The following is a 115102-nucleotide window of genomic DNA, read 5'->3' as shown; positions in this document are numbered from 1 at the left end:
CAGCGGCACCCGGCGCGTCGGTGATCTTGGTGACGTTGCCGGCCTCCTCGTACCCGTACCGTGCCTCGTTGATACGCGCGGGGCTGATCGAGCGGTCGAAGGTGGCCGTCTGCAGGCGACGGGTGAACTCGTCGTAGACGTAGGTGCCGTACACCTGCTTGCCCGCCGGTCCCGCGTCGGTGCGCAGGATCTCGCCGAACGCCGAGTACTGGGCATGTGGCTCTACCCGAACAACGGGCTGGGCGAGTTCACCGAGGACACCAAGCAGGAGGTGTACTTCTTCCCCGATCCGGAGACCGAGGTCGCGATCGACCCGGTGACGATCAAGCAGATCGTCTCGGTCGGCGACATCACCCAGGAAAGCGAGGAGCCGCACCCGGACTTCGTGGCGGTCATCGGCGACCAGCTGCGGTTCCTGCCGGGCTCTGTGTACGGCACCGTCGACTCCGGCTATCTGATCGGCAACTCCGGCTGGGGCGTCATGCAGCTCGCCTCGCCCGGTGACGCGGACGGCGACGGCTTCGCCGACCTGATCGCTCGCAACACCGCCACCGGGGACCTGTGGGTGTACCACGGCAAGAGCGCGGTGACGCGGACGGCGACGGTGTCCCGGACGGCGGCACCGATCCGGCTTCCCTGGGAGTGGGCGCCAACCGTACGGCCTATGCCACCGGCTGGACCACGACCGCACGCCCGCTGTTCACCGCCTCCGGCGACAGCAATGCCGACGGCATCCCGGACCTGTGGTCGACAACGGCGAACACCGCGGCGGGCCTGGAGTTCCTCCCGGGCCGCCGCACCGGCCTGGTGGGCCCGCCGACGGTGGTCGGCACGGCCGGATGGCAGGCGATCAAACTGATCTCCTGATCCGACCACCCCGTCATGGATGCGGCCGGTCCCTCCCGGCGACCGGCCCGTCATGGATGCGGCCGGTCCCTCCCGGCGACCGGCCGCATCACTGACGAACCGGAGGAAGCGAAGCGTCAGAGGCCTTTCGCTGCGGGCTCCAGAATCGCCACGCACTCCATGTAATGCGTCATCGGAATCATGTCTGCGGGGCAGCAGACAGAGAAACCTGGAGGTCAAGTGGTCTTTCTCAGCCTGGTGTGCACGGTTTCGGGTGGGCGGAGCGTCAGATGAGCGTCACAATCCGACGAATAGCACGAGACGCTACCCTTCCGGCGTTGCCCTGAGCAGTGTCACTAGTCCTCGACCACCAGCCCCTTCGACGCGAGAAGCGGCGCGAGATTGCAGATGTCGATGACGGTCTTGCCCGCCCGATACGCGGAGATGTAGCCGGCCTCGGTGTCGACCCGCTCCTGTGAGGCGGCGACCACCTCGGCGGCGTCCTCGCGGCGGACGACGACCACGCCGTCGGCGTCGGCCCGCATCACGTCGCCGGGGCGGACGAGTACGCCGCCGATGGTGACCGGCTCGCACATCGGTCCGACGGTCTCCTTGACCGTGCCCTTGATGGACACGCTGCGGGAGAAGACGGGGAATCCCAGGGCGCGCAGGTCCTCGGTGTCCCGGACGCCCGTGTCGGTGATCAGGCCGCCGAGTCCCTTGGCCTGGCAGGCGTTGGCGAGGACGTCTCCGAAGGAGCCCGCCTCCTCGTAGGCGCCGGCGGACACGACGACGACGTCCCCCGGGCGGGCGTAGGCGATGGCGGTCTGCAGCATCAGGTTGTCGCGCGGTGCGCACTGGACCGTGAAGGCGGGGCCGCACAGGGACATGCGGTGGTCGACCGGCTTGATGGCCGAGTCCAGCGCCCCGAGCCGGCCCTGTGCCTCGTGGATGGTGGCCGAGGAGAAGGCACGCAGCTGCTCGACGAGGGCGGCGTCCGGCCGCTCGAACTTCGTGCTGACGCGGATCATGACGACCTTTCAGGCGGAGGGAGGGGAGGAGAGGTCGGCGCAGGCCGTCGCGATGCGCGCGCACGCCTCGGTGAGGACGTCCGTGGACGTGGCGAACGAGATGCGGAAGTAGCCGGGTGCGCCGTACGCGGCTCCGTGGATCACCGCTACCTGCCGGCTGTCGAGCAGGTAGCGGGCGAAGTCCTCGTCGTTCTGTATCCGGCTTCCCGACGGTGTGAGCTGCCCGATGGCGTCGTGGCAGTTCACCAGGAGGTAGAAGCCCCCGTCGGGGACGGTGCAGCTGAGCTGTGGAATGTCGTTGACGAGTTTCACGGTGGCGTCGCGGCGTGCGCGGTAGACGCGCACGGTCTCGCGGACGAAGTCCTGCGGTCCCGTGAGCGCGGCGGCAGCGGCGGCCTGGCTGACGGAGGAGGGACAGGAGGAGGTCTGGGACTGCAGCGTGTTGATCGCGGTCACCAGGTCCGTCGGGCCCACTCCGTATCCGATGCGCCACCCGGTCATCGCGTACGTCTTGGAGACCCCGTTGGTGAGGAACACCCGGTCGGCCAGGCGGGGTTCGGCGGCTGCCAGGGACGGGGCGTCCTGGTCGCCGTACCAGATCTCGTCGTAGATCTCGTCGGTGAGGACGCGTACGTGCGGGTGCTCCAGCAACACCTGGGCGAGCGCGCGCAGTTCGGCGGCGGAGTAGGCGGATCCGGTCGGGTTGCCGGGGGTGTTGAGGACGACCCAGCGCGTTTGTGCGGTGATCGCCACCCTGAGCCGCTCCGAAGTCAGCTTGAAGCCGTCCGTCTCGGGGCAGTCGACGACGACCGGCGTGCCGTCGTTCGCGCGGACCATGTCCGGATAGGACACCCAGTACGGGGCGGGGACGATGACCTCGTCCCCTTCGTCCAGGGTGGCCATCAGGGCGAGGAAGATGACCTGCTTGGCTCCGCCGCCGACCGTGATCTGCGCGTCGGTGCATTCCAGCCCGTGGCGCCCGCGGAGTTTCCCGGCGATCGCAGAGCGCAGTCGCGGGGTGCCGTTCACGGGTGTGTACTTGGTCTCGCCCGCCTCGATGGCCCGGATCGCGGCGGCCTTGACGTGGTCGGGGGTGTCGAAGTCGGGCTCGCCCACGGTCAGGTCGAGGATGGTGAGCCCCTGGCTCTTGAGTTCGCGCACGCGCTGCGCCGCCGCCGTGCTGGGCGAGGGGTTGATACGGCGTACGCGCTCTGATGTGTTCATGTGCTCAGCCCTCCCGGCGTTCGAAGTTCAGGCCGCCGGGGACCTGGAAGGTGGGCAGGATCTCGATGTGGCCGATGTTGACGTGCCGGGGCGCGTCCACGGCGAACTCGATGGCGTCGGCGATGTCCTCGGGCTTGAGGGACTCGTAGCCGTCGTAGAACTGCCGCTGGGCCTCCTCCATGTCGCCGAGCAGGCGGCCGAAGATCTCCGTCTCCACACGGCCCGGGCAGATCTCGCTGACGCGGACCCGGCGGCCGTAGCCGTCGACCCGCAGCTGGCGGGAGAGTGTGTGCACGGCCGCCTTGGTGGCGTGGTAGATGGTGTTGCCGCCGAAGTTGTAGACGCCGGCGATGGAGCTGATGTTGACGATGTGGCCGAGGTCGCGCTCGACCATGCCGGGCATGAGCAGGCGGACCAGGTGCAGGACCGCCTGGATGTTGACGGCGACCTGCTCGTCGACGGCGAATTCGTCGGCGGTCAGGATGTTGCCGGTGCGCGAGACGCCGGCGTTGTTGACGAGGACGTCGATCTCCAGGCCGTCCAGGGCGGCGGTGAGCGCCTCGGTGTCGGTGATGTCGACGGCGTGCGGGATGCAGCCGGTGTCGCGGGCGAGGGCGTCGAGCCGTTCGGCGTTACGCGCCACCGCGTGAACTTCGAGGCCGCGCTTGGCCAGTCGCTCGACGACCACGGCTCCGATGCCGGTCGACGCTCCGGTGACGAGGGCCGTCCTGTAGTCGGAGATGGGCATGCTGAAGTGCTCCTTGATGTGGGGGCGTGCGGGTGCGCGTATGTCTGTCAGGCGTCGCGCAGGGGCAGGTGCGCACGGTCCTTCACCCGGGACACGGCGATGAGCGTGCCGACTGCGGTGACGACGGCGTAGAAGGCCGGCATGTTGACGTTGCCCGTGCGGTCGATGAGGTAGGTCATCAGCAGCGGGGCCGTGCCGCCGAAGAGTGCGGCGGAGACGTTGTAGCCCAGGCCGTAGGCGGAGTAGCGCACGCGGGTGGGGAAGAGTTCGACGAGCAGGATGTGGATGACGCCCGTGTGCCCGGCGAACACGACGGCCATGAGGCAGGCGCCGATGACGGCGAGGGCGACGTTGCCGGTGCCGATCAGGAGGTAACAGGGGACGCCGACGACGGCCATGGTGATCGCGGCACCGGCGATGACCTTCTTGCGCCCGACCCGGTCGGAGAGGCGGCCCATGTAGGGGATGGCGATACAGATCGCGACCAGGCTGGAGGCCGTGACGAGGAGGCCCTGGACCTTGGAGAAGTCCAGCTCGCTGCTCATGAAGGTGGGCATGTAGCTGAAGAGGACGTAGTACCCGGAGCCGTTCATCAGGGGGATGAACAGGGCCAGCAGCATGGCGCGGCGGTGCTCGGCGGAGGTGAACGCCTCCTTGAGGGGGTTCTTGGACAGCCCGCCCTCTTCCTTCAGGCGCGTGAAGTTGGGCGTGTCGCTGATGCGCTTGCGAATGTAGATGCCGGTGATGCCGAGCGGCACGGCGAGCAGGAACGGGATGCGCCAGCCCCAGGACTCCATGCGTTCGGTGCCGAGTCCGCTGGTCATGGCGGCGGCGATCAGCGTGCCGGTGAGCAGCGAGAGGAACGACGCGATCTGGGCGTAGCTGGTGTAGAGGCCGCGCTTGCCCTCGGGGGCGTGCTCGGCGAGGAAGCTCATGGCGCCGGACGCCTCACCGCCGACGGAGAAGCCCTGGGCGACGCGCAGCAGGATCAGCAGGACGGGTGCGGCGATACCGATGCTCGCGTAGGTCGGCAGGACGCCGATGGCCGCGGTGGCGACGCTGATGAGCAGGATGACGAAGACCAGCATCCGCTGGCGTCCGATGCGGTCGCCGAGGTGGCCGCAGATGATGCCGCCGAGGGGGCGGAAGAAGAAGGAGACGGCGTAGCCGAGGAAGACGAGTTGGATGGCGTTTTCGGAGCCGGGGAAGAAGACGGCGGCGAGCGTTCCGGCCATGAAGCCGAAGATGCCGTTGTCGTAGAGCTCGGCGAAGATGCCGACGCATCCCGCGAGGGTCACCTTTCGGGCTGTTCTGGGGTCGACGGTGTTGGGTACCGGTTGAGCGGCCACGGTGCTCATGGCTCTCCTGTCTGGGGGCAGGCTGGGGACGAGGGGCGTTCGGCTCCGTGCGGGCGGGCGAAGGGGGCTGCTGCGCGGGTGCGGGGATCAGCTGCCGAGGGGAGCGCGAATGCGCAGGGCGTCGAAGGCCGTGCGGACGCGGGTTCTCAGTGCGTCGACGGCGCCTCGCTGGGTGCGATGGGCGGCGACCGCCTGGTCGAGGGTGCGGTGGCGGAAGCGGATGGTCTGCCCGGGGCGCACCTGCCCCAGGGCGGACAGACCGGTGGCGGTGACGACGGCGAGCACGGGGTAGCCGGCTGTGACGCCGCGGCCGCGGTGCAGTACGAGGAGTTCGTCCCCTGCCGGCACTTCGACGGCACCGATGGGGACGCCGCGGGAGAGGACCTCGCCCTTGGTGACCCGGCGGGGCACGTCGCCCTGCAGCCGCAGACCGATGTGGTTGCTTCGAGGGCTGACGGTGAAGGGGGCGTCGAACAGGCGTCGTCCGGTGTCTCCGAACTCGGCCCGGTCAGGGCCGTCGGTGACGTCGATGATCCAGGTGGTGGGGAACGGGAGGACGGGGGCGTTCAGGCGGAACAGCGGGATCCGTGAGAAGGGGTGGTCGATGGGCGGGCAGGACGTGCGCAGCACGAGTTCGTCGCCGCCCCGCAGGGCGGGGCCGAATCCCAGGACGGTGTCGGGAGCGCAGCTGCCCTGAAGGTAGTCCGCTGCGAACGAGCCGAGCACGGCCAGGTAGACGCGCAGCCCTCGCCGGATGCCGGTGACACGGATGGTCTCGCCGGCCCGCACGGGGACCGGTTCCCACTGCGGGCGGACCACTCCCCCGACGGTCACGTCGGCGGGGGCGCCAGTCACGGCGATGAGGATGTCGCCGGAGGGAACGCACGCGAAGTCGAGAGCCGTGATCTCCAGCAGCGGGGCGCGGTCGTCGTTGCCGCACAGTACGTTGGCGACGCGCGCCGAATGCTGGTCGGCGGCTCCGCCCGCGGGCAGACCGTAGCGGGAGCGGCCGACACGGCCGAGGTCCTGCACGGTGACGATGCCCGCGGTACGGATCGTGAGGGTGTCAGCCATGACACGCCGCCAGGGGCGTGCCGGCGTGGTCGTCCCACTCGTCGGGCGTGATGGGAACGAAGCGGAAGGTGTCCCCGGGCTGGTAGGCGGTGATCGGGTCGCGATGGAGGTCCAGGACGCGCACGGGGGTGCGCCCGAGGAGCGGCCATCCGCCGGGCGAGGGCATCGGGCAGATGACGGCCTGCCGGCCGGCGACGGCGACCGAGCCGGGATCGACGCGGGTGCGGGGCGACGCCAGCCGCGGCACCGGAGTGGGGAAGGGCGGCCCGTCCGTCATCGGCGCCCCCGCGGGCGCGCCGAGGCAGCGCACGGTGAGATCGGACCCGGAGTGGAGGGCGACGACCTCGCTCTCGGTCAGGCCGAGTTGACGGGCGACTTCGGGCAGATCGGGCCCGTACTCGCCGCCGTAGACGACGGGGACGACGAAGCGTCGGGGAGGTGTCGTCCGCGCCGGATTCGGCCCGAGGCGGGCGGCCTCGTGCGACAGGACCCGCCTGACGGTGTCGTGGTCGGTGCGGGTGCAGTCGAACTCCACGAGCAGGGCGTCGTAGGTGGGCACCACGTCGTGGACTCCGCTGAGTCGGACGGCGTCCAGGGCGTCGGCCAGGGCGTGAACGAGCCGCCAGGCGTCTTCGACGTCCAGGCCGATGGCTTTGGCGACCAGGGCGGAGTCACCGCAGTCCGTGATCGTGACGTTGCCATTCATGTCAGGGCCGTTCAGGTCAGGGCCGTTCAGGTCAGGCAGGTCAGGGCCGTTCATGTCAGACGCCCTTACCGCTCAGCACATTGTCGAGCGAGGTGATCCCGACACCGGCGGCGAGGAGTTGCTCGCGGATGCGGCCGGCCAGCGCGATCGCTCCGGGGCTGTCTCCGTGCAGCAGGACGGTGTCGCAGGCGACCGGGACGTCCGTGCCGTCGACGCTGCGGATGACCCCCTCGGTGACCATGCGCAGTGTCCGCCGGGCGACCTCATCGGGGTCGTGGATCACCGCTCCGGGCTCGGAGCGCGGGACGAGGGTCCCGTCGTCGCGGTAGGCGCGGTCGGCGATGCCGACGATGCCCACGCGCAGTCCGCGGGCCCGGGCGGCGTCGGCGAGCTCACCGTCCTGGGCGAGGATGATCAGCGACTCGTCCAAGGAGGCGACGGCGTCCACGACGGCACGCGCGTAGTCGGCGCGTACGGCGACCAGGTTGCCCAGGCGTCCGTGCGGGGCGACGTGCTGCACCCGGGTGCCGTGCGCGACGGCGAACGCCTGGAGGGCACCGATCTGGTACAGCACGTCCGTACGGACCTCCTCCGGGGCGAGGTCCATCGCGCGGCGGCCGAAGCCGACCAGGTCGGGGAAGCTCGGATGGGCGCCCACGGCGACCTGCTTCTCCACGCACGTCCGGACGGTGTCATCCATGATGCGCGGATCACCGGCGTGGAACCCGCAGGCGACATTGGCGGACGTCAGCATCTCCAGGAGGGCTTGGTCGTCGCCCATGGTGTAGGCGCCGAATCCCTCGCCGAGATCGGCGACGAGATCAACCAAATGGGTCATGACGTCCTCCGGGAGGAAATGCGGGGAAGGAGATGCCATCACGTCTTCGTGATATTCGGCGAAAAAGGATCCGCAGTTCTCGGACACAAAACGACGGTCGCGGGCAGACGTAACCCGCGGGAACGATTCACTTCGACATCCGCGGGAACCGATTCACTTCGACTTTGTCGGGCGGTTTCCGGTGTGGATGTTCCGCTCAACTTAATCTCGTGCTCGTGTGATCGCCAATATGCGTTCGGTCTGGCGTTATCGCGAACGGTTATGACCCGCCTCACACCCGAGGCTCGCCGGGACTGTGCTTCAGGGTGGCCCCTCCCTACGATGAGGCTCCTCTCCCCGTGGAAGGCCCCGCATGGACACCAGGCGTCTGTACTCGTTCATCAAGATCATTGACGCGGGGAGCATCACGCGCGCGGCCGACATCCTGCACATCGCGCAGCCCGCGCTCAGCCAGCAACTGTCCGCGCTGGAGACCCAGTTCGGGCAGCAGCTGCTGATCCGCAGCAAACGCGGGGTCGCCCCGACCGAGGCGGGCCGGGCCCTGTACCGGCACGCCCAGCTGATCCTCCGGCAGGTGGACCTCGCGCACGCCGCCGTCGAGGTCTCCGGCCGGGCTCCCGCCGGCAGCGTGTCGGTGGGCCTCGCGCCGTACAGCCTGGGCGCGGCGCTCGCGCTGCCACTCCTGAAGAGTGTGCGCGAGCGCTACCCGGACATCCTGCTGCACATCAACGAGAACTTCGGCGGCGTGATCAGTGAAGCGATCATGACGGGCCGGATGGACATGGCGTTCATCTACGGGGCCGGCCCCTTGCGGGGTGTGCAGTTCGAGCCCGTGCGCACGGAGGACCTGTTCCTGATCGGCGCACCAGGCGCGACGGCCCCGCCGGGACAGGGCGAGGTGGGCCTGCAGGAACTCACCGGCGTGCCCCTGCTGCTCCCCAGCCGGATCCACACGATCCGGCAGGTGGTGGACGCCGCCTTCCAACAGGCGTCGCTCAGGCCGCACGTGGTGGGCGAGGTCGAATCCGCGTTGACGCTCGTCAACGCCGTGGACGCGGACCTCGGCGCCACGGTCCTGCCCTGGTCGGCGGCGCGCGCCATCCTCAACGTCCGCTCCCTGTCCGTACGCCGCATCGTGGATCCCGTCATCCAGGTCAAGCTTTCCGTGGTGACGTCGGACAATCAGCCCCTTTCGGAACCCGCCCTGGCGGTGCACGATCTGTTCCTCGAACTGATCACCACCTTCGACGGGTCCCCCGGCGGGGATAAGGATCGCCAATAGCGTCACACGAATCCGTTATTTGTTTCCGGTGACCGTCCCGGCTAGCGTTTTTGAGAGCCAGCTTCTTTCAATCCCACTTCTTTCGAAACCGGCTGCCGGTCGAAAACGCACGGCTCGTCACTGGAGACATAAATGAAAAAGCGTGTCCTCACCACCCGTGAAAAACTGCCCGGCCGCGGCCTGGAACGCCTGTCCGGGGCGGCGGACGTGGTGGCCTGGCCCGGGACAGGGAAGCCCGGCCCCGCCGACCTCGCCGCGCTCGCCTCCGGGGTGAGTGGCATGCTGGCCCTGGGTAACGATCCGGTGGACGGCGCCCTGATGGACGCGGCGGGCCCCTCGCTGCGGGTCATATCGCTGGCCAGCATGGGTTTCGACAACGTCGACCGGGCAGCCGCCGCCGAGCGCGGCATCGTCGTCACCCACACCCCCCGCGTGCTCGCGGAGACCACCGCCGACCTCGCCTTCGCCCTGACCCTCTCCGCCCGCCGTCGGCTCGGGGCCGCCGGAGCGAGCCTCGCGTCAGGCTCCTGGGGTCTGTTCCGAATGCACGACTACCTCGGTCTGGACATCCACGGAGCCACCCTCGGCCTGATCGGCTACGGTCAGATCGGCCGCGCGGTGGCCCGCCGGGCCCACGGGTTCGGCATGCGCGTCCTCCACCACGACCCCTACGCACCCGACGACGACCTGTCGAGCTCGGTGGATCTGACCACGCTGCTGGCCGAGTCCGACATCGTGTCGCTGCACGTGCCGCTCACCGAGGAGACGCGGCACCTGATCTCCGTCCACGAACTGGCCGCGATGAAGCCCACAGCCACACTGGTCAGCACCTCCCGCGGCGGTGTCGTCGACGAGGAGGCCCTGCTCCATGCCGTCCGGGAGGGACGACTGCACTCCGCCGGGCTCGACGTCTTCGAACGCGAACCGATGGGAACGCAGTTGTCGCCGCTGGTGGCGGAGCCGCACGTCGTCACACTGCCCCACATCGGGTCGGCCACCGAGGCCACCCGTGCCGCCATGGTCGACCTGGCGGTCGACAACATCCTCGACGTTCTCGCCGAACGCCCCGCCCGAACACCCCTCCCCGGCAGCCCGGGGGTGCCGGGCATCCCTGCCGGGGCCGCCGTGGCACGCCCATGAGCCACCCGCTGTTCGACACCACCACGAACTTGCCCGCTGTCGGCAGGTCACGCGGAAACCGCAGGTAGGAGCCATGTATTCGCCCCGACCAGCATCCGCACCCCGGGCAGGCCGCCCCGCCCTGCGGTCGTACGAGCCTCGATCCGGACGACCGTGTCGGTCACCTCGACCGACTCCACCAATACGCACTCGACCGAAGAGAACAGCAGCCCATCCAGCTGTGACAGCACTTCGTCCACGGCGAAGAACTGTCGACCACAGCACCGTCCAGCCTGGCGATTTTCGGGCGAACTCAACCGGCATCAGGCGGAGATCAACGGTCCCCCTGCTTACGCGACCACAGGAAGTGGACAAAAGCCCCATCAGAACGTGCGTCATCCGTCCGTCTGGAATCGCTGCAGCCCGCGCGCAAACCGCCACCGGAGCACCGGAAACCGCGGCTCAGGCACCGTTCCCCACGTCCACCTGTTACGACCACCGGAAACAGGTCGAACCGACAGTCATTCCTCAAAAGATGCAGGTCAGAGCCCCTTCGCAGCAGGCTCCAGAATCGCCACGCACTCCATGTGATGCGTCATCGGAAACAGATCGAACACCCGCAACGTCCGCACCCGATACCCCCCGTCCCGGAAGTACCCAAGGTCCCGCGCCAACGCCGCCGGATCGCAGGCGACGTAGGCGATGCGGCGCGGGTCGAGCGACGCGATGTGTGCGACCGTCCTGCGGCCGGCGCCCGCCCGCGGGGGGTCCAGGACGACGAGGTCGACCTCGGTGATGCCGGTGCGCGGCAGCACGGCCTCGACCTTGCCCTGTTCGATGCGCACCCGGTCGAAGGCGGCGAGGTTGTGCCGGGCGTCCTCGACCGCGCGCTTGCCGGACTCGATGCCGAGGACCGCACCCTGGTCGCCGAGGCGGTCGGCCAACGCCCCCGCGAACAGCCCCACACCGCAGTACAGGTCCAGCGCCATCTCGCCCTTGCGAGGCAGCAGGCCCTGCATGACGGCCGTGACGAGGGTGTCCGCGGCCTTCGGGTGGACCTGCCAGAAGCCTCCGCTGCCGACGCGGTGGGTACGGCCGTCCGCGCGCTCGCGGACGAAGGCGCGGCCGTGGACGCGGTGGACGCCGCCGTCCTTCTCCTCGACCCGCATCACCGAGACCGGCTTGTCCAGCTCGACCAGGGGCAGACGGGCACCCGGTCGCGGCGTGAGAATCACCTGGCGGTCCTGGGAACCCGTCGCCGCGATCGCCTCGACGGACTCCATGCCCGTCCAGTCGCGCTTCTCGATGCCCAGCTCGCTGACGCCCTCGGCGGCGATCATGCAGTGGTCGATCGGCTCCACCTCGTGCGAGCGGTGCCGGCGCAGGCCCGCCTGGCCCTCGGGGGTCACCGCGTACTGCACGCGCGTGCGCCACTGCGGCACCTGGCCCGCCGGAAGCTTGTCGCCCTCGGCCGGCAGCACCGTGCCGTCCCAGCCCGCCTCCTCCGGCGTGAGCCCGGCGAGCCGCTGCAGCTGCTCGGCGACGACCTCGCCCTTGAGGCGGCGCTGCGCGCCCGGCTTGGCGTGCTGCCAGTCGCAGCCGCCGCAGCGGCCGGGGCCGGCGTAGGGGCAGGGCGCCTCGATGCGGTCCTTGGACGCGGACAGGACCGACACCGCGTCCGCGCGCAGGAACCGGGCACCCTCCTCGCCGTCGGTGACCCGGGCCACGACCCGCTCACCGGGCAGCGTGTGCCGGACGAACAGCACCTGGCCCTCGTCGGTACGGGCGATGCAGTGCCCGCCGTGGGCGACGGGGCCGACCTCGACCTCGTACTCCTCCCCCACGAGCGACCGCGCCTGCGACTCCGCCTGCGGTTTGTTCGGTTCTGCCTGCATGGCGGGGTGACTCCAGATGCGTAAGGGGGTGTGACTGCGGGACAACAGCCCACCAGTCTACGTCGGTGTCGACGACTCCTTCGCCCTCTCCTGGGCGGGCCCGCGCCGCACCGAGCCGGGTGCGTTCCACTCCTGCCGCTTGCGGGCCCGCTTCCGCGCCACCTCGGAGGACTGCAACTGATAGGGCACCGAGGTCACCATGACGCCGGGCGTGAACAGCAGACGGCCCTTCAATCGGAGCGCACTCTGGTTGTGCAGCAACTGCTCGTACCAGTGGCCGACCACGTACTCGGGGATGATCACGGAGACCACGTCGCGCGGTGACTCCTTGCGCAGGCTCTTGACGTACTCGATGACCGGCCGCGTGATCTCGCGGTACGGCGAGTCGAGCACCTTCAGCGGTACGGCGATCCCACGCCGCTCCCACTCCTCGCGCAGCGCCTTGGTCTCGGCCGGGTCGACGTTGACGCTGAGCGCCTCCAGGGTGTCCGAGCGCATCAGCTTGGCGTACGCCAGCGCCCGCAGCGTTGGCCGGTGGATCTTCGAGATCAGCACGACCGAGTGCACGCGGGACGGCCGTACGCTGTCGTCGCTCGGGCCCTCGGGGGCCGCGATCTCCTCGGCCACGCGGTCGTAGTGCCTACGGATGGCCGTCATCGTCGCGTAGAAGATCATCATGCCGAGGAGCGCGACCCAGGCGCCGTGCGTGAACTTGGTGACCAGGACGACGACCAGCACCAGGCCCGTGAAGAAGGCACCGAAGGTGTTGATCGCGCGGGAGCGGACCATGTGGCGGCGCTTGGCCTGGTCCTTCTCCGCGGCCAGGTGGCGGTTCCAGTGGCGGACCATGCCGGTCTGGCTGAGCGTGAAGGACACGAACACGCCGACGATGTAGAGCTGGATCAGCCGGGTCGAGTCGGCGCCGTAGATCCACACGAGGAGTCCGGCCGCGCCGGCGAGCAGCACGATGCCGTTGGAGAAGGCGAGCCGGTCGCCGCGGGTGTGCAGCTGGCGGGGCAGGTAGCGGTCCTGGGCGAGGATCGAACCGAGCAGCGGGAAGCCGTTGTACGCGGTGTTCGCCGCCAGGAACAGCACCAGCGCGGTGGCCGCGGCGAGCACGATGAACAGGAAGCTGCCCTTGCCGAAGACGGCCTCGGCGACCTGCGAGATCACCGGGTTCTGGACGTAGTCGGAGCCGAGCGCGACACCGTTGTGGACCAGGTCGACGGCCGGGTTCTCGGCCATGCGGACCTTGGTCACCGACGCCAGAGCGATGATGCCGCAGAACATGGTGACGGCGAGCAGGCCCATCGCCGCCAGCGTGCTCGCCGCGTTCTTGGACTTGGGCTTTCGAAAGGCCGGGACGCCGTTGGAGATCGCCTCGACGCCGGTGAGCGCCGCACAGCCGGAGGAGAAGGCGCGCAGCAGCAGGAAGACCAGGGCGAAGCCCGCCAGGCCCTGGTGCTCCGGCTTGATCTCGTAGTCGGCCGTCGGCGCCCGCAGGGTCTCGTCGAGGACCAGCCCGCGGAACGCACCCCACGCGATCATGATGAAGACGCCCGCCACGAAGACGTACGTCGGAATCGCGAACAGCGAGCCCGACTCCCTGACCCCGCGCAGATTCATCAGGGTCAGCAGCACGATCACGGCGATCGCGCAGAGCACCTTGTGCTCGACCACGAAGGGCACCGCGGAGCCGAGGTTCTCGATGCCGGAGGAGATGGAGACGGCGACGGTGAGAACGTAGTCGACGAGCAGGGCGCTGGCGACGGTGAGGCCCGCCTTGGGGCCGAGGTTGGTGTTGGCCACCTCGTAGTCGCCGCCGCCGCTCGGGTAGGCGTGCACGTTCTGCCGATAGGAGGCGACCACCGTGAACATCAGCACGACGACCGCGACGGCGATCCAGGGGCTGAAGTGGTACGCCGACACGCCCGCGATCGAAAGGACCAGCAGCACCTCTCCGGGCGCGTACGCCACGGAGGACAGCGGGTCGGAGGCGAAGACGGGAAGAGCGATGCGCTTCGGCAGGAGCGTTTCGCCGAGCCGATCACTGCGCAGTGCGCGCCCGATCAGGATGCGTTTGGGCACGTCGGTCAGTTTGGACACAACAGAGGATCGTAGGCGTTCGAACGCGGGACCGCCCACCCGCCACCCCACTTCCGCGACCTGTCTGCTCTCCGGGTGAAATCGGGAACGGTCCGGCTGCGGATTCCGCGGCCCGCGAGGTCCTCGTGCCTATATGACTAATTCCCGACCGTCCCCGACTGTTCGCCCGGCCACTGCCGCCCGCTGGAGGTTCCATGCACACGACCGCAGAACTGATCGGCGCCGCCGGCACCCTCTTCGGCCTCGGCGTCCTCACCCTCATCAGCGTCAGGCGCATCAGCCGTCGTTGATCGCCTCGGATCTCCTTGGCGACACCGATTGGGGTGGCGAGTACCGTTGCACCGAGCACGCCGTCCCCGGCAGCTAAGCCGACAGCCGTCGCACCCGAAGGAGCCCTTTCATGGCCTCTGTGCCGCCGACCCCTTCCGCCGACAGCCGGACTCGTGTGTCCGCGCTTCGAGACGCGCTCGCCTCCCGTGTGGTGGTGGCCGACGGAGCGATGGGCACCATGCTCCAGGCGCAGGACCCCACGCTGGAGGACTTCGAGAACCTCGAGGGCTGCAACGAGATCCTGAACCTGACCCGCCCCGACATCGTGCGCTCCGTCCACGAGGCGTACTTCGCCGTGGGCGTCGACTGCGTCGAGACCAACACCTTCGGCGCCAACCACGCCGCCCTCGGCGAGTACGACATCGCCGACCGCGTGTACGAACTGTCCGAGTCGGGTGCCCGCATCGCCCGCGAGGTGGCCGACGAATTCACCGCCTCGACCGGGCAGCAGCGCTGGGTGCTGGGCTCGATGGGGCCGGGTACCAAACTGCCGACGCTGGGACATGCCCCGTACAAGGTGCTGCGCGACGCCTACCAGCAGAACGCCGAGGGCATGATCGCGGGCGGCGCCGACGCGCTGCTCGTCGAGACCACGCAGGACCTGCTCCAGACCAAGGCCGCCGTCCTGGGCGCCCGCCGCGCCCTCGACGCCCTGGGCGAGGACCGCCCGCTGATCGTCTCGGTGACCGTCGAGACGACCGGGACGATGCTGCTGGGTTCGGAGATCGGCGCGGCGCTGACCGCGCTGGAGCCGCTGGGCATCGACATGATCGGCCTCAACTGCGCCACCGGCCCCGCCGAGATGAGCGAGCACCTGCGCTATCTGTCCCGCCACTCCCGCATTCCCCTGTCCTGCATGCCGAACGCGGGCCTCCCCGTCCTCGGCAAGGACGGCGCCCACTACCCGCTCACCGCCCCGGAACTGGCCGACGCCCAGGAGACCTTCGTCCGGGAGTACGGCCTGTCCCTGGTCGGCGGCTGCTGCGGTACGACGCCGGAGCATCTGCGTCAGGTGGTGGAGCGGGTGCGTGACCTGACTCCGACCGCGCGTGATCCGCGTCCGGAGCCGGGTGCGGCGTCGTTGTATCAGTCGGTTCCGTTCCGTCAGGACACCGCGTATATGGCGATCGGGGAGCGGACGAACGCGAACGGGTCGAGGAAGTTCCGGGAGGCGATGCTGGAGGGCCGCTGGGACGACTGTGTGGAGATCGCCCGCGAGCAGATCCGCGAGGGTGCCCACATGCTCGACCTGTGCGTGGACTACGTCGGCCGCAACGGGGTCGCGGACATGGAGGAACTGGCCGGCCGGTTCGCGACCGCCTCCACGCTGCCGATCGTGCTGGACTCCACCGAGGTCGACGTCCTGGAGGCCGGACTGGAAAAACTCGGCGGACGCGCGGTGATCAACTCGGTCAACTACGAGGACGGCGACGGCCCCGACTCCCGCTTCGCCAAGGTCACCCGACTCGCCCGGGAACACGGCGCGGCACTGATCGCGCTGACCATCGACGAACAGGGCCAGGCCCGCACCGTCGAGCACAAGGTCGCCATCGCCGAACGCCTCATCGACGACCTGACGACGAACTGGGGCATCCACGAGTCGGACATCCTCATCGACACCCTGACCTTCACCATCTGCACCGGCCAGGAGGAATCCCGCGGCGACGGCGTCGCCACCATCGGGGCGATCCGCGAACTCAAGCGCCGCCACCCCGAGGTGCAGACCACCCTCGGCCTGTCGAACATCTCCTTCGGCCTCAACCCGGCCGCCCGGATGCTCCTCAACTCCGTGTTCCTGGACGAGTGCGTCAAGGCCGGCCTGGACTCGGCGATCGTCCACGCATCGAAGATCCTCCCGATCGCCCGGTTCACCGAGGAGGAAGTCACCACCGCCCTCGACCTGATCTACGACCGGCGCGCCGAGGGCTACGACCCGCTGCAGAAGCTGATGGCCCTCTTCGAGGGCGCCACCACCAAGTCGCTGAAGGCCGGGCGGGCCGAGGAGCTGGCCGCGCTGCCGCTCAACGAGCGGCTCAAGCGGCGCATCATCGACGGCGAGAAGAACGGCCTGGAGGCCGACCTCGACGAGGCGCTGCAGACGCGTCCGGCGCTGGACATCGTCAACGAGACCCTGCTGGACGGCATGAAGGTGGTCGGGGAGCTGTTCGGGTCGGGGCAGATGCAGCTGCCGTTCGTGCTGCAGTCCGCCGAGGTGATGAAGACCGCGGTCGCCTACCTGGAACCGCACATGGAAAAGGTCGAGGGCGACGAGGCCGGCAAGGGCACCATCGTGCTCGCCACGGTGCGCGGCGACGTCCACGACATCGGCAAGAACCTCGTCGACATCATCCTGTCCAACAACGGCTACAACGTGGTCAACCTGGGGATCAAGCAGCCCGTCTCGGCGATCCTGGAGGCCGCCGAGGAACACCGGGCGGACGTGATCGGCATGTCCGGGCTGCTGGTCAAATCCACGGTGATCATGAAGGAGAACCTGCAGGAGCTCAACCAGCGCGGCCTGGCCGCCGACTTCCCCGTCATCCTCGGCGGCGCCGCGCTGACGAGGGCGTACGTCGAGCAGGACCTGCACGACATCTACCAGGGCGAAGTCCGCTACGCCCGGGACGCCTTCGAGGGCCTGCGCCTGATGGACGCCCTGATCGGCGTCAAACGCGGGGTGCCCGGCGCCCAGCTGCCCGAACTCAAACAACGCCGCGTCCGCCCCGCCGCGGTCGAGGTCGAGGAACGCCCCGCCGAGGGCGCGGTCCGCTCCGACGTCGCCGTCGACAACCCGGTTCCCGCCCCGCCGTTCTGGGGCAGCCGCGTCATCAAGGGCATCCAGCTCAAGGAATACGCCGCCTGGCTCGACGAGGGCGCCCTGTTCAAGGGCCAGTGGGGCCTGAAGCAGGCCCGCACCGGCGACGGACCGTCGTATGAGGAACTCGTCGAGACCGAGGGCCGGCCCCGGCTGCGCGGCCTGCTCGACCAGCTGCAGCGGGACAACCTCCTCGAAGCGGCCGTGGTCTACGGCTACTACCGCTGCGTGTCCAAGGACGACGACCTGATCCTGCTGGACGAGCAGGGCAACGAGACCACCCGCTTCACCTTCCCCCGCCAGCGCCGCGGACGCCGGCTGTGTCTGGCCGACTTCTTCCGCCCCGAAGAATCCGGCGAAACCGACGTGGTCGGCCTGCAGGTCGTCACCGTCGGCTCCAGGATCGGCGAACAGACCGCGACACTCTTCGAGGCCAACGCCTACCGCGACTACCTCGAACTGCACGGCCTGTCCGTCCAGCTCGCCGAGGCCCTCGCCGAGTACTGGCACGCCCGGGTCCGCTCCGAACTCGGCTTCGCCGGCCAGGACCCCGACGCCATGGAAGACATGTTCGCCCTCAAATACCGCGGCGCCCGCTTCTCGCTCGGCTACGGCGCCTGCCCCAACCTCGAAGACCGCGCCAAGATCGCCGACCTGCTGAAACCCGAACGCATCGGCGTCCACCTCTCCGAGGAATTCCAGCTCCACCCCGAACAGTCCACCGACGCCATCGTCATCCACCACCCCGAAGCCAAATACTTCAACGCACGCTGAACGAAATCCGCGCCCTCCGTGGATGAGGGCATGGACGGAGTTGCGGCATAAGCTCGTCTTCGGGCAACGACGGACGCTGTTGCCCGTTGTTGCCCGGCAGACTGAGAGAGAAGAGTGATCAGGGTGTTTTCGCAGGTCATCGGGATGACCAGGACTGCGGGGTAGGGCCACAAGTGCACATCGTCATCATGGGCTGCGGGCGAGTGGGTTCCGCTCTCGCCCAGACCCTGGAGCAGCAGGGGCACACGGTCGCCGTGGTCGACCAGGACCCCACCGCATTCCGACGCCTGGGCTCCGGGTTCGGCGGCCGTCGGGTCACCGGCGTCGGCTTCGACCAGGACACCCTGCGCGAGGCGGGCATCGAGGAGGCCGGCGCCTTCGCCGCGGTCTCCAGCGGGGACAACTCGAACATCATCGCCGCGCGCGTGGCCCGCGAGATGTTCGGCATCGAGAACGTCGCGGCCCGGATCTACGACCCCCGGCGTGCCGAGGTCTACCAGCGCCTGGGCATCCCGACCGTGGCCACCGTCCGCTGGACGGCCGACCAGATGCTGCGCCGCCTGCTTCCCTCGGGCGCCGAGCCGCTGTGGCGTGACCCCACCGGTGGCGTCCAGCTCGCCGAGGTGCACACCGCCGCGTCCTGGGTGGGCCAGCGGATCAGCCGCCTCCAGGAGGAGACCGGCGTGCGCGTGGCGTTCCTGACCCGGCTCGGCGAGGCGATCCTGCCCTCCTCGCAGACGGTGTTGCAGGAGGGTGACCTGGTGCACGTGATGATGCGCACCGACGAGGTCGACAAGGTCGAGGCGGCGTTCGCCAAGGGTCCCGAAGAGGAGGGCGGTCACTGATGAGGGTCGCCATTGCCGGTGCCGGTGCGGTGGGCCGCTCGATCGCGGGCGAACTGCTGGAGAACGGCCACGAGGTCCTGCTCATCGACAAGGCGCCGACCGCCATCTCGGTCGAGCGCGTCCCGCAGGCGGAGTGGCTGCTGGCCGACGCCTGTGAGATCACGTCCCTGGACGAGGCCGCGTTGCAGCGCTGCAACGTGGTGATCGCCGCGACCGGCGACGACAAGGTCAACCTGGTCGTCTCCCTGCTGGCCAAGACGGAGTACGGCGTTCCGCGCGTCGTCGCCCGGGTGAACAACCCGAAGAACGAGTGGCTGTTCAACGAGTCCTGGGGCGTGGACGTGGCGGTCTCCACCCCGCGTCTGATGTCGGCCCTGGTCGAGGAGGCGGTGAGCGTCGGCGACCTGGTCCGGCTGCTCCGCTTCAGCCACGGCGACGCCAACCTCGTCGAACTGACCCTGCCCGAGGAGTCGGCCCTGGCCGGCACCCAGGTCAGCGACGTGGAATGGCCGGAGGACACGTCCCTGGTCACGATCATCCGCGGCACCCGCGTTCTCACCCCGTCCCAGGAGGACTCCCTGGAGGCGGGCGACGAGCTCCTCTTCGTGGCCGCCCCGGCCCGCGAGGAGCAGCTGGAGGACCTGCTGTCGGTGCGCAAGGACGACGTGGCGAGCTGAGCCCTGCGGCGGTCGACGAGAGCGGTACGACGAAGCCGTACGACGAAGCCGTACGACGAAGCCGTACGACGAGAAGGGGCGCCCTGAGGACTCAGGGCGCCCCTTCTCGTTCTTGTCTCGCTCCTGCCGGGAACTACGCCTCCCGACGGTGCCCCGAAGCAGCACCCGAACCGGCCTCCGCGGCCGCCTTCTTGGCCTCGGCCGCCTTCTCCTCCGCCTCCATCTCAGCGAACACGTCGATCGGCGCGGGCGCCTTCGCCAGGAACACCCAGGTCAGATAGACGGCCAGCAGGAACGGCGGGATCTTCAGGGCGACCAGGACCCAGCCCAGCTGGGCCGTGTCGGCCCACCAGTACAGCGGGAAGAGGATCGCGCACTTGGCGAGCAGGATCAGGCCCCAGGCCCAGCTGGCCTTGGCGTACGCCTTCTTGCGGCCCGGGTTGCGGGTGCGCCAGGAGAGGTTCTCCTTGAAGACCGGGCCGAGGATCAGGCCGATCAGCGGGACACCGCAGAGGGTCGTGATGATGTAGGCGAGGCCCAGGCCGAGCGTGTAGAGCATGCCGGGCAGGTAGAAGTCCTTGGCGTTGCCGGTCATCATCGCGAAGACGACACCGAAGGCGACGCCGAAGACACCGCTGAAGGCGTGCTTGACGGTGTCCCGCATCACCAGCCGGACCACGACCAGCAGCAGGGACACACCGAGTGCGGCGATCGCCGACAGGTGCAGGTCCTTGTTGATCGTGTAGATGGTGACGAACAGCAGGCCGGGCAGAACGGTCTCGACCATGCCCCGCACGCCGCCGAAGGCTTCGAACAGCGCGGCCTCGGTCACCGCCCGGGCGTCCCGCTGCGCAGTGGCTTCGGTGTCTTGGGTCGGCTTGTCGAGCGACGTCACCGGCTACTCCCGTCCGAGGGGTCTGAGTTCGTATTTCGGATTGAACAGCACCCGGCGGCCCCGGCTCATCGAGATCCGGCCCGATGCGATCAGCTTGCGCCCGGGCTCTATCCCCACGATGGAACGCCTGCCGAGCCACACCACGTCCAGCGCGGCGGAGCCGTCGAACAGCTCGGCCTCCAGGGCCGGGACGCCCGCACGCGGGCGCAGGGTGACCGTGCGCAAGGTACCAGTAACCGTGACGACCTGGCGGTCCTGGCAGTCACCGATGCGCGTGCAGCCCGCGGTCGCGGTGTCCTCCCGCAGCTCCTCGGACTCCAGGTCCTCCTGCGACGAGGAGAGCCGGCCGAGCATGCGCCGGAACCGGCCCGCCGGCTTCTCGGAACGAGGAACAGCACTCATGTCTGAAGCGTACCGGGGCCCGCCGACAGCTACGTACCCCCGGTGCCGGCGCTCGAACCGCTACCCCATGCCGGGCTCGGCGATACGGCAGCCCCCCCCCGGGGGGACAACCCCCGGACCCTCGGCCCGGCCCCGACTCACCGCTCAAATCGATACCCCATCCCCGGCTCCGTGACGAAGTGCTTGGGATGCGACGGGTCCGCCTCCAGCTTGCGCCTCAGCTGCGCCATGTAGACCCGCAGGTAGTTCGTCTCCGTCCCGTACGACGGCCCCCACACCTCCTGGAGCAGTTGCCGCTGGCTGACCAGGCGGCCGGTGTTGTGCACCAAGACCTCCAGCAGATGCCACTCCGTGGGCGTCAGCCGTACGTCCTTGCCGTGCTTCTGGACCTTCTTCGCGGCCAGGTCGACGGTGAACTCGTCGGTCTCCACCAGCACCTCGTCCTCACCGGCGCCGGTCGGCTCGGCGCGGCGGACGGCGGCGCGCAGCCGGGCGAGCAGCTCGTCCATGCCGAAGGGCTTGGTCACGTAGTCGTCGGCGCCCGCGTCCAGCGCCTCGACCTTCTCGTCGGAGGTGTGCCGGGCGGACAGCACCAGGATCGGCACCCGGGTCCAGCCTCGCAGGCCCTTGATCACCTCGACGCCGTCCATGTCGGGCAGGCCCAGGTCGAGCACCACCACGTCCGGGTGGTGAGCGGCGGCCAGTTCGAGGGCGGTGGCGCCGTCGTGCGCCGCGTCGACCTCGTACTTGCGTGCCCTGAGGTTGATCACGAGGGCGCGCACGATCTGCGGCTCGTCGTCGATCACCAACACCCGGGTCATGTGACCTGCCTTTCGGGTCGTACGGGGTGAAGCAGCTGCTCGGGACTCGGTCCTGCCGCCGCCCGCAGCGTGAGGACCATGGTGAGGCCGCCGCCGGGCGTGTCCTCCGCGTCGAGGGTGCCACCGATGGCCTCGGCGAAGCCGCGTGCGACGGCGAGGCCGAGTCCGACGCCGGCGCCGCGCGGGGCGTCGCCGTAACGCTGGAAGGGCTCGAAGATGCGTTCCTTGGCCTCGTCGGGAACGCCCGGCCCCCGGTCGACCACCCGCACCTCCACGCGGTCCGCGATGGCGCTGGCGGACACCAGGACCGCCTCGCCGACCGGGCTGTACTTCACGGCGTTCTCCACCAGGTTGGCCACCGACCGCTCCAGCAGCCCCGGATCCACGGCCACCATCGGCAGCGTCTCCGGGATGTCCAGCTCGGCGCTGCCCTCGGGCACCCCGCCGAGCGCCATCGGCACCACCTCGTCGAGGTCGATCTCCCGGATCAGCGGGGTGACCGTGCCGGTCTGCAGCCGGGACATGTCGAGCAGGTTGCCCACCAGGTGGTCGAGCCGGTCGGCGCCGTCCTCGATGCCCTCCAGCAGCTCCGCCTGGTCCTCCTCGGACCAGGCCACGTCGTCGGACCGCAGCGACGAGACGGCCGCTTTGATCCCGGCCAGGGGTGTACGCAGGTCATGGCTCACGGCGGCCAGCAGCGCGGTGCGGATCCGGTTGCCCTCGGCCAGCGCGCGGGCCCGCTCGGCCTCCTCCTGCAGGCGCCGCCGGTCCAGCACCACCGCGGCCTGCGCGGCGAAGGCGGCCAGCACCCGGCGGTCCTCGGCCGGCAGCACCCGGCCGGTCAGCGCGAGCGCCATGTGGTCCGACACCGGCACGTCCACGTCGGCGTCCTCGGGCCGCTCCGCGGGCCGTCCGAGACCGACCCGGCCCGCGCAGGTCCAGGGGTCGACGTCGCTCTCGCGTTCCAGCAGGGCCGCCGACTCCATGCCGAAGGTCTCGCGGACCCGCTCCAGGAGGTCCTCCAGGCCGGTCTCGCCGCGCAGTACGTTGCCCGCGAGGAAGGACAGGATCTCCGACTCGGCGCGCAGCCGGGCCGCCTGATGGGTGCGGCGGGCGGCGAGGTCGACCACGGAGGCCACCGACACCCCGACGCCGACGAAGATCGCGATGGCGACGATGTTCTTCGGGTCGGCGATGGTCCAGTGGTGCACGGGCGGTGTGTAGAAGTAGTTCAGCAGCAGGGAACCGACCGCGGCCGAGCCCAGCGCGGGCAGCAGCCCGCCGAGCAGGGCCGCCGCCACCACGGCGGTCAGGAACAGCAGCATGTCGTTGGCGAGGCCGAGGTGCACGGTACTGAGCAGAACGGCCATGATCACCGGACCGAGCACGCCGACCGCCCAGCCCCAGATGATCCGGGCCCGGCCGAGCCGCGCACCCCGGGCCACCGGCAGGCCGCGCCCCTTGGCGACCTCCTCGTGCGTGACGATGTGCACGTCGAGGTCGGGTCCCGACTCGCGGGCCACGGTCGTACCGACGCCGGGTCCGAAGACGTACTGCCAGGTCTTGCGGCGCGAGGAGCCGAGGACGACCTGGGTGGCGTTCACGCCGCGCGCGAAGTCCAGCAACGCGGCCGGTATGTCGTCGCCCACGACGTGGTGGAAGGTGCCGCCCAGGTCCTCGACCAGCGTGCGCTGGACGGCCAGTTCCTTCGGGGAGGCCGAGGTCAGCCCGTCGCTGCGGGATATGTACACCGCCAGCACCTCACCGCCGGCGCCCTTCTCCGCCAGCCGCGCCGCCCGCCGGATCAGCGTCCGCCCCTCCGGCCCGCCCGTCAGCCCGACCACGATCCGCTCTCGCGAACCCCAGATCTTCGACACCCGGTGATCGCTTCGGTACTGCTTCAGGTAGGCGTCCACCCGGTCGGCCACCCACAACAGCGCCAGTTCCCGCAGCGCGGTCAGGTTGCCGGGCCGGAAGTAGTTCGAGAGGGCCGCGTCGACCTTGTCGGGCTGGTAGATGTTGCCGTGCGCCATCCGTCGCCGCAGCGCCTGTGGCGACATGTCGACCAGCTCGATCTGATCCGCCCGCCGCACCACCTCGTCCGGCACCGTCTCCTGCTGCCGCACCCCCGTGATCGCCTCGACCACGTCCCCCAGCGACTCCAGATGCTGGATGTTGACGGTCGTGATGACGTCGATCCCGGCCGCCAGCAGCTCCTCCACGTCCTGCCACCGCTTGGCGTTGCGCGAGCCGGGGACATTGGTGTGGGCCAGTTCGTCCACCAGGGCGACGGCGGGAGTCCTCCGGAGAACGGCATCGACGTCCATCTCCGTGAACACCCCGCCGCGGTACTCCAGCTCCCGGCGCGGCACCTGCTCCAGACCGTGCAGCATCACCTCGGTGCGCGACCGGCCGTGGTGCTCCACAAAGGCCACCACGCAGTCCGTGCCCCGCTCGACACGCCGGTGCGCCTCGGACAGCATCGCGTACGTCTTGCCGACGCCCGGTGCCGCACCGAGGTGGATCCGAAGCTTGCCGCGTCCCATGGCCTCATTGTCTTCCGGTCACTGCTGCCCACGCAGCGTCGACCTTACGGCCAATAATCGCGACAAATGGGGCCGAGAGTGGTCCATCGACCGTCTTTGACGCAACCCTGACGCGCCAGAGACAGCCGGCTGCCGTCACGTCCCGACGATCTCCCCGTCGCTCAGCTCCAGCACCCGGTCGGCCAGGTCCAGCAGGTTCGCGTCGTGCGTGGCGACCAGCGCGGTGACCTGCTCACTGCGTACGACGGCACGCAGCAGTTCCATCACGGCGTGGCCGGTCTCCGCGTCCAGCTGGCCGGTCGGCTCGTCGGCGACGAGGAGCGAGGGGCTGTTGGCGAGGGCGCGGGCGATGGCGACCCGCTGCTGCTGGCCGCCGGAGAGCTCCCCGGGCCGCTGCTGCGCGTGGTCGGCGAGGCCGACCAGGGACAGCAGCAGCTCGACACGCTCCTCCCGCTCGCGCGGGTCGGCCCGGCGCAGCCGCATCGGCACGCCGACGTTCTCGGCGGCCGTGAGGATCGGGATCAGCCCGAAGGACTGGAAGACGAACCCGATACGGTCCCGGCGCAGCGCGAGCAGCCCGTCCTCACCCAGCTCCGCGAGGTCGAGCCCGTCGACCGTGACCCGCCCCTCGTCCGGTACGTCGAGCCCGCCGACGATGTTGAGGAGCGTGGTCTTCCCGGATCCCGAGCGCCCCTTGAGGGCGACGAGTTCGCCGCGCGGCACCTCGAAGGAGACCCCGCGCAGGGCGTGGACCGCGGCGGCCGAGTCGCCGTACGACTTGCGGACGTTCTCGACGCGCACCATGGTCTCGGTGACCACCTGAGTCATGCGTCCTCCCCCGTGAACCGGGCGCCAGTATCGCCAACCGGCGCCCGGCAGTTCAACGGTTCAGCTCGGGTTGTCCCCGTGGGTGAGCGTTTCCCAGGCCACGAAGAGGTTGTTGGTGCCGGCCGGGCGGTTGCGCTCGGTCAGCGCCTGCGTATTAGTCATGGGCATGCCAAGCCTGTGATGCAGGGCGTTGTAGCCGACCTCGGTGACCGGCCCGAGCCCGAGGCGCAGCGAGCCGCCACACAGCCAGCTCGGCACGGCCGCACCCAGCTCGTACCTGGCCTGGAACCCGAGCGCCTGCCGCAGCCGTTCGCCGACGTCGGTGCCGTACAGGTCCTGGCCCTGGATCCGGCTGGTCTCGGCGACATGGGAGATCGCCGAGATGCCGTAGCCGGTGTGCGTGAGGTCGCGGCAGGTCTCCTGGGTGAGCCCGGTGACGAAGGTCGACTGGCCCTGCCAGTACCGGACGATCTTGTCCCTGGTGTCGAGGTTCTGGCCCGGCACGGTCTTCGGCAGCTCGCCGTCGGAGGCGAGGTAGACGAAGGCGGCCGTGCGCGTCCGGAACCTCGCCATGGCCTTGTCGTACGACGCCTTGTCCTCCAGGTGGACGGCGATGCCGACGGCGGCCTCCATCATCGACAGCTCCCAGTTGCCGTTGGAGTGGGAACCGTTGATGACCTCGGGCAGGTAGACGTTCCGCAGCATGGCCCCGAAGCGGCCGGAGTTGGCCCAGCTCCCGGTGTACGTGTGCTTGATGATCTCGGCGGCCCTGGGCCAGGAGGAGCCGGCCCAGCCGGTCTGCAGGGGCGCGTTGCTGTTGGTGTGGTCCTTGATCACGGCGGACCAGGCGTCCATCAGCTCGATGGCCTTCTTCGCGTGGCGCTCGTCGCGGGTGACGTACCAGGCGAGCGCGTGGGTGTACGCGGCGATGGCATCTTCGCGCTCGTCGGTGCAGCCGTGGTTCGGGTTCGAGTACGAGCCGCACTCGACGATCGCGCGCGGCTTGGGCGTGCGGTTCAGGTCGGCGTACTTGCTCGCCAGCATCCGGTCGTAGGCGCCCTTCCAGGGCTGGGCGCCGGCGTTGACCTTGGTGCGGGCGAAGTCCAACTGGCCCTTGGAGACGGTGACTCCGGGATGGGCGAAGGCCGCGGGGGCGGCCTGGGCGCGTGGTGCGGTCGGCTGCGCGAGGAGACCGCCCAGGACGAGGGCGGTGACGGTCGCGAGGAGGGGGGTACGACGCATGGCGGCTCCGTTCTCATACATGAACACGGGGCGCCCTCATGAACCAGGCGTTGAGCCGAGACCGTAGGTACAGACCAATTCGTCGTCAAGGGTCCGCGCACGAGAAAGGGCCGCATCCCCACGGGATGCGGCCCTCCTGGTGTCTGTCTAGCGGACCTCGGTGATCTCCGGTCCACGCTGCAACTGGCCCATGCCGCCGGAGAAGCGGGACGTGCCGTCGTCCTGCTGGACGTTCTCGGGGACCATCTGCGCGTCGTTCGGCAGCTTCAGGACGATCGGGTCGCGGGGGGCCATCGGGCCGTCGCCGCGGACCACGACCGTGTCCCGGAAGATCTGCTCCAGCAGTCCCGCGGCCTGCGGCTGTACCGCGCCCTGGCCCGAGATGACACCGCGCAGGAACCAGCGGGGGCCGTCCACACCGACGAACCGCACCACCTGGAAGCCACCCGTGCCGTCCGGCAGCTGCACCGGCACCTGGGCGCGCAGCTCCCAGCCCAGCGGACCCTCGACCTCGTCGACGATGCCGCCCTGCTGGGTGATGCCCGACCCGATCTCCTCGCGCACCTCGCCCCAGATGCCCTCGCGCTTGGGGGCGGCGAAGGCCTGCAACTGGATGGCGCTGTCCCGCAGGACGACGGTCGCCGCGACGATCGCGTCGCCCGCGACCTCGACCCGCAACTCCATGCCGTCGACGCCGGGCACGAGCAGACCGCCCAGGTCCACCCGGCCCTCGGCCGGGTCCCGCACCTCGGAGTCGTCCCAGGGCCCGTCGGGCCGCGGCTCCGGCTCCAGCCTCACGCGCGGGCGCCCGCCCTCGTCCTCGACCTTGTCGTCCGCCTCAGTGTCGACACCGTCGACGACCTGCTCGGGCTCGCCGGCCGCGTCCTCGGCGGCACCCTTCTTCTTGCGACGTCCGAACACGTCACTGTCCTTCCCGGTCGGATACGACCGAAGCGTATCGATTCCCACCCGCTGTGCCGCCGTCGGCGGCCTGACCGCGTGTGCTGTTTGTGCTGCTCGAGCCACCCACAGCCGCATGGCCGCCGGTGGACCCGAAGCCCCCCTCGGCCCGAGCCGAGTCGGGAAGCTCCGCGACCTCCTGGAAGCGGACCTTCTCGACCTGCTGGACGACCAGTTGGGCAATCCGGTCGAAGCGCTCGAACCGCACGGACTCGCGCGGGTCGAGATTCACCACGATCACCTTGATCTCCCCACGGTACCCGGCATCAACCGTCCCCGGGGCATTCACGAGAGCGACACCGCAGCGGGCGGCGAGGCCGGATCGTGGGTGCACGAAGGCCGCGTACCCCTCCGGCAGAGCCACAGACACCCCCGTGGGCAGCACGGCCCGTTCGCCCGGCTTCAGTTCACGGCTCTCGGTGGTGCGCAGATCGGCTCCCGCGTCACCGGGATGCGCGTACGTCGGAAGCGGTACGTCGGGATCGACGCGGCGGATCAGCACGTTCACGGGGTCACGGCTCACGGGTTCACCTCGAAGGCACGGGCACGCCGGACCTGGTCCGGGTCGTTCATGGCCGCCCGGATCTCCTCCGGGCGGCCGTTCTCCACGAAGTGGTCGACCTTCACCTCGACGAAGAGGGCGTCGGCGCGGACGGCGACCGGCCCGTCGGGTCCGCCGATGCGTCCGGTGGCGGTCGAGTAGATCTTCCGGCCTGCCACCGCCGTCACCTCGGCCGCCAGGTGCAGCGTCGTACCGACCGGCACGGGGCGTACGAAGTCCGTCTCCAGCCGCCCGGTCACCGCGATCGTCCGCAGCAGCCAGTTCAGCGAGCCGAGGGTCTCGTCGAGGGCCGAGGCGAGTACCCCGCCGTGGGCGAGGCCCGGGGCGCCCTGATGGGCGGGCCGCACGGTGAACTCGGCCGTGATGGTGACACCCTCGCCGGCCCGCGCCTGCAGGTGCAGCCCGTGCTGCTGCCCGTCGCCACAGCCGAAGCACTGGTCGTAGTGCGCGCCGAGGAGCTCACCGGGCGCGGGAGCGTCCGGGTGCCGCACGGGTCGCACCGCGTCGGCGGGAGGCTTAAGAGCTGCGGAAGTACCACTCACAGCCGCAGACCTTACCCGCGCGTCGGCAGTGTCCGAACACCATGCCAAGCTTGGCTTCATGCAGCTCTCCGCCACCCCGTACGAAGAACGCCTCACCGCCCCCCGCACCTGGTGGCTGATCTCTTTCCTGGTCGGGGTCTCGATGGCGTTGATCCTGCTGCCCTTCGGCACCCTGCCGCTGCTCGGCGGCCTGGTCGGCGGGACGGCGGTGGCAGCGGTCGTGGCCAGTTCGTACGGCTCGCCGCGGATCCGCGTCGTGGGCGGGTTCCTGATCGCGGGCGAGGCGAAGATCCCGGTGGCGGCCCTGGGCGATGCCCAGGTCCTGGACCCGGAGGAGGCGCGCGCCTGGCGTACCTACAAGGCCGACACCCGCGCCTTCCTGCTGCTGCGCGCCTACATCCCCACCGCGCTGCGCGTGGAGGTCACGGACCCGGCCGACCCGACGCCGTACCTGTACCTGTCGACACGTGAGCCGGAACGGCTGGCGGAGGCACTCGAGTCGGCACGCGCGGCGGCGTAGGGACTGACGTAGAACACTCGGGCGGGACTTCACCCGAAGATCCGCGACGGGCTGCGCCGAGGCGGGCCAAAATCTTTTTCACCGCCGCGCAAAAACTTCGTCAGGGCCCGATTTCTTTGTGTCCGCGGCCGAGTCCCTTCGGAATGTCCCCGATATTGAGCGGATCCTCGGGGGACTCCAGCCGGGGCAGTTCGACAAGCGCGTCCCAAGGCACCTGGATCTTGCGGAGATCCGACCGGATCCGCTCCGCGAGTTTTCTCGTGTCCCGGCGGTTCATGACCGCTCCGACGGCCGCGCCGACCATGAACGGCATCAGGTTCGGCAGGTTGCGCACCACGCGTTTCATGATCTGTTGCCGCAGTTGATGCTTCACAGGGCTGTTGAGCGCCGCACTCACCGTGGACGGCTTGGACATGTCGATGCCGCGCTCTCCCGACCAGGAGTCGAGATACGCGGTGCTGCGCTGCTTGAGACTGCCCGGCGGCCGGACGCCGTAGACCTCGTGGAGTTCGGCGATCAGCTTGAGCTCGATCGCGGCGACGCCGGTGATCTCGGCGGCCAGTTCGGTCGGCATGGCGGGCGGCACGGGCATCATGGCCGCCGCTCCGATGCCCGCTCCGACCGTCGCGGTGGCGCTCGCGGCGCCGGCCACGAGCTTGTCCGCGAGCTCCTCGGGCCCCAGCCCGGGGAACTGCCTGCGAAGCGTCGCGAGGTCCCGTACGGGGATCCTCGGGGCGTTGTCGATGATGCGGTCGGCGAGGTACGCCAGGCCCGCCCTGGCCCGGCTGCCGCCCTTGCGAACCCCTTCCCGGGCCTTGTCCCGGATCACCGCGCCCCGCCGCCTGGCGACGGGCGCGGAGGTCTCGGCCGGCGCCGGAAATCCGGGCCGGCCGACCGCCGGTTCGAGCGAGGCCGATCCCTGATCGGATGAGCCCCGCTCGTCGTCACGCGCGCCGAGCCGCCCTTCGGACGGCTCCTGGTCCGCTCCCGGTAGGTGGAAGCGGCGCTTCCGAGGTGGGGTCGAGCCAGTCACGGCCGACCCGCCCTCAGTCGCAGTCGCGGCAGATCGGCTGACCGTTCTTCTCGCGGGCCAGCTGGCTGCGGTGGTGCACCAGGAAGCAGCTCATGCAAGTGAACTCGTCCTGCTGCTTGGGCAGCACCCGGACGGCCAGCTCTTCGTTCGAGAGGTCCGCGCCGGGCAGTTCGAGGCCTTCGGCGGCTTCGAACTCGTCGACATCCACTGCGGAGGTCGACTTGTCGTTCCGGCGAGCCTTCAGTTCTTCAAGGCTGTCCGAGTCGACGTCGTCGTCGGTCTTGCGTGGGGTGTCGTAGTCGGTTGCCATGTCGCTCTCCCCCTCTGGGTGTCTGCGGTGTCTCAAGCGCACGTAACGCGTGAGAGGCCGGACTTGTGCCCGACCCGAGGCGGAGATTTTGCCTCACATCAAGGTCTGTTACTCAATCGACACCCAACCGGACTCCTCTTGAGTGATCGGGTTGGATGGCGATCGGGACCGTACACGGTCCGAATCCCGCACTTCAAAGGCGTCTCACCGTGTACTTCCCGTGATCAGGACCCCTGAAAACCCGGATTTTCCCGGCTTTCCGACAGGGTGCATGATCACGGAGAGTAGATGGCCGGAAATTCGTCCTTGTGATCGATCACACACCGAGTTGTCCGGAAGGCGCCGCAAAAATTCCGCGCAAAGCGAACATCCCCGTGTGTTGGATCGAGTGCGGGGGCCATGATCTCAGACGGGAAGGGTTACCCGCATCACGAGTCCACCTCCCTCGCGCGGTTGCGCCGAGATGTGGCCGCCGTGCGCCCGGGCCACGGACCGGACGATGGACAGGCCGAGTCCGACGCCCTTGTCGCTGCCCGTGCGCTCCGTGCGCAGCCGCCGGAACGGCTCGAAGAGGTTGTCGATCTCGTACGCCGGCACCACCGGGCCCGTGTTGGACACCACGAGCACCGCCTGGCCGTGCTGCACCTCTGTCGTCACCTCGACCCAGCCGCCCTCCGGCACGTTGTACCGCACGGCGTTCTGAAGGAGGTTCAGGGCGATCCGCTCCAGCAGCACGCCGTTGCCCTGGACGACCGCGGGCTTCTGCTCGCCGCGGATCACCACGCCCTTGGCCAGCGCCTCGCCGTGCACCTGGTCGACCGCCTGCTCGGCCACCTCGGCGAGGTCGACCGGCTTGCGCTCGACGATCTGGTTGTCGCTGCGGGCGAGCAGCAGCAGGCCCTCGACGAGCTGCTCACTGCGCTCGTTGGTGGCCAGCAGCGTCTTGCCGAGCTGCTGCAGCTCCACCGGCGCGCTCGGATCGGACAGATGCACCTCGAGGAGCGTGCGGTTGATCGCGAGCGGGGTTCTCAGCTCGTGCGAGGCGTTGCCGACGAAGCGCTGCTGCGCGGTGAACGCCCGCTGCAGCCGCTCCAGCATCTCGTCGAAGGTGTCGGCCAGCTCCTTGAGCTCGTCGTCCGGGCCGTCCAGCTCGATCCGGCGGGACAGGTCCGAGCCCGCCACCGCGCGCGCGGTGCGGGTGATCCGGCCGAGCGGCGACAGAACGCGGCCCGCCATGGCGTAGCCGAAGGCGAAGGCGATCACCGCGAGACCCAGCAGGGCCAGCAGGGAGCGGCTGAGCAGGTTGTCCAGGGCGACCTGGCGCTGGTGGTCGATGCAGGCGCTGATCGTCTGGTTGAACGTGTCGAGCGGGAGGTTGCTCGCGTTGTTCACGGCAGGGCAGTTGTCGCTGCTGACCCTGATGTCGGTGCCGCCGACGATCTTGAACAGCGGTTCGTTGCCCGTGTTCAGCGCCTGCGCGGCGAGCAGGTAGATGATCGACAGCAGCAGGATGCCGGCGATCAGGAACATGCCGCCGTACAGCAGCGTGAGCCTTATGCGGATGGTCGGGCGCAGCCACGGAAAGGGCGGCTCCGGCCTCCGCGGGTCCCAGGTGGGCTTCGGGGGCGCCTGGGGAGGCGCCGGGGTCGCTGCCACGGCCGGTCAGATCCGGTAGCCGGAGCCGGGGACGGTGACGATGACGGGCGGCTCACCGAGCTTGCGGCGCAGGGTCATGACGGTCACCCGCACGACGTTGGTGAACGGGTCGGTGTTCTCGTCCCACGCCTTCTCCAGGAGTTGCTCGGCCGAGACGACCGCGCCCTCGCTGCGCATCAGCACCTCCAGGACGGCGAACTCCTTGGGCGCCAGCTGGACTTCCTTGCCGTCGCGGAAGACCTCGCGGCGGTTCGGGTCGAGCTTGATCCCGGCCCGCTCCAGGACGGGCGGCAGGGGCACGCTGGTACGCCGGCCCAGGGCACGCACGCGTGCCGTCAGCTCGCTGAACGCGAAGGGCTTGGGCAGATAGTCGTCGGCGCCGATCTCCAGCCCCTCGACACGGTCGCTGACGTCACCGGACGCCGTGAGCATCAGCACGCGGGTGGGCATGCCGAGTTCGACGATCTTGCGGCACACGTCGTCGCCGTGCACGAGAGGCAGGTCACGGTCGAGGACGACCACGTCGTAGTCGTTCACGCCGATGCGTTCCAGGGCGGCCGCACCGTCGTACACGACGTCGACGGCCATGGCCTCCCGGCGCAGTCCGGTGGCCACCGCATCGGCGAGCAGCTGCTCGTCCTCGACGACGAGTACGCGCACGTCGCTGTCCTTCCTGTGTCCACCCGCGTAGCGCTTCTGGGGCACGCGGGCAGGGGGCTTGGTGAGTGTGTTGACCTCCATCCTGCCCTTTTCGGCCATAAGTCGGCTGTAAGGCGGGTGAGCACGGTCTGAAGGACGGGTGTGAGGCCGGGGAATGCGAGATTTTCTCGACGGGTTGAGGTTTCCGTGGATGGGAGCGGGGGGAGGACGGCTTTACACCCCGCGATCACGCTCTGCATGTGCCGCACCACCATGTGGCACGCTGCGATCCGCTTGCCGCAGAGTGGGCGTGGGTGTCCGGCACCGTCGCCGCCCAGCACCGGGCTGCGCTGGGCACCCACTGGAGACGTGATCGCCCCTTCCGAACGGCACACCCCCGTGCCATCGACCCACGACCCAGGACGAGGGGGCGCAGCATGGACGCATTCACCGCAGGACTTCGGCAGCGTATAAGGGCGACCGAGTCCGACCTGACGCGGGCTCGCGACGAGGGCGACGACTTCCTCGTCGAGGTGGAGCAGGCCGAACTCGACGACCTGCGCCGCCTCGCCGCCGAACACGGTGTGGAGGTCGGCGCGTCTAGCGTCTGAACAGCTCGTAGCGCAGAACAGCGGGGCCCGGCGAATCCAGCGCCGGGCCCCGCTGTTCTGCTCGGCGACCGAGCCGTTCAGTCGTGCCAGGCGCCGAAGTCCTCCAGGAGCTGCTGGAGGGGCTCGAAGACGCCAGGGGTGGCCGCGACCGTCAGGGCGTGTGCGGGGCGCTCTCCGGGGCGTCCACCGGTCAGGGCGCCCGCCTCTCGGGCGATCAGGTCGCCCGCGGCGAGGTCCCAGGGGTGGAGGCCACGTTCGTAGTAGCCGTCGAGACGGCCGGCCGCCAGGTCGCACAGGTCGACGGCGGCCGAACCGCCCCGTCGGATGTCGCGCAGCAGCGGGATGAGCTTGCGGGCGACCTCGGCCTGGTGGACGCGGACGTCGGTGACGTAGTTGAAGCCGGTCGAGACCAGGGCCTGCTCCAGGGGCGGCGCGGGGCGGCAGGCGAGCCTGCGCTCGCCGTCCCAGGCGCCCCTCGCCCAGGCTCCGCCGCCGCGTACGGCGTGGAACGTCTCGCCGCGCATCGGGACCGCGACGACGCCGACGACGGTCTCGCCGTCCAGCTCGGCGGCGATGGAGACGGACCAAGTGGGCAGGCCGTACAGGTAGTTGACCGTCCCGTCGAGCGGGTCGATTACCCAGCGGACGCCGCTGGTGCCCTCGGTGGAGGCACCCTCCTCGCCGAGGAAGCCGTCGTCAGGGCGGTGCTCGGAGATCAGGTCCGTGATCAGCTTCTCCGCCGCGACGTCCATCTCGGTGACCACGTCGATGGGGCTGGACTTGGTGGCGGCGACCGCGAGGTCGGCCGGGCGGCCGTCCCGCAGCAGCGCACCGGCGCGGCGGGCGGCCTCCTGGGCCGGCTGCAGCAGTTCCGCGAGCAGGGCGTCGGTCACGGGGCTCCTCATGCGTAGGGGCTGTCGGCGCCCGCGGCGGCGGGACGGGGGGCGCGGGCCGGGCAGCAGCCCACCGGGCAGAGGTTGTGGCCGGCGCCGAGCGCGCCCAGGGCGCACGGCGTGACCTCCTGTCCGCGCTCGACGGCGCCCCGCTCCAGGACGAGGTCGCGGATGGCGGCGGCGAACCGCGGGTCGGCGCCGACGGTGGCCGAGCGGCGCACCGGCAGGTCCAGCTCCTCGCCCTTGGCTTTGGCCTCCGTGTCGAGGTCGTACAGGACCTCCATGTGGTCGGAGACGAAGCCGATGGGCGCCATCACGACCGCCGGGGCGCCGGCCGCGTGCCGCTCCTCCAGGTGGTCGCAGATGTCGGGCTCCAGCCACGGGATGTGCGGGGCGCCGGAGCGGGACTGGTAGACGAGCTGCCAGGGGTGGTCGACGCCGGTGCGCTCGCGGACGGCGTCGGCGATCAGCCGTGCGACGTCCAGGTGCTGCCTGACGTACGCGCCGCCGTCGCCGTGCTCCTCGACGGGGCCGGAGGAGTCGGCGGAGGCGGTCGGGATCGAGTGGGTCGAGAAGGCGATGTGGGCGCCGTCCCGGACGTCCTCGGGGAGGTCGGCGAGGGACTCGATCACGCCGTCGATCATGGGCTCCAGGAAGCCCGGGTGGTTGAAGTAGTGCCGCAGCTTGTCGATCTTCGGCAGCTCCAGGCCCTCGGCCTCGAGGGCAGCCAGCGAGTCGGCGAGGTTCTCGCGGTACTGGCGGCAGCCGGAGTAGGAGGCGTAGGCGCTGGTGGCGAGGACCAGGATGCGGCGGCGGCCGTCGGTGACCATCTCGCGCAGCGTGTCCGTCAGGTAGGGCGCCCAGTTGCGGTTGCCCCAGTAGACCGGCAGGTCCAGGCCGTGACCTGCGAAGTCCTTGCGGAGGGCGTCCAGAAGGGCGCGGTTCTGGTCGTTGATCGGGCTGACCCCGCCGAACAGGAAGTAGTGCTGACCGACTTCCTTGAGGCGTTCCTTGGGGATGCCGCGCCCCCGCGTCACGTTCTCCAGGAACGGGACCACGTCATCCGGTCCCTCGGGGCCGCCGAACGAGAGCAGGAGCAGGGCGTCGTAGGGGGTGGCATCGAGCACGTCTGGCATGAGTAGATCCTGCCACCCGTGTCTGACAGCCGGGAAACGGCGGGTGACGTGCGAGGTTCTCCGTCCCACCGCGCGGCGTGCGTTAGGGTCACCTAACTCGTAAGCTGTATCGGCGGTATTCGCGCCTTACTGAACAGCCCCTCCTCTGTCCGACCGGAGACCCCGTGCCCAGCCCCTACCGCGCCCTGTTCGCCGCCCCAGGCTCCAAGGGCTTCTCGGCCGCGGGCTTCCTCGGCCGTATGCCGCTGTCCATGATGGGCATCGGCGTGGTGACGATGGTCTCCCAGCTGACCGGGCGGTACGGGCTGGCCGGCGCGCTGTCGGCCACCATGGCGCTCGCCGCCGCGGCGGCGGGTCCGCAGGTCTCGCGGCTGGTGGACCAGTACGGGCAGCGGCGGGTGCTGCGGCCGGCGACGCTGATCGCGCTCGTCGCGGCGGCCGGGCTGCTGTTCGCCGCCCACTACAGGTGGCCGGACTGGACGCTGTACGTGTTCAGTGCCGGCATCGGCTGTGTGCCGAGCATCGGCGCGATGATCCGGGCGCGGTGGGCGGCCGTGTACCGGGACACCCCGCAGCTGCACACCGCGTACTCCTTCGAGTCCGTGATCGACGAGGTCTGCTTCATCTTCGGGCCGATCATCTCGATCGGCCTGTCCACGGTCTGGTTCCCGGAGGCCGGGCCGCTGCTCGCCGCCTGCTTCCTGGCGGTCGGCGTCTTCTGGCTGACCGCGCAAACCGCCACCGAGCCGGCCCCGCATCCGCGCGCGCACCAGGGCGGCGGCACGGCCATGCGCGCGCCCGGCCTCCAGGTCCTGGTGGCCACCTTCGTGGCGACCGGCGCGATCTTCGGGGCGGTCGACGTGGTCACCGTGGCCTTCGCCGAAGAGCAGGGCCACAAGGGAGCGGCGAGCGTCGTCCTCGCGCTGTACGCGGCGGGCTCCTGCGTCGCGGGGCTCGTCTTCGGGCTGTTGCACTTCAAGGGGGCACCCGAACCTCGCTGGTTGCTGGGAATCTGCGCGATGGCCGTGAGTATGATCCCCCTCCTACTGGTCGGAAACTTGCCGTTTCTGGCCGTGGCGCTGTTCGTTGCGGGCCTGTCCATCGCTCCCACGATGATCACGACGATGTCCCTCATCGAACAGCACGTACCACGCGCACAACTGACCGAGGGCATGACCTGGGTGAGCACCGGGCTCGCGGTCGGGGTCGCGCTCGGCTCCTCGGCGGCCGGCTGGGTGATCGACGCCGCCGGTGCGCGGGCCGGGTACGGGGTTCCGGCGGTGTCCGGGGCCGTCGCGGTCGCGGTCGGTTTCCTCGGGTACCGCCGGCTCAGCAGGCCGGTTCCGCATCGTGGAGGCACCGTTGAGCAGCACAGCGAGCGTGAAGAACGGCACCTGGCGTAACTGGGGCGGCAACGTCGCCGCCCGCCCCGCGCGGGAGGTCACTCCCGCCTCCGTCGAGGAGTTGTCCGAGGCGGTGCGCAGGGCGGCCGAGGACGGTCTGAAGGTGAAGGCCGTCGGTACCGGGCATTCCTTCACGTCGATCGCGGCGACCGACGGTGTGTTGATCCGTCCTCAACTGTTGACCGGCATCCGTGCCATCGACCGGGACGCGATGACGGTCACGGTCGAGGCCGGCACCCCGCTCAAGAGACTCAACATGGCCCTGGCCCGTGAGGGTCTGTCCCTCACCAACATGGGCGACATCATGGAGCAGACAGTGTCCGGGGCCACGAGTACCGGCACCCACGGCACCGGCCGCGAGTCGGCCTCGATCGCCGCCCAGATCAGGGGCCTTGAGCTGGTCACCGCGGACGGGTCAGTGCTCGCCTGTTCCGAGAAGGAGAATCCCGAGGTCTTCGCGGCCGCCCGAATAGGGCTGGGCGCGCTCGGCATCGTCACCGCGATCACTTTCGCCGTGGAGCCGATCTTCCTGCTCACGGCCCGCGAGGAGCCGATGCCCTTCGACCGGGTCGTCGCCGAGTTCGACGAACTGTGGGCCGAGAACGAGCACTTCGAGTTCTACTGGTTCCCGCACACCGGCAGCACCAACACCAAGCGCAACAACCGCAGCGCGGGGCCGGAGAACCCGGTGGGGCAGCTCGCGGGCTGGTTCGAGGACGAGTTCCTCTCCAACGGCGTCTTCCAGGCCGCCCAATGGGTCGGCCGCGCGGTACCCGCCACGATCCCGTCGATCGCGCAGATCTCCAGCAAGGCCCTGTCCGCGCGCACCTACACCGACATTCCCTACAAGGTCTTCACCTCGCCGCGCCGGGTGCGCTTCGTGGAGATGGAGTACGCCGTCCCGCGTGCGGCCCTGGCCGAGGCGCTGCGTGAGCTGAAGAGGATGGTCGACCGGTCGGGACTGCGGGTCAGTTTCCCGGTCGAGGTGCGCACCGCGCCGGCCGACGACATCACGCTGTCCACGGCGTCGGGCCGCGACAGTGCGTACATCGCCGTCCACATGGTCAAGGGGACGCCCTACCAGGCGTACTTCACCGCCGCGGAGCGGATCCTGACCGCACACGAGGGCCGGCCGCACTGGGGCAAGATCCACACGCGCGACGCCGAGTACTTCGCCGGTGTCTACCCCCGCTTCGGCGAGTTCACCGCGTTGCGGGACCGGCTCGATCCTGAGCGTCGGTTCCAGAACGACTACCTGCGGCGGGTGTTGGGCGAGTAGGGGCGAGGGCGTGATCGAGGAGGTGGGGCCGCGTCTCCAACTCCCCGCACAGAGTTCCGTTTCTGATGTTTACGTGAAGTACGCCACGTTCAATTTCCCGGAAAACCGCGCCACGGCGGCCAAGTGCCGCCTCTCGTCAGAAGTTGGGCGGCGTGCCAATCCACGCAGGTGGCCCGAATGGAGTACTGTTGCGAGCCCTGGGTCAGGTCTCCCGCCAGGGCGTCCGTGGCTTCAAGGACCGCCTGGAGGGGGCTAGTTGCACAGGGTGACGGAGTTGGTCACTTAGCGTTGCGAATAGGTAACCGTGCCATAACGGCGGTCCAGGGCCCGCGCCCGACACGCCGGGCAACTCGGCAAGGTTGTGGCAGGCTGCACCCGGGCAGGCCACACTCGACTAGCGGAAGCAGCGACGCACGTGACGTCGGCAGGCACCACCCGGGAGGTCCCCATGCCCGAACTGCGTGTCGTGGCCGTCTCGAATGACGGCACACGGCTGGTGCTGAAGGCTGCGGACAGCACGGAGTACACGCTTCCGATTGACGAGCGTCTGCGCGCCGCTGTACGCGGCGACCGTCCCCGCCTCGGCCAGATCGAGATCGAGGTGGAGAGCCATCTCCGCCCCCGCGACATCCAGGCGCGTATACGTGCCGGTGCGACCGCGGAAGAGGTCGCACAGATGGCCGGCATCCCCGTCGATCGCGTACGGCGATTCGAGGGTCCCGTGCTGGCCGAGCGCGCGTTCATGGCCGAGCGGGCCCGGAAGACTCCGGTCCGCCGCCCGGGCGAGAACGCGGGCCCGCAGCTGGGCGAGACCGTCCAGGAGCGGCTGACCCTGCGCGGTGCCGAGAAGGACACCGTCCAGTGGGATTCGTGGCGCCGCGACGACGGCACCTGGGAAGTCCTGCTGGTCTACCGGGTCGCGGGCGAACCGCACTCGGCGAGCTGGACGTACGACCCGCCCCGGCGGCTCGTCCAGGCCGTCGACGAGGAGGCCCGCTCGCTGATCGGCGAGTCCGAGGACCTCGCCGCCTCGCCGGAGCCCAGTTTTCCCTTCGTGCCGCGCATCGCACGGCTGCCGCGCGACCGTCCGCTGGACCGCGCCCTCGACCGGGAGCGGCCGAGCCTGCCCGCGCCGCCGCCCGAGCCCGCCGAGGAGGGCACGGCCGCGACGGCGAGTGCGAGCGAACGGGACTCGCTGACCAGCCTGCTGGAGGCGGTGCCGAGCTTCCGGGGCGACCTGGTGGTCCCGGAGCGCCCCTCGGAGACCCCCGAGGCGGAGGAGGAACCCGCCCCGGAGCCCGATGCCGAGGAGCCCCCGGCTCCCGCGGCCTCGGCCGGTTCGGCTTACGCGGACGTTCTCATGCCCCGTTCCGTCGGCAGTCACCGCGACCGCCTCATCGGCTCCACCGACCGCCAGGCCGAGGCGGACGGCGTCCGCCCGGGGCGCCGGGCGGCTGTGCCGAGCTGGGACGAGATCGTGTTCGGGACGCGGCGCAAGAAGCAGGAGTAGTCGGCCGTACGACATCAGGCGGTACGACGTCAGGAGGGGCCCGCGCCGGTCGGTGCGGGCCCTTCCCGTCGTACGCCTACTGCTCGTACGCCTACTGCTCGTACGCCTACTGCGGATCGGGTCCCACGGCGACGGGGCGCGACGGGTCCGACGACCACTCCGACCAGGAGCCGACGTACAGCGCGGCCGGGACGCCCGCCACCGCCAGGGCCAGCACCTGGTGCGCGGCGGAGACGCCGGAGCCGCAGTAGACGCCGACCTCCGAGCCGCCGCCGGCGCCGAGGGTCTTGAAGCGGTCGGCCAACTCCTGGGCGGGCAGGAAGCGTCCGTTGGCCGTCACGTTGTCCGTGGTGGGCGCGGAGACGGCGCCCGGGATGTGTCCGCCGACCCGGTCGATCGGCTCCACGTCACCCCGGTAGCGCTCCGCCGCCCGTGCGTCCAGCAGTACGCCGGAACGCGCCAGCGCCGCCGCCTCGTCGGCGTCGAGCAGCCCGGTCGTGCCCAGCGCCGGCTGGAAGTCCCCCGCGGCCGGCTCGGGCGTCTCGACCGACAACTCGCCCTGCCAGGCCGGCAACCCGCCGTCGAGGACACGCACGTCCGGGTGACCCGTCCAGCGCAGCAGCCACCAGGCGCGGGCGGCCGCCCAGCCCTTTCCGCCGTCGTAGACGACCACGGGCGTCCGGGCCGAGACGCCCGCCCGGCGCATGGCCGCGCCGAACTCCGCGAGGTCGGGCAGCGGGTGGCGGCCGCGTTCGCCGGGCGCGGAGGCGAGCTCCGAGTCCAGGTCGACGTAGACGGCGCCCGGAATGTGCCCGGCCGCGTACTCGGCACGGCCGTCGAACGACGGCTCCCCGGCCGACTTGGCCAGGCTCAGCTGCCAGCGGACGTCGAGCAGGACCGGCGGGTGGCCCGCCGCCAGGTCGCTCGCGAGTTCGGATGCGGAGATGATGGCATTCATGGCCACCATCCTTGCAAACGGGGTGGCCGCATCGTTCATGTCCGGCTACTCTGCTCGGCCGGACAGGCCCGATCACGAGGCGTACGGGATCGGGCACATACTGTACAGCCGACCGCCCCCCGTCGGTCATCGCGCGGCAACGGACGCGGGACCACGCGACGGGCATTCTCCGGTCACGGACCGGCGCACGGCGGCGCGCCCGGAGCGCATGGCACCACGACGGGTGCGAGCATCGGCACGGGGGTCCGTCAGTGCGGAAGCGACACGGCACCGCGAGGGGCCGAGGAGAGAGTGACGATGACCGAGGCAAGGGGGTCGGCCGGCCCGAACGGCGAGACACACGCCCGCAATGCGCCCGGCGCGCCCTGCTGGGTGAGCCTGATGGTGCACGGGCTGGCGGCGACCGAGGAGTTCTACGGTTCGCTGTTCGGCTGGGAGTTCCAACCGGGCCCGCAGCAGCTCGGTCCCTACGTCCGGGCGTTGCTCGACGGACACGAGGTGGCCGGCATCGGCCAACTGCCGCCCGACCGCCACCTTCCCGTCGCCTGGACGCCCTACCTCGCCTCGGAGGACGTGGACCTGACCGCCGAAACGGTACGGCTGTGCGGCGGCACCGTCGGGGTGGGGCCGCTGGACGCGGGTGACGCCGGACGGCTGGTGATCGGTTCCGACCCCGCCGGCGCGGTCTTCGGCGTCTGGCAGGCGGCGGCCCACCTCGGCACGTCCATCGCCGGCGTCCCGGGCACACCGGCCTGGCACGAGCTGCTGACCTTCGAGACCCCGAGCGTCGCCAAGTTCTACGAGACCGTGTTCGGTTACGAGGAGGAGCCGGTGGTGTCCGCCGACTTCGACTACGTCACCCTGCACATCGCCGGCCGCCCCGTCGCCGGCCTCCACGGCGTGGGGAACGCCCTCCCCCGGGACCGCGGCCCGCACTGGATGACGTACTTCGAGGCCGCCGACACGGACGAGGCGGTCGCCCTGGTCGTGGACCTCGGCGGCCACGTCCTCAAGCCGCCTCATGACAGCGCGCACGGGAGGGTGGCCACGGTGGCGGACCCCGAGGGGGCGTGGTTCTCGTTGATCCAAGTGGCGCGCTGAGGGCGGGGCCGGGCGGCGTGCTGGACCGACGTCGCGACCGGCATCAGCGGTGTCGTACAGGGCCGGGTCTTGTCGACCATCGCGCCCTCGTGGAGGCCTACGTCCAGGTGGACGGTGACCGTTCTGCGGGGCGCTGTTGCGTAGCGGGTCAGGAGCCAGGGCGGGTCCGTGGGGTCGGTCCTGGGGACGCCCGGGGGGAGGCCTGGGCGCCACCAGAGGGACGAGGACTGGTGGGCCGCGTGCAGGGCGGTCGCTCCGCCGAGGCTCTGGCCTGCGACGACCGTGCGCCGCGGGTGCGTGGTGAGGGGGCGGCGGGCCGTCGCCCAGGGGAGCAGTTCGTCGGACAGGAACGTCACGAACTCCTCGCGTCCGCCCAGTTCGAGCCAGCGGGTGCGACGGTCCACGCCGTCCGGTGACAGGACCGCCAGCGGCGGCAGCAACCCGTCGGCGATCATCGCGTCGAGGGTGCGGGCGAGGTCGAGGCGGGCCAGCCACATGTCGCCGTCGCCGAGCACCAGGACGGGTAGGGGCGCGGGTGCCGGGTCGCCGTCGTCGTGGCCGGGCGGCAGGTAGATCCATACGTCGCGTTCGCCGCCGAGTGCCTTCGTGGGGACCCGGTGTCGTTCCACGCGCCCGGCCGGTCGAGCGCCGTCCCGGTCCTTCGACGGCCATGCCGGCGCCTCCGGCAACGCGTAGACCGAGCTGTCCGCGGACTCCCAACGGGTCGGCATGTACTGGAGGTTGAGCGGGTCGCGGGGTGGCCCGGGCCGACAGGTCACGCAGGTGCCGCTGGAGATCCGCCGGGTCCGTCGGCGGTGCCTCGGTCTCGGCGGCGATGCGGTAGGAGCCCCGATGGTCGGCGCGCAGTCTCAGGCCGAGGTGCCAGACGTCGGTGTCGGGGACCCGCTCCAGCAGGGCGTCCGTCAGATGCTCGCGGTCGATCAGGCGGTTGGCCAGCAGCGGCACTCTGCGGGTGCCACCGTCGCCTCGCCAGAGGAACGTGACCGCGCGGTGGGCCGGTTCGCCCGGCAGCTCCTCGACGAACGGGGTGCCCAGGGTCTTCTCCTGCTCGATCCGCGACAACATCGCGCACGGCCGCCCCGACGCCACCGACGCCGAGGTGGAGGCAAGCGGCCCGCGCCGCCGACGCGCACGGGTTCGTCAGCGCGCTGCCCGACGAATACGACACCGAGGTCGGCGAGCGGGGCATGTCCCTGACCACGGCGGCCCGCGCCGACCGCATCGTCGTCCTCGACCACGGCCGGATCGTCGAACAGGGCTCCCACGACGAACTGTTGGCGGCCGACGGGGCGTACGCACGGCTGTGGCGACACGGGGTGGGCGGCGACGTGCCCGCTCCTCATGCCCCCGCACCCTCCGAACTGACCCGACCTTGAGCGAAGCCCTCGTCGGCCTGTTAGAGAGCGAGGGCCGCCGAGGAGCTGGTCATCCGGCGGCGGTGGTGGCGTCGGCACAGCACCTCGTAACCGATTTCCGCCGCCGGGCGGTTCACATCGCCCACGACGACCTGCTCGCCCTCCACCACCATCTCGCCGCCCAGGGTGCGGGCGTTGTGCGTGGCGCGTGCCCCGCACCAGCACATGGCTTCCACCTGGAGCGCCTCTATCCGGTCCGCCAGCTCGATCAGGCGCTGCGAGCCGGGGAACAGCTTGGTGCGGAAGTCGGTGGTGATGCCGAAGGCGTAGACATCCAGGCCCAGGTCGTCCACCACGCGCGCCAGTTGGTCGATCTGCTCGGCGGAGAGGAACTGCGCCTCGTCCACGATCAGGTAGTCGACCTTGCAGCCCTGCTCGATCTCGGCCACGACGTAGCCGAACAGGTCCATGTGCGGCCCGGCCTCGACCGCCTCCGTCACCAGACCGAGCCGCGAGGACAGCTTGCCCTCGCCGGCGCGGTCGTCGCGGGTGAAAATCACGCCCTGGAGGCCGCGGGCCGAGCGGTTGTGCTCGATCTGGAGAGCCAGCGTGGACTTCCCGCAGTCCATCGTTCCGGAGAAGAACACCAGCTCGGGCATGGCGAGTCGAGCACCTTTCAGCACAGGGGACACAGGGGCGGGTGAAGCGTCAGGAGCGTACTTCGAGCAGCGGGACCAGCTGCTCGGCAGGGGTCAGCGAACCGTGGTTGCCGACCATCGCCGACTCCTTGGGTTCCCGCTGGGAGGCGATGATGAGCACGTCGTCGCGGGCGGCGGCGACTACGTCGCCGAGACGGCCGTACACGCGCTGCTCGATCTGGTCGGGCCGGCCGAACCAGCCCGCCGCGATCGCCTCGTCCCGCGAGGCCACCCAGAACTGCTCGCCGAGGACCTCACGCCAGCAGGTCAGCACGTCGTTCTCGGCGCCCGGGACCGCGTAGACGTGGCGGGCGCGGCCCTCGCCGCCCAGCAGGGCGACCCCGGCGCGCAGCTCCCAGTCCTCGTCGAAGTCGATGCGGTGCTGCTCGTCGAAGGGGACGTCGATCATGCCGTGGTCGGCGGTGACGTAGAGCGCGGTGTTCGGCGGCAGCTGCTCGGCGAGCCGCTGGACCAGCCGGTCGACGTACATGAGCTGGCCGCGCCAGTTGTCGGAGTCCAGGCCGAAGCGGTGGCCGGCGCCGTCGAGCTCGGCGTAGTACGTGTAGACCAGGGAGCGGTCGCCGGCGGCCAGCTGCTCGGCCGCGAGATCCATCCGGTCCTCGCCGGACAGCCGCCCGTGGAACGTTCCGCCACTGAGCGCGACCTTGGTCAGCGGGGTGTTCTCGAAGCTCGGGGAGGACACCTGGGCGGCGTGCACCCCCGCCTCGTGGGCCAGCTGGAAGACCGTGGGGTACGGCTGCCAGACCCCCGGCGAGGTCCAGGGCTGCCAGCGCAGCTGGTTCATCAGCGCGCCGGTGTCCGGATTACGCACGGTGTAGCCGGGCAGGCCGTGGGCGCCGGGCGGGCGGCCGGTGCCGACGGAGGCGAGGGAGGTGGCGGTGGTGGCCGGGAAGGCGGCGGTCAGGGGCCGGCCGGTGCCGCCGCGCGAGCTGGCGAGGAGCGAGGTCATGAAGGGCGCCTCGTCCGGGTGGGCCCTCAGCTGTTCCCAGCCGAGACCGTCGATCAGGAACACGCAGTTCCGGTCGGCGGCGGTGAGTTCCGGGATGGCGGCGGTCATGCCGGGTACGGCCATGCCCGCGGCCAGCGTGGGCAGCAGGTCGGCGAGCGAGCCGGTGCCGTACTCGGGGGCCGGCGCGGAGGCGGGGGCGAGCGGCTGCGGGTGGTGGTCCCAGGCCGAGGCGGGCTGAGCCATCAGCGGGTGACGTCCGCGGTCGCCTCGGAGATGGCCTGGGCGAAGGCGAGCGCCTGGCGCACCGTCTCCTGGCCGTCCCCGGCCTCGCTCACCCTGAGGCTCAGGTCGTCCGCCGTCGAGCTGCCGGTGTAGCCGTGGTCGGCCTCGCAGTTGGGGTCACCGCAGGCGGCGGGCTCCAGGTCGAGACGGGAGACGGCGCCCCAGCCGATGGTCAGCACGATCTCGCGGGGCAGGGTGCCCGGCACGTACTGCTCCGGGTTGGCGACCACGCGGCTGATCACGACCGAGGAGATCCGGCCGAGCTTCACGGACTCGGTGGAGGTGGTGGCGTACGGCGTCGGGGACGTGGTGTCCGCGGCCTGCTCGTCGGTGTGGCTGACGATGAAGCGGGTGCCGGTGAGGACGAGGACGGTCACATGCCGCCGCACCTCGTTCTGGTCGAACGTGGTCTCCTGGTGGACCAGGTACGACTGGATGGTGTCGCCGCCCACAGCGGCCTCCACCGCCTCGGCCACGAGGGCCGGGTAGTAACCGCTGCGCTCGATCGCCGCTCGCAGCCCCTGGGTCGTCGTACTGGTCTTGGCCATGACGTCCATCCTACGGGGACCCACTGACTGCGAGGCACCGCTCGGTGCGGGGGATCCGTGCGGGGGATCCGTGCGGGGGATCCGTGCGGGGAGACCTCGCTCAGTACGCGGGCAGTGTCCGCGGGCCGAGGTCGTCGCGGGCCGGCGGCGGTGCGAGCCGCACGGACGCGCCGAGGACGCTCAGCCCGCGTGGGGCGACGACGACCGGCTCCAGGGTGACCGCAACGACCTCCGGGTGGTCGTCGACCAGCCGGGAAACGCGCAGCAGCAGTTCCTCCAGGGCCGGGGTGTCGACGGGGGTCGAGCCGCGCCAGCCGAACAGGAGCGGCGCCGTCCGGATCGACCGGACCAGCGAGGTCGCCTCCCGGTCGGTGACCGGAACCAGCCGGTGCGCCATGTCCCCGAGCAGCTGCGAGGCCGCCCCGGCCAGCCCGAACGACAGTACGGCCCCCGCCGCCGGGTCGATGACGGCCCTGACCACGGTGTCGACCCCGCGGGGTGCCATCCCCTGCACGACCGGCCGCAGCTCCTCCGGCGTCCCGAAGAGCTCGGTCAACTCGGCGTACGCCCGCCGCAGTTGTTCCTCGTCCGCGAGATCCAGGCGTACGCCGCCCAGGTCGGCGCGGTGGCGCAGGTGCGGGGCGGTGGCCTTGAGGGCGACCGGGTAGCCGAGGGTGCGGGCGGCGGCGACGGCGTCCTCGGGGCCGGGTGCGGGCAGCGCGCGGTGGACGTGCACGCCGTACTTCCCGAGCAGCTCGCAGGTCTCCTCGGTACCGAGGGTGAGCCCCTGCCCCCGCGCGAGCAGCCCTTCGATCAGCTCGGCGGCCCCCTTCTCGTCGATGTCCTCGTACTCGGGGACCTTGCCGGGCTCGGCCGCCTCGCGCCGCCACTGGGCGTACTTCACGGCTTCACCGAGGGCGCGGACGGCTCGTTCGGCGGCGGGGTAGGCGGGGATGAGGCGGGAGCAGTTCTCGGGGGCGGGCGCGTCGTCCGCCGCCTTGACGGCCAGTCGGTCCAGTGCACGGAACGGGTGGTCGCGGCCGACCGTGCCGGGCGCCGGTGAACTCGCCTGGGGTGCGGTGCTCGCCGCGGCCGACAGCGCTTCCGCGAGCCCGCCCAGTTCCACGTGCACCACCAGGACCGGCTTCCCGGGGACTCGCTCGGCCGCCGATCGCAGCGCCTCCGCCAGTGCCGCGTCCGCGTCGTCGGCCGCCTCCTCCCCCACCGCCGGTATCGCCGTGACGACCACCGCGTCGCACGCGTCGTCCGCGAGCGCCCGGGACAGCGCCCCGTGGAAGTCCTCGGGCGAGGCGCCGGTCGTCAGATCCAGCGGAGGCAGCGGCCTGAGCCCCTCGGCGAGGCAGGCGTCGTACGTCAGCAGCCCCAGTGACTCGGAGTTCCCGAGGATCGCCACCCGGGGCCCGGCCGGCAGCGGCTGGCGCGCGAGCAGCAGCCCCGCGTCGACCAGTTCGGTGATCGTGTCGACCCGGATCACCCCGGCCTGCCGCAGCAGCGCGGACACCGTGGCGTGCGGCAACCGCGTCGCCCGTACGGCGTGCCCCTGCGGCGCCGCTCCCCCATGCCGCGCCCCCTGCACCACGACCAGCGGCTTCGCGGCCGCCGTACGCCGGGCGAGCCGGGTGAACTTGCGCGGGTTGCCGATGGATTCCAGGTACATGAGGACGACGTCGGTGTCGGGATCGTCGTACCAGTACTGAAGGACGTCGTTGCCGGACACGTCCGCCCGGTTGCCGGACGACACGAACGTCGACACACCCGTGACCCCCGTGACCCCGCCGCCGCGCCGGTGCAGCCGGGAGAGCAGGGCGATGCCGATCGCGCCGGACTGGGCGAACAGGCCGATCCGGCCGGGCCGGGGGGTCTGTGGCGCGAGCGAGGCGTTCAGCCGGACCTGCGGGGAGGTGTTGATGATCCCGAACGCGTTCGGCCCGATGATCCGCATGCCGTACGCGCGCGCGTGCCGGACGAGTTCGCGCTGGCGCTCGCGCCCCTCGGGCCCGCTCTCGGCATACCCGGCGGTGAGCACCACCAGCCCCTGCACGCCGTGCAGTCCGCACTCCTCGACGACGTGGGGGACGTGTTCCACGGGCACGGCGACGACCGCGAGGTCGACGGGCCCGTCGATGTCCCGCACCGACCGGTACGCGGGCACCCCGCCGAGTTCCTTCTGCTCCTCGGGGAGGGCCCTGTTCACGGCGTGCAGCCGACCGGTGAATCCGGCGCCCCTGATGTTGTCGAGCACGCTGCGGCCCACACCGCCGGGCGCCCGCCCGGCCCCGATCACGGCGACGGCCCCGGGCATGAGCAGCCGCTGCACGGACCGCGCCTCGGCGCGCTGTTCGCGCGCGTACTGCACGGCGAGCGAGCGGTCCGTCGGCTCCAGGTCGAACTCCAGGCGTACGACGCCGTCCTCGAAGCTGCGCTTCTGGGTGTACCCGGCGTCCCTGAAGACCTTGATCATCTTGTTGTTGGCGGGCAGCACCTCCGCGGCGAACCGCCGGATGCCCCGCTCGCGCGCGACGGCGCCGATGTGTTCGAGGAGGGCGGAGGCGACGCCGCGTCCCTGGTGGGCGTCCTGCACGAGGAAGGCGACCTCTGCCTCGTCGGCCGGGGCGGAGGCGGGCATGCCGTCGGACCCGATGCGGTCGTAGCGTACGGTGGCGATGAACTCGCCGCCGATGGTGGCCGCGAGTCCCACCCGGTCCACAAAGTCGTGGTGCGTGAAGCGGTGGACGTCCTTGGCGGACAGACGAGGGTAGGGCGCGAAGAAGCGGTAGTACTTCGACTCGTCCGACACCTGCTCGTAGAAGCTGACGAGGCGATCGGCGTCATCAACGGTGATGGGCCGGACGCGCGCGGTACCCCCGTCGCGCAGCACCACGTCGGCCTCCCAGTGGGCGGGATACTCGTGCCGGTCCGACGAGGTCTGCATGGGCCCCAGAGTACGGCTCGCGTACGACAACGGCGCGAGGCAGTCTGTGGAGGACGAGAAGCCGGACCGAGGCCGCGGTCCGACGACGCCGCGGGGCGGGACGAAGGACCGCTCCGGGCATGCTTCACGATATGGGAAACTGGTCTAGACAACCTGATACACCGAAGGGCAGCATCACATGGCTGAGCGCCGCGTCAACGTCGGCTGGGCCGAGGGTCTCCACGCCCGCCCCGCTTCCATCTTCGTCCGGGCCGCCACGGCCGCAGGCATCCCGGTGACGATCTCCAAGGCCGACGGCAACCCCGTCAACGCGGCCTCCATGCTGGCCGTCCTCGGTCTGGGCGCCCAGGGCGGCGAGGAGATCATCCTCGCCTCCGACGCCGAGGGCGCCGACGTGGCCCTCGACCGTCTGGCGAAGCTGGTCTCCGAAGGTCTCGAAGAACTCCCCGAGACCGTCTGAGCAAGCAATTCACGTTTGCCACGAAGGGCTCGTCCGAATTATCGGGCGAGCCCTTCGCATTTCCCGCGCACGGGCAGCGGAAATAATCCCCCGCGAATTATCCCCTCTTTGTATACGGTGCCCGTGTTAATGCCGCAGGCCCGTCATGTTTACGGGAGGTTGCGAGTTCCTCACACGGTCCGGCCGCTCCCCGCCGCCGGTGAATCGCAGCCGGTGCGCCGCCGTCGCGCGCTCCGTGTGCAGCGCCGTGAGCGCCCGCGCGCGTTCGCTGTCGCCACGCGCCACCGCGTCCACGATCGCGCCGTGCTCCGCCCACGACTCCACCGGGTTGGCCGGCGCCTCCACCGTGTACATCCAGGCGATCTTGTGGCGCAGCTGGGTCAGCATCGAGGTCATCGCGGCACTGCCGGAGGCCTGCGCGAGCGTCTCGTGGAACCAGGCCCCCAGGGAGCGCAGGTCTTCGCTGTTGCCCCGCCTGGCCCGCTCCTGGCCCAGCCGGACCAGGCCGCGCAGCACCTTGAGGTGGGCCTCGGTGCGCCGCTGGGCGGCCCGGGAAGCACCGAGCGGCTCCAGGAGCATGCGCATCTCCAGCAGGTCGGCACCCTCCTGCTCGGTGGGTTCCGCGACGCACGCGCCCGCGTGCCGCCGGGTCACCACGAAGCCCTCCGCCTCCAGCGTGCGCAGGGCCTCGCGGACGGGGACACGCGAGACGCCGTAGCGGCGCGCGAGCAGTTCCTCGGTGAGCCGGCTGCCGCGCTCGTAGACACCCGCGACGATGTCGTCCCGGATCGCCGTGCATACCGAGTGCGCCGGAATACGCATGACCGACCTCCGCTTTAATCCCCGTGAAACGTCGACGATTGACGTGTGTTCAGTGACTCTATTGCAATCAGCGAGAATTTCCGATGGCGGACCAGAATCCATGGATATTTTTTGGACAGACGGCCGTCTGAAACGCCGAAAGCCCCGGCTCGGGGAGCCGGGGCTTCGGGACGGGAGCCGTCTGTCGTCAGACGTTGCCGGAACGCGCGCGTGGGACGTTCGCGGGCGCGAGCGTCAGACGTTCACGCCGTGCGAGCGGAGGTAGGCGACGGGGTTGATGTCCGAGCCGTACTCCGCGGTCGTGCGGGCCTCGAAGTGCAGGTGCGCCCCGGTGACGTTGCCGGTGGCGCCGGAGAGGCCTATCTGCTGCCCCGGGGTGACCGTCTGGCCGACGGAGACGCCGATGGACGACAGGTGGCCGTACTGGGTGTACGTGCCGTCGTTCATCTTGATCACGATGTTGTTGCCGTACGACCCGCCCCAGCCGGCCTCGACGACCGTGCCGGAGCCGACCGCCTGGACAGAAGTGCCGCTCGCGGCGTGGAAGTCGACGCCGGTGTGGCTGCCGGAGGACCAGACGGCGCCGCCGGTCTTGTAGCCGGTCGAGATGTACGAGCCGGAGATCGGGGCGACGTAGGAGTTGAGGCGCTTGCGCTCGGCCTCGCGGGCGGCGCGCTCCTTGATCTCGCGCGCCTCCTTGGCCTCGGCGGCCGCCTTCTTGCGCGCGGCCTCCTCAGCGGCCTTCCTCTGGGCCTCGGCCTCCTCGGCGGCCTGCTTCTGGGCGGCGGCCTGGGCGTCGATCTGGTCGGCGATCGAGTCGCCGGTGGAGATGACAGGGATGAAACCGGTCTGCTCGACGGCGGATTCGGCGGCAAGCGCCGGGGCGGCCAGGGTGCCGACGACACCGGTGGTGGTGAGGGCCGCGACACCCGCCGCACGGGCGGTGGTGCGCTTCATCCGGCTGGGACGACGATGCTTCCCGGTGGCGCAGGTGAACGCCATGTAGTGGCTGATCCTTTCCTTCCTTCTCGCCTACCGGGTTAGCTGACGGGTTCGGAGCAGGAAGGTCTCCTACGGGCCCCCTCGCGATGCGCGCGGGCGTCCGATTCACCCCAGGGACTTGTGGTGTGGGTCCCCGGCTCCCCTGGCTCGCGCCATGTGGGGACTCGGCGATGGCTGCCCGGTGCCGCGGGTGCGGCGCGGTGCCTGACGGACAGCCCGCATGACGCTAAACGCGCCAAGTTTCAAACCCCAAACGAATCACGGCGTTTGTAGCGCATGCCACAGGGCAGACAGGCAACCTCTCCCTCAATTCGGACATAGGGGGGCCCTGGTGACTCTTGGGTCACCAGGGCCCCTGGACGCGCGTTGGCCCGCTTCGCCACGCGCGCGTGCGCCTACTCCGCCGAAACGACGGTGACTTCGCCGATCCCGAGAGCCTCCACGGGCTCCTTGATCTGCGCCGCGTCCCCGACGAGGACGGTCACCAGACGGTCGACCGGGAAGGCGCTCACGACCGCCGCGGTGGCCTCGACGGTGCCCGTCGCCGCGAGCTGCTGGTAGAGCGTCGCCTGGAAGTCGTCCGGCAGGTGCTGCTCGACCTGGTCGGCCAGCGTGCTCGCCACGGCCGCCGCCGTCTCGTACTTCAGCGGCGCCACTCCGACGAGGTTCTGCACGGCGACGTCACGCTCGGCGTCGGTGAGCCCTCCGGAGGCGAGGGTGCGCAGCACCGTCCACAGGTCGTCGAGGGCGGGGCCGGTGTTCGGGGTGTCGATGGAGCCGCTGATCGCGAGCATCGCGGCACCTGTTCCGTCCGGGGCTGAGCGCATGACCTGACCGAACGCCCGCACACCGTAGGTGTAGCCCTTCTCCTCGCGCAGGACGCGGTCCAAGCGGGAGGTGAGGGTGCCGCCCAGGCAGTAGGTGCCGAGCACCTGGGCAGGCCACACGCGGTCGTGCCGGTCGGGGCCGATACGGCCGATCAGCAGCTGTGTCTGGACGGCGCCGGGGCGGTCCACGATGACGACCCGGCCGGTGTCGTCGGCGGTCACCGGCGGCACGGGACGGGGCTCGGCCGAGGAGCCGGTCCAGGAGCCGAGCGTGTCACCGAGCAGCGCGTCGAGGTCGATGCCGGTGAGGTCGCCGACGACCACGGCGGTGGCGGTGGCGGGGCGGACGTGCTTCTCGTAGAAGCCGCGCACAGCCGCGGAGTCGATGTTCTCGACCGTCTCCTCGGTGCCCTGGCGCGGGCGCGACATGCGCGAGGTCGCCGGGAACAGCTCCTTGGAGAGCTCCTTGGCGGCACGCCGGGACGGGTTGGCCAGCTCGTGCGGGATCTCGTCCAGGCGGTTGCGGACCAGTCGCTCGACCTCGCTGTCGGCGAACGCGGGCGCCCTGAGCGCGTCGGCGAGCAGGCCGAGCGCCTTGGCCAGGCGGGAGGCGGGGACCTCGAGGGAGAGCCGTACGCCGGGGTGGTCGGCGTGCGAGTCGAGGGTGGCGCCGCAGCGCTCCAGCTCGGCGGCGAAGTCCTCGGCGGAGTGCTTGTCGGTGCCCTCGGAGAAGGCCCGCGCCATGATCGTGGCGACGCCGTCCAGACCGGCCGGTTCGGCCTCCAGGGGCGCGTCCAGGAGCACCTCCACGGCGACGACCTGCTGGCCGGGGCGGTGGCAGCGCAGCACCGTCAGGCCGTTGTCGAGCGTGCCGCGCTCGGGTGCCGGGAAGGCCCAGGGCCTGGCCTCGCCGGCCTGGGGCTGGGAGTGGAATTCCATCGTGGCGAGCTCGGTCACCGGGCCGCCTCCTCGTTCTTGTCGCCGGCTTCGACCGTGGCCTCGGCCTCGGGGTCTTCGGGGGGATCCGCGTCCTCGGCAGTCTCGCCGGAGATCGGCTCGTAGACGAGCACCGCGCGGTTGTCGGGGCGCAGGCGGGCCTTGGCGATCTGCTGGACCTCCTCGGCCGTCACGTCGAGGACGCGCTGTACGGCGGTCAGGGCGAGCTGCGGGTCGCCGAACAGGACGGCGTACCGGCACAGTTCGTCGGCACGGCCCGCGACCGTGCCGAGCCGGTCCAGCCACTCGCGCTCCAACTGGGCCTGGGCGCGCTCCATCTCCTCGGCCGTGGGGCCCTCCTCGGCGAACCGGGCGAGCTCCTCGTCGATGGCGGCCTCGATGACCGGCACCTCGACGTCACCGGAGGTCTTCACGTCCAGCCAGCCCAGGGAGGGCGCCCCGGCCAGCCGCAGCAGACCGAAGCCGGCCGCCACCGCCGTACGGTCGCGCCGTACGAGCCGGTTGTAGAGCCGGGACGACTCGCCGCCGCCGAGGACGGTGAGCGCCAGGTCGACCGCGTCGCACGCGCGCGTGCCGTCCTCCGGGAGCCGGTAGGCGGCCATCAACGCGCGCGCGGGGACCTCTTCCTCGACGATCTCGCGCAGCTGCTCGCCGATCACGTCGGGCAGCGAGCCGTCGCGGGGCGCGGGCTTGCCGTCGTGCGACGCGATGGACCCGAAGTACTTCTCGATCCAGGCGAGCGTCTGCTCCGGGTCGATGTCGCCGACGACCGACAGGACGGCGTTGCCCGGCGCGTAGTACGTGCGGAAGAACGCGCGCGCGTCCTCCAGGGTGGCCGCGTCCAGGTCGGCCATCGAGCCGATCGGGGTGTGGTGGTAGGGGTGGCCCTCCGGGTAGGCGAGGGCGGTGAGCTTCTCGAAGGCCGTGCCGTACGGCACGTTGTCGTAGCGCTGCCGGCGCTCGTTCTTGACGACGTCCCGCTGGTTCTCCATCGACTCGTCGTCGAGGGCGGCCAGCAGCGAGCCCATGCGGTCGGCCTCCAGCCAGAGGGCGAGCTCCAGCTGGTGGGTGGGCATGGTCTCGAAGTAGTTGGTGCGCTCGAAGCTGGTGGTTCCGTTGAGCGAGCCGCCGGCGCCCTGAACCAGCTCGAAGTGGCCGTTGCCCTTGACCTGGCCGGATCCCTGGAACATAAGGTGCTCGAAAAGGTGAGCCAGGCCGGTACGACCCTTGACTTCGTGGCGCGAGCCGACGTCGTACCAGAGGCACACCGCCGCGACGGGGGTCAGATGGTCCTCGGAGAGCACCACGCGCAGGCCATTGGCCAGGCGGTGCTCGGTCGCTGTCAGTCCGCCGGAGCCTGCCTGGGCTGTGGCCGTGTGACCCATGGGCATGTACGTCCCTTCGATCGCGGTCGCGGTCGCTGAAAACCGCGGTTTTCCTGCCGGTCCTGCCACTGTATGCAGCGTGCGGGCGGTCGGCGAAGTTCCCGGACGACGTACGCCGTCAGCGAGATCGCGTAGCCTGCGGGCAACCGCGGTCAGGCGCCCGCCCGCATTCCGGACCGGGCAGCCGACAGAGGGCCCTGGCCCGCACTGTCAGTGCCGCGGTCCACAATGGTCCGCGTCAGATCCCGTTCACGCTTCAGCACGAGTGAGCCGAAGGGACGCGGCGGTGTCGAGAGGTCGAGCGCGCTGAGGCCCGAAGGGCTGAGCACGATCGGGCTCCCGAGACCGACCTGAGCGTCCCGTAGGCGAACTACCAGAAACAGGAGGAGCCGGCAGCGATGGCCCGCCGCAGCACGAAGACCCCGCCGCCCGACGACTCGTACGAGGAGAAGATCCTCGACATCGACGTCGTCGACGAGATGCAGGGCTCCTTCCTCGAGTACGCGTACTCGGTCATCTACTCCCGCGCCCTGCCGGACGCCCGCGACGGCCTCAAGCCGGTGCACCGCCGCATCGTCTACCAGATGAACGAGATGGGCCTGCGCCCCGATCGCGGCTATGTGAAGTGCGCCCGGGTCGTCGGCGAGGTCATGGGCAAGCTGCACCCGCACGGCGACGCGTCGATCTACGACGCCCTGGTGCGCATGGCGCAGCCCTTCTCCATGCGCGTCCCGCTGGTCGACGGCCACGGCAACTTCGGCTCGCTGGGCAACGACGACCCGCCGGCCGCCATGCGGTACACCGAGTGCCGCCAGGCCGAGGCGACGAGCCTGATGACCGAGTCGATCGACGAGGACACGGTCGACTTCAACCCCAACTACGACGGCCAGGAGCAGGAGCCGGTGGCGCTGCCGGCCGCCTTCCCGAACCTCCTGGTCAACGGGGCCTCGGGCATCGCGGTCGGCATGGCCACGAACATGCCGCCGCACAACCTGGCCGAGGTCATCGCGGCCGCCCGCCACCTGATCCGCTACCCGAACGCGGACCTCGAGGCCCTGATGCGGCACGTCCCGGGCCCCGACCTGCCCACCGGCGGCCGGATCGTCGGCCTCTCCGGCATCCGGGACGCGTACGAGACGGGCCGCGGCACCTTCAAGATCCGCGCGACGGTGGCCGTGGACAACGTGACGGCGCGCCGCAAGGGCCTGATCGTCACCGAGCTGCCCTTCACGGTCGGCCCCGAGAAGGTCATCGCCAAGATCAAGGACCTGGTCGGCTCGAAGAAGCTGCAGGGCATCGCGGACGTCAAGGACCTCACCGACCGGGCGCACGGCCTGCGCCTGGTCATCGAGATCAAGAACGGCTTCGTGCCGGAGGCGGTCCTGGAGCAGCTCTACAAGCTGACGCCCATGGAGGAGTCCTTCGGCGTCAACAACGTGGCGCTGGTGGACGGCCAGCCCCTCACCCTCGGCCTCAAGGAGCTCCTGGAGGTCTACCTCGACCACCGCTTCGAGGTCGTGCGCCGCCGCAGCGAGTTCCGCCGCACCAAGAAGCGCGACCGTCTGCACCTGGTCGAGGGCCTGCTCACCGCGCTGATCGACATCGACGAGGTGATCCGCCTCATCCGCTCCAGCGACAACTCCGCACAGGCGAAGCAGCGCCTGATGGAGCGCTTCTCGCTGAGCGAGATCCAGACGCAATACATTCTGGACACGCCGCTGCGCCGCCTCACCCGCTTCGACCGCATCGAGCTGGAGTCGGAGAAGGAGCGGCTGAACGCGGAGATCGCTGAGCTGACCCGGATCCTCGACTCGGACTCCGAGCTGCGCAAGCTGGTCTCCGCCGAACTGGCCGCGGTGTCGAAGAAGTTCGGCACCGAGCGGCGTACGGTCCTGCTGGAGTCGGCGGGCGCCCCGGCGACCGCCGTGCCGCTCCAGGTGGCCGACGACCCCTGCCGTGTGCTCCTGTCCTCCACAGGCCTGCTGGCCCGCACGGCGAACGGCGATCCGTTCCCGGAGGACGCCGACGCCCGGCGCACCAAGCACGACGTGATCGTCTCGGCGGTGCCGGCCACCGCGCGCGGCGAGGTGGGCGTGGTCACGTCCTCCGGGCGCCTGCTGCGGGTGAACGTCGTCGACCTGCCCCAGCTCCCGGACACCGCGTCCGCGCCGAACCTCTCGGGCGGCGCCCCGGTCGCGGAGTTCGTCCCCCTGGAGGGAGACGAGACGGTGATCTGTCTGACCACGCTCGACGAGTCCTCACCCGGTCTGGCGATCGGCACCGCGCAGGGCGTCGTCAAGCGCGTGGTGCCCGACTATCCGACCAACAAGGGCGAGCTGGAGGTCATCACCCTCAAGGAGGGCGACCGGATCGTCGGCGCGGTGGAGCTGCGCACCGGCGAGGAGGACCTGGTCTTCATCACGGACGACGCGCAACTGCTGCGCTATCAGGCCGCCCAGGTCCGCCCCCAGGGCCGCCCGGCCGGCGGCATGACGGGCATCAAGCTCACCGAGGGCGCGAAGGTGATCTCCTTCACGGCCGTCGACCCCGCCGCGGACGCCGTGGTGTTCACGGTCGCGGGCTCGCGCGGCACCCTGGACGACTCCGTCCAGACGACGGCCAAGCTGACCCCGTTCGACCAGTACCCGCGCAAGGGCCGGGCCACCGGCGGCGTCCGCTGCCAGCGCTTCCTCAAGGGCGAGGACTGCCTGTCCGTGGCCTGGGCGGGACCCGTCCCGGCGAAGGCGGCACAGAAGAACGGCACCCCGGCCGACCTCCCGGAGATGGACCCGCGCCGCGACGGCTCGGGTGTGTCGCTGCCGAAGACGGTGTCGGTGGTGGCAGGACCGGTCTAAGGCTCCTCCGGGGCGTCTTCCTCCGGCTCCTGTACGTAGCGCAGAACGCCCCACATGCCGTGCTCGTCGGCGTGTGGGGCGTCGCTCTTGCACGCCTGAAGCTCCTTGCCGAGGGCGGACGCGTCGATGCCGGAGCCGATCAGCACCAGCTGGGTGAGGCGGGCCTCGGCGGGCGTCCAGGGCTCTGGATAGAAACGCAGGAACCGCCCGACGGCATGCACGGCGTAACGGTTCCCGGAGTCGTTCGGCCCGAAGTCGACATATCCCTTGATCCGGTACAGCCCCTCGGGCCTGCTGTCGAGGAACTGCATCAACCGGCGCGGGTCGAGCGGCAGTTCGGAGACGAAGGCCACACTGTCGTAGCCGCTGTGCAGGTGCTGGTCGTAGCTGTCCCCGCCCGCATGATCGTGCAGGTCGTCGAAGGACAACTGCCCGATACGTTCCTCGCCGGGCCGGCAGTCGAAGAGGAACTCGGGGTCGACGCGGCCGTAGCGGGCAGGCACGACGGCGGCCTGGTCGACGAGGGACCGGACCAGATCGAGGACCCGCTCACCGTCGGCGGCCCGGTCGAGCTTGTTGACGACGACGAGGTCGGCGAGGCCGAGGTGCCGGTCGATCTCGGGATGCCGTGCGCGGGTGGCGTCGAACTCGGCGGCGTCGACGACCTCGACCAGCCCCCCGTACACGATCCCCGGATGCTCACTGGCGAGGACCATGCGCACGAGCTCCTGGGGTTCGGCGAGCCCGCTGGCCTCGATCACGATGACGTCGATGCCGAGGGACGGCCGGGCGAGCCGCTCCAGGTACTCATCCAGCTCACTGGCGTCCACGGCACAGCACAGACACCCGTTCCCGAGGGAGACCGTGGAGTCGCCGAGGGCCCCCGCGACGGCCATCGCGTCGATCTCGATGGCCCCGAAGTCGTTGACGACGGCGCCGATACGGCTGCCTCCGCTGCGGTGGAGGAGATGGTTGAGCAGCGTGGTCTTGCCGGAGCCGAGGAATCCGGCGAGCACGACGACCGGGATCTGGTGCGAGCTCCGACTCAACGCGCTACCTCTCTCACGCCACCGCGTACGCCGGTCCGACCCCCTGCGCACGTCCAAGGATTGAATGCCCACCCAGGATACGAGCCGTAAGAATCGCCGCTGAGTGAACGATTGTTAGCAGTCCTTGCGGGGCAGACGTTGGGGAAGGCGCCGGATTGTGCGACCCTCGCTTCCCTCCGTGCGCCTCCTCTCCGCCTCCCCGCCGATCAGAGCCGCTCGGCATTCTGGGAGACGGCAAGCGCCGCCCACCGCTCGCCGGTCCCCTCCGTCGACCCGCACCCCGACGACCGGCGGACGGCCGCCTGATTCGGGGGTTGACATGGCCACACGGAAGCACACCGCGGGGAGGCTGGGCCCTGCCGCGCTCACTCTCCTGGCTGCCACCGCCACCATGACGGTGGCAGCGCGTCAGTGGTGGTTGGAGAAGGCACGTCGGCACGAGAGGAGGCTGGAACTCGAGGAGTTGGCGATCCGGCGCAAAGCTCTGGCCCATCAGCAGCGCATGCACTGGGAGTTGCTGGCGAGGGCGATCGACGATCCCTCTCTCGCCGCGGTGATCGACTCCTACGACAAGAGCATCCCGGCGGAGCGGCGCCGTCAGTTCTTCTACGCCAACGCCTGGTACGCCTACCTCTACCACCTCTACCAGGCGGAACTCCTGGGTCGGGAGGAGCTGTACACGCGCCTGCGGGAGTTCTTCCAGAGTCCGGTCTTCCGTGAGTACTGGGACGCATCGAGGCACATGCGCGCCAGCCTGGACGAGTCATCCGTGGAAGCGCAGTTGGGGCACATGGTCGATGGCCTCGTCCGGGACTTCGACGAATCCGACACGGACGAGTGGTGGGTCGTCGGTGATCCGCCGACCGAGTGATTTTCTTGCGGTCCGGCCCCAGGGGACTCAGAAACACCAGTAACCTGCTCCCCACCACTATGCCCAGACCTTTTCGTAAGGACCGGTACCTTTGAAGATCGTGCGCCGCATCGGTGTGCCTCCCAGCGCCCGAGGCAGTAGTTCAGGAGCTACCTGCCCGGACCTGTTCGAACTCAGCGACGGCAACTTCGCCGTCATCGGCACCGAGGCAACCGAGGCACTGGAGCGTGAACTCCCCGCCGATGCAGCCCGCGCCGACTACGAGCGCATCGTCATCGTCAGCAGAGAGACCCTGATTCGCGCCAAGGCGGACATCCCCGACGTCTGACGCCGAGCGAGCCCTCTCTCACCCACACGCGTCCCGCGAAGCTTCCCCGGCCGCACAGAACCGCTGAGCGACCTGGGCATCGACCCGGCGAGCAGTTCGTCACCCCGTACCTGCTCGATCATCACCGATGAGGCCTGGCGCCAGAACGGCACCAGGCCACACGTATGTCAGGCCGCCCGAGGCACCGCCACCGGTGCCCCCGGCCCCACATACCGCGCCACCGGCCTGATGATCTTCGAGTCCGCCGCCTGTTCCAGGATGTTGGCGCTCCAGCCCACCACGCGCGCCGCCGCGAACGTCGGCGTGAACATCTCGCGTGGCAGCCCGCACAGTTCCATGACCACGCCCGCGTAGAACTCGACGTTGGCGTGGAGTTCCCGGCCCGGCTTCAGTTCGGCGAGGATCCGCTCGACGTGGCGCTCGACCTCGACGGCGAAGTCGACGCGCGGACCGCCGAACTGCCGGCAGACCTCGCGGAGCATCCGGGAACGGGGATCCTCCGTGCGGTAGATCGCATGACCGAAGCCCATGATGCGGTCACCGGCCAGGACCCGCTCGCGAATCCAGGAGTCGATGCGGTCGGGCGTCCCGATCGCATCCAGGGTGTCCAGCGCACGACTGGGCGCACCCCCGTGCAGGGGCCCTGACAGCGCCCCCACCGCTCCCACGAGACACGCCGCCACATCGGCACCGGTCGATGCGATGACCCGGGCCGTGAAGGTTGATGCGTTGAAGCCGTGATCAATGGTTGAAATCAAGTACTGCTCCACCGCCCGGGCCCGCGCCGGTTCCGGCTCCGAACCCGTCAGCATGTAGAGGTAGTTCGCCGCATACGACAGGTCCTCGCGCGGCTCCACCGGCTCCAGCCCCGCGCCGAGTCTGTGCAGCGCGGTGAGCAGCGTCGGTACGGCCGCCGCCGCGACGACGGTGTCCTGGCGACGCCGGTCCGGGTCCAGGTCGTACACCGGGCGGAAGCCCTTCGCCGAGCCGAGCAGCGACAGCGCGGTCCGCATCCCGGCGAGCGGACCGGAGCCCGCGCCGGCCGCGGCGATGGCGGGCAGCGCGGCCAGCACCTCGTCGGGCAGCCGCCGCAGCGCGGCGGTCTCGGCGGCGAAGGCGGCGCCGCGTTCCGCGTCCGGCAGCGCGCCGTGGATCAGCAGATGCCAGACGTCCTCGAAGCTGCGAGTCTGCGCGAGTTCGACGGCCGAGTACTGGCGGTAGTGGTAAAAGCCCTCGCGCCCCCGTACGTCACCGATCTCGGTGTCGGTGACGACGACGCCCGCGAGTCCCCGCGGTACGTCGACCAGAGCGGCCGCTGACCTGTTGACGGACATGATTCCTCCCTCGACTTGATTTGACTGTCCATGCTTGACTGATTTCCTGTCAATATTGATTGAATCAATACAAGCGGATCAATATCCGATCAATGAACCGAGCTGCGGATACGGTGACGTCCTATGCGCGATCAAGAACCCCTCCCCGTCCCCGCCGGACAGCGGCTGAGCACCAAGGAGGCCGCCGAGCTGCTCGGCGTGAAGCCCGAGACCGTGTACGCCTACGTGAGCCGCGGCCAGCTCTCCAGCCGGCGCGTGCCCGGCGGCCGGGGCAGCACCTTCGACGCCAAGGAGGTGGAGGCGCTCGCCCGGCGCAACAGGCGGGACGGCGGCGGAAGTTCCGGCTCCGGAGGCGAACTGTCCGTACGGACACGCATCACGTTGATCGAGGCGGACCGGTACTACTTCCGGGGCGTCGACGCCATCGAACTGGCCGCACGGCACTCCTACGAAGAGGTCGCCGAGTGGCTGTGGACGGGGCACCCCCGGCCCGGCGCCACCTTCACTGCGCCCGAGGCCGCCGTCGCCGTCGCCCGCCGCGCCGTGGACGCGCTGCCCGAGCACGCCGCTCCCACCGACCGGTTGCGGGTCGCGGCGATCGCCGCCTCGGCCGCGGATCCGCTGCGCTTCGACCTCTCCGAGGAGGCCGTGCTCGGCACCGCGCGCGTGCTCATCCCCACGCTGGTCGCCGCCCTGCCGCCGGTCCTGCACGACCGGGGCGACGGCGGCCCCCTCGCCCACCGGCTGTGGACGCGGCTCAGCGGCCGGCCCGCCGACGAGGCCTCGCTGCGCGCCCTGGACACCGCGCTCGCCCTCCTCGTCGACCACGACCTCGCCGCGTCGACCCTCGCCGTCCGTGTCGCCGCGTCGGCCCGTGCGCACGCCTACGCGGCCGTCTCCGCCGGGCTCGGCGTGATCGAGGGGCCCCTGCACGGCGCGGCCGGCGGGCTGGCCCACAAGCTGCTGCTCGACGTGCTCGACCAGGGCAGCGCGGTCCCCGTGATCGCGGACGAACTGCGGGCCGGCCGCCGGATTCCGGGGCTGGGCCATCGCCTCTACCCGGGCGAGGACCCACGCGCGCGTGCCCTGTTCGGCCTGCTGGAGCAGATCCCCGGGGCCGAGCCCGCCCTCGCCGCCGCCCACGACATCGTGGCCACCACCGCCCGCCACACCCCCCTGCACGCCAATGTCGACCTGGCCCTGGCCGTCCTCACCGCCTCCTCCGGCATGCCCGCCACGGCGGCCGAGACGATCTTCGCGGTGGCCCGAACGGCGGGCTGGATCGCCCACGCCCTGGAGGAGTACGGGGAGCGCCCCCTGCGGATGCGCCCCAGCGGCCACTACGTCGGCCCCAGGCCACCGCAGCCCCTCCCGGAGTAGGCAACACCCGGTCCGGAAGTCACCCTGCCTCAAGTCAGGTTAGGCTCACCTCTGTGAGTACGTGCTCAACCGTCTCCCAGGAGCTCGACGAGCCCATTTCCGGGACCGCGGCCACAGCGAGGACCTGGCTGCTGCTGGAGCAGCCCGGCCCCTGGGGTGCCAAGGCGCTCACTTCGAGCCACCTGGACCCCGCACTGGGACGTGCCCTGGAAGCGGCCGCGAAGGGCACGGACGTACGCGTCGCGCTGATCCGCCGCCCCGGGCGGCACGCCGACAGCGGCACGCCGACCACGCGTCACGTGTACGCCGCGCACACCCTGCCCGGCAACGCGTGGCTGCGCTCCGCCACCACCCGCGACCCGCGGGAACTGCTCGACCTCGACTTCGCCGCGCTCGGCACGGGCGACCACAGCAGTTTCGACACGGCGCTCGACGGGCGGCCGCACACCGGCGAGCCGCTCGCCCTCGTCTGCACCAACGGCAAGCGCGACCGCTGCTGCGCGCTCCTCGGCCGCCCGCTGGCCGCCGAGCTGGCCGCGTCCGGCGTCGGGGGCACCTGGGAAGTCACCCATCTGGGTGGTCATCGCTTCTCGCCGACACTGCTCGTCCTGCCGTACGGATACGCCTACGGCCGGGCCGAGGCCCATGCCGTCAAGGAGATCCTGCACAGCGTCCAGGAGGGGCGGATCGTCGTGGAGGGGTGCCGCGGGAACTCGGCCTGGGAGCGGCCCGGCCAGGCGGCCGAACTGGCCGTGCGCTCGGCGATGGGCGAGTACGCGGCGGACGCGCTCACCGTCGTCCGCACGGAAGGCGCGGCGCCACGCTGGGAGGTGACCGTCGCCCACGCCGACGGACGCCGCTGGCGTGTCGTGGTGGCCCAGAGCGCGTCCCTGCCGGCCCGCGCGGAGAGCTGCGGAGCGTCGGTGCTCGGCTCGCCCGCGCGCATGGACGTGGTGGCGGTGCGCGAGCTGACGGCGGCGACGGCGCTCGCGAGCTGAGGGCACACGCGCGGCTTCACCGAGCCCCGTCGCACCACACGCGGCATCCAGGCGTCTCACATATTGATCAAGTAATCCACGCCACACCCCCTGCGGCAGCCGAGACCCACCCACGTACCGTCATGGGTATGAGCCGCACTTCCCCCGCCCGACGCCTGCGCCTCGGCCTGCCGCGGCGCGTGTTCTCGCAGGTGCTGCTGATGCAGCTGGCGATCGCCGCGGGCGTCGCGGTGCTCGCGACCGGGCTCTTCCTCGCTCCGCTCAGCGACCAGCTGGACGACCAGGCGATGCGCCGTGCGCTCGCGATCGCGCAGACCACCGCCGCCGAGCCGCGGATCGCCGAAGAGGTCAAGAACACGCCTCCGACAGCCGACGGGCCCGTCCAGAGGGCGGCGGAGCGGATCCGCGAGACCACCAGGGCCGAGTACGTCGTGGTGATGGACTGGCGGGGCGTGCGCTGGTCGCACCCCACCCCCGACCAGGTCGGCAGGACCGTCTCGACCGACCCCGGCCAGGCTCTCGCCGGCAAGGAGGTCATGGAGATCGACAGTGGCACCCTGGGCCGCTCCGCCCGCGGCAAGGTGCCGCTGCGCGACAGCGACGGCGACATCGTCGGCGCCGTCTCGGTCGGCATCGCGTACGACAGCGTGCGCGCGCGGCTGATCCACGCGATCCCGGGGCTGTTCGCGTACGCCGGCGGCGCCCTGGCCGTCGGTGCGCTGGCCGCCTGGCTCATCTCCCGCCGGGTCCATCGGCAGACCCGGGACCTGGCTTTCTCGGACATCTCGGGCCTGCTCGCGGAGCGCGAGGCCATGCTGCACGGCATCCGGGAGGGCGTCGTCGCCCTGGACCGCACCGGCCGCGTGCGCCTGCTCAACGACGAGGCGCAGCGCCTGCTGGGCATCGGCGACGAGGCCGTCGGCCGCTCCCCGGACGAGGCGCTCGGCGAGGGCCGTACGGCCGACGTGCTCGCCGGCCGGGTGACGGGCACCGACCTGCTCACCGTGCGTGGCCAGCGGGTGCTGGTCGCCAACCGCATGCCCACCGACGACGGCGGTGCCGTCGTCACCCTGCGCGACCGCACCGAACTGGAGCAGCTGGGCCGGGAGCTCGACTCCACGCAGGGGCTGATCGACGCACTGCGCGCCCAGGACCACGAGCACGCCAACCGCATGCACACACTCCTCGGACTGCTCGAACTGGAGATGTACGACGACGCCGTGGACTTCGTCGGCGAGGTCGTCGGCGACCACCGTGCCACCGCCGAACAGGTCACCGAGAAGATCCAGGACCCCCTGCTCGCCGCTCTGCTGGTCGGCAAGGCGACCGTCGCGGCCGAGCGCGGGGTCGCCCTGTGGGTCTCGGACCGGACCCGGCTGCCGGACCGGCTGGTCGACCCCGGTGGGCTGGTCACCATCCTCGGCAACCTGGTCGACAACGCGCTGGACGCCGTCGCGGGCACGCCGCACGCGCGCGTGGAGGTCGAGTTGCGCGCGGAGGGGCGTACCGCCGTCCTCAGGGTGCGCGACACGGGGCCCGGAGTCCCGGTGGAGCACCGCGAGTTGGTCTTCACCGAGGGTTGGTCCACGAAGAAGCCGCCGGCCCACCGGAACCGCGGCATCGGGCTCTCCCTTGTGCGCAGGCTCGCCGAACGCCAGGGTGGCAGCGCCAGGGTCGGCGAGGCGGGCGGCGGGGGCGCGGAGTTCACGGTCGTCCTGCCCGACGCCCTGGCCGAGCCGGAACCGGCCCTCACGGCGCCGCAGACCCAGCCGTCCGCCACCGAGGAGGAGTCGCGATGATCGAGGTCCTGGTCGTGGACGACGACCTCCGGGTCGCGCGGGTCAACGCCGCCTACGTCGAGAAGGTCCCGGGCTTCCGTGTGGCCGGCGAGGCGCACAGCGCGGCCGAGGCGCTGAGCCAGTTGGAGGCGCTGCCCCAGGTGGACCTGATCCTCCTGGACCACTACCTGCCCGACGCGACGGGCCTCACGGTCGTCCAGGAAATGCGCCGACGTGGCCACCAGACCGACGTGATCATGGTGACGGCGGCGCGGGACGTCTCCACCGTGCAGGCCGCGATGCGACAGGGCGCGCTGCAGTACCTGGTCAAGCCGTTCGCCTTCGCGGGCCTGCGCGCCAAGCTGGAGGCATACGCGCAGCTGCGCCGCACCCTCGAAGGCGGCGGCGAGGCCGAACAGGCCGAGGTCGACCGCATCTTCGGGGCCCTGTCCACACCGTCGGAGCCCGCACTCCCCAAGGGCCACTCCCCCACCACCGCGGAACTCGTACGACGCTCCCTCATGAACGCCGAAGGCCCCCTGTCGGCCCAGGAGATCGCCGAACGCACCGGAGTGAGCCGCCAGACCGCCCAGCGCTATCTGAAGCTCCTGGAGCGCACGGGGCGGGCCAGACTCACCCTCAAGTACGGCGACGCGGGCCGCCCGGAGCACCGCTATGTGTGGGCGACCCACGGCTGAGGGCCGGCCGGTGGGTGCCATCGCTGCATCCGGGTGAGCCCCTGCCGTACGACGGTGACAGCGCCGCCCCTTACACGGCCCCCGCTCCGGTCAGCGAGCGCACCTCAGTCTCCGCGTGTTTGGCCTCGTCGGGCAGTTCCCCCGAGGTGACCGTGCCGAGCCAGCCCGCGACGAAGCCCAGCGGGATTGAGACGAGGCCGGGGTTCTGCAGCGGGAAGAACTGGAAGTCGACGCCCGGGAACAGTGACTCGGGGCTGCCCGACACCACCGGCGACAGCACCACGAGCACGACGGCCGGGATCAGCCCGCCGTAGACGGCCCACACGGCGCCACGCGTGGTGAAGCCGCGCCAGAACAGCGAGTAGAGCAGCACCGGCAGATTGGCGGACGCGGCGACGGCGAACGCGAGTCCCACGAGGAACGCCACGTTCAGATCGCGTGCCAGCAGACCGAGGGCGATCGCGACCACCCCGATGCCGACGGCCGCGGCGCGGGCGACGGCCACTTCGCTGCGCGGCTTGGCATGGGAACGCCGCAGTGAGGCGTACAGGTCGTGGGCGACGGAGGCGGAGGAGGCGAGCGTGATCCCGGCGACCACAGCGAGGATCGTGGCGAAGGCGACGGCGGCCACGATCGCGAAGAGAACCGTTCCTCCCGTGGAGTCCGCGCCACCTCCCAGGTCGAGTGCCAGCAGCGGAACCGCCGTATTCCCGGCCGCGTTGGACCCCCGTACCGCCTCCGGCCCCACGATCGCTGCCGCGCCGAACCCGAGGACGATCGTCATCAGGTAGAAGCCGCCGATGAGCCCGATCGACCAGACGACCGAGCGCCGGGCGGCCCGCGCGGTGGGCACGGTGTAGAAGCGGGACAGGATGTGCGGCAGCCCGGCCGTGCCCAGCACAAGCGCGAGTCCCAGGCTGATGAAGTCGAAGCGGGCGGTCCAGTCTCCGCCGTACCTCAGGCCGGGTGCCAGGAAGCTTTCACCGTGACCACTGCGCTCCGCCGCCGTGCGCAGCAGTTGGTCGAAGTCGCCGTGGAACCGCACCAGGACGAGCACGGTCAGCGTGACGGTGCCGGCCAGCAGCAGGACCGCCTTCACGATCTGGATCCAGGTGGTGGCCCGCATCCCTCCCAACGACACATAGATCACCATGAGCGCGCCGACCCCGATGACCGTCCAGGTCCGCGCCGCCCCGCTGGTGCCTCCGAGCAGCAGCGCGACCAGACTGCCCGCTCCCACCATCTGCGCCACCAGATACAGAACGGACACGGTGACCGAGGAGGTTCCCGCCGCGATCCGCACGGGCCGCTCGCTCATCCGCGCCGCGACCACGTCGGCGAGCGTGAACCGCCCGCAGTTGCGCACGAGTTCGGCGACGAGGAACAGCACGACGAGCCAGGCCACGAGGAAGCCCACCGAGTACAGCAGCCCGTCGTAGCCGTAGAGGGCGATCAGTCCGGAGATGCCGAGGAAGGAGGCGGCCGACATGTAGTCACCCGCGATGGCAAAACCATTCTCCATCGGTGAGAAGAGCCGGCCGCCCGCGTAGAACTCCTCCGCCGAGCCGTGCCGGTGACGGCTCACCCATGTCGTGATCCCCAGCGTCACGGCGACGAACACACTGAACAGAAGCAACGCCAGCGTCTGATGGTCCCCCGTCACGACACACCGCCCCGGATGCCGCGTGTCAGTTCCTGGGTGTCCCACCGCAGTTCGAGCGCGGCCCGGTCCCGGCGCAGCCGCGCGTGCCGCACATAGGCCCAGGTGAACAGGAAGGTCGTGAGGAACTGCCCCAGTCCCGCCAACATCGCCACGTTCACAGCACCCGCCACGGGACGTGCCATCAGCCCGGGTGCCGTCGTGGCGGTCACGACATAGGCGAGGTACCAGACGAAGAACACGACGACCGCCGGCACCACGAATCGCCGGTACCGACTGCGCACCTCCTGAAAGGCCGCACTGCGCTGCACTTCCAGGTACACCTCGGCCGCCGCGACAGCTGTGGCCTCCTCCTCGCGCGGCGCCTGCGAAACTGCGGGCACGGGCGCGCCGACACCACCCGACTCGCCCCAGCCGGAGGCCAGTGCGTCGTACCAGGGATCGTCGTACCTCACCTGTCCGGGACCACCGGCGGGCACCGGAACATGACTCTCGTGGTTGTCGACCGAACTCTCGGCACCACCGCCGCCTCCGCGGGAGCGACCGTTGCTTGACTGCATGCCCAAGGATGGACAGAACGGGAAGATCCCCGACTCTTCTTCCCCGCGCTCTTCACCCCATCAGGTGACTCACCCCCTCGGTGGCCGTACAAGCCCATTCCCGTACGCGTAACGCACCGCCTGCGCACGGTCCTTGAGACCCGTCTTGGCGAAGAGGTTGTTGATGTGGGTCTTCACCGTCGCCGTGGAGACGTGCAACCGACGGGCGATCTCCTGATTGCTGAGACCCTCGGCGATCAGCACCACCACCTCGGTCTCCCGGACAGTGAGCCCGTCCGACGCCCCGACGGACACCACCGACGCCGGCTCGGGCTCCGACAGCCTCTCCAACAGCCGCCGTTGGATGCTCGGCGACAGCCCCGCGTCCCCGGACAGCACACTCCGCACGGCCCGCACGATCTCCTCACCCCCCGCATCCTTGGTCAGATAGCCACGCGCCCCCGCTCGCAGCGCCGGGAACAACGACTCGTCGTCCGCGTACGTCGTCAGCACCACGACCTGCGTCCCGGGGTGCTCCGCCCGGATACGACGGGTCGCCTCGACCCCGTCACAGCGGGGCATGCGCAGATCCATCAGCACCACGTCCGGGGCGAGTTCGGCAACGAGCTTCACCGCCTCGTCGCCATCCCCCGCGGCTCCGACGACCTCGATCCCGGGCAGCAGCCCAAGCAACATCACAATGCCCTCGCGGACCACGGTCTGGTCGTCCACGACCACCACCCGGGCCGCCTTCTCCCCCGGCCCCGCTGTCATACGGGTACCTGCAACGTCACCACGAACCCCTCCTTGCCCGGCCCGGCCTCCAGCGAGCCGCCCAGCAGCTCGGCACGCTCCCGCATGCCCAGCAGACCGTACCCGGCGCCGCTCCCGCCGAGTTCGCCCGGCGAGCCGCCCGAGTCCCGCACGACCAGCGTCACCTGATGCTCGCCGTACTCCAGCCTCACCTGCACGTTCGCCCCCGGCGCATGCTTGCGGACGTTGGTAAGGGCCTCCTGAGCGACCCTCCGCACGGCCTGCGACGCCTCGGCCGGCAGAGGTCTGCGCTCACCCGAAATGGTGGCCTCGGCGCCGTCGGCCGTACCGACGAGCTGGGACAGGAAGTCCTCCAGCGGGGTCAACTCGCCACGCAGGGTCGACAGCGACTGCCGGGTCTCGGCGAGGCCGTCGCGGGCCATTCCCCGTGCCGCCACCACCCGCGCGAGAATCTGCTCCCGGTCAGCCCCTCCCTCGATCAGCAGCCGGGCCGCTTCCAAGTGCACGAGTTGCGCCGAGAGACTGTGGGCCAGCACGTCATGAATCTCCCGTGCGATACGCGCCCGCTCCGCGAGTGCCGCCGACTCCGCCTCGGCCGCCCGCGCGGCACGCTCCTGGTCGAGCAGCCGCTGGGCGTTGCCACGGGCCTCGGCGTCCAGCCGCAGGACGTATCCGGCGAGGGCGAGCCCCGCTGTCGTGACCGCCGTGGTCAGCCAGGGGTCGTCATTGACCGCGGCGTACGAGGTGAGGGCGACCGCGGTCACCGGCAGGGCGGCCACGAGGGGCAGCCGCTCCAGGGCGGTGACGGCACACCCGCACCACAGGACGAGGGCGGGAACCCTGAAGTCGGCGGTCTGGGCAACCACCGCGATCCCCAGGAGCACCGTGGTGAGAGTCAGGGAGGGCCAGAGCCGGTGCGCGAGGGTGGTGCGGTAGAGGGCCCAGGCCACGAACGCCGCCAGCAGGACGGCCGCCGCTGCCCCGACGGCCCCCCAGCCGTGCCCCTGGCTGCTGGTGAAGACGCCCCACAGGAGCATGCCCAGCACCAGGCTCCGTGTCACCCACCCGATCAGACGCCGAGGGCCCGAGGTCGCCCCGCGCCCGAGTGCCTCCCGGGAGGGCCAGCGTGTCCAGACGTTCTCCGTCTCCGTCACACCCGTTCCTTCCACGCGGGCGGGGGCATGCGGTCACCGTACGCCGTACCGGGAACGGCAGCCGGGTGCAGGGACTGGGCCCGCCGGGCGAGCATCCCGGAGCGGACCAGAAGTGTGGCCGCCAGGGCGAGCAGCAGGGCGGAGGAGTCCTGGTGGATGCCGAGCGCCGCGCCGAGCGCGAAGAGGCCGACCCGCAATCCGATGCCGACGACCCAGACCACTCCGCTCGCCTTGGTGCTCCTGCTCCACACCGCGCCGTTCGGCTCCACCCATATTCGGGTGGTCCAGGCCCAGCCGGCTCCGATGCCGAGGCCCGTGATCAATTCGGTGACGAGCAGGGCGACCGATGCCGCGGGGTGGTGGGCGTCGACCATGTGCGGCTCGCGGAGCGCGATGACGGCCAGGACCGCGGGCAGGAGCCACAATCGCCTCTGGGTGTCGATCCGTCCGGGGCGGAACTGCCGGACGGCCACCAGGACGACCACGGCCACGATCATCAACGCGTCGACGAGCCCGGGCATCGGAGCCTCCGTAGCGGGGAAGGGCGAGATCGACAGCGAGCGCTGCCGACGCCTTCGACGCTACGCAAGTGCGCAGGTCGACAGATCGGAGCCGGGGTGGATCATGGGTGGATCCCCGACGACCGCTGACCTCCACCCACGGGTGGAGACACCGCAAGGTGGCCCTCCCTGCCTCGCAGTCCGCCCGGCCTCGCGCGCACATCGGGCTCGCCCGCCCGCCGGACTCGCGGGCCCGTGCAAGCCGCCGCGATCGGCACGGCCATGCGCACCGTCCGGCCGCGCCTGCCGCGCCCGCCTCTGCACACTACGCGTCGTGCGATACGCCAGGATTGCGAACCGAGTCGGGCACCCAAAGCCTCTCCCCGACGGCCCGCCGGGCCAAGCCTGGCGGGGCAGGGTCGATACACCGGTGGCGAAGCCGTGAGCCTCACAGTCGAACGGCCCTCGCAGTCGAACGGCACAGTCGGCAAGGCACGCGCCCGCCCTCGCACCCGCCCGATCGTGGCTGAAGATCTCACCCTGGCCAGACCGGAACCACACATCCCATTCCAGCCGGACCTGGTCCGCCCACGTCACCCCCGACCGGGCAAGCCACACTCCTCGCACCGCCCCGGCGCCAGAGCCGCAGTCACTCCAGCCTGGCGGCCCAGGCCGCAGGCCCAGGGGCGCCCCATCCGGACCCACCCGGCCCGTGCATCTCACATCTGCCGGCCCGGCCGACCACGGCCTCCCCGCCCGCCTGGGCCCGACCCCCGTCTCACCGGCCCGGGCCCAGCGCAGCGGCTACGCGTCGATGCGCGACCGGTCCAACGTCGCCGCCGAGTTGGAGATGAACTCCTTGCGCGGTGCCACGTCGTTACCCATCAGCAGGTCGAACACCTGCTCGGCGGAGTCCAGATCGGAGAGGTTGATCCGACGCAGAGTGCGGTGGCGCGGGTCCATGGTGGTCTCGGCCAGCTGGTCCGCATCCATCTCGCCGAGGCCCTTGTACCGCTGGATGGAGTCCTTGTACCGGACCCCCTTGCTCTGAAACTCCAGCAGCTTGTCGCGAAGCTCGCGGTCCGAGTACGTGTAGACGTACTTGTCCTGGCCCTTCTTCGGCTGGATCAGCTCGACGCGGTGCAGCGGCGGCACTGCCGCGAACACCCGGCCCGCCTCGACCATGGGCCGCATGTAGCGGTGGAACAGCGTCAGCAGCAGGGTCCGGATGTGGGAGCCGTCCACATCGGCGTCGGTCATCATGATGATCTTGCCGTAGCGGGCTGCATCGATGTCGAACGTGCGACCCGAACCCGCTCCTATGACCTGGATGATCGCGCCGCACTCGGCGTTCTTGAGCATGTCCGTGACGGACGACTTCTGGACGTTGAGGATCTTGCCGCGGATCGGCAGCAGCGCCTGGAACTCGGAGTTCCGGGCGAGCTTGGCGGTACCGAGCGCGGAGTCTCCCTCGACGATGAACAGCTCGCTGCGCTCCACGTCGTCGCTGCGGCAGTCGGCGAGCTTGGCGGGCAGCGACGAAGACTCCAGGGCCGTCTTCCGGCGCTGCGCGTCCTTGTGCTGACGTGCGGCGATCCTCGTACGGGCGGCGGCGACGGCCTTCTCCATGACGACGCGGGCCTGGGCCGCGGCGTCCCGCTTCGTGGAGGTGAGGAACGCCTTGAGCTCCTTGGAGATCACCGTGTTCACGATGCGGCGGGCCGCCGAGGTACCGAGGACCTCCTTGGTCTGCCCCTCGAACTGGGGCTCCGCGAGACGGACGGTGACGACCGCGGTGAGGCCCTCCAGGGCGTCGTCCTTGACGATGTCGTCCTCGGCGACGCGCAGCAGCTTCTTGGTGCGGAGCACCTCGTTCATCGTCTTGACGACGGCCTGCTCGAAGCCGGCGACATGGGTGCCGCCCTTGGGGGTGGCGATGATGTTGACGAACGACTTCAGGGTCGTGTCGTAGCCGGTCCCCCAGCGGAGTGCGACATCCACGCCGAGCTCACGGGTGACTTCGGTGGGCGTCATCTGACCGTGGTCGTCCAGGACGGGGACGGTCTCCTTGAAGGTGCCCTGGCCGGAGAGGCGGAGGACGTCGCAGACCGGCTTGTCGGTGGCCAGGTACTCGCAGAACTCGCTGATACCGCCGTCGAAGCGGAAGGACTCCTCGCCCTTGCTGCCGCCCTCGCCCAGGCCGTACTCGTCGCGGACGACGATGGTGAGGCCGGGGACCAGGAAGGCAGTCTGGCGGGCGCGCTGGTGCAGGTGCTCCAGGGAGAGCTTGGCGTCCTTGAGGAAGATCTGGCGGTCGGCCCAGTACCGCACCCTCGTGCCGGTACGGGTCCTGGGGATCTTCTTGGCCTTGCGCAGACCCCCCGCCTCGAACTTGGCGTCCGGGCCCATCGCGGCGAAGGCGCCGGGAACGCCTCGCCGGAAGCTGATGGCGTGAGTGTGACCGCTGCGGTCCACCTCGACGTCCAGCCGCGCGGACAGCGCGTTCACCACGGAGGCGCCGACGCCGTGCAGACCGCCGGACGCGGCGTACGAGCCGCCGCCGAACTTGCCGCCGGCGTGCAGTTTGGTCATGACGACCTCGACGCCGGAGAGGCCGGTCTTGGGCTCGACGTCGACCGGGATGCCGCGGCCGTTGTCGCGGACCTCTACCGAGCCGTCGTCGTGGAGGATCACCTCGATGTGGTCGCAGTAGCCCCCGAGGGCCTCGTCGACGGAGTTGTCGATGATCTCCCACAGGCAGTGCATCAGGCCACGACTGTCGGTCGAGCCGATATACATTCCTGGGCGCTTGCGCACTGCCTCGAGCCCCTCGAGGACGAGCAGGTGCCGCGCGGTGTAGTTGGAACCGTCCCGGTCTGCTCCTGCCAGCAGAGCTGTGGACGGCACGGACGTCTCGGCGGTCACGCGGTTCGCTCCTCGCTGAATTTCAAGTGGGGCCCTCATGGGTAAGGGCGTGGCTTCGGTTGCCGCTCCGAGGGTACAGAGGCCTGGTAGAGCCGATGTAACGCCACCCTCGTCTCAAACTCAGACTAGTCCAGCGTCGCATGCATGTTCGATCCCTCGATTGAGTGAAGTACATATCACGTTCCCTTCCAGGCATGAACCATTTAGGCTCCGGGCACGTCCTCATGAACAACCGGCAACCCAGCCGGGAGGACCGACACCGACCGACAGCGCGAACCCGTAAGCATTGAAGACACGCAATACGGCACATTCGCCGCCAACCGGCAGCAGACAGCCGCCCCGGAGAGATTTTTCGAGGAAAAGCCCCGAGCGGGAACGTTTTCGGGCTGGTTGGATGTTGACCCTGGTACGACAGCTCGTCGAGCTAGAGAAGAGGCGACGTGACTACTGTTCTGACCCCCGCGAGCCCGCTGACGGCCGCTGACCGCTGCGACCGCTGCGGAGCCCAGGCGTACGTGCGCGTCGTCCTGCTCAGCGGCGGAGAACTGCTCTTCTGCGCCCACCACGGTCGCAAGTTCGAGCCGGAACTCAAGAAGATCGCCGCTGAAATACAGGACGAGACGGAGCGGCTCACGGCCGCTCCTGCATCCGCCTCCGAAGAAGAGCGCTGACACTCGCGTCCACGACGAGCCAGCACCGGCACAGGCCGGCCAAGGGCGGCCGCCCCTAATCCCAGGGGTAGCCGCCCTTGCTCGTACCCGATGAGAGGCCCCCAGCCCCCCGTCAGAGGCCCGTATGCGGTGCTCTGGCCGTACCCCAGCCCAGGATCCGCATGACGTCTGACACGCGCGTGTAGACACCAGGACTGCCCGCACGACCGCAGCCGCTCCCCCAGGACACGAGCCCGACCAGCTTCCCCTGGGCGACCAGCGGCCCACCGCTGTCTCCCTGGCAGGCATCGCGCCTGCCTTCCTCCTCCCCGGCGCACAGCATGCTCTCGGCGAGGTACGTACCGTCGGCACTGCCCGGGTACGCCTCCTCGCACAGAGCGTCGGACAGCACCTGCACGGGTGCCGCCCGCAGGCTGAGCGCGTAGTCACCACCGCCCGTGAGGTCACCCCAGCCGTACACGAAGGCGCTGGTCCCCGGTCGGTACGCCGGATCCCCACCAGCCGCCATCCCGACGACCGAATCCTGCGGCAGCGGTTCGGTGAGGCTGAGCACGGCGAAGTCCCCCGCGTTGCTCGCCCCGTCGTAGTCCGGGTTCACCCAGGTGTCGCGTACGCGGATCTCGCGACCCTGGTCCGAGAGAAGGGCCGTTCGGCCCGCGATCACCTTGAGGTCGCCGATGCGGTCCGGTGGGGCGCCCAGGACGTCCTCGCCCAGGCAGTGGGCCGCCGTGAGCACGGTGGTCCGGCCGACCGCCACTCCGCCGCAGAACTGTCCCGCCCGCGTACCCCCGAACCGGTCACGGCTGGACAACGCCACCGTCCACGGGCTCTCGGACACGTCGACCGGGAAACCGCCGACAACGATGCTGTCGGCGGCCACGGGGGCGGCGGACACCAGTGGTATGGCTGCCGCCGCAGCCGCCAGAACCAGCGGCCGGGCCAGCGCCCGGGCAATGCGACACCGCATGCCTGCTCCTCACTCAAGGGTGTTGATCGGACACCCAGAGTCATGCAGAGCGTCATGGCTCGCAGCACGAAGGCCCGGATCCCTCTCGGTGATCCGGGCCTTCGATGTGTCGTACGACCTCGACCTAGTCGAGGTAGTCGCGCAGTATGGATGGGTGAGCGCTGTGCTTGGCCTGCATGGATGCAGGTGGGCGGGGAGCGCAGTCCGCGAAATATCTTGGATTGAGATGACCCGCCATGACCCTCCGCACGATCGCCCACCACCTCGGCCTGCCTGTCCGGCGCGACCCGCAGGAGGTAGCAAAGATCATCGAGGGACTCCGGCCCACCCTGGACGCGCATCCTGACGACAGGCGGGAGCGGCTCGAAGCCGAGTGGACCAAGGTCCTCGGCGAATGCCACTGGCACCGGCCCTACCTCCGGAACTGAACGCCCTGTCGCCGTGCCCGGCCAGTAGTACGACCAGTACTTATCCTGGGGTCCTGGCTACCTGCGACGACCTGCGACGATGCCACAAAAGGGGCTCTGACCTGCACAGAAGGTGGGCCGTGTCCAGGAGGGAGTGACTACGGCCTGCGGAAGATGCAGACAAGCGCGATGCGCTCATTCATGGGGTGACCTGCGTGCTTGGTCCATCCTGCGACCTGACCGGTCATTACCTCGCTCTGGGTGACGGACATCTTGTCGAGTGTCCAGCCGAGGGCTTCGACCGCCTCGATCTGGTCGTTCATGCCGGTCATCGGGCCAGTAGCTGCGGAGCCCGTTTGTGCCTCGATGAACTTGTAGACGAGTACGTGACGGCCTGCGTCGATGGCATGCTGCGCGGCTGCTGCCGCTGTTTCCGCCTTGGCCTTGTTGATGGGTCCCTGCTTCGGCGGGGGCAGTGACCCCGCTTCCCAGCCCTCGGGCTCCTTGGCGCGCGAGCCTGGCAGTGAGCCTGCTTTCCAGCCCATAGTGGCCTCCCCGGCGCTTCATTCCCACCATAGTTCAAATGCCAATAAAGCGGACAGGTCGGGGCCACAGGCGCTTCTACTCACCGGCCTCGACCGGAGTCCTCATGGACTCCGCCATGCGCTCGGCCGCGTCCGCGCGCACCATGCCGAGGTGGACGTACGTCTTGCCGCTGTGAGTCGCCTTCGGGCGCACGCTGCCCCAGACGCTCTCGGGAAGGCCGGGACCGGCCAGGGCCTCCCGGATGGCCTCCGCCGCGTCCGCGTCCCTGTTACTCCTCAGGCGGCGGGCACGTGGTCGCGAGTTCGATGCCCCGGACCCGACGCAGCCAGCGGGCCAGGACGTACAGCCCTGCCCCGAGGATGCCGCACGGTTCCCAGATCTCCGTCACGAGGGCCGGGAGGCCGCCGTCGTCCACGATGTAGATCGCCTGCGCGCCGACCACGGTGGCGATGAAACCGTTCGTGCGTGAGTCCTTCGACAGAAGCCAGTCCACGGGATGCCACAGAGGGGCTGCAAGGTCATGCAGGCGCATTCTTAGAGCTGCGAGAACGAAGCCCCGGGCAAGACGTCGCCGCTCGCCATTGGATAGAGCAACATCCAAGTCGGAACCAGATGCCAGAATGGCGGTCCACTCAGCTCGGAGATGTGATCGCCGTGCCCCAGCTATCGCCGCAGCAAGCAGTGCCACGCGCTGAGCACGGTGCGCCGATGAACGTGGCTTCAGCGTCCGAACGATAGAACCCACGCCGAAGAGCAGGACTGCAACGAGTCCAGCACCGCCGTACCGCCACTGGAGCAGCTCCATGAGCGTGACCGGTACAGCCACCGCTCCCGCAGCGAGAACTGCGAGACGGATGTTGCGGACGGTTATGGCTCGACGGAGCCTTGCCCACTGACTGCGCCAATCGATGCCACGCAGTCGGCGGTAGACGCTCCTACGCTCGGACCAAACGCCCGACGCGATCAGCAACCCACAAAGCAGCAAGGGCCCGTAGTCGATCCAGAAAATCCCCGTAGAGAACTCAAGAATCCTCCCAGCAGAGTTGATCTCCTGAGTTATCGCTGGGGAGGCCTCCATTCCGACCAGCAGAGCTGGCCCAGAGGCGGCCACGACCAGGCCAAGGCGCTTCAAGCCGCACCCCCCGCGAAACCCAGCCGGGCCCGACGGCTGCGGCGAGCTTCAAGGGCCGCACCGGCACTCGCACGACCCGCCCCCGTGAGCTCGTAGTAGCGGCGCGGCGGACGGCCAGGGTGCGGTTCCGCCTCGGTGCGGCTCGTTACCCAACCGCGCTCCAACAGGCGGTCCAGGATGGGGTACACGGTGCCCGAGCCAAGGTCCGCGTCACGGCAGATGCTCAACCCCCAGGCGGGGGCTTCATCAGTCGCGGCCAGCAGCACCTCCAGCACGGCGATGGTCGGCTTGGTAAGCCTCGGAGCGGTCATGCCTCCATTGAAGCATGTGTCGAGTACGACAGACCGTCACTTCGGTGGCCTGGTAGGAAAGTTGGCAGCACAACCTCTGTCGGCCTTGTCAGCATGCCTCCGCTATCCGTCATACGCTCGGGCCATCTCCGCGCGGACCAACCCCCCGAGATCACTCACACCATCACACCGAGTCGGTCAAACTGGTTCTCATGGACGCAGGGTTGGCCGCAGTACTTGGGGCGTTGGCGGGGGCCGTGGCGACGACGGGGGCGGCGTTCGCTACCGGATGGTCGACACGCGAGCAGGCGAAGATGGCCGCCCGAGCGGAGCACCGTCGACAGCGACGCGATGCACGACAGGCCGTGTACGAAGAATTCATAAATGCCATTGAGAGCATGACCGAATTGGCGACGACAGTACACGAAGACATACACGAAGAGTGCTTGTTCCTCGTTCCAGGCACCGATGAGGCACTATCCCGCAATGAAGCCATCAGCAAACTCGCCACAAAGGCAATGCTGGCAGGGCCGACGCTGATAAGCGAGCTAGCGCAGGAACTGCGATCGCATGCCGGCAACCTAACGTCCAGCCTGATACGAATCGAGATCTACAGCCAGGACGGACAGCGTGACCCAGATCGCGTAAGGGATAATTGGACACGAGTCGAGGAATATCGAGTCGCACTAGAGGAAGGGGTCGCAACCTTCGCGAAATTCGCGCAGGAAGTCCTGGACGACGACGGAACACTGCCATGATCAAAGTCATGGCGGGGATTTTTTACCGGGGAGAGAAACGTCGACGGCGGGGTCCACGTGCCCCTCGATCTCTTTTCGGTTCGGCCCACCCCCCTACCCCGCGCGGCGGGTCCCAGAAAGCCGCCTGGCGCCTCCGGGATGGACCTCGGGAGACGAGTACGGTCCCCTCGACGCCAGGGCAGGGCCCTCAACGGCCTGGCGTCGAGGCACCAGCGGCGGCGAGCTTTGCGCACCAGCGGGGTCCCCTCCAGTGCCTCCGGCTGGGGGCCTGTCAACTGCAGCCGGAGGCACTGGCCGGGGGCCCAGGGTGGGGTCCCCGGTGTCCGCGCGGAGCCGGTCGATTGTGGGAGCCGAGGTAGCGCCCAAGCCTGGGACCTCCGCAGGCGGCATGGCTAGGACGGGGGAATGGGGGGACCAGGCGTTAGGCCCTGTACGGGACCCATTTCCCATTTCCCACGGCGGCGCCATCCACGTAGAAGCCCGTCAACGCCCGCACCACTCCGAGCCTGGTGCACACCCCAAAGAACACGCACCGGGGGCCTACGCCAGGCGGGGTGTAGGAGGCGGACCTTGGTCAACATCCGGCGCACTGCATCACTTGTTGACCTCGCGCTATTCAGGTGGCCAGTCGATCGCGGGTCAGGGTGACGTAACGGCATCTGTATCAATTGATACGGATGCTTTCGGTTGTAAAGTTGAAAGATTTCCTTTTTAGTTTCATTGAGGTCAAATTTGCTTTGATCACTTACGTTCACAAGCAAAACGAATGCGATCAATGCAGCATGATCATGAGGGTAGGGCATGGGGAGTGTGTGGGGGCATAGGGGGTGCGGCACTAGGGGGTAGGCAGGGGTGGTGGGCGAGGTGGTAGGCATGGGAGTCACGGCGCGTGGCGGGCGAGTGAGTGGTGCTTGAGTGAGAGATGGCGCAATCGGTACCGTTACTCCTGACGCAAAGCCGCTGATCATTGCAATTGGGTTAGCCATCGGCTAGAGATGTTGATCAGTCATGGTTAGTGGCGTGCGCCACAGTGCAAACGATATGCACTGCTGAACCAGATGGCATTTCGCAAGGTGCTGCGCGATCGGGCCAATGGTGCGTGTGTATGTGGTTGCTGCTGGGCGGCATGGCCCGCCCCTCGCAGGCCGCCGCAGACGGGTGTAAACCGTCGGCAGCCTTTCCGGTTTCGTGGACCGGTTGACGAGGGGCGGGCTTGGCGGGGCCCCGAGCCACGAGAAGGGCCCCGCCGGTCTAGTGGCCTGCGGCGTCGCTGTCCGGCAGCGCCCTCCACATGCCGACCGGGATGCGCTCGCGGCGCTCATCCTCGGCCAGTTCGCGGAGCGCCTCTTCGGCAGCCTCGGCGTTGTGCCTGGCGATGTCGATCAGGACCTCGAAGCCGCCCATCACGCACGCACCCCGGTGTCGACGACGAACGCCTCAGGGTGGAAGACCTGCACGTCGGCCCGGAGGTGGGCGAGTACGCCGATCTGGAGATTGTCCGCGTACCGCTCCGTGAGGAACTCCAGCTCGACGCCCGTGCGCAAGCCGATGCCGAGCATGTCCCACTGCCCGGTGTACACCTCACTGCAATCGGTCGACGTGCCCACCGTCAAATTGGTCGGCACCTGCTTGGTGTTGAGCCTCGGGATCGCGGCGAGTGCTGCCGGGGGGATCAGGTAGGCGTTGGTGGTCGCCTCCTTGAGCTTGCTCAGCGACGTCTCGGTACGCGGCGCCTGTATCTGGGCGTTGGGCTCGAAGTTGTTGTTGCGGACCGTGCCGACGGCGTCCAGGTGGAAGTCGTAATTGGCAATGGCCGCACCGTTCGCGCCGTGCGTGGTGGTGGTGATTCCCGACTGGTTGAGCACGCCCCGAGGTTCGGGAGCCGTGCCGGTGCCGCGCAGCGCTACCCGGTCGAGTTCCAGGGCCAGTTGAGCGGCGAATGCGTGGGCGATGATGTCGCCGGCGCTCGGGTCGGCGTCTTCGAACAGTTCGCGGCTCAGCTTGACGAGCCGTGCAAGACTGCGGGCCGTGAACGTGACCGCGTCGAAGGTCAGGTCCGCGTCGGTGATGAGCGCGTTCTCGTTCCTCCAGCCAGGAGTTCCCTCGCCGGTCAGCCTCGGGATCTTGACCGTCTGCGTCGTCATGGGGACGAACGTCACTCCGGCCTGCGCCACGACCATCTTGTTGCGTACGAGGTCGATCAGGCTCGACGCGAGCGGCGTCGGCACGACGTGCCCACCGGCAGTGAGCGTGCCCTCTGACATCGCCTTGCGCTCGGCTTCGGCACCCCGCCAATCGCCGGTGACAAGCCCCTTCATGTAGCGGCCGAAGTTGAGGTTCTCCGTCTGCGGGTCGCTGTGCCCGTTGGCCTTGAGCCAGTCGGTGACGCGCTGCCCCTTGGCGAGCGTCTGGGCACCCTTGAGGCCACCCGAGCGGGCACCGTAGCCGCCGCCGTCGAGACGAGCACCATCGCCCGACTCGTAGCCCGCGGCCTTCGCCCGGAGTCCCGCGAGCTCCTCGGCGCGGAAGTTCAGCGCCTTCAGCTCCGCACACTGCTCGCTGGTCATCTTCATCTCGGGCCCGAGCTCGCCGAGAAGGCGCCGAATATCGGCCTTCACGGCGTCCAGTGCCGAAAATTTGTACTGCGTCATCTTGATCGTCCTCTTCGGAAGCGTGCTGATTTTCGGCTTGCTCCGGACGATCGTCAGGACGTCACGTTCGGCTTCCGGGACCAGGACCCGAGGGGCTGCGAGCGGTGCCGTCACGCCCTCTGACCCTTTGAAAACCTCCCGGGATCTGGCGTCTCCGTGTACGCACGGGGCCGATCCCGGGAAGTTTTTATTATACCAGAATTTCCAGCGTTTGGGAATAGCGCTCCCACCAAGACCTAGGGGTTCGGGAGGCTCTTCCGGTATTCAGTGATATACCACCAAGCACCGTACGTAGGGTCCCTCGGATTCTTCGGCCTCAGCTTCCGACGGTCCGCTTCGTAAGCAAATTGTTCTACCCAGGGCCTCTCCAGATCAGGACCACTATGCAGTCCATGCTCCGCACCAAGGCGCGCCTGCTCAACACGCTTCAAGCGATTGTAATAATCCCTGCGGAACTGCTGCCGGTCAGCAGGATTAACGAGTGTCTCCTCGGCCAACTGGAGGATCTCCTCCGGCACGGGACTGGTCTCCTCAGGGAGTGGAAACTCGTCAGACATTGCCTCCTGCCCCTTTCCCTAATAGGGGATGACTTGGGGTACCGTCGTACCCTTTACTCGCGGGATTCTCCCTCAATCGTACTTCCTGCGCCCAGCCATGCCACAGGCGCCGCTCGGGCTTGCCTGGTCACCCTTCGCGGCGATCCGCTCACTCCTCCAGCAGGCGGCGTACCTCGTCATCCGCCTCACTCCTCAGCAATTCCATCACGGCCCTCAGTTCGTCCAGCCGTGCATTTGTGTTCTCTTCGGTGAATTCGCCGCGGTCGGAGAGCGCGCCCAGTTCGATGGCGCGGCGGTTGAGGTAGTTGCCCAGCCGCTGGATCAAATCCAAGGCACTGGGGGTGGGGTCGCGCTGCTTGTCCTGAGATCCCATTGGATTACTCCTTCTTTCAGTTAGTGGGGGTCGTGGACGATGCCGGCGGCGCACATCGGACAGCGGCGGGAGGGGACGGGGGTCGGAATCGATGGGCATCGGATTTTTCTTTCAATGTCGGGTTCGGCCACTCGGTGTGACCGGACTTTTCTGGACCCAGTTTCTTTGCGGGAGAGTTTGGGAGAGGTGGGTGTACGGGGTGCTGTGGGAGAGAAAACAGAGATACTCTGCGATCTTGAAAATTGATCAAGTCCTGACCTGTAGAAATAGAAATAGAATTTTCACTTACGCGTAGAGAGATAGGGGGTGGGAGAGAACCTCCCCCCTCCCACATCTCTCCCACATCCTGGCTATGTGACGACAACACCCTCCGTAACCGTCACCCACCTCTTATATGTGGCAAGATCGAGAGCCTCGTCGAGCAGCCCCCGCTCACGCTGGTCGAACTTCCTGGGCAGACCGCCGCGACCGGAGAGAGGCACTCCCGCCGTACCCGCGGCCGCGGCGTACTTGCGGACCCGTACCGCCAGCCGCTCGACCTTCTGCTCGTGCTTGGCCTGCTCGGTGCGAACCTCCCGGTCGATGTGGTCGATCTTCCGCGCCTCGCCCTCGGCCGCCCGGTCCGCCGCCGCCTGCCGCACTAGGTCGTCGCGGACGTTTGAGGAGACGTCGACGATCTGGCTGGCCAGTTCCCAGTCCTCCGTGGTCACCGCACCGGCACCGCGGCCGTCGAGGATGAGCAGCAGGGCCGCCACCTTGAGCCGCAGCAGGGTTCTATGAGCGTCGAGGGCCGCCGGGGTGACGCCCTGGTGGGCGTACCAGCGCTCGCGCCTCACCTCGGCCGTCACGGCGGCGGGGAAGGTGATGCCCTGGCCGATGAAGGCTCCCTGGGTCGCGGCCTTCTCGACGGCGCGGCTGAGGTCGTCCTCGCAGGAGGGCTCCCGCGGCTCGGTGCCGCCGTCGCCCCACAGCGGCTCCTGCTCGGCCGGAGCGGGGATGCCGGGGTCCACGGAACGGAAGTACAGAAACCGCTGAGGTGTCCCCTGCGGCTCCTCGTCCAGCAGCGGCCTGATCGTCTTGGGCTGGAAGGCGGCGATGAGACCGAAGCTGTAGGAGCCGCTGGGGACGTGCCTGGTGCGCTCCCTGGTGGCGTTGGACTGGCCGATGGCGCCCCCGGTGAACGCCGACCGCAGCGTGGTTCCGAGGACCGACCCGCTGCGCTCGCCGAGGCGGCTCATCACCTCGCCCTCATCGGCGACGAGGAGAGCGTTGTTCCACACCTGTGCGCGCTCGGTGATCTCCCTGCCCTGCTTGGTCACCTCGCCGGTCGGCCGTTCGCCCATGAAGATCTCAGCAATGCCCTCGCCGGAGCCGATCGAGCCGGTGCGGACGTGACCGGGCGTCGGCATCAGCCGCCGGACCGCCTTCTCGGCCTGGCTCTTCGACGATCCGGGCGGGCCGACGTTGGCAACGAGGAGGTTGAGGCTGGTCGCGTCGTCCACTCCGGTGTCGACCCCCAGGTGAGGGCTGACGCACGCCGCTACGGTTGCCAGCACGCACCCGAGGACGGCGTCCGGGGACACCATTCGCGCGTGGGCGGCCTCACGGATCCGCGCCAGAACGATGCGGGAGTCCCAGAACTGCGTCGGCAGGTTGAGCCGCTCCTCGGCCGCGCTCATCACGCCGCCCCCTTGCTGGGCCGGTAGCCGCGGTCGTACACGCTCGCAAGCTGCGTCTCGACGTCCCCGTCGGTCCAGGGGCGGCCGGAACAGGGCCAGGCGAGGACGACGGGCGTCACCAGCGCCTCGGCCGCCCGGCGGGTGACACCGTGCTCTGCGAGCTTGACGAGCGCCCACACGAGCGCGTCGTGCTGGCTGGGCGTTCCCTCCGGCCTCGCCGCGGCGAGGAAGCCGAGGACGCCGTCGACGGTGCCTCGGGAGCCCCCCTTCGCCGCCGCCGCAGGGCGGGCGAACGGCGATGCCGGGGGCTTCGGCTTCGGACGCAGCAGACCGAGGAGCCACGCCGGAGCGGGCACAGGCTCGACGTCGACGAGGACGGTGTAGGCCATGAAGTGCTTGGGGTCGTTGGCCCGCGAAGGCGGTGCGACGATGTAGCCGCCGTTGGCCCGGGTGTCGAGCCCGTTGCCGAGCTTCCTTGCACTGCCGCGGAGGTCGAAGTCGACGCCGTCGTACGAGAACACGTGGTGGACGCCGCCGCTACCGGTGCCCACGGTGTACGTCATCGGCAGGTCGCCGTGCTCCCGCTCCAGGCAGGCGAGGGTGGCGCTGCCGGTGTAGCCGTTCTTTTCGTCGACGTCGAGCCCCCAGATCCCGCTCGCATCACCGGTGGCGATGCCGATGTTCCCGGCCGGCCACCGCGACCACCAGCCGGTGACAGTGTCGGTGTCGGTGGTGGCGACCTGGAATCCGTGGCACAGATCGGGCGGGTGCGGGCAGTCAATCACCCCCGCGTGGGGCACGTAGTGGGGGCTCTTGGGGTTGCAAAGGCGGCGGCAGAGCGCCCGCGGCTCCTTGCTGCCCGGCGCGGAGGGGGAAGACGCGCCAGCCGCGGGCGGCGTAGGCGAGGGCGATCTGGCCGCCGAGCCCGAAGACGGTCATACTGGGGCTCGGAGCTGTTGCCGTCGCTTCCTGGATGGGGCCCTGGCCGGGGCCCTTTCCGCTGTTCATGCCGCTTCACCACCCCGGCGGGCAGTGGCCTTGGCGGCGCGGGCGCGGGAGGACTTGAGGGCGAGCCGGGCGAAATACGCCTTGCGCAGGTGCGCGGCACGGCGGGCGCGCTCTTCAGGGGTAAGGATGCCGTCCGGGTCCGTCTCACGCTCGAAGCGGTCGAGGAAGGCCGTACGGGCGGGGAGGGTGTGGGCTGCGCGATCGTCGGTCTTGGACCAAAGGGCGTGCGCACCGATCTTGGCGCGCAGCCGGAGCTGCTGAGGGGTCATCTGGGGCTCCGCAAGGGGAGGGCCCGTCACCTTGGTTAGCGGCGGGCTAGACGCCCCTGCGACTCACGGCTGTTATCGCGCATGTCGACAAAAGTACAGCAAAGGCGCAGCGCTGCTGAAATCGTGACCACAGCGCCGCTCATAGGTCCCCGAGGTTGAGCCGTCGCGCCTCGTCGGCGGCGCGACGCTCGGAGGATGCGCGGGTGTACCTGTCAAGCATGTCCCGGCGGGTCCATCCGGCCACGGCCATGAGGCCGCCCTCGCTGCCACCGGCCGCCAGCCACCTGGACGCCGCCGTGTGCCGCATCAGGTGGGGATGGAAGCCGTCGATACCGGCCAGCTGCGCCCGGTGCTTCAGAGCGACGTACAGGCCGTCGTACGAGAAGCCCTTGCCCCGGTCGCCGAGCCACAGCGCGGGCGAGTCGGCCAGCCGGTGCGTCCGACGGATGCGTACATACCGGTCGATGGCGCGTCCCGCCTGGGCCCCGAAGGGCACCGCGCGACCCTGGCCACCCTTGCCCTTGCGGATGACCGCGCCGCCGTCGCGCAGGTTGACGTCGCCCAGAGCCATCGACACGACCTCCCCGGCACGGGCCCCGGTCTCGATCATGAGGCGGATGATTGCCTCGTCCCGGCGGTCGCGGAGGTCCTTCCCCGAACACGCCTTGATGAGCGCCTTCAGCTGGTCGTCATCCAGGCATTCGACGATCTTCGTGTCCAGCTTCGGCGGTCGCAACTTGACGAGCTGGTCGTCGTCGATTTCGCTCTCGTCGGCCAGCCATGCGGAGAAGCGGCGGACAGCGAGCTGGCGCGAGCGGGCGGTGGACGCCTGCGCTCCGCCGCCGATCAGCGCCGCTATAAAGGCGTTGACCGTAGGCCGGTCGAGGGCCGGAGGAATGCCGGTTGACGCCGTCCACCGCAGGAAGGACCGCACGCCGTCACCGTACGTCTTCAAGGTCTGGGCCGACTTCCGTTCGGCGGCCAGATGGAGCATCCAGGAGTCCAGAAGCGCACGCATGTCCGATTCGTTCATGCCGTCAGCATATGCCTATCGGCCGTCGGAATATCCGGACTAGTAGCGCTGCGCCAGCGAACGAAAACGCCCCCAACCAGCGAATCCGCAGGTCAGGGGCGTTCTGTTGGTACTTGACTCAGTCGAGGTAGTCGCGCAGCACCTGAGAACGCGACGGGTGGCGCAGCTTCGACATGGTCTTCGACTCGATCTGACGGATACGCTCACGCGTGACGCCGTACACCTTGCCGATCTCGTCGAGGGTCTTCGGCTGACCGTCGGTGAGACCGAAGCGCATGGAGACGACGCCCGCCTCGCGCTCGGACAGGGTGTCGAGGACGGAGTGCAGCTGCTCCTGCAGGAGCGTGAAGCTGACCGCGTCGGCCGGGACGACGGCCTCGGAGTCCTCGATCAGGTCACCGAACTCACTGTCGCCGTCCTCGCCCAGCGGAGTGTGCAGCGAGATGGGCTCACGGCCGTACTTCTGGACCTCGATGACCTTCTCGGGGGTCATGTCGAGTTCCTTGGCCAGTTCCTCCGGGGTGGGCTCGCGGCCCAGGTCCTGGAGCATCTGGCGCTGCACGCGCGCGAGCTTGTTGATGACCTCGACCATGTGCACCGGGATACGGATGGTGCGGGCCTGGTCGGCCATCGCGCGGGTGATCGCCTGACGGATCCACCAGGTGGCGTACGTGGAGAACTTGTAGCCCTTGGTGTAGTCGAACTTCTCCACCGCGCGGATGAGACCGAGGTTGCCCTCCTGGATGAGGTCCAGGAACAGCATGCCGCGGCCGGTGTAGCGCTTGGCCAGGGAGACCACCAGACGGAGGTTGGCCTCCAGGAGGTGGTTCTTGGCGCGGCGACCGTCCTCGGCGATGATCTCCAGCTCGCGCTTGAGCTTCGGAGCGAGCTTGTCGGCGTTGGCCAGCTTGTCCTCGGCGAACAGACCGGCCTCGATGCGCTTGGCGAGTTCGACCTCCTGCTCGGCGTTGAGCAGCGGGACCTTGCCGATCTGCTTGAGGTAGTCCTTGACGGGGTCGGCGGTGGCACCCGCAACGGCGACCTGCTGGGCCGGCGCGTCATCCTCGTCGTCGTCGGAGAGGACGAAGCCCTTGTTCTCGGCCCCCTCCTCTTCCTCTTCGCCGGGCTTGACTTCCTCGAGGACCTCGTCCTCGGCGGCCTCGGCGTCGTCCTTGCCAGTGGTCGTCTTCTTGGTCGCCGTCTTCTTGGTGGCGACGGTCTTCTTCGCGGCCGCCTTCTTGGCGGTCGTCGTCTTCTTGGCGGCGGCCTTCTTCGCGGGCGTCTCGTCCTCGACGGCAGGCTCGACGGCGGGTGCCGCCGGCGTGGCGGTGGCAGTGGCCTTCTTGGCGGTCACCGTCTTCGCCGCGACCGTCTTGGTGGCGGTGCGCTTGGCCGGACTCTTCGCTGCGACGCTCTTTCGGGTGCGCTTGGGCTCCGCGGCACTGACCATCAGCGTCACACCCTCTTCCTCGAGGATCTGGTTGAGGCTGCGCAGTACGTTCTTCCACTGAGTGGCCGGAATCTGGTCAGCTTCGAAGGCCCGACGCACGTCATCGCCGGCGATCTGCCCCTCAGCCTTTCCCCGCTCAATGAGCGCCATGACAGAGACGGACTCGGCGATCTCCGGCGGGAGCGTACGGGATGTGCTGGCCGACACGAACAACCTCTCGGAACGTTGGAAAACGGCTTCCGGCCCCGTCCACGGCGGACAGGAGCCGACCACCGGCCTGGGGATGGGCCGACGGTGCGGGCGGGGGCCGGGAAGATGCACAGCGCCTTGAACGGCGTCCGTATTCCCTCCGCGGCTGTCACCTCTTAGGTCATCGCGCTGTCTCCGCAAGCGTTACGCCCAATCTGCGTGGCCCGAGTCACACCCCGTAAGCGATCAAAACCGATCAGACCCGGATAGAGGGGGTCAGCCACAGCCTCGACCTGATCGCTCCGGCGGGCGCGCCGCCACATCGCACCGTCGGACCCCGCAGGATTCCTTGAGAATCCTGCGGGGTCCGACGGGAGGCGGTTCGCCGGCCGGGCGATGCCAAAGGAGGGGGGTGGCACCGCCGGCCGCGCCGCCGTCGGTGCGCGGTCAGTGCTCGCGCGGCGCGGGCACCACGCGCTCCACTTCGGGGTGAACGGTGAGAAGCTGGCGCATGGCCACCTCGGCCGCCGTACCGTCGCCGGTGGCGAGGGCGTCGGCGATCCGGCCGTGGTGCGCCAGCGAGGTCTCGTTCGGTCGGTCACAGCCGGTGACCGGGCTGCCGGAGACCTGAAGGGCGGCCGACACGATCCCGGAGAGGTGCTCCAGCATACGGTTGCCCGCGAGCTGGATGAGCAGGGAGTGGAACTCGGCGTCGGCGCGGGAGAAAGTGAGCGCGTCACCCTGCCCCATGGCATGGCCCATGATCTCGACCATGTCGGCGAGTCGCTGCTGGACGTCCTCGCGCCCGTGCCCGGCGGCGAGGCGGGCTGCGAGCGGCTCGATGGTCCAGCGCAGCTCGCTCAGCTCGCGGCGCTGGTCGTCGCGCTGTGGCCCGAAGGCCCGCCACTCGATGATGTCCGGGTCGAGGAGGTTCCAGTCGCTGACGGGGCGCACGCGCGTGCCCACGTTCGGGCGGGCGCTGACCAGACCCTTGGCCTCCAGGACGCGGAGCGACTCGCGGACTACGGTGCGGGAGACCTCGAATCGCTGGCCGATCTCCTCGGGCACCAGCGGACGGTCGGCGCCCAGGTCACCGGAGACGATCATCTGGCCAAGCTGCTGGACGAGTTGGCCGTGCAGCCCGCGTCCGCGGTTGCCTGCGGTACGTCGGCCCACACGGCCCAGCTCCGGGTCCGCGCCGTCCCAGGAGGGGGCGCCGACGCGGTCAGTGGTAGGCGCCTCGGCGTAGGGGTAGCGGTCGAGTTCGCCCGGGCCGGCGAGACCGGAGTCTGCGGAGCGGGCGGCGGTCATCATGGTGTGCGCAAGGGTACTCACGGATCCTTTGTCGGCGTCGTCTCCAACTCCCTTGAGGTCTTTGGTGAAAAGCACACGAAAGGGTGATCGCTCACCCCGTCGCAATTGACGCCTTATCGGAAAGAAATGGGCTTTCCCCGGGGAGTTGTGCGCAGGGCGGGAACGGTAAGGGCTCGGACGGTCGTCATCGGACCCTGCCCCGGAGGGTCGTGAGCACATATGCGCAGAGCAGGGCGGTCAGCGACAACGTCAGCGCCCCACCGACAGGTTGGACGAGCACCCGTGCCACCGCTGCCAGATAGCGCTCTCCACCAAAGGGCCACTGCAGCAGGAACACCTCGCGCAGCCGCGCGGGAAGTCCGGCCGCCGCCCGCACGGACGCCCCCTCGAAGGCCTTGTGTACGAGAGGCACGACGAGAACCGGCACGGCAACCACCGCGGCGAGCCCGGCCGTGGTGGACCGGAAGGTTCCCGCGGCCAACACACCGGCCCACGCACAGCCGACCACGAGCCCGATCCAACTGGCGCCCAGTGACAACCAGTCGGCCGGAACTTCCGTGAGCTCCCGTCCGTAGACGAGGTAGAGCACTTCGGCGTCGCAGCCCACCGTGAGGACGGCCAGCAGCAGTGCGGTGGCGGCGGCGACCACGAGTTTCGCGGCGAGCAGCCCCAGTCGGCGGGGCACCGTGCCGCGGTCCGCCGCCAGGGCGGGGTGGCGGAACTCATCACCGAAGGCCAGCGCCCCGAGCAGCCCCGCGCCGAGCGCCGCGGGTGGCAGCGGAAGTTCCCGCGGCCACGCGGCCAGCAGACGCGGCTGAGGGGTGTGTCCGATCCGTGCCAGGAGTACGGCGGTGAGGGCGGAGGTGACAAGGACGGCGGCGCCGGTGAGGAAGCCGGTCCCGATCCCGGCGGCGCGACGCAGCTCGTAGCGCAGCGGCCGCAAGGGGCTGGGCGCGGGGCGGACCGAGATGGGGGGTGGAAGCGGGGACAGGTGGTCGATGGCCTTGAGGGCTTCGGCGGAGCGGGCGGTCGTCCGAGGGTGCCTTTCTCCCTCGCTCGCACCGGCCTGCGTTCCCGCTGGACCGGACAACTCTGACGGGCCGGATTCCCGCTCCGCACCCTCCGTATGGGGCCCGTCGGGGGCGTGTGACTCTCCCGAGGAGACCGCCACCGCACCCGGGCCCATGTCCCCGATCTCGTCGGCGAGTTGGTGGACGAGGATGCCGTGACGGAAGGCGGTCTCGCCGATGTCGGCACAGGTGCTGCCGTAAACGGACAGACGATTGCCGCCCTCTCGTACGACTTCGACGGAGTGCTGGGCGGTGCGGGCCTCCTTGGCGAGCAGGGCCGCGAGGCGGGCGGCGTGAGGGCTGCGCACGGCGACCCGGGGACGCAGGCGGGTGCGGGCGAACTCCGCGGCCTCCTGATCGGCGACGAGTCTGCCCGCGTCGAGCGTGACCACCTGGTCGGCGGCACGCGCCGCCTCTTTGGGGTCGGCCGTGGTGAACAGGACCGTGCCGCCCTGGGTGGCGTGTGCCCGCAGCATGCCGTACAGCCACTGGTTCTCGCGGGCGGAGAGGCCGTCGGTGGGGTCGTCGAGCAGGAGGGTGTGCGGGTCTGCCAGCAGGGCGCAGGCCAGTCCGAGGCGGCGGTCCATGCCGCGCGAGAGGGTGCCGAGCCGTTCGTCCCGCAGGCTGACGAGGCCGACCACCTCGAGGACTTCGTCGGCCCGCCGGACCGGAACACCCGCCGCGGCGCACAGCATGCGCAGGTGACCGCGCACGGTGCGGGCGGGATGGCCCGGCACATCACCCAGGAGCACGCCGACTTCGCGCGAGGGGTGCGCGATGCGGTGCAGGGGGCGGCCTCTGAAATAGGTGATGCCACGGCCCTGTTGGAGTTCGAGCATCAGCCTGAGCGACGTCGTCTTGCCTGCACCCGCCGCTCCGAGAAGCGCGGTGACACGGCCTGCGCGCGCTTCGAAGGAGACGTCGTCGACTGCGGGCGGAAGATCCTTGCTGGAGTTGCTGGTCAGTCCGAGTGCCTGGATCACCCGTAGCAAGATAGCGCGCTATGTCCGGTTTTTCGGGTACCACAAGGCCCGCTCCACAGTCGGCCGGCCATCCTCCGACGGCCCGCCGACGAACGTGATCGGGCCCTGTTCGCCCTTCGGAACAGTGGCCGATCCGCGGTTCGGTCACGGCCGGTCGGCCGTCGGTGCCCGGCGCCCCGGTGTCACACCTCAGGGCGCAGCATCGGCGGGTTGAGCAGGGTGGCGCCGCCTGCCCGGAAGAGCTGCGCGGGACGGCCTCCCTGGCGGGTGGTCGTCCCCCCGGTGGGGACGAGAAAGCCGGGGGTTCCCGTCACCTTGCGGTGGAAGTTGCGGGGGTCGAGCGCGACACCCCACACCGCCTCGTAGACACGGCGCAGCTCGCCGACGGTGAACTCGGGCGGGCAGAACGCGGTGGCCAACGACGAGTACTCGATCTTGGAACGGGCACGTTCCACGCCGTCCGCCAGGATCTGGGCATGGTCGAACGCGAGCGGCGCGACCGGTTCGCCGTCCCGGCCGTATCCGCTCTGCTGCAGCAGTTCCTCGACGGGCGCCCAGCGTGCGTTGCTGGCGTCGCCACCCGCGCGGGGAGCGGGCAGATCGGGGGCGAGGGCGAGGTGGGCGACGCTGACGACACGCATTCTGGGATCGCGTTTGGGGTCGCCGTAGGTCGCGAGCTGTTCCAGATGTGCCCCGTTGTCCTGCACGGGGACGGCCGGATCGTGCGCGCGCAGTCCGGTCTCCTCGGCCAGCTCGCGCGCCGCGGCCTGAGCCAGATCCTCATCGGCCCGTACGAAGCCGCCGGGAAGCGCCCAGCGCCCCTGGAACGGCGGCTCACCCCTGCGCACCGCCAACGCGCACAGGGCATGGCGGCGCACGGTCAGCACGACCAGGTCCACAGTGACGGCGAAGGGCGGAAATGCTGACGGGTCGTAGGGCATGCGGCGATCATAGTCGTCTGCCTGACGATAAACACTCCCTTCGTCGGCCGCATCGGTGGCTGGTCGGCTTCGGTCCGGCCGGGGATTCGCGGTGCGCTCCCGATCGTCGTCCGCTGCCATGTCGTACGAGGTCAGGCTCTCAGTTGGAGTCCGTCGGCCGCCTCCTCGACCATGGCAAGGCCGAGTCGGCTGACCCGCACGGAGAAGGGGGAACCCGCGACCCGCAAGCCGGTCAGGCTGATCTCCCCGAGGGGCGCGCTGCGCATGGGACGCAGCGTGACCGTCCCGGCCGGGGCGTCCGGGCGGATCCCCGCGAGGGTGGTCAGCAGCAGGACCCCGGCAGCCGCTGCCGTCGCCGAGGGGCGGCAGGCCGCCGGATGGGGCAGCGGTGCGCCCCCGTCGGTGCGCTGTTCCCCCGCGTACATCTCGGGGAGCCGGTGGCCGAAGGTCTCGGCCGCAGCCAGTACCCCCTGCAGCAGCGAACCGGCCTCCTTCTCGTAGCCGGCCGCGGCCAGGCCCGCGACGGCGACCGCCGTCTCGTGGACCCGAACGGCACCGGCGCGATGACCGAAGGGGTTGTATCCCGCCTCCTTCGCGCCCAGCCCTCGCAGCCCCCAGCCGGAGTCCATGGCCGGGCTCCCGAACAATCTGGCCAGCTGTTCGGTGTGTACTCGGTCGAGCAGCCCGGGTGCCAGCTCGCCTCCGCCCAGCAGCCCGGTGTCGAGCAGGTGGACGGCGGTGGCACCGAGCTGTGGAACGAGGCGCCCGTCCGGGGCACGGGCAGTCGCCGGTCGGCCGCCACCGCGGTCCTCGATCCAGAAGTCCGCGCGGAACGCCGTCTGCAGTTCCCGTGCCCACTGCCGCAGCTCGGTGCCACCCGGTCTGCCGCACGCGTCGAGCAGCTCGGCACCGAGCAGGGCCGCGCGGTGGGCATGGGCCTGTGTCTCACAGCGGACGGGCCCGCCGGGCTGCGGATCGCACAGATACGCCCCGTCGCCCACGGTCGTCCGCAGCCAGGCCAGACACCGTTCGGCCGCCGGCAGCAGTTCCTCCGTCTCATGGTGGGGAAGTCCCCACCTCCTGGCCTCTGCGAGAAGAGCCGGGAAGAGCAGCGTGGCCTCCGTGCCCGTGCAACCGGGCGGCAGATGTGCCCCCGCGTCCCGCCTCGGCCCAGGGATCATGCCGGATTGTGACCCCGTGCCCGGGAGTTGGGTGCGCGCGAGGGTGCGCAGGGTGCCTGCGGCGAGCCTGGTGCCGAGGGGCAGTGTCATCCGGGCCGCGGCGAGCGCCTCGGCCGGCGCCAGCCCGCAGCGCCAGGGTGCTCCTGCCGCCAGGTACGTGTCCGTGGGATGCGCCGGATCGCGCAACAGCAGGGCCTGCAGGTCCTCGCCGCCGGTGTGCAGCAGGGCCTTCACGCCGGAGTGGTCACCTGTCGCCCGTGCGGACGCCAGTGGGCTGGTCGCTGCGCGCCCCACGGATCGGACGGGTCCAGCGCCGTCCGGTCGTACCCGCAGTTCCACGCTGGCCGTGCCGCCCGGAGGCAGGTGGAACTCCCAGCGCAGCAGTCCTGCCGAGGCCAGGGCATCGGCTGGCGGAGGATCGGCCGTGACCGATGCGCTCCCGTCGGCGCAGGACCAGCGCAGGCCGGAGTCGTGGACGCTGGCGGGTAGTTCGGGCCCCGCTCGTCCCGATGCGATCGCGCCGAGGTCGGCCAGATCGGTGCCGAGGGCCACCTCCACCGGCAGACGGAGCGGGCGGGAGGCCGCGCTGTGGAGCGTGATGCGCTCCGTGCCGTCCGCGTGACGTGTGCGTTCGACAACGACGTCCGGATCAGGACCGGTGCCGGGGGAAACCCGCAGTGTCCCCACGAAGCGCACGTGGTCCGCCGCGGTCGTCCGGGCCTGGACGGCGACCGGTTCGCGACCGGCGACGCGAACCTGGCAGCGGGAGAGCACACGCCGGCCCGCGCGATAGAAGCCTTCCAGCCCGTGTCCGGTCAACTGCCCCTGATCCGAGGAGATGGCGAGACCCGGGAGCGCGACGCAGATGAGGGCGGTGTGGGCCGGGGGGAGGTCGGCAGGGCCGCGAGCGGGCAGTGGCGGGCTTGAGGGCGGCGGCAAGTGGTTCTGCGGAGTGGGCGAGGTTGTGCGATGCGGGCGAGGGACGGTCGGGGGTGGGGTCCAGTGCTGGGCTGTCGACGGAACGGGCCTTTGTGGTCCGGCCATAGGCGGAGGCTGGTACTGGTCCGCGGGCGCGGACGAGTGCCGCGCTGGACCGGCCCCTGGAGCCGGCCACCGGTCGACCTGCCCCGTCGACGGAGACGGACGGCTGTCGGGGTCCGCTCCTGGGTAGGGCTGCTGGTCCTGCCCCGTGGACGTGGACAGGTGCCCGGAACCTGCCCATGAGGGCAGCCTTTGGTCCTTGCCCGTGAGAACGTGCGCCTGCCCGGTCCGTAAGGGAGAGGGCACGCCCGGGTTCGGCCCCGGAGTCAGGCGCTGGTCGTGCCTCGTCGCCCTTGCGGCGCGCTCGGTGTCGCTCGCGAAAATCGGCTCGTACGTATTCGAGCCCGCGGCCTGGGCCGGTGGATCGACGCCTTCGCCCCGGGGCGAAGAGGAACTGCCGAGAGCAGAGCTGTTGTCGTCGGCGGCGGAGGGCGGAGTCGGCTGATGCAAGGGGCGGCTTCCTCTGCGCTCTGTGCGCCTGGGTCGTGTACGGCGCCGGGTGCGGGGCTCCTGAGGGACAAGGGCGGTGGGCGGCACCCGTCCAGCCGTTCCGCCACTCAGGTGAACGGGACGGACCTCATCGGGGTCACGCCCGCGGCCCTGGAAGCCGACCGAATGGCGGCGGGCGTGAAGAGGGCGGGCCCCGCGACGACCGAGCGTCAGCCCTGCCCCTCCGTTTCCCGGCCGACCTCGCGCCGTCCCGCCGTGCCCGGACCCGCCTCGGGCCGGCTCGCCCGCCGTCCCGCGGCGGAGGGCATGCCACATCCGCGCGCCGCACGCGCACAGCCGACCGGCGAGGCCACGGAGTCGGCCGCCGCCACCTTCCGGGCGGTCACTCATGCCTCCCCCTCGACCGCATCGCCTCCCGGTCGCGCGACTCCGGGTCGGGTGCCGCGCCGCCGTGTGCTGTCCTGGCCCGTGGGGTGCGGGCGCGCGTTCCCCTTCCCCGACGGCCGTGGACGCGTGCCGGCTGTCCCCGCAGCACCAGGACGCGTACTCGTCGGCCGTGGGCGAGCGTGGGATTCATCCGTCCCCGACGGCCGTTCTCCGGCGCCTGAGACGTGCGGGCGGCCGTCCGGGCCGCCGCCGGACCTGCTCCGGCGGCGGCGACGGGAAGCCGCCGCGCCCGCTCCACCGACACCCACCCCGTTCTGCAACGCGGGAGTGTCCTGGACACTGGTCACGTCCTGCGACGCGGGGGCGTCCCCGGCACCGGTCACGCCCCGCGGCGACGGAGTTCCACCAACATCTGTCACGTCCGCCTGCGCCGGCGCCACGATTTCCTGCCGCGTCGAGGGCTCAGATCCCCTCTCGCCGGTCGCTCCTCCCGCTCCCTCTGCCGCACGCGCCATGCGCGCCTCGCGCAGACAGCGGCGGATGGACTCCGGGTCCAGGCCCTCGTTGCACGCCTGGTGCAGGAGGCGGGCGAAGAGGTAGTCGGGATCGGCTCCCAGGGCCATGGCCATGGCTTCTCGGGCCTCGATGTCGTCCCCGGCCGACCAGGCAACCCAGCCGACGAGGGTGAGCGGGGCCGCCGCATGCTCGCCGTACGACCCGACGCAACGGCGGGCCAAGGCTCGCCAGAGACGCAGCGCCGGGCCGGCCTCGGGACCCTCCATCCACTCGGCCGCACGGTCGCGCGTCGAGCGGTCCTGCAGGCCGAGGATCAGCGTGGCCGCTTCCTCGTGTCCGAGCAGTTCGTCGTCACGCAGGTCCGCCAGGAGGGGCCCGGAGACGGGCACCGCCTCGGCGAACCGTGCCATCACCCGCTCGGCCAGGGACATCGTCTCCTCTGCCACGTCCGCCCGGCCGGTTTCGTCCAGCATCCTGGGGATCTGCGCCATGCTCGTGGTGTCCAGGACGGCCTCCTGCTCCAGTGCGGCGGCGGTCTCCCAGGGCAGCAGCCTGGCCCGCAACTCGCGCAGAGTGCCTCGCACTTGGAGCCCGGCATAGGTAGCCGCGGCAGCCAGCACGGAGGTGCCGGGCAGCCCCATCGGCAGCCCTTCGGGGGGACAGCATCCCTCACTCGGGCAGCAGTACGACCAGAAGCGGCCGTCGGAGATGCACAGCGCCTCGATGACGGGTACGTCGAGGCGGCCGCACTCCGTGCGCAGCAGCCCGGCGAGCCGGGCCAGCCGCCCCATGACCTGCTGCCCCGTCTCGCCCTTGGCGGGCTCCTGGCAGAGATACGCCACCATCTGCTCGGGTTTGGCCCCCCTGCGCGCGCTGCCCGTGATCAGCCCCTGGGCGAGCTGCCGGGCCGCGGACTCCCAGTCGTCCCCGCTGGTCGGAATGCCGAGTCGGGCCCGTCCGCCGAACCGGCCGCGACCGCCTCGGTCGTGCAGGGCGACCAGGACGATGCTGTCCTCGGGGCGGTACCCGAGCAGGTACGGCAGCGCGTCGGCCAGTTCGGCCGGCGTACGCAGAGTGACCTGATGGTCGCCTCCGTGGGCGGCGTACGTCACGCACTCGACGTGCTGGCTGGGCACGGTCCCGGGTCGCCCGCCGTCCGCGTCAGAGGCTTCACGCCTCTCATATCCGTCTCGTCCGCCGATGTCGCCGTTCTCAGAGGATCCAGTCGTTTCGCTGTGATTCGTCATGCCCAGACGATCTCGCGGATCACCAGGTTCCGCTTTGACCTGTGGATAAGTTCGATCATGGACACGCCATCATGGGCTCGCATGCCTGGTGGCGCCGCTGAGGCGTCCGCCGCCTCGGCCGGTGAAGATCCCCGGCTGTCAGTGCGGTCCTGTTGTATGGGACGTATGACGCACACGAGCAACGCGGAATTGCGCGCGGCAGCCGATGCGGTCCTCACCCGTCTGGTCGGGGACGGCACCGGATCGGCCCGACTGCGCGAGGACCAGTGGCGGGCGATCGAGGCGCTGGTGGCGGACAAGCGCCGGGCCCTCGTCGTGCAGCGCACGGGCTGGGGCAAGTCCGCGGTGTACTTCGTGGCGACCGCCCTGCTGCGCGAGCGCGGAGCGGGGCCGACCGTCATCGTCTCGCCCCTGCTCGCGCTCATGCGCAACCAGGTCAACGCGGCTGCCCGCGCCGGTATCCACGCCCGGACCATCAACTCCTCCAACACGGAGGAGTGGGAAACCGTCCAGACCGAGGTCGCCGCGGGCACGGTCGACGTGCTGTTGGTGAGCCCGGAGAGGCTCAACAACCCGGACTTCCGCGACAACGTCCTGCCCGAACTGGCCGCTGCCACCGGACTCCTCGTCGTCGACGAGGCCCACTGCATCTCCGACTGGGGGCACGACTTCCGCCCCGATTACCGGCGGCTGCGCACCATGCTCGCCGACCTCCCGTCCGGCGTTCCGGTGCTCGCCACCACCGCCACCGCCAACGCACGGGTCACTGCCGACGTGGCCGAACAACTGGGCACAGGCACGGGCACGGACGCGTTGGTGCTGCGTGGCCCGCTGGACCGCGAGAGCCTCAGTCTCGGAGTGCTCCAGCTGCCCGACGCGGCCCACCGGCTTGCCTGGCTCGCCGATCACCTGGGTGACCTGCCGGGTTCCGGAATCATCTACACCCTCACGGTCGCCGCGGCCGAGGAGGTCACCGCCTTTCTGCGGCAGTGCGGTCACACCGTCGCCTCCTACACGGGAAAGACGGAAAACGCCGAACGCCAGCAGGCCGAGGAAGCCCTGCTCGCGAACAAGGTCAAGGCGCTCGTGGCCACGTCCGCACTCGGCATGGGATTCGACAAGCCCGACCTGGGCTTCGTCGTCCACCTGGGTTCGCCCTCCTCCCCCATCGCGTACTACCAGCAGGTCGGCCGCGCCGGGCGCGGCGTCGAACACGCCGAAGTCCTCCTGCTGCCGGGCCGTGAGGACGAAGCGATCTGGGCCTATTTCGCCTCCGTCGCGTTTCCGCCCGAGGAGGCCGTCCGCCGCACCCTCGACATCCTCGCGCAGTCGGACCGCCCCTTGTCGCTGCCCGCGCTCGAACCCCTCGTGGAGCTGAACCGCACCCGCCTGGAAACCATGCTCAAGGTCCTCGACGTGGACGGCGCCGTCCATCGCGTCAAGGGCGGCTGGGTCGCCACCGGCACCCCCTGGTCGTACGACACCGAGCGGTACGCATGGGTTGCCAAGCAGCGCGCCACCGAGCAGCAGGCCATGCGCGACTACGCCACCACGAGCGACTGCCGCATGGAGTTCCTGAGGCAGCAGCTGGACGACGACGAGGCCGCCCCCTGCGGCCGTTGCGACAACTGCGCCGGCCCCCGTTTCACAGCTGAGGTCTCTCAGGACGCACTGGACACCGCCGGCGGCTCGCTCACGCGCGCGGGTGTCGTGGTGGATCCCCGCAAAATGTGGCCGACCGGACTCCCGGCCATCGGCGTCAACCTCAAGGGCCGTATCCCGCCCGGCGAGCAAGCCACCCCGGGCCGGGCGCTGGGCCGGCTCTCCGACATCGGCTGGGGCAACCGGCTCCGCCCCCTCCTCGCGCCCCACACCCCGGACGCCCCGGCGCCCGACGACGTGATGAACGCCGTCGTGACCGTACTGGCCGACTGGGCCAAGGCACCGGACGGCTGGGCGTCCGGCAGGCCGGACGCCCCACCCCGTCCCGTCGGCGTGATCATCATGCCCTCGCGCACGAGGCCACAGTTGATCCAGTCGCTCGGCAGCCGAATCTCCGCGGTCGGTCGCCTCCCCCTGCTGGGCTCCTTGGCCTACACGGACCATGCGGCCGAGCTGTCCCTTCCCCGCTCCAACAGCGCCCAACGCCTGCGTGCCCTCGAAGGAGCGCTCGTCGTCCCCCCGCCCCTGCAGGAGGCCCTCCATGCCGCGCCCGGCCCCGTACTGCTCGTGGACGACGTGACCGAGACCGGCTGGACCCTCGCGGTCGCCGCCCGCCTGCTTCTGCGGTCCGGTGCCCAGAGGGTGTTGCCACTGGTCCTGGCGGTACGCGGCTGAGCACGCGCGAGACGATGCCCGCAGTCCTGCGCCGACGCACGAACGTGCCGTGCTCGAACGTCCCGTGCGTCGTCTCCCAGAACACCGGGTAGGGATATACGACGCCAATCGCCAGAAAAGGTTCGGTAGGCCCAATTGCTCGTTGCCGCAACCAAGTTCGACAGGAAGAATTGGAGTCCGCTCCCCGCACGGCTCGTCCGTGATCAGGTAGGGCTCTGCTGCGGTGCGCGCTCCCCCGAATCCGACCCCGCCCGCAGTATGGGCGCGTAGCCGAAGGGAGGACCGTGACCTTCGGATTCGCTCCGTCCTCCGCGGCGTCGACGTCGTCGCCTGCCGACCTGTCCGCCGCATCCGCCAATCCTCTGGCCCGCATGCTCGAACCCGCGGAGTGGGCCGCCGCGGGAATCCCGCTGCTGAGCAATCCCCGCGAGGTCGTCAGCGGGCTGCACACGCGCCACCGTCCCAAACCGGCAACCGCGATCGTGGCGGTCCTCGACCCCGACGAGCGACTACGGGCGAGCGCCTCGTTCACCCGCCGACCGGCACCGGCGGACGGGTGGATGTCCCGCAACGTGTTGCTGGCCCAGCTTCGCCGGGTGATCCCGCACGACCTGCGGCGCCGCACACCGGTGCGCACCGCCGTGCTGCTCTACTGCCGCGAGGGTGACGCCCGTTGGACGGAAGAGGACGGCGCGTGGATGTGGGGACTGCGTGACGCCTGCACTCTGCACGGGTTGCGTTGCGGGGCGTACATCACGCTGACCCGGGACGGCTGGCAGGTCATCGGCGAGGGCCGAGGCGGACGCCGCCCGAACGTGGACTCGGCACCCGAGCCCTTCGCCACCTCCGAGGCGCCGCCTCCGCCGCCACGCACGGGCGGCGCCGTATCGGAGGTCCTGCGCCGAGCGGCGGCCCGCTGACACGTCCGAGCGTTGTACCCGCGGGCCGCGCGCTGATGCCGTACTCGTAGGCCGTGGTGCGCATTCACGGCACACAGTCGAGTCCGTACGACAACTCCGAGCACCGGTACGGGGAACACCCCGCCGGCACGACGGACAGCCACAGCATGACCCGGCCCGCAACCGCCCAGAACAAGGCGCGGCACCCGCACCTGGATGCCACCCCGCCCGGGTTTGCAGGCACACAGAAACGACCGAGGTGCAGGTGCCGCCTGGACGGCACCCTTCGTCACCCCAGCGTGCCCCGGACGTACCGGACGCGACTCAGACGCCAGTACCCAACACCGAGTTGATCTGCTGCGGGTCGCCGCAAACGATCAGCAGGGCACCGGCCCGGGCGTGAGCGAGCGGTAGGACCTCGGCGGCGGCCGAGTCGGGGCCGCCATTGACGGCGACCACAACCACAGGACGGGCAGCGGCGCGGGAAGCCATGGCGGCGTCCGTGTAGAAGACGTCGTCGGCAGCGTCGTGCTGCGCCCAGTACGACGCTTCACCGAAGGACAGCTCATGGACGGCCCACGGGTGCTGTTCGCCGGTGGTGATCACCAGCACGTCGCCGGGGGCGCGACCCGAGTCCAGCAGCAGGTCGACGGCTTCTTCGGCAGCATCGAGCGCACCCTCGGCGGAGGCCGGGATCAGCTGGATCTGCGGGGTCACCGCGGCCGGAGCGGCGGCGGCAGGGGCGGCAGGGCCCGACGGTCCGGGCTTGGCCACGGCCACGTCGCGCGGCGTACGTTGCACCGGCGGCGCGGGCCTCAGCGGGCCTGGGCGACCGGGGCGCGGGTGAGCCGCGGGGCGGGGGCCGGGTACAGGACGAGGGGTCGGCGCGTTGCGGCCGCTGGCCGGAGTGGCGCGGGGACCCTGGGCACTCTCGTGAATCTGAGGCTCCTCGGGAATGAGAGGCATGAGCTGATATTTATCAAACGTTGGTACGGCTCGCGCCAGCGGGTGGCACATGAGTGCGAGCGGAACCGTCAGAAATCGAAGCCGAGCTGCCCCTCGATCTCCGGAACGCTTCCATCCGCCCAGCTGCGGACCTTCTTGAGGTGCCGCCACTGGGGCAGCGCATCAAGATACGCCCACGACAACCGGTGGTACGGGGTGGGGCCCCGCTCCTGCAGTGCGGCCTTGTGCACGGGCGACGGATACCCGGCGTTGGCCGCAAAATCGAAGTCTGCATGGTCGATGCCCAGTTCGGCCATCATTTTGTCGCGCTGAACCTTGGCGATCACGGAGGCCGCTGCCACGGCCACGCACGACTGGTCACCCTTGATCACAGTACGGACCTTCCAGGGCGTCCCGAGGTAGTTGTGCTTCCCGTCGAGGATCACCGCATCGGGACGGATCGGCAGTGCATCCAGGGCGCGCACCGCCGCGAGCCGCAGAGCGGCCGTCATGCCCATCTGGTCGATCTCCTCCGGTGAGGCATGTCCCAGGGCGTAGGACGTGACCCAGTCCCGCAGCACGTGGGCGAGCTGCGTGCGCCGCTTGATGCTGAGGAGCTTGGAGTCGGTGAGACCTTCGGGGGGCCGGCGCAGTCCGGTGATCGCCGCGCAGACGGTGACGGGACCGGCCCACGCGCCGCGCCCCACCTCGTCGACACCGGCAATGATCTTCGCTCCGGTCGTGGCGCGGAGGGAGCGCTCGACGGTGTGAGTAGGCGGTTCGTACGGCATGGCGCCCTTAGCGTACGCCGACCGGATCACCCTCCGACACCCCGGTTCCCCGAACGGCTTCACGGGCACCGCGAACCCCGGTCATCCGCCGGTCGGCCGCAACAGCGGGAGCATCAACTGGTCGATCATCTCTTCGAGATCCCGATCATTCCATTCACTTGCGCACATCTTGGATCGGTACATCAGCATCGCCGGGATGACATCGAATACGTAGCCGTTGGCCGCATCGTCCCGCACCTCTTTACGCTCTATGCCACGGGTAATGATCTGGCGTAGCAGCCTGAGGGTCGGCTCCACGACTCCTCCGAAGATCACGCCGTGGAAGCGTGCCGCCTGGGCAGGGTCGCACTCGTGAATCACCGCGCTGAGCGCGAAGCCGGGACGCGAGAACATCGCATCCCGCGCCCGCCGGCACAGGGTGAGCAGGTCCTCGCGCACGCTGCCCAGATCGGGTGCCTCCTCAAAAGGCGGCAGCCCGGCCCGGAGCGCGTCCGCGACGAGGTCCTCCTTGGACGGCCAGCGACGATAAACCGCAGCCTTCCCGGTCTGGGCGCCGGCGGCGACGCCTTCCATCGTGAGGCCTTTCCAGCCGACCGTACTGAGCTGATCCAGAGCGGCATCGAGGATCGCGCGTTCGAGTACGGCGCCGCGCCGGCGCAGGGAGACCGTCTGAGCGGGGGCGGCCGTCCAGCGCGAGGTAACCATCTGAGCTTCTCCAACAGACAGGGGAAGTGGAAATTCCGGGAGCAGGGGGAACGCCGCGCGGCAACAACGGGGGACGTGCCGCACGACAACAAGCTGAGTGAACGCTTGCGTTCACTACTTGGGACTCACTACCGTTGACGCAACAGTGAACGCCATCGTTCACTAGGGCACTTGTGGGGGACCCATAGTGACAACCTCTCAGTTGACTCAGGACCAGAAACCAGGTGCGGCCCGCCGGGAGGGACATCCCGGCATCGCCCTCACCGTCATCGCGGCCTGCCAACTCATGGTGGTACTCGACGCGACGATTGTGAATATCGCGCTCCCGCACATTCAAGACGCGCTCAAGTTCAGTACGACCGACCTCACCTGGGTCGTCAGTTCCTACACGCTCACCTTCGGCGGCCTGCTGCTCCTCGGCGGCCGGGCCGGCGACATCCTCGGCCGCCGCCGGGTCTTCATGGCCGGGATCCTGCTGTTCACCCTCGCCTCGCTGCTCGGCGGCCTTGCGCAGGAGCCCTGGCAGTTGCTGGCCGCACGAGTCCTGCAGGGAGTGGGAGGCGCGATCGCGTCGCCCACCTCTTTGGCTCTCATCACCACGACATTTCCCGAAGGGCCGGAACGGAACCGGGCCTTCGGCGTCTTCGCCGCGGTCTCCGCGGGCGGCGGTGCCATCGGCCTGCTCGCGGGCGGCATGCTCACGGAGTGGCTCGACTGGCGGTGGGTGCTCTTCGTGAACGTACCCATCGGCGTGCTGATCGCCGTACTCACACCGCTGTACATCAGCGATTCCGAACGGCACACCGGGCGCTTCGACGTCGCGGGCGCACTCACCTCGACGGCAGGCATGGCCCTGCTCGTCTACGGCTTCATCCGCGCAGCGGACGAGGGATGGCGGGACGGCCTGACCATCGGCTCCTTCGGCGCCGCCGTGGTCCTGCTGCTGGCCTTCGCGTTCATCGAGTCCCGTGCCAAGGAACCGATAACGCCGCTCAGGATGTTCGCCGACCGGAATCGCTCGGGGACGTACGTGATCATGCTGAGCCTCGCCGCGGCGATGTTCGGCATGTTCTTCTACATCGTGCTCTTCGTGCAGAACGTGCTGGGTTACACCCCGATCCAGGCGGGTCTCGCCTTCCTGCCCGTGACGGTCGTGATCGCACTGGGGGCCGGCCTGTCCCAACGGTTCCTTCCGGTGCTCGGGCCCAAGCCGTTCATGATCGTGGGCTCGGCGCTCGCGACGATCGGGCTGGGCTGGCAGGCCCTCATCAGCTCCGACAGCTCTTACGTCGGCGGTGTGCTCGGGCCGATGCTGGTGTTCGGCTTCGGCATGGGTCTGAACTTCGTGACGCTCACGCTCACCGCGGTCTCCGGTGTCGCCCAGCACGAGGCGGGCGCGGCATCCGGACTGCTCAACGCCACGCAGCAGGTGGGCGGTTCGCTCGGCCTGTCCATCCTGACGACGGTGTTCGGCTCGGCCAGCAAGGACGAGGCGGAGAAGCAACTGCCGAAGTTCCTCGCCGAGGGTTCGGCGGAGCAGAAGGCCGAGTTCGGTCAGACGCATCAGCTGCCCGCCCCTTGGGGGCACGAGGTGCTCGCTCAGGGCATCTCGACAGGCTTCATCGCGGCCGCGGCAATGGCCGTACTCGCTCTGGTCACCGCCTGGTTGGTGATCAGAGTCCGAAAGAGCGACCTGGATGCCCTCGCCGGCACCGCGGGTCCGGGCATCGGCTGAGCCGACAGGCCCCGTACAACGCTGCGAATGGCCGGCCGCGGTTCGGGAGACGGACGGCGACGGCGGTCCGGCCATTCGCACGACGCACGCTCGGGCCAGCACGGCCAGCACGCCCAGCAGCGTCAGCGAACCTCCTACGTAATGCACAACCCACCCCCTGCGGCCCTCGTATGCCACCTGCCTGTGCGAACCCATTCATCACACAGCGGATACTGCGAGAACGCCCCAGTGGTCACACAGAGTTCCCGACGCGCACAGAGAGTTTCCGATCGAACCGCAGGCCGCGCCCTCGTCGACGGACAACGACCGCGGCAGAACCACCTCGGCAGGTCCCGTCAGCTGCGCGGCAGGTCCCGTCAGACGGAGGTCGGCACCCAGTCGGGCAAAGCCTCCGTCTGCTCCACCCACGCGGCCGGTGGCGTCCCCACCTTGCCGGAGGCGATCACCCCACCCACGATGGCGCAGGTCGTATCCACGTCACCGCCGACCTGCGCAGTCGTCCAGAACGCCTGCTCATAGTCCCCCAGCCCCCTGGCGGCCGACCAGAGCGCGAAAGGCACGGTGTCGTGGGCCGTCGTACGCCGGCCGCAGCCCAGCACGGCCGCGACGGTGCCTGCATCCGCGTAGTCGAGCATGTCCCGGGCGCGCCGCAGGCCCGCGCCGACAGCGCTTTTCGGAACGAGCGCGACGACTCCGTCGAGAAGCGCCTCCGGGCTGGGCGGCCCGCCGGGAGCGGCGGCCAGCGCGGCGGCCGCGGCGACGGCCATGGCGCCGACCACGGCCTCACGGTGCTGGTGGGTGGGGTACGAGGAGATCTCGGCCTGGTGGGTCGCCTGCTCCGGGTCGTCCGCGTACCAGGCGCCCAGGGGCGCGATCCGCATCGCGGCACCGTTGCCCCAGGACCCCTGGCCGTTGAAGAGCTGGGCGGCGAGCTCTCGCCAGTCACCGCCTTCCCGGACCAGGCGCAGCAGGCGGTTGACCGCGGGGCCGTAGCCACGGTCGAAGTCGTGATGGTCAGCGAAGGAGCGGGCTAGGGCGTCCTGGTCGATGCGGTGGTGGGCGGCCAGGACCGCGACCACGGAGCAGGTCATCTCCGTGTCGTCCGTCCACTGCCAGGGGCCGGGCGGCAGCTCGCGGTGCTTCAGCAGCGGGTAGTTCACCGGCACGAAGAACTGTGAGCCCAGCGCGTCCCCCACGGCCAGTCCGCGCAGGCTGGCCAGGGCGCGGTCCAGGCGCCCGTCGGGAGAGGAATCAGCGGTCATCGCCCTGCCACTCTATCCGGTGATCCCGTACGGCTCCGGATCCCGCCAGCGTTCGAAGGGCCGGTCGAGCACATACTTGCCGTCGTCTCCGAGAACGAGCATCCGCATCTCCGCGTTCCCCGGATTCGCCAGCGACTCGAACTCCGCGACCGTCCAGTGGAACCAGCGCATGCAGAACAACCGCATGGCAAGGCCGTGGGTGACCAGCAACACGTTCGGCGGATGGTCGGGCGCCTCGAAGCTGCGGTACAGGCTCTCCAGGAAACCGCCGACCCGGTCGTACACGTCGGCGCCGGACTCGCCCTGGGCGAAGCGGTAGAAGAAGTGTCCGTACGCGTCCCGGTAGGCCTTCTGGAGCCGGACGTCGTCACGGTCCTGCCAGTTTCCCCAGTCCTGCTCACGCAGCCGGGGCTCCTCGCGCACGCGTATGAGCTCGGGGTCCAGATGAAAGGCACGCAGGGTCTCGTGCGTACGGCGGTAGGGGGAGACGTACACGCTGACGCGCTCGCGGCCGAACACCTCGCGCAACCGCTTGCCCGTCTCCTCGGCCTGCTGCCAGCCCTGACCGGTGAGGCCCAGGGAGTGGTCGGGTTCGCGCTCGTACACGGTGTCATCAACATTGCCCGTTGACTCGCCGTGTCGAACAAGGACGATGCGCCGTGGTCGTGCCATGCCAAAACCCTAGATCGGTTGAGGGCCGATCGAGCACTCGTACGGCCTTCATACAGCGTAGGTCACATCTTCCGGCACCAAGAGCCACGGTAAGACGCACGAGTAACAGGTCCGGACGTCATACCGTCCAGCTCGGTTCGAGCTGCACGATGTCGCCCGTGAGGGCGACTACGTCCGCCTCGATCTGGGCCCGCAGGGCCAGGCGCTCCACGCGCTCGGTGCGGTACTTGCCGTGTTCGGCGGCCGACAGCCACATCGACAGCACCAGGAACTCGTTTCCCGGCGCCTCTCCGAACAGTCCGCGGATCATGCCGGGGGAACCGGCCATCGCCGGGTTCCAGACCTTCTCCTGCATCAGTGTGAAGTGCTCGGCTCGCTCCTCGTGAACGCGGCAGTGGGCGACCCGTACCAGGTCGGCGTCCGAGAACCGCGGTTCGAAGCCGGTCTTCACGTCGAAACGGTAGTCGAACAGTTTGACCTGGCTGTCCTTGAAGGTGCCCGACTGTGCTGCCGCCAGGCGGTCGTGGGAGCGAGCCATGAAGGAGTCGTAGAAGGCACGGCTCTCCCAGAAGGCAAAGATGTGCGCCACGCCCTGCCGACCCCGGCTCCAGCCACCACCCTGCCCCCGAAACCCCGGCTCCCCCAGAAGCCCCGCCCACTTTCGCTGCCCCCGCTCGAAACCGCGGCGGTCCACCACGGTGCAGCGAATCCACTTGACCAGCACCGCGCCATCGTAAGGCCACGGAGCGTGGCGTCGGTCACTCTCGGGCGGAGAGCTCGCCCCCAAGTGCACGGACGCGCGTGGCAGGATGGGCAATCTGCCTTGTCTGCCCGGCAGTTCGGGCGGCACCACTGGGGGAAGGGGAAGTCTGGTGAACGGCCTCAAGAAGGGCATCCGCAAGGTCGAGATCGCCCTGAAGTGGGACCCGAGTCCGGCGGGACAGCCGCCCACCGATCTGGACGTCGTCGCCGCCACCTACCTGGCGAGCGATCCGTACGGGGATCCCGCGTATGTAGTGCACTTCGACAGCCGCTCCCCCGACGGAACCATCTACCTCAACCGCGACAGCAAGGATGGCAAGGGCTTCGGCTGGGACGAGGTCATGACGGTCGAGCTGGACCGGCTGGACGCGCGCTACGCGCGCGTGGTCGTCGGCGTCATCATCCAACAGCGCTCCGAGCACCGCACTTTCGTCAGTGTGATCAACCCGGCGCTCCGTATCCGTGAGGGTTACACCGTCCTGGCCGAGGACAACTTCGGCGACATTCTGGGGGCAACGGCGGCGACGGTCGCGGAACTCGTGCGCGAAGGGTCCGGTACCTGGGACTTCCATCCCGGCATCCACGGCTTCGAGGACGACCCGTCGACGTTCACGGCAACGATGGGGCGGGCGCGCCACGCATAGCGAGGTCCAGGGCGGTGGCGCCGGGAATCGGCGCTCCCGCCCTGCCCGTGGGTTCACACCCAGAGGATGCCGAGGATCCGGTGGAGAGCACTTGTTCCTGGCGTGCGCCATTCCTGAGCTCTCGGGCTGGAAGGCTCTCAGCTTGAGCTCCGAGGCCACAGAGTCGACCAGCCACGTGATCCGGCCATCCTCGGCAGCGAGTCCTTCACGCGCTGTGGCACACCACTCCTCCTTGTCGAGCAGCGCGAGGTACGCAGCTCGGCCTCGGTCCCAACCCGCTTCGGAGCCAGGATCGTCGGAGCCGATCGGTGTCTCATTGGTCAGGTATTGGGCGATCGTCGCCGCGGCGAAATAGCGCTCGACCGTCGGCTCAAGGTCCCCGAGTGCGCGGACGTGCGCCTCCAGGACCACCACCGCGTACGGGTAGCGACGGAGTGAGGTGCCCATGCCTTCGCCGTACGTCATCGCGTGGAGAAGCCGGGTCGTGTGGTCAACCAGCTCGGCGTCGTCCCCGAACATCGCGACAACCTTGTGGAGTTCGGCCACCCGCGCGAGCCGGCCCACGAAGTAGCCGTTGCGGAAGTCGCCGTCGGCCGCCCTCCGCAACAGCCAGGGTCGGACGACCGGGTCACCGTCCACGAGCCGGCACAGAGCCTCCACGATGTAAACCCTGCCCCAGCCGGTCACCCGCTCCGCCAGCCAGATCAGTGCATCCGCACCGCCGGGCAAGCGCTCGAGGCCCCGTGCTGCGAGTGGGCCGAAGGTACAGGAGAGCAGTCCGATGACCTGGATCAGTGGAATGTCGTCCACCGTGCCCACGGCAGCGAGCAGGGCCAACCCGACCGTGACGGCGGACGTATCCGTCGCGTACCGCACCAGCCACCGACCGACTTCCCGTGCGCGGCCTTCCCCAGCCATGTCGGCGGCGACGATGTGCTCGATGTGGTGGATCGGTACGTAGACGTCATGGAAGCGGTCGTTCAGCGCACTCGGCACAGCCTCCGGATCGGCGAAGTGCTCGTCGAGAATCCGGGCGACATCGACTCCCACCAGCTTGCGGTCGCGCGGCGCTTTCGGGCGAGGTCCACGTCTGCGCCGTTCCTCATCGGGATACGGCTCGCCTTCGCGTGGCAGGGGCTTGTCCGGCGACAGCCGATGCAGTCGGAGCGCGTGGCCGAACAGCGTTGTCTGATGTCCGGGCAGTCCAATCCCGGGTGTCTCGCTCACAGGCGAGCAGAGGACTCGATTCTCTTGATCACGCCACGAGGGTGCCATCGCAGCGCCGTGACAACAAGCCCCCTTCGGTAGACGGCGCCCGGATCGGTGCTTCTCGTCAACCCACCCTCACAGGGGGCCTGTAGGGCGGCTGCGCTGGATGCAACATTGCTGCGGGCGCTTGAGCGGCGGATGTCTCCTTAGAGAAGGCCGCTACGCGGGAGGGGCGTCAGCACGAGGCTGACGCCCCTCTCATCAGGGACTACTTGTCAGGTGAGCGTTTGCCGAGTGTTGCCCTCGACGCAGTTCCGCCCAGTGTCAGCTGCAACCGCTGGTCGAGCCGCACCCCTCGCAGATGTAGCAGGACCCGGCTCGCTGCATCTTCGTACCGCAGGAGAAGCACAGCGGGGCGTCGGCCTGGATGCCCAGCTGCATCTCCACCAGTTCGGCGCTGGTGTGGGCCTGCTGCGGGGCGGGCTTGGCCACCTCGACCTCGGCCTTCGGCGTGGCGACGGCCTTCAGCTCCTGGGCGCGCGGTGCCGACTGGGCCAGGCCCTCGACGTCCATCTCGTCGTCGGACGGCTCGTACGAACCCGTCTCCAGGTGGCGCTGGCGCTCCTCGGCGGAGTGGATGCCGAGCGCGGAGCGCGTCTCGAAGGGCAGGAAGTCGAGCGCCAGGCGGCGGAAGATGTAGTCGACGATCGACTGCGCCATCCGCACGTCCGGATCGTCCGTCATGCCGGCGGGCTCGAAGCGCATGTTCGTGAACTTCGAGACGTACGTCTCCAGCGGCACGCCGTACTGGAGGCCGACGGAGACGGCGATCGAGAAGGCGTCCATCATGCCGGCGAGGGTCGAGCCCTGCTTCGACATCTTCAGGAAGACCTCGCCCAGGCCGTCGTCCGGGTAGGAGTTGGCCGTCATGTAGCCCTCGGCGCCGCCGACCGTGAAGGACGTCGTGATGCCGGGACGGCCCTTCGGGAGGCGCTTGCGGACGGGGCGGTACTCGACGATCTTCTCGACCGTCTCGCGGATGGTCGCCTCTGCCTTCTCCGTGACCTCGACCTTCTCCTTCTCCTTGGTCTTGGCGGAGAGCGGCTGGCCGACCTTGCAGTTGTCGCGGTAGATGGCGAGCGCCTTGACGCCCATCTTCCAGGCCTCGAAGTAGACCTCTTCGACGTCTTCGACGGTCGCCGACTCCGGCAGGTTGACCGTCTTGGACAGTGCACCGGAGATCCACGGCTGGATCGCGGCCATCATGCGGACGTGGCCCATCGCGGAGATGGAGCGCTCGCCCATCGCGCAGTCGAAGACCTCGTAGTGCTCGTGCTTGAGGCCCGGGGCGTCGATCACATTGCCGTGGTCGGCGATGTGGGCGACGATCGCCTCGATCTGCTCCTCCTGGTAACCCATGCGGCGCAGGGCCTGCGGAACGGTGCCGTTGACGATCTGCATCGAGCCGCCGCCGACCAGCTTCTTGAACTTGACCAGGGCGAGGTCGGGCTCAAGACCCGTGGTGTCGCAGGACATCGCCAGACCGATGGTGCCGGTCGGGGCGATGACGGACGCCTGGGAGTTACGGAAACCGTTCTTCTCGCCGAGACGCAGCACGTCCTGCCAGGCCTCGGTGGCGGCGGCCCAGATCGGCGAGTCCAGGTCGTCCATGCGGACGGCCGTGGTGTTGGCGTCGGAGTGCTGCTTCATGACGCGCAGGTGCGGCTGGGCGTTGCGGGCGTAGCCGTCGTACGGGCCGACGACCGCGGCGAGTTCGGCGGAGCGCTTGTACGACGTGCCCGTCATCAGCGAGGTGATGGAGCCGGCGAGGGCGCGGCCGCCGTCGGAGTCGTACGCGTGGCCGGTCGCCATCAGCAGGGCGCCGAGGTTGGCGTAGCCGATGCCGAGCTGGCGGAAGGCGCGGGTGTTCTCGCCGATCTTCTGGGTCGGGAAGTCCGCGAAGCAGATGGAGATGTCCATCGCGGTGATGACGAGCTCGACGACCTTCGCGAAGCGCTCGACCTCGAAGGACTGGGTGCCCTTGCCGTCGTCCTTGAGGAACTTCATCAGGTTCAGCGAGGCGAGGTTGCAGGACGTGTTGTCCAGGTGCATGTACTCGCTGCACGGGTTGGAGCCGTTGATGCGGCCCGACTCCGGGCAGGTGTGCCAGGCGTTGATGGTGTCGTCGTACTGGATGCCGGGGTCGGCACAGGCCCAGGCCGCCTCGGCCATCTTGCGGAAGAGGGTCTTGGCGTCGACCTCTTCGATGACCTCGCCGGTCATGCGGGCGCGCAGGCCGAACTTGCCGCCCTCCTCGACCGCCTTCATGAACTCGTCGTTCACCCGGACCGAGTTGTTGGCGTTCTGGTACTGGACGGACGTGATGTCGTCGCCGCCCAGGTCCATGTCGAAGCCCGCGTCACGCAGGGCGCGGATCTTCACCTCTTCCTTCACCTTGGTCTCGATGAAGCCCTCGATGTCCGGGTGGTCGACGTCGAGGATGACCATCTTGGCGGCGCGACGGGTGGCGCCGCCCGACTTGATCGTTCCTGCCGAGGCGTCGGCGCCGCGCATGAAGGAGACCGGCCCGGAGGCGTTGCCGCCGGAGGAGAGCAGCTCCTTGGAGGAGCGGATGCGGGAGAGGTTCAGGCCGGCGCCGGAGCCGCCCTTGAAGATCATGCCCTCTTCCTTGTACCAGTCGAGGATCGACTCCATGGAGTCGTCGACGGACAGGATGAAGCAGGCCGAGACCTGCTGGGGCTGGGGCGTACCGACGTTGAACCAGACGGGGCTGTTGAAGCTGAAGATCTGGTGCAAGAGGGCGTACGCCAGCTCGTGCTCGAAGATCTCCGCGTCGGCGGGCGAGGAGAAGTACTTGTAGTCCTCGCCGGCCTTCCGGTACGTCTTCACGATGCGGTCGATGAGCTGCTTGAGGCTCACCTCGCGCTGCGGGGTGCCCACGGCACCGCGGAAGTACTTGCTGGTGACGATGTTGACCGCGTTCACCGACCAGAAGTCGGGGAACTCGACGCCACGCTGCTCGAAATTGACCGAGCCGTCGCGCCAGTTGGTCATGACGACGTCACGGCGCTCCCAGGACACCTCGTCGTACGGATGCACGCCGGGGGTGGTGTGGATGCGCTCGATGCGCAGCCCCTTGGTCGCCTTGGTGCCCTTGGCGCGGGAACTCCGTGCCGGACCGCTCGCCGTCTCTGTCATGCCGCCTCCCTGTACAGGCAAAAACGCCCTGAAATGCCACGATGTTCCCGTGGCACGGTGGTGTGTCTAGTGCTGCGGGCACCACTCGCTTGTCGCCCGCAGCAAGTCTTCGTCCGCCGCTGCCCGGCCGGCCCCGGGGCCTTCTCCCGGTTCCGGCCCGCCGGTCAGTCGGCGGAGTGCGCGGGCTCGGGGACCTGAGCAGTCCCCGCGGACCCGCGATCGTCTTCCTGGCCCCCCGCGACAGCACCTTCGCGGTCGTCGTCGTCCGCGACGGGGTGTCCCGGCTGTTCCCTGAGTTCCGCGATGGCCGCCTCGAAGTCCTCGAGCGAGTCGAACGCCCGGTAGACGGAGGCGAATCGCAGATAGGCGACGAGATCGAGCTCCTGCAACGGGCCGAGTATGGCCAGCCCCACGTCGTGGGTGGTCAGCTCGGCGCTTCCGGTGGCGCGCACCGCTTCCTCGACCCGTTGGCCGAGTTGGGCGAGCGCGTCCTCGGTGACAGGCCGCCCCTGGCATGCCTTGCGCACGCCATTGATGACCTTGGTACGGCTGAAAGGCTCGGTGACTCCGGACCGCTTGACCACCATGAGTGAGCACGTCTCCACGGTCGTGAAACGACGGGAGCAGTCAGGACACTGGCGGCGCCTGCGGATCGACGTGCCGTCGTCGGTCGTACGACTGTCGACGACGCGGCTGTCGGGGTGCCTGCAGAAGGGGCAGTGCATAACTCCGAACCCTCCTCACAGCAGACTCAATAGCCTCAAGAGACCTCTCGTGCCCCTTGAAGCAGCCCCAAGCATAGGCGATGACCGAGGGCTCGAAGACCCGGGGGACCACAACTTCTGGGCTGCTGCTGCAATCCAACCACTACATGTGGGGATTGGCCCATACATACACGCCGTACACGCGTGTCGCGCGAGCATTGGCATGTGCCACACGCCCGTACCGCAGCTCCGGTACACGGGCCGCACAGACGTACCGCTGCGACACATGCGGAGATACCGTGGGCGCCACAGGGAGGGCACGTGGGGTTCCCGCGCAGATGGGGGCCCGTTCCCGGTCGGCGGGAAGGCGGATGGCAGACTGGGGCGGCACCCACGAGGTCGCCACTCCGGCGGTGAAGAGTACAACAATGGGCGCTTATGTCTGCTGAGCGCCGCGTCAGCCATACACCCGAGCACAAGATCAAGCCAGGTTATTCGCACTTTTTCACTCGAACGTGTGTTTGGCGCAACCTTTCGAAAGCAACTACCGTTGTCCAGCAGGGAGACCATCGAGAGGGGCCGACGTGACCACCACCGCAGACAGTGCCACCATCACTGCCCAGGACCGCTCCCAGGGCCGACTCGAGCCGGTGCATGCGATGAACGAAGCCATGAATCCCGAGGGGCACAAGCGCTCCCTACCGGGCCGACCTCCGGGCATCCGGGCGGACAGCTCGGGGCTCACCGACCGGCAGCGGCGGGTGATCGAGGTCATCCGGGACTCCGTGCAGCGGCGTGGCTACCCGCCGTCGATGCGGGAGATCGGCCAAGCGGTCGGCCTGTCCAGCACGTCGTCGGTCGCTCATCAGCTGATGGCCCTGGAGCGCAAGGGCTTCCTGCGCCGCGACCCGCACCGCCCGCGCGCCTACGAAGTGCGCGGATCCGACCAGGCATCCTCGGCGCAGCCCACCGACACCGCAGGCAAGCCCGCCGCGTCGTACGTCCCGCTGGTCGGCCGCATCGCCGCAGGTGGCCCGATCCTCGCGGAGGAGTCGGTCGAGGACGTCTTCCCTCTCCCCCGCCAGCTGGTCGGCGACGGTGAGTTGTTCGTCCTCAAGGTCGTCGGCGACTCGATGATCGAGGCCGCGATCTGCGACGGAGACTGGGTCACGGTCCGCCGTCAGCCGGTCGCCGAGAACGGCGACATCGTCGCCGCGATGCTCGACGGCGAGGCGACCGTCAAGCGCTTCAAGCGCGAGGACGGCCACGTCTGGCTCCTCCCGCACAACTCCGCCTACGAGCCGATTCCCGGCGACGATGCGACCATCCTCGGCAAGGTGGTGGCAGTGCTGCGGCGCGTGTGACGGCTGCGGCGGCCGGCTCGTAGAGCCGACCCCCTGACCGGGCCCCGGGACCCCTGCGCCGGTTCCGGGGCCCTGCGCTGTGCGATCCCTGGTGACGCGGGGACTTTGATCGGGCGTTGGCCTGTCCCTGCGAGGGGACAGGCCAACGCCCGATCACTCTGCCGTGGCTTCCGCTTCCGCCTTCTTCGCCGCCGCATCGATCGCGGCCAGCGACCTCCGGACCTGATTGCGGTCCGTCGTGTACCAGAAGTCGGGCAACGAAGCCTTCAGATAGCTCCCGTACCGGGCCGTCGCCAGACGCTGGTCCAGTACGGCAACCACACCGCGGTCCCCCGAAGCCCGTACGAGGCGACCGGCGCCCTGGGCCATGAGCAGCGCCGCGTGGGTGGCGGCCACCGCCATGAAGCCGTTCCCGCCCGCGTCCTCCACCGCCTTCTGGCGGGCGCTCATCAGCGGATCGTCCGGCCTCGGGAACGGGATCTTGTCCATGACGACCAGCTGACAGCTGGGGCCCGGGACGTCGACGCCCTGCCAGAGCGACAGCGTGCCGAAGAGGCACGTCTTGGGATCGGCCGCGAAATTCTTGATCAGTTCGCCGAGTGTCTCCTCGCCCTGGAGAAGGATGGGGAACTCGGGGATGCGGGAGCGCAGCTCCTCCGCGGCCAGCTGGGCCGCCCTCATCGAGGAGAACAGCCCCAGGGTGCGACCGCCGGCCGACTGGATCAGCTCGGTGAGTTCGTCGAGCATGTCCGTGCGGTCGCCGTCCCGCGCCGGGCGGGCCAGGTGCTTCGCGACGTACAGGATGCCCTGCTTGGGGTAGTCGAAGGGCGAGCCGACATCAATGCCCTTCCACTGCGGGACGTCCTCGCCCTCCGTACCCTCGGGGGCGAGGCCCAGGGACGCACCTACGCCGTTGAAGTCACCCCCCAGCTTCAGGGTCGCGGACGTCAGGACCACCGAACGGTCGGCGAAGAGCTTCTCCCTCAGCAGGCCCGAGACCGACATGGGGGCCACGCGCAGAGAAGCGCCGAAGCGATCGTGACGCTCGTACCAGACGACGTCCCACTCGGAGCCGTTCGTGATGCGCTCCGCCACGTCGTGCACGCTCTCCACCGAGGCCAGCGCCTGCTTGCGGACCGCGTCCTCGTCCTGGACGGACTTGTCGCGGGTGGCGCCGATCCCGGAGATCACAGTGCGGCAGGCGTCGCGCAGGGCCATCAGCGCGTAGCCGAGGTCCTCCGGGATCTCCTCCAGGCGGCCGGGGAGGGCGAGTTCCATCAGCCGCTCGAAGCCCTCGGCGGCGGTCTGGAGCTGATCGGCGGCCTTCTCGTTGACGAGCTTGGCCGCGCGGCGCACCGCGCGGTTGACCTGGCCCGGGGTGAGCTCACCGGTGGCGACTCCGGTGACCCGGGAGACCAGTTCGTGCGCCTCGTCGACGATCAGCACCTCATGCTGCGGGAGGACCGGGGCGCCCTCGATGGCGTCGATGGCGAGCAGCGCGTGGTTGGTGACGACGACCTCGGAGAGCTTGGCGCGCTCGCGGGCCATCTCGGCGAAGCACTCGGCACCGTAGGCGCACTTCGAAGCCCCCAGGCATTCCCGTGAGGAAACCGAGATCTGGGACCAGGCGCGGTCGGAGACGCCGGGCGTGAGGTCGTCGCGGTCGCCGGTCTCGGTCTCGTCCGCCCAGTCACGCATGCGCAGCAGGTCCTGGCCCAGTTTGCTGGTGGGCGCGGCCGCCTCGAACTGGTCGAAGAGGCCCTCCTCCTCGTCCTGCGGGACGCCCTCGTGGAGTCGGTGCAGACACAGGTAGTTCGATCTGCCCTTGAGCATCGCGAACTCCGGGCGGCGGCGCAGCAGCGGGTGCAGTGCATCGACCGTACGCGGCAGGTCTCGCTCCACGAGCTGACGCTGCAGGGCGAGAGTGGCGGTCGCCACGACCACGCGCTCCCCGTGCGCGAGCGCGGGCACGAGGTAACCCAGCGACTTTCCGGTGCCGGTGCCGGCCTGCACCAGGAGATGGGAGCTGTCGTCGATCGCGTCCGCGACGGCTTCGGCCATGGTCACCTGGCCTGGGCGCTCCGTGCCGCCGACGGCAGTGACGGC

Annotated in this window: 99 protein-coding genes, 3 pseudogenes and 1 riboswitch (2 of these 103 running past the window's edge); of the genes and pseudogenes, 30 read left to right on the top strand and 72 right to left on the bottom strand. The window is 69.8% G+C overall.

What is annotated here, in order from left to right:
- Window positions 1–154, bottom strand: partial view of an RHS repeat-associated core domain-containing protein gene (locus tag QFZ76_RS37295; RefSeq protein WP_307677800.1) — the 5' portion only. 1076 nt of this gene lie to the left of the window's left edge; 154 of the gene's 1230 nt are visible here — the first part of the coding sequence; it begins with the start codon at window positions 152–154; its stop codon lies beyond the left edge, outside the window.
- A gap of 60 nt (window positions 155–214) precedes the next feature.
- Here QFZ76_RS37295 and QFZ76_RS37290 point away from each other — a divergent pair, with 60 nt between their 5' ends.
- Window positions 215–859: a hypothetical protein gene (locus tag QFZ76_RS37290; RefSeq protein WP_307677799.1), complete on the top strand. Its 645-nt coding sequence runs from the start codon at window positions 215–217 to the stop codon at window positions 857–859.
- Window positions 860–1202: 343 nt separating this feature from the next.
- Here QFZ76_RS37290 and QFZ76_RS37285 read toward each other — a convergent pair whose 3' ends face one another.
- From QFZ76_RS37285 to QFZ76_RS37255, 7 genes are all read right to left on the bottom strand, one after another.
- On the bottom strand, window positions 1203–1877 hold the full coding sequence (locus tag QFZ76_RS37285) for a 4-carboxy-4-hydroxy-2-oxoadipate aldolase/oxaloacetate decarboxylase (protein ID WP_307677798.1): 675 nt from the start codon (window positions 1875–1877) through the stop codon (window positions 1203–1205).
- A gap of 9 nt (window positions 1878–1886) precedes the next feature.
- Complete coding sequence (locus QFZ76_RS37280) at window positions 1887–3101, bottom strand: aspartate transaminase (protein ID WP_307677797.1); 1215 nt, start codon at window positions 3099–3101, stop codon at window positions 1887–1889.
- A gap of 4 nt (window positions 3102–3105) precedes the next feature.
- Window positions 3106–3849, bottom strand: coding sequence for an SDR family oxidoreductase (locus tag QFZ76_RS37275; RefSeq protein ID WP_307677796.1), 744 nt, complete (start codon window positions 3847–3849; stop codon window positions 3106–3108).
- Window positions 3850–3896: 47 nt separating this feature from the next.
- Entirely contained in the window at window positions 3897–5207 is a 1311-nt protein-coding gene (locus QFZ76_RS37270; protein ID WP_307677795.1) for an MFS transporter, read from the bottom strand.
- Between the two features lie 87 nt (window positions 5208–5294).
- On the bottom strand, window positions 5295–6281 hold the full coding sequence (locus QFZ76_RS37265; protein ID WP_307677794.1) for a biotin-dependent carboxyltransferase family protein: 987 nt from the start codon (window positions 6279–6281) through the stop codon (window positions 5295–5297).
- Window positions 6274–6987 carry an allophanate hydrolase subunit 1 gene (locus QFZ76_RS37260; protein ID WP_307677793.1) on the bottom strand — a complete coding sequence of 238 codons (714 nt, stop codon included), beginning with the start codon at window positions 6985–6987 and terminating at the stop codon, window positions 6274–6276. Before QFZ76_RS37260 ends, QFZ76_RS37265 begins: the two co-directional genes overlap by 8 nt.
- 55 nt (window positions 6988–7042) lie before the next feature.
- Window positions 7043–7825, bottom strand: coding sequence for a LamB/YcsF family protein (locus tag QFZ76_RS37255; RefSeq protein ID WP_307677792.1), 783 nt, complete (start codon window positions 7823–7825; stop codon window positions 7043–7045).
- 352 nt (window positions 7826–8177) lie between these two features.
- Here QFZ76_RS37255 and nac point away from each other — a divergent pair, with 352 nt between their 5' ends.
- Together nac and QFZ76_RS37245 are read left to right on the top strand one after the other, a co-directional pair.
- Window positions 8178–9107, top strand: coding sequence for a nitrogen assimilation transcriptional regulator NAC (gene nac, locus QFZ76_RS37250; RefSeq protein WP_307677791.1), 930 nt, complete (start codon window positions 8178–8180; stop codon window positions 9105–9107).
- Window positions 9108–9239: 132 nt separating this feature from the next.
- Complete coding sequence (locus QFZ76_RS37245) at window positions 9240–10247, top strand: D-glycerate dehydrogenase (protein WP_307677790.1); 1008 nt, start codon at window positions 9240–9242, stop codon at window positions 10245–10247.
- 47 nt (window positions 10248–10294) lie between these two features.
- Here the strand turns inward: QFZ76_RS37245 and QFZ76_RS37240 are convergent, their stop codons facing one another.
- The 3 genes from QFZ76_RS37240 to QFZ76_RS37230 all read right to left on the bottom strand — a co-directional run bounded on the left by QFZ76_RS37240 (window position 10295) and on the right by QFZ76_RS37230 (window position 14227).
- Window positions 10295–10486, bottom strand: a complete 192-nt coding sequence (locus tag QFZ76_RS37240) for a hypothetical protein (RefSeq protein WP_307677789.1) — start codon at window positions 10484–10486, stop codon at window positions 10295–10297.
- 282 nt (window positions 10487–10768) lie between these two features.
- The gene (locus QFZ76_RS37235) at window positions 10769–12121 is read right to left on the bottom strand and encodes a class I SAM-dependent RNA methyltransferase (protein ID WP_307677788.1); all 1353 of its coding nucleotides are present in this window, start codon (window positions 12119–12121) and stop codon (window positions 10769–10771) included.
- A 57-nt stretch (window positions 12122–12178) separates the two neighbouring features.
- Entirely contained in the window at window positions 12179–14227 is a 2049-nt protein-coding gene (locus tag QFZ76_RS37230; protein WP_307677787.1) for an APC family permease, read from the bottom strand.
- 400 nt (window positions 14228–14627) lie between these two features.
- Between QFZ76_RS37230 and metH the strand changes: the two genes are divergently transcribed.
- The 3 genes from metH (at window position 14628) to QFZ76_RS37215 (ending at window position 19668) form a co-directional block, all read left to right on the top strand.
- Window positions 14628–18146: a methionine synthase gene (gene metH / locus QFZ76_RS37225; RefSeq protein ID WP_307677786.1), complete on the top strand. Its 3519-nt coding sequence runs from the start codon at window positions 14628–14630 to the stop codon at window positions 18144–18146.
- A 173-nt stretch (window positions 18147–18319) separates the two neighbouring features.
- Complete coding sequence (locus tag QFZ76_RS37220; protein WP_266432794.1) at window positions 18320–18991, top strand: TrkA family potassium uptake protein; 672 nt, start codon at window positions 18320–18322, stop codon at window positions 18989–18991.
- Window positions 18991–19668, top strand: a complete 678-nt coding sequence (locus QFZ76_RS37215) for a TrkA family potassium uptake protein (RefSeq protein ID WP_266432797.1) — start codon at window positions 18991–18993, stop codon at window positions 19666–19668. The genes QFZ76_RS37220 and QFZ76_RS37215 overlap by 1 nt, the downstream gene beginning before the upstream one ends.
- Before the next feature lie 133 nt (window positions 19669–19801).
- Here the strand turns inward: QFZ76_RS37215 and QFZ76_RS37210 are convergent, their stop codons facing one another.
- The 9 genes from QFZ76_RS37210 to QFZ76_RS37170 all read right to left on the bottom strand — a co-directional run bounded on the left by QFZ76_RS37210 (window position 19802) and on the right by QFZ76_RS37170 (window position 28466).
- Window positions 19802–20563 (bottom strand): DUF3159 domain-containing protein, encoded by a 762-nt coding sequence (locus tag QFZ76_RS37210; RefSeq protein WP_307677785.1) that lies wholly within the window; start codon window positions 20561–20563, stop codon window positions 19802–19804.
- 3 nt (window positions 20564–20566) lie between these two features.
- Window positions 20567–20965 carry an OB-fold nucleic acid binding domain-containing protein gene (locus QFZ76_RS37205; protein WP_266432801.1) on the bottom strand — a complete coding sequence of 133 codons (399 nt, stop codon included), beginning with the start codon at window positions 20963–20965 and terminating at the stop codon, window positions 20567–20569.
- A 137-nt stretch (window positions 20966–21102) separates the two neighbouring features.
- Window positions 21103–21786 carry a response regulator gene (locus QFZ76_RS37200; protein ID WP_307677784.1) on the bottom strand — a complete coding sequence of 228 codons (684 nt, stop codon included), beginning with the start codon at window positions 21784–21786 and terminating at the stop codon, window positions 21103–21105.
- Window positions 21783–24332: a sensor histidine kinase KdpD gene (locus QFZ76_RS37195; RefSeq protein ID WP_307677783.1), complete on the bottom strand. Its 2550-nt coding sequence runs from the start codon at window positions 24330–24332 to the stop codon at window positions 21783–21785. Before QFZ76_RS37195 ends, QFZ76_RS37200 begins: the two co-directional genes overlap by 4 nt.
- 135 nt (window positions 24333–24467) lie before the next feature.
- Window positions 24468–25160, bottom strand: coding sequence for an ABC transporter ATP-binding protein (locus QFZ76_RS37190; protein WP_307677782.1), 693 nt, complete (start codon window positions 25158–25160; stop codon window positions 24468–24470).
- A gap of 60 nt (window positions 25161–25220) precedes the next feature.
- Complete coding sequence (locus tag QFZ76_RS37185) at window positions 25221–26402, bottom strand: alginate lyase family protein (protein ID WP_307677781.1); 1182 nt, start codon at window positions 26400–26402, stop codon at window positions 25221–25223.
- A gap of 147 nt (window positions 26403–26549) precedes the next feature.
- Window positions 26550–27323 (bottom strand): DUF3710 domain-containing protein, encoded by a 774-nt coding sequence (locus tag QFZ76_RS37180; RefSeq protein WP_307677780.1) that lies wholly within the window; start codon window positions 27321–27323, stop codon window positions 26550–26552.
- A gap of 1 nt (window position 27324) precedes the next feature.
- Entirely contained in the window at window positions 27325–27885 is a 561-nt protein-coding gene (gene dut / locus QFZ76_RS37175) for a dUTP diphosphatase (RefSeq protein WP_307677779.1), read from the bottom strand.
- Window positions 27882–28466: a PaaI family thioesterase gene (locus QFZ76_RS37170; RefSeq protein ID WP_307677778.1), complete on the bottom strand. Its 585-nt coding sequence runs from the start codon at window positions 28464–28466 to the stop codon at window positions 27882–27884. The genes dut and QFZ76_RS37170 overlap by 4 nt, the downstream gene beginning before the upstream one ends.
- 58 nt (window positions 28467–28524) lie before the next feature.
- Here QFZ76_RS37170 and QFZ76_RS37165 point away from each other — a divergent pair, with 58 nt between their 5' ends.
- Window positions 28525–28986, top strand: a complete 462-nt coding sequence (locus tag QFZ76_RS37165) for a DUF3093 domain-containing protein (protein ID WP_266432817.1) — start codon at window positions 28525–28527, stop codon at window positions 28984–28986.
- 100 nt (window positions 28987–29086) lie between these two features.
- On the opposite strand, the gene QFZ76_RS37160 is transcribed toward QFZ76_RS37165, so the two are convergent.
- The 4 genes from QFZ76_RS37160 to QFZ76_RS37145 form a co-directional block, all read right to left on the bottom strand.
- Complete coding sequence (locus tag QFZ76_RS37160; RefSeq protein ID WP_307677777.1) at window positions 29087–30019, bottom strand: hypothetical protein; 933 nt, start codon at window positions 30017–30019, stop codon at window positions 29087–29089.
- A gap of 13 nt (window positions 30020–30032) precedes the next feature.
- Window positions 30033–30329: a DUF4193 domain-containing protein gene (locus QFZ76_RS37155; RefSeq protein ID WP_005481602.1), complete on the bottom strand. Its 297-nt coding sequence runs from the start codon at window positions 30327–30329 to the stop codon at window positions 30033–30035.
- Window positions 30330–30734: 405 nt separating this feature from the next.
- Window positions 30735–31985 (bottom strand): HAMP domain-containing sensor histidine kinase, encoded by a 1251-nt coding sequence (locus QFZ76_RS37150; RefSeq protein ID WP_307677776.1) that lies wholly within the window; start codon window positions 31983–31985, stop codon window positions 30735–30737.
- A gap of 6 nt (window positions 31986–31991) precedes the next feature.
- Window positions 31992–32645 carry a response regulator transcription factor gene (locus tag QFZ76_RS37145; protein WP_007385219.1) on the bottom strand — a complete coding sequence of 218 codons (654 nt, stop codon included), beginning with the start codon at window positions 32643–32645 and terminating at the stop codon, window positions 31992–31994.
- Between the two features lie 416 nt (window positions 32646–33061).
- On the opposite strand from QFZ76_RS37145, the gene QFZ76_RS37140 reads away from it, so the two are divergent.
- A complete protein-coding gene (locus QFZ76_RS37140) occupies window positions 33062–33235 on the top strand; it encodes a hypothetical protein (protein WP_266432824.1) in 174 nt (57 codons plus the stop codon).
- Window positions 33236–33312: 77 nt separating this feature from the next.
- Here QFZ76_RS37140 and QFZ76_RS37135 read toward each other — a convergent pair whose 3' ends face one another.
- Both QFZ76_RS37135 and QFZ76_RS37130 read right to left on the bottom strand, forming a co-directional pair.
- Window positions 33313–34128: an inositol monophosphatase family protein gene (locus tag QFZ76_RS37135; protein WP_307677775.1), complete on the bottom strand. Its 816-nt coding sequence runs from the start codon at window positions 34126–34128 to the stop codon at window positions 33313–33315.
- An 8-nt stretch (window positions 34129–34136) separates the two neighbouring features.
- A complete protein-coding gene (locus QFZ76_RS37130; protein WP_307677774.1) occupies window positions 34137–35264 on the bottom strand; it encodes a ferrochelatase in 1128 nt (375 codons plus the stop codon).
- Between the two features lie 164 nt (window positions 35265–35428).
- Between QFZ76_RS37130 and QFZ76_RS37125 the strand changes: the two genes are divergently transcribed.
- The 3 genes from QFZ76_RS37125 to sepH all read left to right on the top strand — a co-directional run bounded on the left by QFZ76_RS37125 (window position 35429) and on the right by sepH (window position 39456).
- Window positions 35429–36667 (top strand): MFS transporter, encoded by a 1239-nt coding sequence (locus tag QFZ76_RS37125; RefSeq protein ID WP_307677773.1) that lies wholly within the window; start codon window positions 35429–35431, stop codon window positions 36665–36667.
- Window positions 36627–37946, top strand: coding sequence for a D-arabinono-1,4-lactone oxidase (locus QFZ76_RS37120; protein ID WP_307677772.1), 1320 nt, complete (start codon window positions 36627–36629; stop codon window positions 37944–37946). Before QFZ76_RS37125 ends, QFZ76_RS37120 begins: the two co-directional genes overlap by 41 nt.
- Window positions 37947–38394: 448 nt before the next feature.
- Window positions 38395–39456 carry a septation protein SepH gene (gene sepH / locus QFZ76_RS37115; RefSeq protein WP_266432834.1) on the top strand — a complete coding sequence of 354 codons (1062 nt, stop codon included), beginning with the start codon at window positions 38395–38397 and terminating at the stop codon, window positions 39454–39456.
- A gap of 106 nt (window positions 39457–39562) precedes the next feature.
- Here sepH and QFZ76_RS37110 read toward each other — a convergent pair whose 3' ends face one another.
- Entirely contained in the window at window positions 39563–40414 is an 852-nt protein-coding gene (locus QFZ76_RS37110; protein WP_307677771.1) for a sulfurtransferase, read from the bottom strand.
- A 297-nt stretch (window positions 40415–40711) separates the two neighbouring features.
- Between QFZ76_RS37110 and QFZ76_RS37105 the strand changes: the two genes are divergently transcribed.
- Window positions 40712–41515, top strand: coding sequence for a VOC family protein (locus tag QFZ76_RS37105; protein ID WP_307677770.1), 804 nt, complete (start codon window positions 40712–40714; stop codon window positions 41513–41515).
- Here QFZ76_RS37105 and QFZ76_RS37100 read toward each other — a convergent pair.
- Together QFZ76_RS37100 and QFZ76_RS51920 are read right to left on the bottom strand one after the other, a co-directional pair.
- On the bottom strand, window positions 41434–42246 hold the full coding sequence (locus QFZ76_RS37100; RefSeq protein WP_307677769.1) for an esterase family protein: 813 nt from the start codon (window positions 42244–42246) through the stop codon (window positions 41434–41436). The genes QFZ76_RS37105 and QFZ76_RS37100 overlap by 82 nt on opposite strands.
- 61 nt (window positions 42247–42307) lie before the next feature.
- A pseudogene (locus QFZ76_RS51920) lies at window positions 42308–42601 on the bottom strand (enterochelin esterase domain-containing protein); the annotation flags it as partial.
- On the opposite strand from QFZ76_RS51920, the pseudogene QFZ76_RS37095 reads away from it, so the two are divergent.
- Window positions 42573–42912 (top strand): annotated as a pseudogene (locus QFZ76_RS37095) (hypothetical protein); the annotation flags it as partial. The pseudogenes QFZ76_RS51920 and QFZ76_RS37095 sit on opposite strands and share 29 nt — an antisense overlap.
- Window positions 42913–42932: 20 nt before the next feature.
- On the opposite strand, the gene QFZ76_RS37090 reads toward QFZ76_RS37095, so the two are convergent.
- From QFZ76_RS37090 to QFZ76_RS37075, 4 genes are all read right to left on the bottom strand, one after another.
- Window positions 42933–43550 carry a thymidine kinase gene (locus QFZ76_RS37090; RefSeq protein ID WP_307677768.1) on the bottom strand — a complete coding sequence of 206 codons (618 nt, stop codon included), beginning with the start codon at window positions 43548–43550 and terminating at the stop codon, window positions 42933–42935.
- Between the two features lie 49 nt (window positions 43551–43599).
- Window positions 43600–44802 (bottom strand): alkaline phosphatase family protein, encoded by a 1203-nt coding sequence (locus QFZ76_RS37085; protein WP_307677767.1) that lies wholly within the window; start codon window positions 44800–44802, stop codon window positions 43600–43602.
- Window positions 44802–45398 carry a DUF5998 family protein gene (locus QFZ76_RS37080; RefSeq protein WP_307677766.1) on the bottom strand — a complete coding sequence of 199 codons (597 nt, stop codon included), beginning with the start codon at window positions 45396–45398 and terminating at the stop codon, window positions 44802–44804. Before QFZ76_RS37080 ends, QFZ76_RS37085 begins: the two co-directional genes overlap by 1 nt.
- A 91-nt stretch (window positions 45399–45489) precedes the next feature.
- Complete coding sequence (locus QFZ76_RS37075) at window positions 45490–48342, bottom strand: bifunctional GNAT family N-acetyltransferase/acetate--CoA ligase family protein (protein WP_307677765.1); 2853 nt, start codon at window positions 48340–48342, stop codon at window positions 45490–45492.
- A 178-nt stretch (window positions 48343–48520) separates the two neighbouring features.
- Between QFZ76_RS37075 and QFZ76_RS37070 the strand changes: the two genes are divergently transcribed.
- Window positions 48521–48802: an HPr family phosphocarrier protein gene (locus QFZ76_RS37070; protein WP_266432854.1), complete on the top strand. Its 282-nt coding sequence runs from the start codon at window positions 48521–48523 to the stop codon at window positions 48800–48802.
- A 126-nt stretch (window positions 48803–48928) separates the two neighbouring features.
- On the opposite strand, the gene QFZ76_RS37065 is transcribed toward QFZ76_RS37070, so the two are convergent.
- The 4 genes from QFZ76_RS37065 to QFZ76_RS37050 all read right to left on the bottom strand — a co-directional run bounded on the left by QFZ76_RS37065 (window position 48929) and on the right by QFZ76_RS37050 (window position 53801).
- Entirely contained in the window at window positions 48929–49624 is a 696-nt protein-coding gene (locus QFZ76_RS37065) for a GntR family transcriptional regulator (RefSeq protein WP_307677764.1), read from the bottom strand.
- A gap of 234 nt (window positions 49625–49858) precedes the next feature.
- Complete coding sequence (locus QFZ76_RS37060; RefSeq protein ID WP_307677763.1) at window positions 49859–50626, bottom strand: M23 family metallopeptidase; 768 nt, start codon at window positions 50624–50626, stop codon at window positions 49859–49861.
- 13 nt (window positions 50627–50639) lie between these two features.
- A riboswitch (cyclic di-AMP (ydaO/yuaA leader) is annotated at window positions 50640–50806 on the bottom strand.
- Between the two features lie 215 nt (window positions 50807–51021).
- Window positions 51022–52410 (bottom strand): pitrilysin family protein, encoded by a 1389-nt coding sequence (locus QFZ76_RS37055; RefSeq protein WP_307677762.1) that lies wholly within the window; start codon window positions 52408–52410, stop codon window positions 51022–51024.
- Window positions 52407–53801 (bottom strand): pitrilysin family protein, encoded by a 1395-nt coding sequence (locus QFZ76_RS37050; protein WP_307677761.1) that lies wholly within the window; start codon window positions 53799–53801, stop codon window positions 52407–52409. The genes QFZ76_RS37055 and QFZ76_RS37050 overlap by 4 nt, the downstream gene beginning before the upstream one ends.
- A 392-nt stretch (window positions 53802–54193) precedes the next feature.
- Between QFZ76_RS37050 and QFZ76_RS37045 the strand changes: the two genes are divergently transcribed.
- On the top strand, window positions 54194–56650 hold the full coding sequence (locus QFZ76_RS37045; RefSeq protein ID WP_307677760.1) for a DNA topoisomerase (ATP-hydrolyzing) subunit A: 2457 nt from the start codon (window positions 54194–54196) through the stop codon (window positions 56648–56650).
- Here QFZ76_RS37045 and QFZ76_RS37040 read toward each other — a convergent pair.
- Entirely contained in the window at window positions 56647–57699 is a 1053-nt protein-coding gene (locus QFZ76_RS37040; protein ID WP_307677759.1) for a GTP-binding protein, read from the bottom strand. The genes QFZ76_RS37045 and QFZ76_RS37040 overlap by 4 nt on opposite strands.
- Before the next feature lie 319 nt (window positions 57700–58018).
- On the opposite strand from QFZ76_RS37040, the gene QFZ76_RS37035 reads away from it, so the two are divergent.
- Window positions 58019–58570, top strand: coding sequence for a DUF6082 family protein (locus QFZ76_RS37035; protein WP_307677758.1), 552 nt, complete (start codon window positions 58019–58021; stop codon window positions 58568–58570).
- 91 nt (window positions 58571–58661) lie between these two features.
- On the top strand, window positions 58662–58898 hold the full coding sequence (locus QFZ76_RS37030) for a hypothetical protein (RefSeq protein ID WP_307677757.1): 237 nt from the start codon (window positions 58662–58664) through the stop codon (window positions 58896–58898).
- Between the two features lie 167 nt (window positions 58899–59065).
- On the opposite strand, the gene QFZ76_RS37025 is transcribed toward QFZ76_RS37030, so the two are convergent.
- Complete coding sequence (locus QFZ76_RS37025; RefSeq protein ID WP_307677756.1) at window positions 59066–60232, bottom strand: citrate synthase/methylcitrate synthase; 1167 nt, start codon at window positions 60230–60232, stop codon at window positions 59066–59068.
- 123 nt (window positions 60233–60355) lie between these two features.
- Here QFZ76_RS37025 and QFZ76_RS37020 point away from each other — a divergent pair, with 123 nt between their 5' ends.
- The 4 genes from QFZ76_RS37020 to QFZ76_RS37005 all read left to right on the top strand — a co-directional run bounded on the left by QFZ76_RS37020 (window position 60356) and on the right by QFZ76_RS37005 (window position 65086).
- Window positions 60356–61612 (top strand): citrate synthase, encoded by a 1257-nt coding sequence (locus tag QFZ76_RS37020; RefSeq protein ID WP_307677755.1) that lies wholly within the window; start codon window positions 60356–60358, stop codon window positions 61610–61612.
- 53 nt (window positions 61613–61665) lie between these two features.
- Window positions 61666–62610 (top strand): sucrase ferredoxin, encoded by a 945-nt coding sequence (locus QFZ76_RS37015; protein WP_307677754.1) that lies wholly within the window; start codon window positions 61666–61668, stop codon window positions 62608–62610.
- A 128-nt stretch (window positions 62611–62738) separates the two neighbouring features.
- A complete protein-coding gene (locus QFZ76_RS37010) occupies window positions 62739–64409 on the top strand; it encodes a sensor histidine kinase (protein ID WP_307677753.1) in 1671 nt (556 codons plus the stop codon).
- Complete coding sequence (locus tag QFZ76_RS37005; protein WP_307677752.1) at window positions 64406–65086, top strand: response regulator; 681 nt, start codon at window positions 64406–64408, stop codon at window positions 65084–65086. The genes QFZ76_RS37010 and QFZ76_RS37005 overlap by 4 nt, the downstream gene beginning before the upstream one ends.
- Window positions 65087–65156: 70 nt before the next feature.
- On the opposite strand, the gene QFZ76_RS37000 is transcribed toward QFZ76_RS37005, so the two are convergent.
- The 6 genes from QFZ76_RS37000 to QFZ76_RS36975 form a co-directional block, all read right to left on the bottom strand.
- A complete protein-coding gene (locus QFZ76_RS37000; protein ID WP_307677751.1) occupies window positions 65157–66749 on the bottom strand; it encodes a cation acetate symporter in 1593 nt (530 codons plus the stop codon).
- A complete protein-coding gene (locus tag QFZ76_RS36995) occupies window positions 66746–67306 on the bottom strand; it encodes a DUF485 domain-containing protein (protein ID WP_307677750.1) in 561 nt (186 codons plus the stop codon). The genes QFZ76_RS37000 and QFZ76_RS36995 overlap by 4 nt, the downstream gene beginning before the upstream one ends.
- A 69-nt stretch (window positions 67307–67375) precedes the next feature.
- A complete protein-coding gene (locus QFZ76_RS36990) occupies window positions 67376–68059 on the bottom strand; it encodes a response regulator transcription factor (protein WP_307677749.1) in 684 nt (227 codons plus the stop codon).
- Window positions 68056–69120 (bottom strand): sensor histidine kinase, encoded by a 1065-nt coding sequence (locus tag QFZ76_RS36985; RefSeq protein WP_307677748.1) that lies wholly within the window; start codon window positions 69118–69120, stop codon window positions 68056–68058. Before QFZ76_RS36985 ends, QFZ76_RS36990 begins: the two co-directional genes overlap by 4 nt.
- A gap of 89 nt (window positions 69121–69209) precedes the next feature.
- Window positions 69210–69734 (bottom strand): DUF1453 domain-containing protein, encoded by a 525-nt coding sequence (locus tag QFZ76_RS36980; RefSeq protein ID WP_307677747.1) that lies wholly within the window; start codon window positions 69732–69734, stop codon window positions 69210–69212.
- Window positions 69735–70517: 783 nt separating this feature from the next.
- Window positions 70518–72638 carry a type IIA DNA topoisomerase subunit B gene (locus tag QFZ76_RS36975; protein WP_307677746.1) on the bottom strand — a complete coding sequence of 707 codons (2121 nt, stop codon included), beginning with the start codon at window positions 72636–72638 and terminating at the stop codon, window positions 70518–70520.
- Window positions 72639–73078: 440 nt separating this feature from the next.
- Here QFZ76_RS36975 and QFZ76_RS36970 point away from each other — a divergent pair, with 440 nt between their 5' ends.
- Window positions 73079–73309, top strand: a complete 231-nt coding sequence (locus QFZ76_RS36970; protein WP_053749190.1) for a hypothetical protein — start codon at window positions 73079–73081, stop codon at window positions 73307–73309.
- A 112-nt stretch (window positions 73310–73421) separates the two neighbouring features.
- On the opposite strand, the gene QFZ76_RS36965 is transcribed toward QFZ76_RS36970, so the two are convergent.
- Window positions 73422–74276 (bottom strand): serine protease, encoded by an 855-nt coding sequence (locus QFZ76_RS36965; RefSeq protein ID WP_307677745.1) that lies wholly within the window; start codon window positions 74274–74276, stop codon window positions 73422–73424.
- 236 nt (window positions 74277–74512) lie between these two features.
- Between QFZ76_RS36965 and QFZ76_RS36960 the strand changes: the two genes are divergently transcribed.
- A complete protein-coding gene (locus QFZ76_RS36960) occupies window positions 74513–74704 on the top strand; it encodes a hypothetical protein (RefSeq protein ID WP_307677744.1) in 192 nt (63 codons plus the stop codon).
- Window positions 74705–74841: 137 nt separating this feature from the next.
- Here QFZ76_RS36960 and QFZ76_RS36955 read toward each other — a convergent pair whose 3' ends face one another.
- From QFZ76_RS36955 to QFZ76_RS36945, 3 genes are all read right to left on the bottom strand, one after another.
- Window positions 74842–75228, bottom strand: coding sequence for a hypothetical protein (locus QFZ76_RS36955; RefSeq protein WP_307677743.1), 387 nt, complete (start codon window positions 75226–75228; stop codon window positions 74842–74844).
- A gap of 269 nt (window positions 75229–75497) precedes the next feature.
- Complete coding sequence (locus QFZ76_RS36950; RefSeq protein WP_307677742.1) at window positions 75498–75722, bottom strand: hypothetical protein; 225 nt, start codon at window positions 75720–75722, stop codon at window positions 75498–75500.
- A gap of 635 nt (window positions 75723–76357) precedes the next feature.
- Window positions 76358–76672 carry a PadR family transcriptional regulator gene (locus tag QFZ76_RS36945; RefSeq protein WP_307677741.1) on the bottom strand — a complete coding sequence of 105 codons (315 nt, stop codon included), beginning with the start codon at window positions 76670–76672 and terminating at the stop codon, window positions 76358–76360.
- A 191-nt stretch (window positions 76673–76863) separates the two neighbouring features.
- Here QFZ76_RS36945 and QFZ76_RS36940 point away from each other — a divergent pair, with 191 nt between their 5' ends.
- Complete coding sequence (locus tag QFZ76_RS36940) at window positions 76864–77409, top strand: hypothetical protein (RefSeq protein WP_307677740.1); 546 nt, start codon at window positions 76864–76866, stop codon at window positions 77407–77409.
- A 1251-nt stretch (window positions 77410–78660) separates the two neighbouring features.
- On the opposite strand, the gene QFZ76_RS36935 is transcribed toward QFZ76_RS36940, so the two are convergent.
- The 14 genes and pseudogenes from QFZ76_RS36935 to QFZ76_RS36870 form a co-directional block, all read right to left on the bottom strand.
- Window positions 78661–78813, bottom strand: a complete 153-nt coding sequence (locus tag QFZ76_RS36935; RefSeq protein WP_307677739.1) for a hypothetical protein — start codon at window positions 78811–78813, stop codon at window positions 78661–78663.
- On the bottom strand, window positions 78813–80060 hold the full coding sequence (locus QFZ76_RS36930) for a phage major capsid protein (RefSeq protein WP_307677738.1): 1248 nt from the start codon (window positions 80058–80060) through the stop codon (window positions 78813–78815). The genes QFZ76_RS36935 and QFZ76_RS36930 overlap by 1 nt, the downstream gene beginning before the upstream one ends.
- A 705-nt stretch (window positions 80061–80765) precedes the next feature.
- The gene (locus QFZ76_RS36925) at window positions 80766–80990 is read right to left on the bottom strand and encodes a hypothetical protein (protein WP_307677737.1); all 225 of its coding nucleotides are present in this window, start codon (window positions 80988–80990) and stop codon (window positions 80766–80768) included.
- A 350-nt stretch (window positions 80991–81340) separates the two neighbouring features.
- The gene (locus QFZ76_RS36920; protein ID WP_307677736.1) at window positions 81341–82669 is read right to left on the bottom strand and encodes a DUF3987 domain-containing protein; all 1329 of its coding nucleotides are present in this window, start codon (window positions 82667–82669) and stop codon (window positions 81341–81343) included.
- A pseudogene (locus QFZ76_RS36915) lies at window positions 82669–83529 on the bottom strand (bifunctional DNA primase/polymerase); the annotation flags it as partial. The pseudogene QFZ76_RS36915 and the gene QFZ76_RS36920, both read right to left, overlap by 1 nt.
- A gap of 144 nt (window positions 83530–83673) precedes the next feature.
- Complete coding sequence (locus QFZ76_RS36910) at window positions 83674–83946, bottom strand: hypothetical protein (RefSeq protein WP_307677735.1); 273 nt, start codon at window positions 83944–83946, stop codon at window positions 83674–83676.
- 139 nt (window positions 83947–84085) lie between these two features.
- Complete coding sequence (locus tag QFZ76_RS36905) at window positions 84086–84979, bottom strand: tyrosine-type recombinase/integrase (protein ID WP_307677734.1); 894 nt, start codon at window positions 84977–84979, stop codon at window positions 84086–84088.
- A gap of 118 nt (window positions 84980–85097) precedes the next feature.
- The gene (locus tag QFZ76_RS36900; RefSeq protein ID WP_266432898.1) at window positions 85098–86636 is read right to left on the bottom strand and encodes an RNA polymerase sigma factor; all 1539 of its coding nucleotides are present in this window, start codon (window positions 86634–86636) and stop codon (window positions 85098–85100) included.
- A gap of 429 nt (window positions 86637–87065) precedes the next feature.
- Window positions 87066–87953 carry a FadR/GntR family transcriptional regulator gene (locus QFZ76_RS36895; RefSeq protein ID WP_307677733.1) on the bottom strand — a complete coding sequence of 296 codons (888 nt, stop codon included), beginning with the start codon at window positions 87951–87953 and terminating at the stop codon, window positions 87066–87068.
- A 163-nt stretch (window positions 87954–88116) separates the two neighbouring features.
- On the bottom strand, window positions 88117–89985 hold the full coding sequence (locus QFZ76_RS36890) for an ATP-binding cassette domain-containing protein (protein WP_307677732.1): 1869 nt from the start codon (window positions 89983–89985) through the stop codon (window positions 88117–88119).
- Between the two features lie 182 nt (window positions 89986–90167).
- The gene (locus QFZ76_RS36885) at window positions 90168–90926 is read right to left on the bottom strand and encodes an NUDIX hydrolase (RefSeq protein WP_266432903.1); all 759 of its coding nucleotides are present in this window, start codon (window positions 90924–90926) and stop codon (window positions 90168–90170) included.
- Between the two features lie 131 nt (window positions 90927–91057).
- Window positions 91058–93151, bottom strand: a complete 2094-nt coding sequence (locus tag QFZ76_RS36880) for a glycogen debranching N-terminal domain-containing protein (RefSeq protein ID WP_307677731.1) — start codon at window positions 93149–93151, stop codon at window positions 91058–91060.
- A 656-nt stretch (window positions 93152–93807) separates the two neighbouring features.
- The gene (locus QFZ76_RS36875) at window positions 93808–93984 is read right to left on the bottom strand and encodes a hypothetical protein (RefSeq protein ID WP_307677730.1); all 177 of its coding nucleotides are present in this window, start codon (window positions 93982–93984) and stop codon (window positions 93808–93810) included.
- On the bottom strand, window positions 93985–95748 hold the full coding sequence (locus QFZ76_RS36870) for a DUF4192 domain-containing protein (protein ID WP_307677729.1): 1764 nt from the start codon (window positions 95746–95748) through the stop codon (window positions 93985–93987). It lies immediately after the preceding gene.
- Between the two features lie 165 nt (window positions 95749–95913).
- Here QFZ76_RS36870 and QFZ76_RS36865 point away from each other — a divergent pair, with 165 nt between their 5' ends.
- Together QFZ76_RS36865 and QFZ76_RS36860 are read left to right on the top strand one after the other, a co-directional pair.
- Window positions 95914–98085, top strand: a complete 2172-nt coding sequence (locus QFZ76_RS36865; protein ID WP_307677728.1) for a RecQ family ATP-dependent DNA helicase — start codon at window positions 95914–95916, stop codon at window positions 98083–98085.
- Between the two features lie 284 nt (window positions 98086–98369).
- Window positions 98370–99005, top strand: coding sequence for a hypothetical protein (locus tag QFZ76_RS36860; protein ID WP_307677727.1), 636 nt, complete (start codon window positions 98370–98372; stop codon window positions 99003–99005).
- A 303-nt stretch (window positions 99006–99308) separates the two neighbouring features.
- Here QFZ76_RS36860 and QFZ76_RS36855 read toward each other — a convergent pair whose 3' ends face one another.
- From QFZ76_RS36855 to QFZ76_RS36845, 3 genes are all read right to left on the bottom strand, one after another.
- The gene (locus QFZ76_RS36855) at window positions 99309–99950 is read right to left on the bottom strand and encodes a hypothetical protein (RefSeq protein WP_307677726.1); all 642 of its coding nucleotides are present in this window, start codon (window positions 99948–99950) and stop codon (window positions 99309–99311) included.
- A 68-nt stretch (window positions 99951–100018) separates the two neighbouring features.
- Entirely contained in the window at window positions 100019–100720 is a 702-nt protein-coding gene (locus QFZ76_RS36850) for a ribonuclease HII (RefSeq protein ID WP_307677725.1), read from the bottom strand.
- An 81-nt stretch (window positions 100721–100801) separates the two neighbouring features.
- Window positions 100802–101425, bottom strand: a complete 624-nt coding sequence (locus tag QFZ76_RS36845; RefSeq protein ID WP_307677724.1) for a TetR/AcrR family transcriptional regulator — start codon at window positions 101423–101425, stop codon at window positions 100802–100804.
- A 187-nt stretch (window positions 101426–101612) separates the two neighbouring features.
- Between QFZ76_RS36845 and QFZ76_RS36840 the strand changes: the two genes are divergently transcribed.
- A complete protein-coding gene (locus QFZ76_RS36840; RefSeq protein WP_307677723.1) occupies window positions 101613–103160 on the top strand; it encodes an MFS transporter in 1548 nt (515 codons plus the stop codon).
- A gap of 356 nt (window positions 103161–103516) precedes the next feature.
- Here the strand turns inward: QFZ76_RS36840 and QFZ76_RS36835 are convergent, their stop codons facing one another.
- The 3 genes from QFZ76_RS36835 to QFZ76_RS36825 form a co-directional block, all read right to left on the bottom strand.
- Window positions 103517–104422, bottom strand: coding sequence for an ADP-ribosylglycohydrolase family protein (locus tag QFZ76_RS36835; RefSeq protein WP_307677722.1), 906 nt, complete (start codon window positions 104420–104422; stop codon window positions 103517–103519).
- Window positions 104423–104434: 12 nt separating this feature from the next.
- Complete coding sequence (locus tag QFZ76_RS36830) at window positions 104435–105094, bottom strand: histidine phosphatase family protein (protein ID WP_266432920.1); 660 nt, start codon at window positions 105092–105094, stop codon at window positions 104435–104437.
- A 118-nt stretch (window positions 105095–105212) separates the two neighbouring features.
- On the bottom strand, window positions 105213–105818 hold the full coding sequence (locus tag QFZ76_RS36825) for a YdbC family protein (RefSeq protein ID WP_307677721.1): 606 nt from the start codon (window positions 105816–105818) through the stop codon (window positions 105213–105215).
- Between the two features lie 148 nt (window positions 105819–105966).
- Here QFZ76_RS36825 and QFZ76_RS36820 point away from each other — a divergent pair, with 148 nt between their 5' ends.
- Together QFZ76_RS36820 and QFZ76_RS36815 are read left to right on the top strand one after the other, a co-directional pair.
- Window positions 105967–106500 carry a TerD family protein gene (locus tag QFZ76_RS36820; RefSeq protein WP_307677720.1) on the top strand — a complete coding sequence of 178 codons (534 nt, stop codon included), beginning with the start codon at window positions 105967–105969 and terminating at the stop codon, window positions 106498–106500.
- A 486-nt stretch (window positions 106501–106986) separates the two neighbouring features.
- Entirely contained in the window at window positions 106987–107808 is an 822-nt protein-coding gene (locus QFZ76_RS36815; protein ID WP_307677719.1) for a hypothetical protein, read from the top strand.
- Window positions 107809–108033: 225 nt separating this feature from the next.
- Here the strand turns inward: QFZ76_RS36815 and QFZ76_RS36810 are convergent, their stop codons facing one another.
- Window positions 108034–110928, bottom strand: a complete 2895-nt coding sequence (locus QFZ76_RS36810) for a vitamin B12-dependent ribonucleotide reductase (RefSeq protein WP_307677718.1) — start codon at window positions 110926–110928, stop codon at window positions 108034–108036.
- 164 nt (window positions 110929–111092) lie between these two features.
- Window positions 111093–111653 (bottom strand): transcriptional regulator NrdR, encoded by a 561-nt coding sequence (nrdR, locus tag QFZ76_RS36805; RefSeq protein ID WP_307677717.1) that lies wholly within the window; start codon window positions 111651–111653, stop codon window positions 111093–111095.
- A gap of 563 nt (window positions 111654–112216) precedes the next feature.
- Between nrdR and lexA the strand changes: the two genes are divergently transcribed.
- Window positions 112217–112996 (top strand): transcriptional repressor LexA, encoded by a 780-nt coding sequence (lexA, locus tag QFZ76_RS36800; protein WP_266432931.1) that lies wholly within the window; start codon window positions 112217–112219, stop codon window positions 112994–112996.
- 153 nt (window positions 112997–113149) lie between these two features.
- Here the strand turns inward: lexA and QFZ76_RS36795 are convergent, their stop codons facing one another.
- Window positions 113150–115102, bottom strand: partial view of an ATP-dependent DNA helicase gene (locus tag QFZ76_RS36795; RefSeq protein WP_307677715.1) — the 3' portion only. 36 nt of this gene lie beyond the right edge of the window; only the last 1953 of its 1989 coding nucleotides appear in the window; the start codon falls outside the window, past its right edge; it ends in the stop codon at window positions 113150–113152.

It is taken from the genome of Streptomyces sp. V4I2, assembly GCF_030817655.1.
GTDB classification, from domain to species: domain Bacteria; phylum Actinomycetota; class Actinomycetes; order Streptomycetales; family Streptomycetaceae; genus Streptomyces; species Streptomyces plumbiresistens.
Note: the sequence above shows the minus strand (reverse complement) of the source record. Positions and strands in the feature narration are given on the sequence as shown.

Excerpts from the sequence above, each read along its gene's own strand:
- QFZ76_RS37010 (WP_307677753.1), top strand. The coding sequence starts at position 62,739 with ATGAGCCGCACTTCCCCCGCCCGACGCCTGCGCCTCGGCCTGCCGCGG.
- QFZ76_RS37005 (WP_307677752.1), top strand. The coding sequence starts at position 64,406 with ATGATCGAGGTCCTGGTCGTGGACGACGACCTCCGGGTCGCGCGGGTC.
- QFZ76_RS36925 (WP_307677737.1), bottom strand. The coding sequence starts at position 80,990 with ATGGGATCTCAGGACAAGCAGCGCGACCCCACCCCCAGTGCCTTGGAT.
- QFZ76_RS37185 (WP_307677781.1), bottom strand. The coding sequence starts at position 26,402 with ATGCGTCGTACCCCCCTCCTCGCGACCGTCACCGCCCTCGTCCTGGGC.
- QFZ76_RS36995 (WP_307677750.1), bottom strand. The coding sequence starts at position 67,306 with ATGCAGTCAAGCAACGGTCGCTCCCGCGGAGGCGGCGGTGGTGCCGAG.
- QFZ76_RS37075 (WP_307677765.1), bottom strand. The coding sequence starts at position 48,342 with ATGCAGACCTCGTCGGACCGGCACGAGTATCCCGCCCACTGGGAGGCC.
- QFZ76_RS37045 (WP_307677760.1), top strand. The coding sequence starts at position 54,194 with ATGGCCCGCCGCAGCACGAAGACCCCGCCGCCCGACGACTCGTACGAG.
- QFZ76_RS36920 (WP_307677736.1), bottom strand. The coding sequence starts at position 82,669 with ATGAGCGCGGCCGAGGAGCGGCTCAACCTGCCGACGCAGTTCTGGGAC.
- QFZ76_RS36960 (WP_307677744.1), top strand. The coding sequence starts at position 74,513 with ATGACCCTCCGCACGATCGCCCACCACCTCGGCCTGCCTGTCCGGCGC.
- QFZ76_RS37260 (WP_307677793.1), bottom strand. The coding sequence starts at position 6,987 with ATGAATGGCAACGTCACGATCACGGACTGCGGTGACTCCGCCCTGGTC.
- QFZ76_RS36940 (WP_307677740.1), top strand. The coding sequence starts at position 76,864 with ATGGACGCAGGGTTGGCCGCAGTACTTGGGGCGTTGGCGGGGGCCGTG.
- QFZ76_RS37275 (WP_307677796.1), bottom strand. The coding sequence starts at position 3,849 with ATGCCCATCTCCGACTACAGGACGGCCCTCGTCACCGGAGCGTCGACC.
- QFZ76_RS37235 (WP_307677788.1), bottom strand. The coding sequence starts at position 12,121 with ATGCAGGCAGAACCGAACAAACCGCAGGCGGAGTCGCAGGCGCGGTCG.
- QFZ76_RS37085 (WP_307677767.1), bottom strand. The coding sequence starts at position 44,802 with ATGGCTCAGCCCGCCTCGGCCTGGGACCACCACCCGCAGCCGCTCGCC.
- QFZ76_RS37190 (WP_307677782.1), bottom strand. The coding sequence starts at position 25,160 with ATGACTCAGGTGGTCACCGAGACCATGGTGCGCGTCGAGAACGTCCGC.
- QFZ76_RS36845 (WP_307677724.1), bottom strand. The coding sequence starts at position 101,425 with ATGGTTACCTCGCGCTGGACGGCCGCCCCCGCTCAGACGGTCTCCCTG.
- QFZ76_RS37060 (WP_307677763.1), bottom strand. The coding sequence starts at position 50,626 with ATGGCGTTCACCTGCGCCACCGGGAAGCATCGTCGTCCCAGCCGGATG.
- QFZ76_RS37065 (WP_307677764.1), bottom strand. The coding sequence starts at position 49,624 with ATGCGTATTCCGGCGCACTCGGTATGCACGGCGATCCGGGACGACATC.
- QFZ76_RS36955 (WP_307677743.1), bottom strand. The coding sequence starts at position 75,228 with ATGGGCTGGAAAGCAGGCTCACTGCCAGGCTCGCGCGCCAAGGAGCCC.
- QFZ76_RS37025 (WP_307677756.1), bottom strand. The coding sequence starts at position 60,232 with ATGTCCGTCAACAGGTCAGCGGCCGCTCTGGTCGACGTACCGCGGGGA.
- QFZ76_RS37070 (WP_266432854.1), top strand. The coding sequence starts at position 48,521 with ATGGCTGAGCGCCGCGTCAACGTCGGCTGGGCCGAGGGTCTCCACGCC.
- QFZ76_RS36850 (WP_307677725.1), bottom strand. The coding sequence starts at position 100,720 with ATGCCGTACGAACCGCCTACTCACACCGTCGAGCGCTCCCTCCGCGCC.
- QFZ76_RS36830 (WP_266432920.1), bottom strand. The coding sequence starts at position 105,094 with ATGGCACGACCACGGCGCATCGTCCTTGTTCGACACGGCGAGTCAACG.
- QFZ76_RS37245 (WP_307677790.1), top strand. The coding sequence starts at position 9,240 with ATGAAAAAGCGTGTCCTCACCACCCGTGAAAAACTGCCCGGCCGCGGC.
- QFZ76_RS37140 (WP_266432824.1), top strand. The coding sequence starts at position 33,062 with ATGGACGCATTCACCGCAGGACTTCGGCAGCGTATAAGGGCGACCGAG.
- QFZ76_RS37215 (WP_266432797.1), top strand. The coding sequence starts at position 18,991 with ATGAGGGTCGCCATTGCCGGTGCCGGTGCGGTGGGCCGCTCGATCGCG.
- QFZ76_RS37165 (WP_266432817.1), top strand. The coding sequence starts at position 28,525 with ATGCAGCTCTCCGCCACCCCGTACGAAGAACGCCTCACCGCCCCCCGC.
- QFZ76_RS37290 (WP_307677799.1), top strand. The coding sequence starts at position 215 with ATGTGGCTCTACCCGAACAACGGGCTGGGCGAGTTCACCGAGGACACC.
- QFZ76_RS36855 (WP_307677726.1), bottom strand. The coding sequence starts at position 99,950 with ATGCCTCTCATTCCCGAGGAGCCTCAGATTCACGAGAGTGCCCAGGGT.
- QFZ76_RS37285 (WP_307677798.1), bottom strand. The coding sequence starts at position 1,877 with ATGATCCGCGTCAGCACGAAGTTCGAGCGGCCGGACGCCGCCCTCGTC.
- QFZ76_RS36865 (WP_307677728.1), top strand. The coding sequence starts at position 95,914 with ATGACGCACACGAGCAACGCGGAATTGCGCGCGGCAGCCGATGCGGTC.
- QFZ76_RS37280 (WP_307677797.1), bottom strand. The coding sequence starts at position 3,101 with ATGAACACATCAGAGCGCGTACGCCGTATCAACCCCTCGCCCAGCACG.
- metH (WP_307677786.1), top strand. The coding sequence starts at position 14,628 with ATGGCCTCTGTGCCGCCGACCCCTTCCGCCGACAGCCGGACTCGTGTG.
- QFZ76_RS37050 (WP_307677761.1), bottom strand. The coding sequence starts at position 53,801 with ATGCCCATGGGTCACACGGCCACAGCCCAGGCAGGCTCCGGCGGACTG.
- QFZ76_RS37020 (WP_307677755.1), top strand. The coding sequence starts at position 60,356 with ATGCGCGATCAAGAACCCCTCCCCGTCCCCGCCGGACAGCGGCTGAGC.
- QFZ76_RS36910 (WP_307677735.1), bottom strand. The coding sequence starts at position 83,946 with ATGACCCCTCAGCAGCTCCGGCTGCGCGCCAAGATCGGTGCGCACGCC.
- QFZ76_RS36990 (WP_307677749.1), bottom strand. The coding sequence starts at position 68,059 with ATGACAGCGGGGCCGGGGGAGAAGGCGGCCCGGGTGGTGGTCGTGGAC.
- QFZ76_RS36870 (WP_307677729.1), bottom strand. The coding sequence starts at position 95,748 with ATGACGAATCACAGCGAAACGACTGGATCCTCTGAGAACGGCGACATC.
- QFZ76_RS37200 (WP_307677784.1), bottom strand. The coding sequence starts at position 21,786 with ATGACCCGGGTGTTGGTGATCGACGACGAGCCGCAGATCGTGCGCGCC.
- QFZ76_RS37105 (WP_307677770.1), top strand. The coding sequence starts at position 40,712 with ATGACCGAGGCAAGGGGGTCGGCCGGCCCGAACGGCGAGACACACGCC.
- QFZ76_RS37100 (WP_307677769.1), bottom strand. The coding sequence starts at position 42,246 with ATGCCGACCCGTTGGGAGTCCGCGGACAGCTCGGTCTACGCGTTGCCG.
- nac (WP_307677791.1), top strand. The coding sequence starts at position 8,178 with ATGGACACCAGGCGTCTGTACTCGTTCATCAAGATCATTGACGCGGGG.
- QFZ76_RS37035 (WP_307677758.1), top strand. The coding sequence starts at position 58,019 with ATGGCCACACGGAAGCACACCGCGGGGAGGCTGGGCCCTGCCGCGCTC.
- QFZ76_RS37255 (WP_307677792.1), bottom strand. The coding sequence starts at position 7,825 with ATGACCCATTTGGTTGATCTCGTCGCCGATCTCGGCGAGGGATTCGGC.
- QFZ76_RS36965 (WP_307677745.1), bottom strand. The coding sequence starts at position 74,276 with ATGCGGTGTCGCATTGCCCGGGCGCTGGCCCGGCCGCTGGTTCTGGCG.
- QFZ76_RS36945 (WP_307677741.1), bottom strand. The coding sequence starts at position 76,672 with ATGACCGCTCCGAGGCTTACCAAGCCGACCATCGCCGTGCTGGAGGTG.
- QFZ76_RS37130 (WP_307677774.1), bottom strand. The coding sequence starts at position 35,264 with ATGCCAGACGTGCTCGATGCCACCCCCTACGACGCCCTGCTCCTGCTC.
- QFZ76_RS37090 (WP_307677768.1), bottom strand. The coding sequence starts at position 43,550 with ATGCCCGAGCTGGTGTTCTTCTCCGGAACGATGGACTGCGGGAAGTCC.
- QFZ76_RS36935 (WP_307677739.1), bottom strand. The coding sequence starts at position 78,813 with ATGGGCGGCTTCGAGGTCCTGATCGACATCGCCAGGCACAACGCCGAG.
- QFZ76_RS37265 (WP_307677794.1), bottom strand. The coding sequence starts at position 6,281 with ATGGCTGACACCCTCACGATCCGTACCGCGGGCATCGTCACCGTGCAG.
- QFZ76_RS36810 (WP_307677718.1), bottom strand. The coding sequence starts at position 110,928 with ATGACAGAGACGGCGAGCGGTCCGGCACGGAGTTCCCGCGCCAAGGGC.
- QFZ76_RS36930 (WP_307677738.1), bottom strand. The coding sequence starts at position 80,060 with ATGACGCAGTACAAATTTTCGGCACTGGACGCCGTGAAGGCCGATATT.
- QFZ76_RS37155 (WP_005481602.1), bottom strand. The coding sequence starts at position 30,329 with ATGGCAACCGACTACGACACCCCACGCAAGACCGACGACGACGTCGAC.
- nrdR (WP_307677717.1), bottom strand. The coding sequence starts at position 111,653 with ATGCACTGCCCCTTCTGCAGGCACCCCGACAGCCGCGTCGTCGACAGT.
- QFZ76_RS36885 (WP_266432903.1), bottom strand. The coding sequence starts at position 90,926 with ATGCCCTACGACCCGTCAGCATTTCCGCCCTTCGCCGTCACTGTGGAC.
- QFZ76_RS36980 (WP_307677747.1), bottom strand. The coding sequence starts at position 69,734 with ATGCCCGGGCTCGTCGACGCGTTGATGATCGTGGCCGTGGTCGTCCTG.
- QFZ76_RS37110 (WP_307677771.1), bottom strand. The coding sequence starts at position 40,414 with ATGAATGCCATCATCTCCGCATCCGAACTCGCGAGCGACCTGGCGGCG.
- QFZ76_RS36835 (WP_307677722.1), bottom strand. The coding sequence starts at position 104,422 with ATGACCGCTGATTCCTCTCCCGACGGGCGCCTGGACCGCGCCCTGGCC.
- QFZ76_RS36880 (WP_307677731.1), bottom strand. The coding sequence starts at position 93,151 with ATGGCCGGACCACAAAGGCCCGTTCCGTCGACAGCCCAGCACTGGACC.
- QFZ76_RS37080 (WP_307677766.1), bottom strand. The coding sequence starts at position 45,398 with ATGGACGTCATGGCCAAGACCAGTACGACGACCCAGGGGCTGCGAGCG.
- QFZ76_RS36905 (WP_307677734.1), bottom strand. The coding sequence starts at position 84,979 with ATGAACGAATCGGACATGCGTGCGCTTCTGGACTCCTGGATGCTCCAT.
- sepH (WP_266432834.1), top strand. The coding sequence starts at position 38,395 with ATGCCCGAACTGCGTGTCGTGGCCGTCTCGAATGACGGCACACGGCTG.
- QFZ76_RS37205 (WP_266432801.1), bottom strand. The coding sequence starts at position 20,965 with ATGAGTGCTGTTCCTCGTTCCGAGAAGCCGGCGGGCCGGTTCCGGCGC.
- QFZ76_RS37195 (WP_307677783.1), bottom strand. The coding sequence starts at position 24,332 with ATGGGACGCGGCAAGCTTCGGATCCACCTCGGTGCGGCACCGGGCGTC.
- QFZ76_RS37270 (WP_307677795.1), bottom strand. The coding sequence starts at position 5,207 with ATGAGCACCGTGGCCGCTCAACCGGTACCCAACACCGTCGACCCCAGA.